Origin of the sequence: Nonomuraea cavernae (genome assembly GCF_014646355.1) — a bacterium.
Classification (GTDB): Bacteria; Actinomycetota; Actinomycetes; order Streptosporangiales; family Streptosporangiaceae; genus Nonomuraea; species Nonomuraea cavernae.
Map to the genome: position 1 here is coordinate 32,537 of NZ_BMNH01000017.1, position 113,663 is coordinate 146,199.

The following is a 113,663-nucleotide window of genomic DNA, read 5'->3' on the forward strand; positions in this document are numbered from 1 at the left end:
TCTGGGCCAGCAGCTTGTCCACGGACTGCGACGCGATGTTCGTCGTCGTGTCACCCGAGTCGGTGTGAATGTTGACGACCGGCTTGCCGAGCACGCCACCGGCCTCGTTGATCTCCTTGACCGCCACGTCCACACCGGCGATCTCGGGCGGGCCGAGGAAGGCCAGCGAACCGGTCTGAGGAAGCAGTGTGCCGAGGGTCAGCGTGCCGTCACCCTTGGCCGCGGGAGCCGCCGATGATGGCGCCGCCGAATCGGATGGTTGGGTGGCGGTGTCACTGCCACCACCGCAAGCTGTCAGAGCGAGGCTGGTGGCAGCCACGACAGCAAGCGCCCGCCCCACGGGAGCAATGCGGATCATGAAGCGTCTCCTTCATCTCCAGGCCGGGATCCGGCGACACCGCCGACGTTCCCGAACGAATGACGGAAACGTACAAAACTGCTGGGTACTCCAACCAGATGCCGGAACGAACTGTCGGCACTTGGATGCGGAGTCGTAATCAGTCCTCAACTTACGAGAGCTGCACATGCGTGCCTAATGTGCCTTGGGTGAAGCGCACCACGGCACTCGTCGCCTCCGCCGTCCTCCTTTCCGGATGCGCGGCGGCCCAGCAACCCGTCCAGCCCTCCACGGATCCCCCCGCAGGCGTCAGCGTCTCACTCGGGCAATGGCGCTCCGACGAGGCCGTCCACAGGCTCCAGGTGGCCGTCCGCAACACCACGGACACGCCCGTCTACTTCTCCGACCTGCAACTCGTCACCCCCGATTTCGCCACGGTCCCGCCCGAGCCCGCCGACGCCACCATCAAGCGCACCCAACGCACCGACCTGCCCATCCCGTTCGGCGCCGCCGCCTGCCCCCCCGACGGCCTGCCCGCCGGCTCACGGCCCGCCACCGTCGTGGCCCGCCTCCGCACCGGCTCCGAACCGCTACGCAAGGTCGTCTTCGCGTTACCAGCCTCCGACCCGCTGCTCAGCAGGCTGCTGCGCGACGAATGCTCGGAACACCTCATCAAGCAGGCCGCGGACATCTCCTTCGGCCCCACCTGGACACGGGACGGCAAGAAGACGCGGGCCACCCTCGTGCTCAGCCGCCGCGGCACCGGCACGGTCACCGTCAACTCGATCGACGGCACCAGCCACTACATCATCGCCCCCGAACGCAAACGGCGCCCCCTCGTCACCCTGGACGCGAACGCCCAGCGGACGGAGACGCCGGTCGTGATCACCCCCGGCCGCTGCGACCCGCACGCGTTCGCCGAGGCCAAGAAGGCGTTCCTGTTCCCCGTACGGGCCACCGTCGACGGAGGCGAGGAACGCGTCATCATCGTGCAGCCGCCCAAGCCGCAGCAGGATCGCCTCATCCACTTCGCGCTGGAGGTGTGCGGCCTGGACGGCTGAGACTCAACCCTCGATGTTGCCGGTGCGGTACTCCAGGGCCTTGGCCGCGTAGGTGTTCTTCTCGGAGTACTCGTAGATGCCGATCGTGGCGACGGCCGGGTCACCGGCCTCGTTGAACTCGACCGGACCGCTCACGCCGTCGTAGTCGATGTCCTTGCCCGCCTTGATCAGCTCGACGCAGGACTTGAAGTCGTTGCACTTCTCGCCGCCCTTGCTGACCTCGGCCAGCTTCGCGGCGATGTCGGTGCCCGCGTCGCTCTTGGCGGCCTCGGCCGCCAGGGCGATCAGGTTGGCGGCGTCGTACGCCTCCGCGGCATAGGTGAAGTCGTTGAGGTCGGCGTCGACTCCCTTGAGCTTCTCGATGAACGCCTCGGGCGCGGCCGCCCCCGGAATCGTGCCCTTGACGCCCGTCAGCGTGCCCTTGGGCATCTTGGTGTACGCCGTGTTGGACATGTTGCCGTCGACCATGTACCACTTGACCTTGTCGGTCGTGAGGCTCTGCTTGACCAGCTCCTGCACCACCTTGGCGGTCTCCTCGAACCCGATCAGCACCACGGCCTTCGGGTTCTTGGCCTTGACCTTGGCCACGTCGGCCGAGAAGTCGGCCGCCTTCGGGTCGTAGTCGACCCGCTCCACGACCTGCGCCCCGGCCTCCTCGGCCGTCTTGGTGACCTGGTCGGCCAGCCCGGTGCCGTAGGAGTCCTGCATCGCCAGGATCGCGATCGTGTCGTTGCCGTCGGCCGCGACGAGGTCGCCCAGCACCCGGCCCTGCAGCTTGTCCGGCGGAGCCGTACGGAAGTAGAGGCCGTCGTCCTCGATCGTGGTGAACTTGTCGGAGGTGTTGGCGGGCGAGAACTGCACCACGCCGGCGCCCGTGATCTTGTCGATCACCGACTCCGACACCGACGACGACGCGGCGCCGATGATGGCGTCGGCCTGCTGCGTCAGCAGCTTGTCCACGGACTGGGCCGCGATGTTCGTCGTCGTGTCACCCGAGTCGCTGTGGATCTTCGTGACCGGCTTGCCGAGCACGCCACCGGCCTCGTTGATCTCCTTGACCGCCAGGTCCACACCGGCGAACTCGGGCGGCCCCAGGAACGCCAGTGAGCCGGTCTGCGGCAACAGCGTGCCGAGCGTCAGCGTGCCGTCACCCTTCGCCGCCGGAGCCGCCGAGGACGGCGCGGCGGCGGACTCGGTCGCGGGCGAGGCCGTGTCGCCACCGCCACCACAGGCGGTCAGAGCCAGGCACGCCGCGGCGGCGGCGGCCAGCACGCGCCCGGACGGAGCAATGCGGATCATCAATGAACTCCCTTATTCCGGCACGGGAACGATCTCCCGCACCGCGTTTTCCAAGCTCAGCATGCCTGGCCGGGAGAACGATTGGGGCTTTTGTCCGACTTTTATGCTGATTCGTAATGTCCCAAACAGGACGACGGAACGCTCCAAACGGTCACCGCACAGCCCGAACGCGGGGCCGCCGCACTCGCTCAGCCGCGCTCGCCGGCGTCGTCGATGACGATCTGGGCCACCTCGCGCATGCTCAGCCGGCGGTCCATCGACGCCTTCTGGATCCACCGGAACGCCTGCGGCTCACTCCAGCCGTGCCCCGTCATCAACAGCCCCTTGGCCCGCTCGACCAGCTTCCTGGTCTCCAGCCGCTCGGACAGGGTGGAGACCTCCTTGGAGAGCGCCACCATCTCCTCGTGCCTGCTGACCGCCATCTCGATCGCCGGCACCAGGTCGGCCTTGGTGAAGGGCTTGACCAGGTAGGCCATCGCCCCCGCGTCCCTGGCCCGCTCGACCAGGTCACGCTGGGAGAACGCGGTGAGGATGAGACACGGCGCGATCCTGTCGGCCACGATCCGCTCGGCGGCGGAGATGCCGTCGAGCACGGGCATCTTGACGTCGAGGATGACCAGGTCGGGCTTGAGCTCGGCGGCCAGCTGGATCGCCCGCTCACCGTCACCGGCCTCGCCCACGACGACGTAACCGTCCTCCTGGAGCATCTCCTTGAGGTCGAGGCGGATCAGGGCCTCGTCTTCCGCGATCACCACTCGTCGCTGCGTACTCACGAGCAGAAGAGTACAGATGTCCGCTAGATTAGAGCCACGTCGGCACCCCTGGCAGCTCCGTTCCCGCTTGGGCCTGCACGACGGATAGATCCGGACAAGTCCGGATAGATCAGCCGGAATGGTGGAATGGCAGACACTGACGTCTCAAAAGCGTCTGCTCGAAAGAGCGTGCGGGTTCGAATCCCGCTTCCGGCACCTGTGATCGAGCCGAAACTGTCGGTGACGATCGGCATGCTCACCCCATGCATCCTCATGAGACCGTAGATCGCGCCCTTCGACTCTCGGCTCAGGGCCTGCCCGATCGCCAGGTCGCCGCGCTGTGCGGCGTCTCCGCGAGCACGGTCCGGCGATGGCGGACCGGCGCCGGGCGCGCCCATGTGACGCCCAATCCCCGGCGCCACAGCTGCCCGCGCTGCCATGGCCGCGACCTCGACGGCGACGCCTACGCCCACCTTCTCGGCCTCTATCTGGGCGACGGACACCTCGTACGCTGCCGCAAGCAGGTGTTCCAGCTCTCCCTGTTCTGCGGGGACACCTGGCCCGGCCTGATCGACGAGGCCGCGGCCGCGATGGCACGGGTGATGCCCACCTCATCCGTGAGCCGCCGGCAGCGCATCGGCTGCACCGAGGTCAAGAGCTACGCCAAGCACTGGCCGTGCCTGTTCCCGCAACACGGGCCAGGCGCCAAACACCGGCGGGCGATCAGGCTCGCCGACTGGCAGCAGGAGATCGTCTCCGCGCACCCGGGGCGGTTCGTCAGGGGGCTGATGCACTCCGACGGCTATCGGGGGATCAACCACATCCGGCGCGTGCTGCCGAGCGGCGAGCGCCGGTACGCGTACCCGCGCTACCTGTTCAAGAACGAGTCGGCCGACATCCTCGCCCTGTGCGGCGAGGCGCTCGACCTGCTCGACGTCGCCTGGCGCTACAACAAGCGCAACGAGATCTCGGTCGCCCGCGGGGAGGCGGTGGAGCGGCTGGACGAGTTCGTCGGGCCGAAATACTGACCTGCGGGCGGGCGGGTGGACATTTTCGGGCAAAGAGATGACAGCGATGTCCGGGTATGCGGCTTATAGCGCAGTATGGCGCGGAGTAGCCGCCGCGAAGATCGGTGATGTACCGAGGAGAGACACTGGGAGGTGGGCCCCGATGCCGTTGAGCGTGGCAGCGCGTGAAGCGTTCCTGGCCGAGTCGCACATCGCGGCGGTGGCCGTCGACGCGGGCTCCGGGCGCGGGCCGCTCAACGTCCCCGTCTGGTACGACTACAGCCCCGGCGGGGAGGTGCGGTTCCTGACCGACGGCGAGTCACTCAAGGCCCGGCTGATCTTCAAGGCGGGCCGGTTCTCGCTGCTGGCGCAGCGGGCCAGCCCCACCTACCGCTACGTCGCGGTCGAAGGTCCCGTCGTGGCGTCGGCGCCCACCACCCTGGACGAGCTCGCTCAGATCGCGGCCCGCTACCTGCCTCCGGACGCGGTGCCCGGCTACGTGGACAGCTCCGACACGAGGGCACTGGTGACGTTCAGAATGCGGCCGGAGCGGTGGCTGTCGGCCGACCTGGGCGCCCTCTGACCGGCGGCGACCCCTCGTTGACGGTATTTTGGGGCCTGTGACTGCTTTCGATCCCACCGTGACCGGCGCGCACGCCGTCGGACTCGCCACCATCGCCACCGACGGCACCGTGCTCGACACCTGGTTTCCCGCGCCCGAGCTGGGCGACCCGCCCGTCGTCGGCACCGAGCGGCTCGACGCCGCCGAGGCCGGTGAGCTGGCCTCGCTGATCGGCTCCGACCCCGCCAGAGGCGTCGAGACGGTGGCGGTGCGCACCGGCATCGCCAAGCTCTCCGAGGCGCCGGTGGACGCGCACGACGCCTATCTCCGGCTGCACCTGCTCTCCGCCCGTCTGGTCCGGCCGCACGGGCTGAACCTGGACGGCGTGTTCGGGCTGCTGGCGAACGTGGTGTGGACCAACCACGGGCCATGCGCGGTGGAGGGGTTCGAGCGGACCCGCCTCAGGTTGCGCGCCGCCAGGGGCGCGGTGACGGTGTACGGGGTGGACAAGTTCCCGAGGATGGTCGACTACGTGATGCCGTCGGGCGTGCGCGTGGCCGACGCCGACCGGGTGCGTCTCGGCGCGCACCTCGCCTCGGGCACGACGGTGATGCACGAGGGGTTCGTGAACTTCAACGCCGGCACCCTCGGCGCCTCCATGGTCGAGGGCCGCATCTCGGCGGGCGTGGTCGTCGGCGACGGCTCCGACGTGGGCGGCGGCGCCTCGATCATGGGCACGCTGTCGGGCGGCGGCAAGCAGGTCATCTCCATCGGCGAGCGCTGCCTGCTGGGGGCCAACGCCGGTGTGGGCATCTCGCTGGGCGACGACTGCGTGGTGGAGGCCGGCCTGTACGTGACGGCCGGCACGAAGGTGACCCTGCCGGACGGCGCCACGGTCAAGGCCGGGGAGCTGTCGGGCGCCGGCGGATGGTTGTTCCGCCGCAACTCCCAGACGGGCGCCGTCGAGGCGGTGCGCCGCGCTGGGATGGGCATCGAGCTGAACGAGGCCCTGCACCAGAACTGACCCTGTCGGGCCCGGCACCTGCCTGGTGCCGGGCCGGTGTGCCGGGCTCACTGGCGGGCTCAGCTGGCGGGCTCAGTTGGCGGGCTCAGTTGGCGTGGGAGACCGCGGAGCCGATGGTGTGGACCCGCAGGGCGTTGGTGGAGCCGGGGGTGCCGGGAGGCGAGCCGGCCACGATGACCACCTTGTCGCCCTTCTCCAGCCGTCCGAGGGACAGCAGCGAGGCCTCGACCTGGCGCACCATGTCGTCGGTGTGGTGGACGAACGGCACCTGGAACGTCTCGACCCCCCACGTCAGGGAGAGCTGGCCGCGTACGTGGGCGGCGGAGGTGAACGCGAGCAGCGGGATCGGCGAGCGGTAGCGGGCGAGGCGGCGGGCGGTCTCGCCGGACATCGTGAACGCCACCAGCGCCTTGGCCCCGACGATGGCGCCGACCTCGGCGGCGGCGCGGGCGATGGCGCCGCCGGTGGTCTCGGGCATGCGTTCGAGGGTGTGGGTGGCGTGCAGCGAGGCCTTCTCGGCGGCGCAGGCGATGCGGTCCATGGTGGCGACGGACTCGATCGGGTAGTTGCCCACGGAGGTCTCGCCGGACAGCATGACGGCGTCGGCGCCGTCCATGACGGCGTAGGCGACGTCGGAGGCCTCGGCCCGGGTGGGCCGGGGGGCGCTCATCATCGAGTCGAGCATCTGGGTGGCGACGATGACCGGGCGGGCCTTCTCGCGGCAGAGCTCGATGATGCGCCGCTGGACGATCGGCACCTGCTCCAGGGGCAGCTCGACGCCGAGGTCGCCGCGGGCGACCATGATGCCGTCGAAGGCCTCGACGATCTCGGGGAGGCGGTCGACGGCCTGCGGCTTCTCGATCTTGGCGAGCAGCGGGAGGCGGACGGCCTCCTGCTCCATGATGTTGCGCACCACGTCGGCGTCGGAGGGGCGGCGGACGAACGACAGGGCGATCATGTCGCAGCCGGTGCGGAGCGCCCAGCGCAGGTCGGCTTCGTCCTTGTCGGTGAGGGCGGGGGCGCTGACGTTGACGCCGGGCAGGTTGAGGCCCTTGTTGTCGGAGATCATGCCGCCGATGACGACGCGGGTGACGACCCGGTCGCCCTCGACGCGGGTGACCTCGAGCACGAGGCGGCCGTCGTCGACCAGGATGGTGTCGCCGGGGCGGACGTCGCCCGGCAGGCCCTTGTAGGTGGTGGAGACCTGCTCGCGGTCGCCGGGGACGTCCTCGGTGGTGATGGCGAAGACGTCGCCGAATCCGAGTCGTACGGGGCCTTCCTCGAACCTGCCGACGCGGATCTTGGGCCCCTGGAGGTCTGCCAGGATGCCTACGCCCCGGCCGAGGTCGGCCGCCACCTCCCTGACCCGGTCGTACACCTCTCTGTGCAGGTCATGGTTGCCATGGCTGAGGTTGAACCGTGCCACGTCCATGCCCGCGGAGATCAGCTCGCGGAGGCGTTCGGGTGATGAGGTGGCAGGGCCCAGGGTGCAGACGATCTTCGCGCGACGAGTCACAAGTCCTACCTTAATTGGTACAGACCACTTGGCAGTCACTGACGCCGCAGAACGTAGCCGACGTAGGAGAACAACACGACAACGGCGACCGCCAGACGGGCGACGTTCGTGTACGCCTCCGGATAGACGACGCCTTCGAGGTAGTGGTCGATGAAGCCGGTGGGCGGCAGCCCTTCCAGCCCGGCCTGGCGGCGGGCCCAGTCCTCGACGTACGTGAGGGGGCAGTCGACGCCGGTGACGATCGAGATCAGCCCCCAGCCGACGACCGCGAGGTGGGTCCAGATCGTACGCCGCCAGCGCCAGGCGATGAACCCGCCGAGTGCCAGGTAGGCGAGGAACGCGAAGTGCACCACCATCGCGGCGTCCGCGATGAGGCGATACATCATGGTTTGACGGTAGCCGCCTGCCAGGCGTCCACGATGCCCCTGCCGTAAAAACCGTTCTTGGACGCGCCGCCTTCACAGGTGTGGGTGTCGACCTCCCCGTAGACCTCGTAGGCGTAGGCCCGGGGCGACGGGCACGCCTTCCGCTTGGCCGTCCGGTAGAGGAGCTTCTCGACGGTGGCGGGGGCGAGGGTGACGCCGCCCGTGCCGGGTTTGCCGAAGCGGCTGATCAGGAGGGCGGCGACGCCGGTCGCGTGCGGAGCGGCCATCGAGGTGCCGTCGAGATACTGGTAGTAGGAGCACGTGCCACCGGAGCAGTCGCGGACGACGTCGGCGGTCTTCGGCTTGCCGGAGCGGTCGATCTTGCCGCTGGCGCGGAGCACGGCCTCCGGTGCGGCGGCCAGGATCGACCGGGTGGGCGAGCCGCCCTTGCCGTCGAGCGAGTCGCCGCCGGGCGCGGCCAGGTCGGCCTGCTCGACGCCGTAGTCGCTGTAGATGGCCTTGCGCCCGGAGGGGCCGACGGAGGTGATGGAGATGACGCCGTTGGTCTCGGCGGGCACGTTGAGGCAGGAGTTGTCGATCTTGCGGATCCGCTCGGAGCCGCGCGGATAGCCGGGACTGTCCTTGTCGACGGCGGGTTTGCCGAGGTCGGTGGCGCCGTTGCCGAGCGCGGAGATGAGCGTCACGCCCTTGCCGCGGGCGTAGTCGACGGCCCGCTGCATACCGGTGATGATGGCCCGCTGTTCGAGGCGTTCCTTCTCGCTGTCGGACTTGTTGCCGGCGCAGTTGAACAGCCAGGGGTCGACGTAGTAGCTCATGTTCACCACGTCGACGCCGATGTCGGCGGCGTAGGCGAGCGCGTCGAGGCTGGGCTTGAGGAAGAAGAAGCCGGAGTCCTGCCCGGCCCGGATGTTGACCAGTTGCACGCCGGGGGCGACGCCGGCGATGCCGATGTTGTTGAGCGGCGAGGCGATCGTGCTGGCCACGTGCGTGCCGTGGCCGTCGTCGTCCTGGTCGACGGGGTCCTTGCAGGTGCTGACCTCGCAGGCGCCGTCGAGGGTGTCGCCGTTCTCGTCCTTCGGCCTGTCGGTGACGAAGTTGCGGCTGAGCTCGCGGTTGAAGTTGGGGGCGATGTCGGGGTGCTTGCCGTCGATGCCGGTGTCGATGACGCCGACGAGCACCTTCCTGTTGCCGGGGACCTTGGTGTTCGCCCGGTCGGCGCCGATCATCTTCATGTCCCACTGGCGGGGGGCGAGCGGTTCGCCGGACGGGTTCGCCCGGGTGATCGACGACTCGTCGGGAAAGGTGCCGGCGACGGGCCGGCCGGCGGCGAAGCCGATGCGCCGGTCCGGCGAGACGCCGACGATGGCCCGGTCGGAGCCGAGGCCGTGCACGAAGGCGTCTCCGTCGCCCTGTGCCATGAGGTAGCCGAGCCTGGTGTCGCCGCCGGTGGTCTCACCGCCGGCGCGCCTGACGGCCGCGACCGCCTCGCTCTGCCGGCCGGCGGCGTAGAAGACGAGATACTGGCCGGCGCGCGAGCCGGTCAGGGGCGCGCTGGGCGAGCTCGTCTCGGGGGTGGTGGGCGGGTCGGCCGTGACCCTGCCGGGGGTGCCGGGGGATCCACAGGCGGCCACTGAGACCGCGGTGGCCACGGCCGCCAGGCAGGAGGCGACTCGCCGCATTCTTCCCCCATTCTTCGCGTATCAGCAGAAAATGCATCTTCCCTGCGCCCATCGGGTGATGCAACCGAGAGGCGGACTTACGTTGCAATTTACGGCACAGCTGACAGTTTCCTGACATCGAGGTAGATCATTAGAGGTGCCGTGAAGAGCGGACAAAGCCCCTTCCAGAGCGCTTTTACCTACGCCGCGTCCGGTGTCGCCGGTACGACGACGAACGCCCGCCCAGAGGAACCCGGGCGGGCGTTCACGACGGCTCGTCAGACGAGCGGTCGCGCGGTCGGCGGGATCGGGTACGGCAGCGCCGTCTCGCCGGTCAGGTAGCGGTCGACGCCGGAGGCGGCGGCGCGGCCCTCGGCGATGGCCCAGACGATCAGCGACTGGCCGCGGCCCATGTCGCCGGCCGTGAAGACCCCCTCGACCTTGGACATGTACGTCTTGTCGCGCGCGACGTTGCCCCGGGCGTCGTAGAAGCCGTCGCCGGCCGCCTCTGCCAGGTCCTCCAGCAGGGGGCCCTTCTCCGGGCCGAGGAAGCCCATGGAGAGCGTCACCAGCTCCGCGGGGATCTCCCGCTCGGTGCCGGGAACCGGCTTGAAGCCGTTCTGCGGGCCCTCGACGTCGACCAGCCGCAGCGAGCGGACGTTGCCGGACTCGTCGCCGACGAACTCCACGGTCGAGACCGCGTAGACCCGCCGGCCGCCGGCGTCCTCCAGCTCCTCGTGCGCGCTCTCCGTCTTGAACAGGATGGGGAACGTCGGCCACGGCTGGCTGCCGGGCCGGGAGGCGGGCGGCTGGGGCATGATCTCCAGCTGGGTGACCGACGCGGCGCCCTGCCGGATGGCCGTGCCGATGCAGTCGGCGCCGGTGTCCCCGCCGCCGATCACGACCACGTGCTTGCCCTTGGCCGAGATCGGCGACTCGCGCAGGTCGCCCTCCTGCACCTTGTTCGACAGCGGGAGGTACTCCATCGCCTGGTGGATGCCGCCCAGCTCGCGTCCGGGCACCGGCAGGTCGCGCCACCGGGTGGCGCCACCGGCCAGCACCACGGCGTCGAACCGCTCGCGCAACTCGGCGGCCGTGACGTCGACGCCGGCGTTGACCCCGGTGCGGAACTCGGTGCCCTCGGCCCGCATCTGGGCGAGCCGGCGGTCGATGTGCCGCTTCTCCATCTTGAACTCGGGGATGCCGTAGCGCAGCAGGCCGCCGATCCGGTCGGCGCGCTCGAACACCACCACGTCGTGACCGGCCCTGGTGAGCTGCTGCGCCGCGGCGAGCCCGGCGGGCCCGGAGCCGACGACCGCGACCCGCTTGCCGGTCTTGCGGGAGGGCGGCTGCGGCCCGACCCAGCCTTCGGCGAACGCGCGGTCGATGATCTCCACCTCGACCCGCTTGATCGCCACCGGGTCGGAGTTGATGCCCAGCACGCACGCCGCCTCGCATGGAGCCGGGCACAGCCTGCCGGTGAACTCGGGGAAGTTGTTCGTGGCGTGCAGCCGCTCGATCGCCTCGCGCCAGTCGGTGCGGTAGACGAGGTCGTTCCACTCGGGGATGAGGTTGCCCAGCGGGCAGCCGTTGTGGCAGAACGGGATGCCGCAGTCCATGCAGCGGGCCGCCTGCCTGGTCAGCTTGTCCGGCGAGAAGTCCTGGTAGACCTCGCGCCAGTCGCCGATGCGGACGTCAACGGGGCGGCGTGCGGGCAGCTCCCGGTCGTGCGTGAGAAAACCCTTGGGGTCAGCCATCGGATACGCCTCCCTTGTCGCTGAAGATGCCTGTCGCCGCCGAGGCGGGCCGCCCGTCCAGGCGCGGCCGGTCGCGGCGGGTCATGACTGGACCGCGGCCGCCATGACGGCCTCGTCGATGTCGCGGCCTTCGAGGCGGGCCGCCTCGGCCGCCCGCAGCACGCGCTGGTAGTCGGTCGGCATGATCTTGCCGAACCGGCCGAGCGCGGCGTGCCAGTCGGCCAGGAGCTCCTTGGCCACCGGCGAGCCGGTCTCGGCGAAGTGCTTCTCGACCGTCTCGCGCAGGAACTCGCCGTCCTCCTCGGTGAGCTCCTCGATGGCGACCATCTCGCGGTTGACGCGTTCGGGCCTGAGGTCGAGCAGGTAGGCGATGCCACCGGACATGCCCGCCGCGAAGTTGCGGCCGGTCGGGCCGAGCACGACGGTCTTGCCGCCGGTCATGTACTCGCAGCCGTGGTCGCCGACGCCCTCGACGACGGCCGTGGCGCCGGAGTTCCGCACACAGAACCGCTCACCGACGACACCGCGGATGAACGCCTCTCCGGACGTCGCGCCGTAGAGGGCGACGTTGCCGGCGATGATCTGGCCGTCCAGCGGGGCCTCCTCGTGCGGGCGGAGCGTGATGCGCCCGCCCGACAGGCCCTTGCCCAGGTAGTCGTTCGCGTCGCCGGTGAGCCGCAGCGTGATGCCGCGCGGCATGAACGCCCCGAACGAGTTGCCGGCCGAGCCGGTGAACCCGATGTCGATCGTGTTGTCCGGCAGGCCGGCGCCGCCGTGGCGCTTGGTGACCTGGTGGCCGAGCATGGTGCCGACCGTGCGGTTCACGTTGCGGATGGGCAGCTCCAGCGTGACCGGCGTGCCCTGGTTGAGGGCGCCCTCGGCCAGCTGGATCAGCGTGTTGTCGAGCGCGTGCCGCAGGCCGTGGTCCTGCTCGGCGGTGCGGCGCAGCGGCGTGCCCGCCGGCAGGTCCGGCTGGTGCAGGATCGGCGACAGGTCGAGACCGCCGGCCTTCCAGTGGTGCTCGGCGGCCGACACGTCGAGCAGCTCGACGTGCCCGATCGCCTCGTCGAGCGAGCGGAAGCCCAGCTCGGCCAGGTATTCGCGGATCTCCTCGGCGATGAACTCGAAGAAGTTGACCACGAACTCGGGCTTGCCGGTGAACCGCTTGCGCAGCTCGGGGTTCTGCGTGGCGACGCCCACCGGGCAGGTGTCGAGGTGGCAGACGCGCATCATCACGCAGCCGGACACGACCAGCGGGGCGGTGGCGAAGCCGTACTCCTCGGCGCCGAGCAGCGCCGCGATGACCACGTCGCGACCGGTCTTGAGCTGGCCGTCGACCTGCACCACGATGCGGTCGCGCAGCCCGTTGAGCAGCAGCGTCTGCTGCGTCTCGGCCAGGCCGAGCTCCCACGGCGCGCCCGCGTGCTTGAGCGAGGTGAGCGGCGAGGCGCCGGTGCCGCCGTCGTGCCCGGAGATGAGCACCACGTCGGCGTGCGCCTTGGACACGCCCGCCGCGACCGTGCCGACGCCGACCTCGGCCACGAGCTTGACGTGCACGCGCGCGTCGGGGTTGGCGTTCTTCAGGTCGTGGATGAGCTGGGCCAGGTCCTCGATCGAGTAGATGTCGTGGTGCGGCGGCGGCGAGATGAGGCCGACGCCGGGCGTGGAGTGCCGGGTCTTGGCGATCCACGGGTAGACCTTGTGGCCGGGCAGCTGGCCGCCCTCACCGGGCTTGGCGCCCTGGGCCATCTTGATCTGCAGGTCGGCGGCGTTGACCAGGTATTCGCTGGTGACGCCGAAGCGTCCGGAGGCCACCTGCTTGATGGCGCTGCGCCGGTTCTCGTCGTAGAGGCGCTCGGGGTCCTCGCCGCCCTCGCCGGTGTTGGACTTGCCGCCGAGCCGGTTCATCGCGATGGCGAGCGTCTCGTGCGCCTCCATCGAGATCGAGCCGTACGACATCGCGCCGGTGGAGAACCGCTTGACGATCTCGGAGACCGGCTCGACCTCCTCGATCGGGACCGGCGTCCTGCCCTGCTTGAACCTGAACAGCCCGCGCAGCGTCATGAGCCGCTCGGCCTGGGAGTCCACCTGCTCGGTGTACTCCTTGAAGATCTCGTAGCGGCGGGTCCTGGTGGCGTGCTGCAGCTTGAAGACGGTCTCGGGGTTGAACAGGTGCGGCTCGCCCTCGCGCCGCCACTGGTACTCGCCGCCGACCTGGAGCTTGCGGTGCGCGTTGGCCGCCCGCGGGTAGGCGTGGCGGTGCCGTTCGGCGCTCTCGCGGGCCAGGACGTCGAAGCCGACGCCGCCGAGCCGCGAGGTGGTGCCGGTGAAGCAGGAGTCGATGACCTCCTGGCTCAGGCCGAGCGCCTCGAAGATCTGCGCGCCGGTGTAGGAGGCGACGGTCGAGACGCCCATCTTCGACATGACCTTGATCACGCCCTTGCCGTACGCCTTGATCAGGTTGCGCACGGCCTTGCGCTTGTCGACCTGCAGGGCGCCGGTGTCGACCAGGTCCTCGACGGTCTCGATCGCGAGGTAGGGGTTGACCGCGCCCGCGCCGTAGCCGATGAGCAGCGCCATGTGGTGGCACTCGCGCGCCTCGCCGGTCTCGATGACGAGTCCGATCTTGGTGCGGGTCTTCTCCTGGATCAGGTGGTGGTGTACGGCGCCGGTGAGCAGCAGCGACGGGATGGGCGCGAGCGCTGCGGAGGAGCCGCGGTCGGACAGCACGATGATCCGCGCGCCGTCGGCGATCGCCTGGGACACCTCGGCGCGGATCTCCTCCAGGCGGTGCAGCATCGCCTCGCCGCCGCCCGACACCTGGTAGAGGCCGGAGACCACGTGCGGGTGGAATCCGGGCAGGTCGTGCTCGTCGTTGATGTGGATGATCTTCGCGAGCTCGTCGTTGTCGATCACCGGGTACGGCAGGACGAGCTGGCGGCAGGACGTGGGCCCCGGGTCGAGCAGGTTGCCCTCGGGCCCGAGCACGCTGGCCAGCGAGGTCACCAGCTCCTCGCGGATGGCGTCCAGGGGCGGGTTCGTGACCTGCGCGAACAGCTGCGTGAAGTAGTCGAACAGCAGCCTCGGCTTCTCGCTCAGCACGGCGACGGGCGTGTCGGTGCCCATCGAGCCGATCGGCTCGATGCCGGTCCTGGCCATCGGCGACAGGATGACGCGCAGCTCCTCCTCGGTGTAGCCGAAGGTCTGCTGGCGCCTGATGAGGGCCTCGTGCGTGGGGATCTCCCGCTGCCGCGCGGGCAGCTCCTCGAAGCGCACCAGCCCGGCGTGCAGCCAGTCCTCGTACGGCTGGGAGGCGGCGAGATCGGCCTTGATCTCGTCGTCCTCGATGATCTTGCCGCGGGCGGTGTCGATGAGGAACATCCGGCCGGGCTGCAGGCGGCCCTTGCGGACCACCTCGCCGGGCGCGAAGTCGAGCACGCCGGCCTCGGAGGCCAGCACGACCAGGCCGTCGGCCGTCACCCAGAAGCGGCCGGGGCGCAGGCCGTTGCGGTCGAGCACGGCTCCGGCCAGGGTGCCGTCGGTGAACGTGATGGAGGCGGGGCCGTCCCAGGCCTCCATCATCGAGGAGTGGAACTCGTAGAAGGCCCGCCGGGCGGGATCCATCTCGGTGTGGTTCTCCCACGCCTCGGGGATCATCATGAGCACGGCGTGCGGCAGGCTCCGGCCGCCGATGTGGAGCAGCTCCAGGACCTCGTCGAAGGAGGCGGTGTCGCTCGCGTCCGGGTCACAGATGGGGAAAAGTCGCGACAAATCGCCCGGGATGTGCGCCGACGACAGCATCGCCTCGCGAGCCCGCATCCAGTTGCGGTTGCCCTTGACCGTGTTGATCTCGCCGTTGTGCGCGATGTACCGGTAGGGGTGGGCCAGCGGCCAGCTCGGGAACGTGTTGGTCGAGAAGCGCGAGTGGACCAGCGCGATCGCGGTCTTGTAGCGCTCGTCGGACAGGTCGGGGAAGAACGGCTCGACCTGCTCGGGCGTGAGCATCCCCTTGTAGACGATGGTCCGCGAGCTCAGCGAGGGGAAGTAGACGTCCACCTCGTGCTCGGCCCGCTTGCGCAGGCAGAACGCCAGCCGGTCGAGCTCCAGCCCCGACTCGTCGCCGGGGCCGGCCACGAACAGCTGCATGAAGTGCGGCATCACGGCCCGCGCGCTGGGGCCGGGCAGGGCGCGGTCGACCGGCACCTCGCGCCAGCCCAGCACCCGCAGCCCCTCTTCGGCGGCGATCTCCTCGATCATCTCGACGCCGATGCGGCGCGCCTCGTCGTCGATCGGCAGGAAGGCCATGCCCGCGGCATAGCGTCCGGCCTCCGGCAGCGGGAAGTCCACGCTCGTGCGCAACAGCGTGTCGGGGATCTGGGTGAGGATCCCCGCTCCGTCTCCGGTGTCCGGCTCGCTACCCTTGGCCCCCCGATGATCAAGGTTGAGCAGCGCCGTCAGGGCCTTCGCCACGATCCCGTGCCCCCGGCGGCCCGCAACGTCGGCGACCATGGCCACACCGCAGGCGTCATGCTCGTTGGCGGGGTGGTAGAGGCCCTGAGGCTCGGGGAACCCGAGGTGGGCAGCAGGCATTGAATCCCTCCCGTCGTCTTCGTCTGTCTTGAACTGCTCTACAGGCGGGGACGACGTTGGCCCTGCTGCGCGTTGTGGGTAGAGGTTACATCACCCTGCCGGAATGGTGCCCACCACGTCCACATTGCGAACCTTGCCGCCATCCCGACATTCGGCACCATATGTCCCAAACGCCGAGATACATGGCCGGAATTCCCCGAACCTCCTCCCGATAGGGTTGGCCCCATGGATCGTGAGGGCGTCGAACACCTGCTCGGCGAGGCCGGGGCGGACAGCAGGCGGCTCAGGCACGCGCTGACGCTCCTCTGCGACGGCCAGTGGTGGGCCCTGGCCGACCTGGTGCGCGAGACGGCGACGTCGAGGCGGACGATCGAGGAGCTGCTGCGCGAGGTGGAGCTGGAGCGCTCCGGCGACCGGTTCCGGGTGCCGCTCCCCCACACTCCCGGCTACCAGCACCTGCTGGCCATGGCGCCGCCTCCCGAGGACCCGGTGGCCCACCTGGTCCCCCACTACCGCCACGTGCTGGAACGCCTCGAGGACCTGGTCGCCAAGGCCCCGCGCGGCCGCCACGTCCTCGACCACGTCGCGGCGACGCCCGAGACGGTGCTGCGCCGGGCCCTGCTGCTCGGCGCCCGGTTCTGGCTGCCGGGCTCGCGGCTGCTGTGCGTCGGCGACCACGACCTGACCTCTCTGGCCGTCAAGCTGGTCCACCCCGAGACCGACGTCACGGTGGTCGACATCGACGAGCGCATCCTGGCCTACCTCGACGAGCAGGATCTGGGCGTCCGCACCCGCTGGGCCGACCTGCGGCTGGGCCTGCCTCCGTCCGCGACCGGCCACGACCTGGCCATCACCGACCCGCCGTACACACCGGAGGGGGTGGGGCTGTTCGTGGCCCGCGCGCTCGAAGGCCTCAAGCCGGGTGGGCGCGTCGCGCTGGCCTACGGCGCCAGCGAGCGCACACCCGCGCTGGCACTGAAGGTGCAGAGCTCGCTCGCGGACCTCAACCTGGTCTCTGAGGCCATCTATCCCGACTTCAACCGCTATTTCGGGGCCGAGGCGATCGGCTCCGCCGCCGACCTCTATCTCCTGTGCCCCACCGGCAAGACCCGGCCCGCCGTCACGGCCCGCCTCGACCGTCTCTCCACCGCCATCTACACCCAGGGGCCCCAGTCGGTCGAGTCGGCCCCGGCCGCCCTGCCCTCGGCGGCCGGCGACGCCGAGTTGCTGGTCGGCGACTGGCCCAAGGAGCTGACCCAGCCGCGGACGAGGCTCTCGACCTGGCTGGCCAAGCCGCACGCGACCGCGCCGGCCAGCGTGGCCGTCGCCGTCCCTCCCGGCCTGGAGGCCGCCCTTCCGCGCCTCCTGCTCGCCACCCGCGCCGCTCACGTGCGCGTGCTGGTGACGGACCCGCCGCCGCTGCCCGACGTGCTGTCCGCCGTCTACACGTGCGCGCCCGCCGACGGCGGCCTCGACGCCGTACGCCGCCCGCAGCCCACCGGCGACGCCGACCTGGTGCTGCGCCGCATCCTCGACAACGGCCACGGCAAGCTGGCCAACACCTGGCGCGAGGGCCTCATCGCGGTGGCCCGCGCCCAGGGAGGGTCGCTCACCAAGAACGAAGCCCGCGCGCTGATCGGCCAGGTGGCCCCCTGGTGCGAGGCGCTCACCCCGCTGGAGGCGCCGCTGCACCGCCTGGCCGGCCTGCGCGCGCAGGTCGCCACCACGGTGGCCGCGCTGTCGGGCACGACCTGACGCACGCGCGTCAGCCCGCGGCCAGCACCCGTGACTGCACCACGTGGCCCAGGCGGTCGAGGGCGATGAGGTTGGCGACCAGCTCGGTCGCGGCCCGCGGCCCGGCCGCGCCGGCCCAGCTGACCGTGACGTAGTGGCCCAGCGCGCGCACCGCCGCCCGGCTGTGGCGCGGGTCGAAGGAGACGGCCTGCTGGACGAAGCCGTCCTTGGCGAGCCCGGCCACCAGGGCGTCCGCCGAACGCCCGTCGGGCAGGTTGAAGATGACGAACTGCCCGGCTCCCGAAGGGCCGGTGTAGGTGGCCCGCAACGCCTGCGTGCAGCCGGCGGCGTCGGCTCCCCACAGGAGTTCGCCGCAGTCGTCGAACTCCTCGGCCGAGACCCGGCTGAGCGGCCCCAGTGTCCGGTTGGCGGGCGTGAAGACCTCGTCCAGGGTCAGCGGCCTGGTGTCGGCCTGGCGTGAGTCGATGACCGCGTAGAGGGCCGAGGTGGGTTCGGCTCGGAAGACCGCCGGCCGGGGGCGGTCGCGGCCCAGGAGCAGCCAGGCGCCCGCGGCCAGCACCGCGAGCACGGTGGTGGCGGCGAGCGGGATGACGAGGCGGCGGCGCGTCACGACCCCGGCCCCGTGATCGCGACGACCCGCCGGTAGACCGCCTTCTCCGCGCCCCGCAGGGTCAGCGCGAGCGACACGAAGTCGTCCCTGGCCGTGGGCTCCGCGCCGTCGGCCCGGCCGATCCAGACCAGCCCGACGTAGTGGCCCAGCGCGTAGCCGCCGCCCTCGGTGTGGGCGCCCTGTGGGAAGGACGCCTGGTCACTGGCGAGCAGGCGGGTCCAGCCGCCCCGGTAGCCGGTCTTCAGCGCCTCGACGAGCGCGTTGGCGGCCTGGCCGTCGCGCAGGTTGAGCAGGGTGTACTGGGCGACGTAGCGGCCATCGGAGCTGGTGTAGACGCCGCGCGCCGCCTGGCTGCACTCGGCCTCGGCCACCGCGTCGAGCAACTGCCGGCCCCAGAGGGCGGCGGTGCAGTCGGTGTCGAGCTTGTGCGCGACGAGCTTGAGCGTGAGCTTCTTCTCGCCGTTGAGCGTTCTGTGCCCGAACACCTCCTTCTGGGTGAGCGCCTTGCCGTCCTTGGCCCGGTCGGTGACCGGCTGGAACAGCTTGGGCGACGGCCAGCCGTGGTAGACCTCGGGGATCACCACGTCGGTGCCGAACATGGCCGCGCTGGCCCGCCGCTCGGGCGCGTAGTCGCCGAGCGTGACGACGAACGCCACGAACCCGGACGCCAGGGCGAGCACGCCCACGACGGAGGTGATGACGACCAGGAGTTTCTGCCGCTCGGGCGGCACTCCCCAGTCGGTGAGCAGCGGCAGCTGCCAGTCGGAACGCGGGGTGCGGCGCCGCTTGCGCGTGGCCGGTCTGGGGCCGGTGCGCGGAGCCTGTCTCGGCCCGCTCACAGCCCCGACGCCCCGATCAGGCTGCCGAGCCCGTAGGTGAGCGCGGCCGCGAGCGCGCCGACGACGAGCTGGCGCAGGCCGGAGTACCACCAGGAGCGCGCCGTCACCGCCGACACCAGCGCCCCCGCGCCGAACAGGGCCAAGCAGGAGACGATCGCCGACAGCCACAGGCTCGTGACGCCGAACAGGTAGGGCAGCAGCGGCAGCACCGCGCCGACGGAGAACGACAGGAACGACGAGAGGGCGGCCAGCCGTGGCGATGGCAGGTCGTGCGGGTCGATGCCCAGCTCGTTGCGGGTGTGGACCTGCAGGGCCTGCTCCGGGTCGCGCGAGATCTGGTCGGCCACCTGCCCGGCGAGCTCCGGCTGGACGCCCTTGTCGACGAAGTCCTGGGCCAGCTCGTCCCGCTCGTCCTCGGGGTTGCCTTCGAGCTCGCGCCGCTCGACGGCGATCTCGGCCAGGGCGAGCTCACGCTGGCTGGCCACCGAGACGAACTCGCCGCCGGCCATCGAGAAGGCGCCCGCCGCCAGCCCGGCGACACCCGCCAGAGCGATGATCTTGGTGTTGGCGGTGCCGCCCGCGACGCCGGCGATGAGCGCGAAGTTGGACACCAGGCCGTCCATCGCCCCGAACACCGACGGCCGCAGCCAGCCGCCGGTCACGTCGCGGTGCTGGTGGTGCCTCTCCGCGCGCTGACTCATCGCGCGTTCTTCTCCTCCGGCACGGCCTGTCGCACACTCGCACCGGTCTCCCCGGAACCATCGGTGTCGACGGGAACGACGGACGCCTTGGTGTCTCCGGAACCATCGGACGAAGAGTCACCGGCCGCATCAGCCTGATCCGCCTGACCGGCCCTGTCAGCCTGGTCAGCCTGGTCCCCCTGATCATCCTGGTGGGCCTGATCCACGTCGTCGGCCTGATCCGCCTGGTGGGCGGGATCGGCCTGGTGGTCTGAGCCGTCGCCGCCCGGCGTGACGACGATCTCCTCGGTGTCCTTGCGGCGGGTGACCCAGATGTAGACCAGCGCGCCGACGAACAGCACGATCGAGGTCCACTGGTTGATCCGCAACCCCAGGAAGTGCACCGCGTGGTCGACTCCGCCCACCGGGTCGATCCGCAGCCCCTCGATCCAGAACCGGCCGAAGGTGTAGCCGGCGACGTAGACGGCGAACAGCCGCCCATGGTGCAGCGCGAACCGCCTGCCCACGAAGATCAGCGCGAAGCCGAGCGCCAGGTTCCAGATCGACTCGTACAGGAAGGTCGGGTGGTAGAGCACGCCGGGCTCGCCGCCGTGGTCGGGGTCGATCTCCAGGCCCCACGGCAGCGTGGTCGGCGAACCGTACAGCTCCTGGTTGAACCAGTTGCCCCAGCGCCCGATCGCCTGGGCGAACGCGATGCCCGGCGCGACGGTGTCGGCCACGGCGCCGAGGGACAGCCCGCGGCGGCGGCAGGCCAGCCACACGCCCACGCCGCCGAGCGCGATCGCGCCCCAGATGCCCAGCCCGCCCTCCCAGATGAACAGCGCCTGGTAGGGCTCCTTGATCGCGCGCGGGCCGAAGTAGGTCTGCCAGTCGGTGATGACGTGGTAGAGGCGGCCGCCGATGAGGCCGAAGATCACCGCGGGCACGGCGATGTCGATGATCGTGCCCGCCTGGCCGCCGCGGGCACGCCAGCGGCGCTCGCTCAGCCAGACGGCGACGACGACTCCGAGGACGATGCACAGGGCATAGGCCCGGATCGGAACGAATCCGAGATACCAGACCCCCTCGGAAGGGCTGGGAATCGAGGCAAGGGGCATGTCAGGTGAGGGTAGCGGACGCTGGGGCTACTTGGCCGCCCCCGTGACCTGATCGCGCAGTTGCTGTGGCGCGAAGGCGACGGAGTTGTCCAGTGGCCGGCCGTCGAGCTTGACGGTCGGCGTGCCCTCGATTTTCTGCTCCTTGCCGATCTTGTCACTGTAGGCGGCCTGGGCCTGCGCGTACTTCTGGCTGGTGACGCAGCTCTCGAAGTCGGGCGAGGTCACCCCCGCGTCCTTGCCCCACGCGACCAGATCGTCGATCTTGAAGCCCTGGGCGGTCTCGCTGGGCTGGTTGTCGAACAGAAGGGTGTGGTAGGCGGACCACTGCTTGCCGTCGCTGACGCAGCGGGAAGCGGCGCCCGCGCGGATCGAGTTGCCCCGCGTCGGGTCCTGGCTGAAGATCGTGATGGGGTGGTAGACCACCTTGGCCTTGCCCTCGGCCGCGAGGTTCTTGAAGGTCTGCCCGCTCACCTCCTCCAGCTGCTTGCAGGCGGGACACTGGAAGTCCTCGTAGATGTCGATGACCGGCTTCGTGACACCCTGCCTGGCCATCACCACGCCGCCGTCGGCCTGAACGGTGATCGGCGCCAGCGCGCCGCCCGCCTCCTCCGACTGTGACCTGTTGGCGGCGTACAGCCAGCCGGCCCCGACCGCCGCCAGCGCGATCACACCCACGGTCACGTACGTCGTGACACGTTTGCGCTGCTCCCGCTTGCGATCGGCGGCCTGCTGCTCCCTGATCTTGTCACGCGCCGACTTCTGGCGGTCGCCCTTGCCCATCAGGCAGTCTCCTCTTCAAGGTCGAGTACGCGTTCCCCGCCCGCCAGGCCGAGAGGCGAGTCGAGCGCGAAGCGCCCAGGCGGGAACCACACGGTCCAGGCACCCAGCAGCACCAGGCCGAAGTCGCGGACGATGTCGAGCAGGTAGCTCGGCTCCTGTCCGGCCGCGAGCTCGCCTCCGCCACCGAAGCAGCCGCAGTCGATCCGCAGGCCATTGGCCCACGCCCAGGCGATGCCGAACACGAACGCCAGCATGAGCAGCGCGGCGATCACTCCGGCCACCCGGGTCAGCAGGCCGACGACCAGCAGAACACCGACCACGACCTCCAGGATCGGCAGGCCGTAGCCCACGGTCGTGGCGATCGAGTCGGGCAGCAACCGGTATGCCTTGACCGCCACGACGGAGTCGGACGGGTTGCCGATCTTCAGCCAGCCGGCCGCTATCAGCACCACGCCCAGAACGAGCCGGGCGACGGTCGTCACCCAGGGTATCGCTGCTCGCACATGGTGCGACGGTTGCGACGCGGTCACGGGCCTTCTCCTTGTCTCTGCGCCGAGATGCGCACAGTACCCGGAGCCATCCGATCACGCTGCGGATAAGCATGGGCTAAGACGTATTTCGCTCCTGTCCACCGTACCGGGTGGGCACATGTCCGGAAACCGCTGGTCACTAGGCCTACCAGCGGCTCCGGGCAGCCGCGAGCGCCCATCCGTTCGGCGAATCGCGCCGCGCGCACCTGCCATGAGCCGTCGGTGCCGCGGAGGCGGGTGGGCGTTCCGGCCGACCGCGATTGCCCGGGGTCTGGTGATCCTGGCCTCCGGCCTTGGTCGGGCGCCGGGGTACTTGGCACGGTCTCAAGTCGGCCGGAACGCCCACCCGCCTCCGCTCCAGGTTGTCGGCCCCACCCACCTGGTCGCCGTAGTCCGGGTTGAGGTCCGTCGCCCTGGATACCCGCCGATGCTGAAGCACCCGTACCGGTTCTTCGTGGCTCATCGCCGTAGCTGAAGCCCGAACTTTCCGACACAGCGCGGGTTGATCACCGCATTTTCCCAACACCTACCAGGTCCCCCACCCTTCCAAGAGCAGATCCTTCTCCCCCGCGTACGAATCACGACTACGGCGCCCGGCCCGCACTGTGCCGGCAAGTGACGGCTTCAGCTACGGCGAGCAGCGTCAATGGGCGGAAACAGGCGCTTCAGCATCGGCGAGCAGGAAGGCGACGGATCGCAGCCCGCTCTACGGCGGGCAGGCGGCACGGCGGGGGCAGTGGAGCGGAGGCGGGTGGGCGTTCCGGCCGACTTAAGACCGTGCCAAGTACCCCCGCGCCCGTAGGAGGCCGAAGGCGAAATACACCAGACCCCGGGCAATCGCGGTCGGCCGGAACGCCCACCCGCCTCCGCGGCCACCCAGACCAGCGCAGACCAGGGACGGCCCAGGTCAGCCCAGACCAGGAGCGGCCCAGGTCAGCCCAGACCAGGAGCGGCCCAGGTCAGCCCAGACCAGGAGCGGCCCAGGTCAGCCCAGACCAGGGGCCACCCAGATCAGCCCAGGCTCACGCGGGTCGGCCCAGACTTGCGGGAATGCGGGCTGGTCAAGGCAGTGGGCACCCAGGGTGAGGTCGCCAAGATCACAGTCAGGCTGAGGGCATCGGCGGTGTGTCAGCCGCTGGTGGGCAGGCGGTCGAGCGTGCGGGTGAGGGCGGCGCGACCGGCGCGCAGGGCGGCGGCCGGGTCGGTTCCGGCCGATCCCTGCCAGCGAAGATAGACCACAGTCGTGCCACGGCGCACACCTACCGCGACGTGCGCGACCGAGTCGCGGATGGCGCCGTTGGACCGGCGTGGCGGCTCGGGGCGTCCCACGGCGAAGGTCCTGATCTCACCCGTCCACGGACCGCTGGTGAAGGGTTCGAGGCCGGGGCTGACGCTGTAGACCGGCGCGATGTCCTCGGAATGGCACCAGCCGCTCCAGTTCAGCGGCTTGGTGCGTGCCTGTTCGGCGCTGTGCTCGTCGGGCAGGACCAGCACGTCCTCGCGGACCGAGACCTCACCGATCAGTCGGCGGGTGACGGCGGGCGCGCCGCCGTAGGCGTTCTGCTCGAAGAAGACGTTGCCGCAGACCAGCTCGTGCACCGGGGGCGACCAGGTCCGCGGCGACCATGGCGTCGCGGAAGGGGTCAGGCGCGGGTGCGGACCGCTTGGGCCATCTCGCGCGCCAGCTCCCCGATGGAGGCGCGCCCGGCCGCCTCGTCGGGCGCGTCGAGCATGCGCCGGATGAACGCCGACCCGACGATCACGCCGTCGGCGTAGGAGGCGACCTCGGCGGCCTGCGCGCCGGTGCCGACGCCGAGGCCCACGCAGATCGGCAGGTCGGTGTGGGCCCGGGTGCGCTTGACCAGGTCTTCGGCGGCCACGTTGACGGTCTCCCGGGCGCCCGTGACGCCCATCAGGGACGCGGCGTAGACGAAGCCGGTGCAACAGTCGGCCACCGCCTGGATGCGCGCCTCGGTGGAACTGGGGGCCACCAGGAAGACGGTGTCGATGCCGGCCCCGGCCGACGCCTCCAGCCACTCCGCGGACTCTTCGGGCGTCAGGTCGGGCGTGATCGTGCCGACTCCGCCCGCGGCGGCCAGGTCACGGGCGAACCGCTCGGCGCCGTAGCGGTCGATCGGGTTCCAGTAGGTCATGACGAGCGTGGCCGCGCCGGTGGCCGCCACGCCCTCGACCGTGCGCATGACGTCGGCGATGCGGGTGCCGTTGGTCAGCGAGCGGTGCACCGCGTCCTGGATGGTGGGCCCGTCCATCAGCGGGTCGGAGTAGGGCAGACCGATCTCGATGACGTCGCAACCGGCCTCGACCAGGGCGGTTGCGGCCGCGATCGCGCCGTCCTTGGACGGGAAGCCGGCGGGCAGGTAGCCGACGAGCGCGGCCCGGTTGTCCGCCTTCGCCTTGGCGAACACCGTCTGAAGAGTAGTCATGATCGTCCGTTCTCAGTGGTCGAGGCCGCTTCGCCGCCGTTCTTGCCATGGTGCCGTAGCCCGTCGTACCTCTCCCAGGATGCCTCGGCTCCGGTGCGGCGGGAAAGCGCTTGACGCGAGCGCCCGGGGTCGGGGCGGCTCGCGCCGGCGAGCCGTCAGAGGTTGAAGTACTTCATCGCCGTGCCCATGTCCTTGTCGCCCCGCCCGGAGAGGTTGACCAGGATGGTCGCCTCGGGGCCCAGCTCGCGGCCCAGCTCCAGCGCCCCGGCCAGGGCGTGGGCCGACTCGATCGCCGGGATGATGCCCTCGGTCCTGGCCAGCAGCGAGAACGCCGCCATGGCCTGGTCGTCGGTGACCCCGTGGTAGGTGGCGCGGCCGCTGTCCTTGAGCCAGGCGTGCTCGGGGCCGACGCCCGGGTAGTCGAGCCCGGCGGAGATCGAGTGGGACTCGATCGTCTGGCCCTCGTCGTCCTGCAGCACGTAGGTGCGCGAGCCGTGCAGCACGCCGATCGAGCCGGCGGTGAGGGTGAGCGCGTGCTCTCCGCTGGTCAGCCCGTGGCCGGCCGCCTCGTAGCCGTGCAGCCGGACGTCCTCGTCACCGAGGAAGGCGTGGAAGATGCCGATCGCGTTGCTGCCGCCGCCGACGGCGGCGCAGACCGCGTCGGGCAGCCTGCCGGTCAGCTCCAGCATCTGGCGGCGGGCCTCGACGCCGATGATGCGCGCGAAGTCGCGGACGATCTCGGGGAACGGGTGCGGCCCGGCGACGGTGCCGAACAGGTAGTGGGTGGTGTCGACGTTGGTCACCCAGTCGCGGAACGCCTCGTTGATGGCGTCCTTGAGCGTCTGGGAGCCGTTGTGGACGGGCACCACGGTGGCGCCGAGCAGCTTCATCCTGGCCACGTTGAGGGCCTGGCGCTCGCAGTCGACGGCGCCCATGTAGATGACGCACTCGAGGCCGAGCAGGGCGGCCGCGGTGGCCGTGGCCACGCCGTGCTGGCCGGCGCCGGTCTCGGCGATCACCCGCTTCTTGCCGAGGCGCTTGGTCAGCAGCGCCTGCCCGATCACATTGTTGATCTTGTGGGCGCCGGTGTGCGTGAGGTCCTCACGCTTGAGGACGACGCGCGCGCCGCCGGCCTGCTCGCTGAAGCGCGGCACGTCGGTCAGCGTGGTCGGCCTGCCCGCGTACGTGCGCAGCAGGTGGTCGTACTCGCGCAGGAAGCCGTCGTCGGCCTTGGCCTTGGCGTAGACCGCGGCGACCTCGTCGAGCGCCGGGATGAGCGCCTCCGGAACGTAGCGGCCGCCGAAGACGCCGAACTTGCCGCGGGCGTCGGGGTCGTCACCGTGAACGCCGTTGCCTGCCAGGTCGGCAGCCGTGAGGATCGAGCCGTCGTTTGCCACTGCTATCCCTCTGCTCCGTGGTCGGGTCGCGTCGCCGGGTGGGCGCCGGCGGTCACCAGCGCCTCCACCGCCTTGCGTGGGTCCTTGCCGGTGACCAGGCTCTCCCCCACCAGGACGGCGTCCGCGCCGGCCCTGGCGTAGGCGAGCAGGTCATGCGGCCCCCGCACGCCCGACTCCGCGATCTTGATCACATTATCCGGGATCTTCGGCGCGATCTTGGCGAAGACGTCACGGTCGACCTGGAGTGTCTTCAGGTTGCGCGCGTTGACGCCGATGACCTTGGCGCCCGCCGCCACGGCCCGCTCGAGCTCCTCGTCGGTGTGGACCTCGACCAGCGGGGTGAGACCGATGGACTCAGCGCGCTCGATCAGCGACACCAGCGCCTCCTGCTCCAGGCAGACGACCATCAGCAGCGCCAGGTCGGCGCCGTAGGCCCTGGCCTCCCACAGCTGGTAGGAGGTGAGGATGAAGTCCTTGCGCAGGATCGGGATGTCGACGCGGGCCCGCACCGAGGCCAGGTCGTCGAGGCTGCCGCCGAACTTGCGCCGCTCGGTCAGCACGCTGATCACGTGGGCGCCGCCGGCCTCGTAGTCGGCGGCCAGCGCCGCCGGGTCGGCGATGGCGGCGAGCGCGCCCTTGGACGGGCTGGAGCGCTTCACCTCGGCGATCACCGAGATCCTGTCGCCGCCGAGCGCCGCGAGCGCGTCCCTGGGCGCGGGGGCCCGCTCGGCCCGCTGCTTGAGCTCGTCAAGCGACACGTCCTCCCGGCGGGCGGCGAGGTCGGCGCGCACCCCGTCGAGGATGTCGTCGAGGACACTGGGTCCTTCGGTCCGCTCACTCACGCGCTTGGGATCCCTCCGGTCGACAGTAGGGGGCGGCAGAGAGTTCGCGTCGCGTCCGCTCCCGGCCTGTCTTGTGATGGTATCGGCCTCACCGCCGTTACCTAGCCACAGGGCCCCTGCTATGGCGCCAGGAACACCCCAAAGGGAAGATTCCGGACTACCCAATAAACGAGCACGACGCCGAGGAACACCCAGAGCCAGACCGGATGGGCGAGGGTCGTTCGCCGCGGCCTGCCCTGCCACCCGCGGACGAGCCAGCGGCCCCACCAGAACAGCAGGAACGGGATCATGACCATGGCGAGCGGGTTGAGCCCCATGGCGGCCACCGGATCGAGATGGGCCAGCGCGTGGATGGTGCGTAGGGTGCCGCAGCCAGGGCAGTAGAGGCCGGTGGCCCAGAGGAAGGGGCAGGTCGGGTAGTGACCCGGCTCGTTGGGGTCGATGGCGCCGACGACCGCGAAGACCGCGCCCGTCGCGGCGGCGACGCCGAGCGGCGCGAGCACGGATCGAAGCCGGTCCGTGCCGCGCCGCTCAAGGTCCGCGAAGCCCATCAGTGAATGATGCCCATCGTCAGTACGTGTAACTCGGGGTGCTCGTCGCCGCCAGCACGATGATGAGGATGTAGCCCACGAGGACGAGGACGTTGACGATCAGGCCGGTGATCAGCGCGCGCTTCCACCAGGTCTTGGCCTCCTCGGAGGCCTGCACGGCGCCCTGGTAGTCGCCCACCTGCCACTTGGAGTTGACCTGCGACGACTTGACGATCGACACGATGCCGAAGGGAAGGCAGCAGAAGAGGGTCGTGAGGATCGCCGCCACCAGGTGGTTGTCCGGCGGGGTCTGCGGGGCGCCGTAGCCGCCCGGCTGTCCGTAGCCGCCCGGAGGCTGCTGACCGTAACCGCCACCGCTGGGCGGCTGCTGACCATAGCCACCACCGCCCGGAGGCTGCTGACCGTAACCGCCACCGCTCGGGGGCTGCTGGCCGTAGCCACCGCCGCTCGGCGGCTGCTGACCGTAACCGCCGCCGCTCGGCGGCTGCTGACCATAGCCACCGCCGGGCGGCTGGGCGCCGTAGCCGCCGTCGCCCTGGTTTCCGTAGCTCATGCTCGTGACTCCTCATTGGTCATTCTTTGGCGAGTTGCGCGCGGCAGCCTAGCGACAAACCACCATCGACATGGAATAACGTCCGATTTGCGGACAATTTGTAACCCGACTGCGGCCATGCCCGGCCCGTCGCCCCCCGCCAGGCTTCCGGCTGATCGCTCTCGGCTCAGTATCCGGTCGTCGTGGCGGCCGTGCTGAGCCCCATGAGGGTGAGCCACATGCCACCGAAGAAGATCCAGAGGATCAGCCAGAGGACGATCGTAATGTAGGACGTCACGAGACCGCCCATCGCCATCCCTTGACCCTCCTCACCGGTCCGCTTGATGCGGTTGAGCGCGATGTGGCCGACGATGGCGCCCGGGATGCTGGTGAGACCGCAGAAGAGCAGGCCGACGATGCCGAGGATCAGTGAGGTGACCGCCAGGCCGTTGGTCGACCTGGCAGGGGCCGGATGACCGTATTGCCCGTAACCTGGCTGGCTGTAGCCCTGGGGCCCGTATCCCTGCCCGTAGGCCTGCTGGCCGTAGCCGCCGCTCCCCGGCTGCTCACCGTACGGCCCCGACGGCTGCTGGCCATAACCGTAGCCGCCGCCGCTCGGAGGCTGCTGACCATAGCCGCCGCCGCTCGGGGGCTGCTGGCCATAGCCACCGCCGCTTGCGGGCTGCTGGCCGTAACCACCGCTGCCCGGCTGCTCTCCGTACGGCCCCGACGGCTGCTGCCCGTAGCCGTAGCCGGGCTGCTGACCATAGCCGGGAGACTGCTGCCCGTAGCCGTCACCGCCCTGGCCGTAGCCCCCGCCGGGCGGCTGTGAGCCGTATCCCCCGTTTCCCCCCTGGTCCCCGTAACTCATGCCCTTGGCTCCTCAGATGGTCGTGGCGCTGTGCACCGGCAGCCTATTGACTAAACGGGAGCCGGAAAGGCGGAGGTTCAGACCGACGAGAATTCGTGACCGGAGCGCGACTGCGCGCGATCACGAAGGCGCGGAGCAGGTGGTTCAGGTGGGGTCGTCGCCACGGTCGAGGGCGTCCCAGAGGGCACGGTCGTCGGCCACCGGCGGCCGTTCGCCGGCCCGCTCGTAGCGGTCGGACATGCCCGCCCAGCGGCGGCCGCGCACGATGGCCACGACCCCGCCGGCGACCATCAGCGCCGCGCCCGCCCCGGACACCGCGGGCCACAGCGCCACGGTGTCCCACTCCAGTGAGCCCGTGCCGTGCAGGATGTTGTGCTCACGCAGCCAGCCCAGCGCCGTGGCGGAGCCCGTCGCCAGCCAGGTGCCGAGCCCGGCCCCGAGCCCGCACACCGCGATCAGCGCGCCGATCACGGCACGTCCGGCGCCCTTGGCCGCCAGCGCGGCCACCACCCCCGCGAGCCCGGCCAGCGCCACCGGAGTCAGCGCGGGGCCGAGGTCTCCCCCGGTCGGCGTGACCACGTCGCCGCCCGCCTGCGCGCCCACGACGCGCACGTCGCTCACCCAGGCGCGGCTCGCCGCGAACAGCACCAGCACGCAGCCCAGCGCCGTCAGCAGGACCCACGTCCACAGCTCGCGCCGCCGCGACGGTACGGCGGCGCCGCCGGCGGGGACCGGAGGGACGGGGCTGCTCATGGCGCTGCCGACACCTCCAGCGGGGTCGCGTCGAAGCAGGTGCGGTCGCCCGTGTGGCAGGCGGCGCCCACCTGGTCGACCTTGAGGAGCACGGTGTCGCCGTCGCAGTCGAGGGCGACCGCCTTGACGTGTTGCACGTGCCCGGACGTGTCGCCCTTCGCCCAGTATTCGCCCCGGCTGCGCGACCAGTAGGTCGCCCTGCCCGTGGTGAGCGTGCGATGCAGCGCCTGGTCGTCCATCCAGGCGAGCATGAGCACCTCGCCCGTGTCGTACTGCTGGACGATCGCGGGCACCAGCCCGTCGCCGTTGCGCTTCAGCAACGCGGCGACCTTGGGATCAAGGGACATGACGTCATTCAACCAGCCGCCGCGACCGCCTCGCGCACCGGCCGCCGGCGGGGACGGCAGGAGGCGGAAGGCTAGTCGAGCGCCTGGGAGAGCGTGTCGAAGATCGGGAAGAGCGGCGCCAGGTTGGTCCTGCGCAGCCGCCTGAGCACCTGGCCGTCGGGTGCGACGAGGGACATGGTGCCGTCGCGCTCGCGCAGGCTGGCGAGCAGCCGCACCAGCACGCCGAGCCCCGTGGTGTCGATGAACGTCAGGTTGCTCAGGTCGACGACCAGCCGGGAGCCGGGCGACTCCGCCGCTTCGTCGAGACACTTGCGCACCTTGGAGGCGTTGTCGACGTCGACCTCACCCGCGAGGCTGACGACGATCGACTCGCCGTGCCGGTGCCGGGTCATCTCCAGCACGTCCACGTCCTGCTCCCTTGACGACCTGCCTGGGCCCCGTCCGAAAAGGTACACCGGGCGAGGCCGCATTACGGTGCGTTCCGCCGAGAACGCGCTACGTCACCGCATCGCGCGGAGTACCTTCTGTGCCACGGCCGGGAGGAGGATCGCAGTGGACGTCGCCGATTCCGTTCTCGATCCGGATCCGGGCGGCCACCTGCCGGAGCGCGGGGCCGGCGATGTGTAGGGACCTGCTCGCGGTGACCTTCGCGCGCGGCCGTGTCACCGTGCTGCGCCGCGACATCAGCGTGTGCGCCGCCGGAGAGGGGCTGCGGGGCAGGCGGCTGGAGGATTTCGTGCTCGCCGTCAACGAGGTCATCACCAACGCGGTGCTGCACGGCGGGGGCGGCGGCCGGGTGCGGCTGTGGGCGCGGCGGGGCCGGCTCTGGTGCGAGGTCACCGACCACGGCCCGGGGCTGCCGCCGGGCTGGATGGGGTCGGCGCGCACCCCCTCCAGCCACGACACCGGCGGCAGGGGGTTGTGGCTGACGCGCATGCTCTGCGATCACGTCACGATCGTGTCGTCGCCCGGCGGCACCTGCGTGACCTTCTCGGCCGCGATCGGGCGGGCCCCGGGCTGAGCCCCGCCCGGGGCCGGTCGCCCGGGGCCGGTCGCTTGGGGCCGGTCGCATGGGGCCGGTCGCGCGGCGTCAGGAGCGGGCGGCCGAGATCCAGGAGGCGTGCAGGTCCGCGTAGACGCCGGGCCGCGCCACCAGCTCCTCGTGCGCTCCGCGCTGGACGAGGCGGCCGTCGTCGAACACCAGGACCTCGTCGGCGTTCTCGGCCGTGGAGAGCCGGTGCGCGATCGAGACGGCGGTGCGGCCTCGGGTGACGCCCTCCAGCGCCCTGGCGAGCCGCACCTCCGTGGCCGGGTCGACGGCCGAGGTGGCCTCGTCGAGCAGGAGCAGGTCGGGGTCGGCGAGGTAGGCGCGGGCCAGCGCCACCAGCTGCCGCTCCCCCGCCGACAGCGACTCACCGCGCTGGCCCACCGGGGTGTCGAGGCCCGCGGGCAGGCCGTCGAGCCAGTCGGCCAGGCCGAGCTCGGTGAGCGCGAGCAGGATCTCCTCGCGGTCGGCGGCGGGCTTGCCGTACCTGATGTTCTCCTCCAGCGAGCCGTCGAACAGGAAGCCGTCCTGCGGCACCATCACGATGCGCTCGCGCAGCGAGGAGAAGCGGACGGCGCGCAGGTCGTGGCCGTCGACGGTGACGCGGCCCGAGACCGGGTCCATCAGCCGGGTGAGCAGCTTGGCGAAGGTGGTCTTGCCCGACCCGGTCTCGCCGACGATCGCGACGCGCGAGCGCGGCGGGATCTCCAGCGACACCTCGCGCAGCACGGGCACGCCGCCGGGGTAGGCGAAGTGCACGTCCTCGAAGGCGACCGAGATCGGGCCGCGCGGCAGTTCGACCCCGTCGGCGCCGGGGTCGGCGACGTCGGGCGGCGTGTCGAGCACGCCGAGGACGCGCCGCCAGCCCGCGACCGCGTTCTGGGCCTCGTTGAGCACCTCGGTGGCGGTCTGCATGGGCGAGACGAACAGCGTGATGAGGAAGAGGAAGGCGACGAGCTCTCCCGCCGTGATGTCGCCGGACATGCCGAGCCGTACGCCGAGCAGCACGATGCCGGCCAGGGCGACGGCGGCCACGATCTCGGTCAGCGGGAAGACGAACCCGACGATGGTCTGCGCCTTGACCTGGGCCGCCTTGTTGGCGTCCACGGCCGCGTCGACGCGGTCGGCGGTGCGCCGCTCGGAGGCGTAGGCCCGGATGACGGCCGCGCCCACGACCGACTCGCTGACCGCGGCGAGCATGTCGCCGGTGCGCTCGCGGACGGTCGTGTAGGCGCTGGACAGCCAGCGCTGGAACCTCGGCAGCGCGACCATGAGCGGCAGGAAGCACACCCACACGAGCAGGGTGAGCTGCCAGGAGTAGACGAACATCAGCACGCTGGCCACGAACAGCTGGCCGAACGCCACAATGATCATCAGCCCGCCCCACTGCATGAACGTGCTGATCTGGTCGATGTCGTTGGTGACCCGGGACACCAGCGCGCCCCGGCGTTCGGTGTTCTGGGTGAGCACCGACAGGTCGTGCACGTGGCGGAAGCCGCGCACCCGCAGCGTGGCCAGGGACGCCTCGGTGGCCTTGTAGAGGCGGACGTTCATCAGGTAGCCGGCGAACGCCGTCAGGACCACCGCCGCCGCGCACAGCAGGACCGCCCGCGTGATGTACGAGATGTCGGCCGACGAGCCCTTGAATCCGGTGTCGATCGTCTGCTGGACGGCGATCGGCACGATGATCTTGCCGACGGTGGCGACCACGGCCAGCGCCAGGGTGACGAGGAGCCCCTTGCGGAACTCCGGCGTGAGCGACAGCCCATGGCGGACGGTGGCCAGGGCCGACCGTTCGGCGCTGGCCCCGATGCTCCGGACGTCGCTCACGCGCTGACCCCTTCTTCCTCTTCGGCCTCGACCGCGGCCCGTTCGGCCTCCTCGCGCTCGTAGGCGGTGACCAGGTTGCGGTAGCCGAGGCAGCGCCCCAGCAGCTCGTCGTGGGAGCCGCGGTCGACGACCCGGCCCCGGTCGAGGTAGACGACCTCGTCGGCCAGCGCGATCGTGGCCATCCGGTAGGCCACGACCACCACGCTCGACGCCTCCGCCGCGTCGCGCAGGCCGTACAGGATCTTGGCCTCGACCTGGGGGTCCACGCTGGAGGTGGCGTCGTCGAGGATGAGCAGGCGGGGGCGCCGGACGACGGCGCGGGCCAGGGCGAGCCGCTGGCGCTGGCCGCCGGACAGCGTCGCGCCGCGCTCCCCCACCCGCGTGCCGAGCCCGTCGGCGAGCCTGCCGACGAACCCGTCGGCCTGGGCCAGCCGCAGCGCCGCCCACACCTCCTCGTCGTCGACGGGCAGGCCGAGCGCGACGTTGCCGCGCACGGTGTCGTCGAACAGGAACGTCTGCTGCGGCACCAGCGCCACCGCCTCGGCGACGCGGCCGTAGCCCAGTTCGCGCACGTCCACGCCGTCGAGCAGCACCCGGCCCGACGGCGGGTCGACCAGCCGGGCGAGCAACTGGACCAGCGTGGACTTGCCCGATCCGGTCGGGCCGACCAGCGCCACCGTACGGCCGGACCGCACCTCGAAGGTGACGTCGTGCAGCACGTCGCCCGTGCCGTAGGAGTAGGACACCTCCGACACCTCGAGCTCTGCGGGCCCGGCCTCCGACAGCGACGCCTGGCCGTACTCCATCGAGCCCTTCGCGTCCAGCACGGCCTGCACCCGTTCCCAGCCGACGACGCTGCGCGGCAGCTCGGCGAGCACCCAGCCGAGCGCCCTGATGGGGAAGGCGAGCAGCGTGAACAGGTAGGCGACCTGGACCAGGTCGCCCGAGTCGATGGAGCCGCCCGACAGCCGCAGCGCTCCGACGGCGAGCACCGCGAGCACGCCGAGCGTGGGCAGCGCCTCCAGCATCGGGTCGAACAGGCCCCGGACCCGCCCGACCGCGATGTTGGCGTCGCGCAGCTCGTGCGCGCGGCGCCGGAAGCGCTCGGTCTCCAGCGCCTCCCTGCCGAGGGTCTTGACCACGAGCGCGCCGTCGAAGCTCTCGTGCGCGATCTCGCTGACCTCGGCTCTCAGTTGCTGCGCGCGGGTCGCGAGGGGGCTGAGCCTGCGCTGGTAGACCAGGTTCAGCACGGCGATGGCCGGGAAGATCAGGAAGCCGACCAGGGCGAGCACGGGATCGGTGATCAGCATCGCGACGGCCGCGGTGAACAGCATGACGATCACGCCGACGGCCATCGGCAGCGGCGCGAGGGGCGCCCAGGCGGCCTCGGCGTCGGCGCTGGCGTTGGACAACAGCTGGCCGGTGGGGTGGCGGTGGTGCCAGGCGAGGGGCAGCCGCAGGTACTGCTTGGTGACCTCGCGGCGGGACCGGGCCTGCATGCGGTACTGCAGGAGGCCGGCCAGGATGCGCCGCCCGGCCACGCCGATCGCCTTCAGCAGCGCGGCGCCCATGATGAGCAGCACAGCCGTCCAGAGCGCGCCCGAAGGGACGTCACCCCGGTCGAAGGCGGGCAGCACGACGTTCTCGGTGGCCCAGCCGAGCGCCCAGGCGGACGCCACCGTCATGCCGCCGTAGAGCGCGCTGGCCAGGACCGCGGCCGTGAAGACCCCCTTCTCGGTGCGGACGGCCACGCCGAGGACGCGGAGTCCCTTACGCATGACGGCCGAGGTGACCTTGCTCGCCACTCGCTGTTTTTCCTTCCGTAAGGTGCAGATTTCTACATCACTGCCTATCACGGCTGATCGTGGTGTTATTCCCGAAGGTAGGGTTGGGGTCGTGACTCACGCTCGTGGCGAACGTGCCGCCCTCTGCGATCTGCTCGATCGGCTAGGCCCCGACGCCCCGACCCTCTGCGACGGGTGGACCACCTACGATCTGGCCGCCCATCTCGTGCTGCGCGAGCGCAGGCCCGACGCGGCCGCCGGCATCGCGCTCAAGCCGCTGGCCGGTCACACCGCCTCGGTGCAGGACTCACTCAAGGCCAGGCATCCCTACCCCGAGCTGGTCGGCCTGGTCCGCCGGCCCGGCGGCGTCTACGGCCTGCTGCCGTTCCTGGACGAGGCCGTCAACACGCTGGAGCTGTTCGTCCACCACGAGGACGTCCGCCGCGCCCAGCCCGGCTGGGAGCCCCGCGAGGTGTCCCCCGACCTGGACCGGATGCTGTGGAAGCGGGTCTCGGCCGGCGGCAGGCTGATGCTGCGCAGGTCGCCCGTGGGCGTGGTGCTGCACCGGATCGGCGGCGGCGTGGCGCTCGGCGGGCCGCGGATCGGCCCCAAGGTGGAGGTCACCGGCACCGCGTCGGAGCTGCTGCTGTTCTGCTTCGGCCGGCAGGAGCAGACCCTTGTCGAGCTCAGCGGCGACCCCGGCGCGATCGCCCGGCTGAAGAGCGCCAAGCTCGGCATCTGACCGTCCGGGCCCACGCCTGGCCAATCCCCCTGCCGGGTCCGCTACTTGGCCTTACCATGACGTAAGGAAGAAGCCCCCCGGTTAGGATCAAGAACATCTTCATAGAAGATGCCAGTGATCGCCCAGATCCGGGTATATACGGCTGGGAATGGACTGCAGGAGGCCCCCATGCAGGTCAAGAAGGTGATCACCTACGTTCTCGTGGCGTTCGTGGTCTTCTACCTGTTCACCCGGCCGGCCGAGGCCGCGAGCGCGGTCAATGGCGTGTTCAACGGGATCGTCCAAGGAGCCAATCAGTTGGCCGTCTTCTTTACCAATGTTCTGACCTGAGGTGCGGTTCTGTCTGCGTTAGACGCTTCCCCGCGCTGCCGGATCGTGTTACGCAGGCAGGATGAGAGATCGTCCGAGTGCCACCAAGATCAACCAGCCTGATCCCAACGTCCGGCGGATCCTGGAGCGAGCGGAGCTCGAAGGCATCGAGCTCATCCGCTTCCTCTACGCCGACCACGGCGGTGTCATTCGTGGCAAGGCGGCATCCCGGTCACGGCTGGCCGAGCGCCTCAACACGGGCATCGGGCACACGGTGGCCATGATGGCGATGAACATGCTCGACCAGTTGCAGGAGGTCGAGCATCTGGGTCCGGTGGGCGAGGTACGCATCGTTCCGGACCCCTCCACCTACGTCCCCCTCCCCCACGCGCCCGGAGCGGCGGCGATGCTGTCCGACCTGCGCGCCATCGACGGCTCCCCCTGGGACGCCTGCCCGCGCACCTTCCTCAAGGACGCGATCGGCGCGCTGGCGGGCGAGGGCTACACGCTGATGGCCGCGTTCGAGCCGGAGTTCACCCTCGGCCGCCGCCTGCCCGACCCTTCCGGCGGTCCCGACCGGCTGCTGCCGATCGACGACAGCCTCTGCTACGCCAACTCCGGCTTCGATACGGCCCACGACTACACGATCAAGCTCATCCACGCGCTGGAGACCCAGGGCCTGCGGGTCGAGCACTACCATCCCGAGCTCGGGGCCGGCCAGCAGGAGCTGTCCGTACGGCACGCGCCCGCGCTGCGGGCCGCCGACAACCACGTCCTCTACCGCGAGACCGTGCGCGGCGTGGCGATGCGCATGTCGATGTGGGCCACGCTGGCTCCCAAGCCGCTGCCCGACCAGGCCGGCAACGGCGCCCACCTGCACCTGTCGCTGTGGAAGGACACCCGCAACGTGTTCGCCGGCGACGACGGCGAACTCGAGTGCTTCATCGGCGGCCTGATCGCCCACCTGCCCGCCCTCACCGCGCTCACCTGCGGCAGCGTCAACGGCTTCCGCCGGTTGTCGCCCCGCTCCTGGGCCGGCGCCTACGCCGTGCACGGCCCCGACAACCGGGAGGCGGCGATCCGCGTCTGCTCCCCGCTGGGCGAGAGCGGCGAGCCCAACCTGGAGCTGAAACCGTCCGACTCCTCGGCCAACCCCTACCTGTCGCTGGGCGCCGTCATCCACGCCGGCCTCGACGGGCTGCGCCGCAAGCTCGAACCGGGCGAGGCGGTCGCCATCGACCCCGACACCCGGCCCGGCCGCTACCCGCGGCTGCCCACCTCGCTGGACGAGGCCCTCGACGCGCTGGAGGCCGACGAACTGCTCATGGAGGCGCTCGGCCCGCTGCGCCGCTCCGCCTACCTGGCCGTCAAGCGGTCGGAGGCCGAGGCGTTCTCGGCCCAGGACACCGCCTACGAGTGCTTCCACCACATGCGCGTCTTCTGACGCGGCGGGCGGCCCGCCGCCGCCCACGGGGAACGACGGCGGTCCCGGCTCCTAGCGGACCGGATGACCCGCGTGACGCAGTGTCTCCTTGACCTCGGCGATCTTCAGAGTGCCGAAGTGGAACACCGACGCCGCCAGCACGGCGTCGGCGCCCGCCTCGACCGCGGGCGGGAAGTCCTCCAGCCGGCCCGCACCGCCACTGGCGATCACCGGCACCCGCACCGCGGCCCGCACCGCGCGGATCATCTCCAGGTCGTAGCCGTCGAGCGTGCCGTCACCGTCCATCGAGTTGAGCAGGATCTCGCCGACGCCCAGCTCCTCGCCGCGCGCCGCCCACTCGACCGCGTCGATGCCGGTGCCACGCCGGCCGCCGTGGGTGGTCACCTCGAAGCCGCTCTCGGTGCCCGGCGCCCGGCGCGCGTCGACCGACAGCACCACGCACTGCGCGCCGAAGCGCCGCGACGCCTCGGTGAGCAGCTCGGGCCGCGCGATGGCGGCCGTGTTGAGCGACACCTTGTCGGCGCCCGCCCGCAGCAGCCGGTTGACGTCGTCGACCGAGCGGATGCCGCCACCCACCGTGAGCGGGATGAAGACCTGCTCGGCCGTCCGGCGCACCACGTCCAGCATGGTCTCGCGCTCACCCGACGACGCGGTGATGTCGAGGAAGGTGAGCTCGTCGGCTCCTTCGGCGTCGTAGCGCCTGGCCAGCTCGACGGGATCGCCCGCGTCGCGCAGGTTGGCGAAGTTGACGCCCTTGACCACCCGTCCCGCGTCCACGTCCAGGCACGGGATCACTCTTACCGCCACGGTCATGCGCGCAGTGCCTCGATCTCGATCTCGACCAGCATCCTCGGATCCACCAGCCCGGCCACCCGTACGCCGGTGCACGCCGGCCGGACGTGCCCGAACACCTCCGCGATGGCCTTGCCGACCGGGTCGAAGTGGCAGTGCTCCACCACGTAGTAGCGGACCATGACCACGTCCTCGCGGGTCAGCCCACCCCGCTCGACGGCTTCCAACGCGATGCCCATGGCGGTCATGCTCTGCTCGTAGGGGTCTCCGACGAACCTGACCTCACCGTCGACCGTGGCGGTGCACCCCGACACGATCACCCTGTTGCCCACGACCACGGCGCGGGCGTAGCCGTACCTCTCCTCCCAGATGCCACCCGAGAAGACCCTGGAACCGGTGCTTTCCATACTCATGTTGCCCATCACGCCCCCCTCTCTTAACTCACCGCGACCAGCGCGCTCTGCAGCGTGAAGGCTTGAGCGTAAAGGGCCTTTCCCACGATGGCTCCCTCCACTCCGTCCGGAACGAGAGAAGCCAGTGCGCGCAGGTCATCAAGAGAGGACACTCCGCCGCTGGCGACGACGGGCTTGCCGGTGCGGGCGCAGACCTGCCGCAGCAGGTCGAGATTGGGGCCGCGCAGCGTGCCGTCCTTGGTGACGTCGGTGACCACGTAGCGGGGGCAGCCGTCGGCTTCCAGGCGCTCCAGCACCTCCCACAGGTCGCCGCGCTCCTCGGTCCAGCCCCGGGCGGCCAGCGTGGTGCCGCGCACGTCGAGGCCGACCGCGATCCTGTCGCCGTGCTCGGCGATGACCTTCCGGCACCACTCGGGGTTCTCCAGCGCCGCCGTGCCGATGTTCACCCTGCGGCAGCCGGTGGCGAGCGCGGCGGCCAGCGAGTCGTCGTCGCGGATGCCGCCCGACAGCTCCACCTTGACGTCGACCCGGCCGATCAGCTCGCTGATCAGCTCCCGGTTGGAACCACGGCCGAAGGCCGCGTCGAGGTCGACCAGATGGATCCACTCCGCCCCCGCCTCCTGCCAGGCCAGCGCGGCCGCCAGCGGCGCGCCGTAGCCGGTCTCGGTGCCGGCCTCCCCCTGGACGAGGCGTACGGCCTGGCCGTCCACCACGTCGATGGCGGGCAGCAATACGAGCGACATCAGATCCTCCGGTCGAAAGCGAGAGTCACCAGGACAGGTGCCAGAAGCAGGGAGAAGACGAGAACACCGAAGCTCAGGAAAGCCGACCCCCAGATGAGCCACACCAGCGTCTGGACGAGCAGGAAACCGAGCAGCACCACGACGTTGCGAGCCCGGCGGCGGCGGGCGAGCAGGCCCCCCTGGCGGGCCACCCGCACCGGGCGCGGGATCAGCCGGGCGAGGCGGGCACGCCGGCGGGCCGCGCGCGCCTGGCGCTGCTCGTTGAGCCGCATCGCGCGCGCCCGCTCGGCCTCACGTTCGGCCCGGCGGCGGGCCCGCTCCTTGCTCACCGGAGCTCGCGCCGGGAACGGCTCACAGGGTGCCGAGCCAGTTGCGCAGCAACGCCGCGCCGGCGTCGCCTGACTTCTCGGGGTGGAACTGGGTGGCCATGAGCGGGCCGTTCTCCACGGCGGCCACGAACGGCACGCCATGCTCGGCCCAGGTCACCAGCGGCTCGTCGAAACCGTCGCCGGGCCGCAGCTCCCAGTCGCGCACGCCGTAGGAGTGGACGAAGTAGAACCGCGTCGCGGCGTCGAGCCCCGCGAACAGCACGCTGTCCGCGGGCGCCTTGACGGTGTTCCAGCCCATGTGTGGCAGCACGGGAGCGTCGAGCCGCTCGACCGTGCCCGGCCACTCGCCGCAGCCCTCGGTCTCGACGCCGTGCTCGACGCCCCGGGCGAACAGGATCTGCATGCCGACGCAGATGCCCAGCACCGGGCGTCCGCCGGCCAGCCGCCGGCCGATGATCCGCTCGCCGCGAACCGACCGCAGGCCCGTCATGCACGCCTCGAACGCGCCGACGCCCGGCACGACCAGCCCGTCGGCCTCCATCGCGGCGTCGGCGTCGGCGGTCACGGTCACGTCGCCGCCCGCCCTGGCCAGGGCCCGCTCGGCCGAGCGCAGGTTGCCGGATCCGTAGTCGAGGACGACGATCCGCTTCACCACCACATCACCCCCGCCGTGATCGCCATCGCCGCGCCGATCGCGCAGATGACGGCGCCGATCTTGAGCCCCTGCTTGGCCAGGGAGAAGATGCCGCCGATCAGGAAGAGCCCGATGAAGACCATCGCGATGGCGATCGCGTTCTCGGTCATAGGACTCCCTTCGTGCTCGGCACGCCCGTGGCGCGCGGGTCGGGCTCGGACGCCTCGCGCAACGCCCTGGCCAGCGCCTTGAACTGGGCCTCGACGATGTGGTGCGCGTTGCGCCCGTAGGGGACGCTGACGTGCAGGCAGATCGCCGCCTGCGCGACGAACGACTCGAGGATGTGGCGCGTCATGGTCGTGTCGTATTCGGGGCCGATCATCGGCGCCATGCCCTCGGGCTCGGTGTGCACGAGGTAGGGCCGGCCGGACAGGTCGACGGTCACCTGGGCGAGCGACTCGTCGAGCGGGCACGACGCGTTGCCGAACCTCCTGATGCCCGACTTGTCGCCCAACGCCTCGCGGAACGCCGCCCCCAGCGCGAGAGCCGTGTCCTCGATCGTGTGGTGCGAGTCGATGTGCAGGTCGCCCTCGGTCTTGACGGTCAGGTCGAACAGCCCGTGCTTGCCCAGTTGCGCCAGCATGTGGTCGAAGAAACCGACCCCCGTCGACACGTCGACCCGGCCGGTGCCGTCGAGACCCACCTCGACCAGGACCGACGTCTCCTTCGTTGCGCGCTCGACGCGGCCTACGCGACTCACAGAACTCCCTCCATCGCGGCGCGGAACGCCGCCATCTCCTCGCCGGTGCCGATCGACACTCGCAGCCATTCGGGCGGCCCGACCTCACGGATGAGCACGCCCCTCGCCAGCAGACCCTCCCAGACCGCGCGCCGCTCGGGGAAGCGCCCGAACAGCACGAAGTTGGCGTCGGAGTCGGCCACCGTCAAACCCCTGGCACGCAGCCACGACACCGTGGCGTCGCGCTCGCGCCGCAGATCGTCGACCGTACCGAGCAGCTCGGCGCGGTGCCGCAACGCCACCCGCGCCGCCGCCTGCGTCAGCGTCGACAGGTGGTAGGGCAGCCGCACCAGCAGCAGCGCCTCGATCACGGCCGGATGCGCGGCCAGATAGCCCACCCTGGTGCCCGCCATCGCGAACGCCTTGGACATCGTCCGGGTGACGATCAGCCTCGGGTGCTCCGGCAGCAGCGAGAGCGCGGACGGTGTGCCCTCCCGGGCGAACTCGAAGTAGGCCTCGTCGACCACCACCATGCCCCTGGCGGCCTCCAGCACCCTGGTGATGGTGCCGAGCGGCAGGGCCGTCCCGGTGGGATTGTTGGGAGAGGTCAGGAAGACGATGTCGGGCCGGTGCTCCTCGACGGCCGCGGCCGCCTTGGCCGGGTCGAGCGAGAAGTCGTCCTCGCGGGCGCCGCTGATCCACTCGGTGCTGGTGCCGGTGGTGATGATCGGGTGCATCGAGTAGGACGGCTCGAACCCCAGCGCGGTGCGGCCATAGCCGCCGAAGGCCTGCAGGATCTGCTGCAACACCTCGTTGGAGCCGTTGGCCGCCCACACCTGACCGGCGCCCAGCCCATGGCCGAGGTGGCCGGCCAGCTCGGCGCGCAGCGCGTCGGCCTCCCTGTCGGGATAGCGGTTGAGCCCCGCCGCCTCGCGCCGCACCTCCTCGGCCAGGTCGTCGACCAGCGCCTTGGACGGCGGGTAGGGATTCTCGTTGGTGTTGAGCCGGACCGGGACGTCGATCTGGGGCGCGCCGTACGGTGTCCGGCCCCTGAGGTCGTCACGGATCGGCAGGTCGTGCAGCTCCATGTGCTCCCACTTCGTCGCGTCGGCAGGTTCGGGCGCTCCCGGCACGGTCACGAGGGCACCTGCCAGTCGAAGCGCGCCCTGACCGCGGCGCCGTGCGCGGGCAGGTCCTCGGCGTCGGCCAGCACCGACACGTGCGCCGCCGCGCCGGCCAGCGCCTCGCGGGTGTAGTCGACGACGTGGATGCCGCGCAGGAACGACTGCACCGACAGGCCGGAAGAGTGGCAGGCGCAGCCACCCGTGGGCAGCACGTGGTTGGAGCCCGCCAGGTAGTCGCCGAGCGACACCGGGGCGTAGGGGCCCACGAAGATCGCGCCGGCGTTGCGGATCCGGCCCGCGACCTCCGCCGCGTCGGCGGTGTGGATCTCCAGGTGCTCGGCCGCGTAGGCGTTGACCACCTTGATCCCGTCGTCGATGCCGTCGACCAGCACGATGCCGGACTGCCGACCGCTCAGCGCCTCGGTGATGCGGGCGGCGTGCCGGGTCGCACCGACCTGGCCGGGCAGCTCCTTCTCCACCGCCTCGGCCAGCTCCACGCTGTCGGTCACCAGCACGGCGGCGGCGATCACGTCGTGCTCGGCCTGGCTGATCAGGTCGGCCGCCACGTGCACCGGGTCGGCCGTCTCGTCGGCCAGGATCGCGATCTCGGTCGGCCCGGCCTCGGAGTCGATGCCGATGCGGCCCTTGAGCAGCCGCTTGGCCGCGGCCACCCAGATGTTGCCGGGGCCCGTGACCATGGTGGCCGACGGACACTCCTCGGTGCCGTAGGCGAACATGGCCACCGCCTGGGCGCCGCCGACGGAGTAGACCTCGTCGACGCCCAGCAGCGCGCACGCGGCCAGGATCGCCGGGTGCGGCAGCCCGCCGTGCTCCTTCTGCGCCGGGCTCGTCACGGCCAGCGACTCGACGCCGGCCTCCTGGGCGGGCACGACGTTCATGACCACGCTGGAGGGGTAGACGGCGCGGCCGCCCGGCACGTAGAGCCCGACCCGCTCGACCGGCACCCACCGCTCGGTGACGGTGCCGCCCGGGACGACCTGGGTCGTGTGGTCGGCGCGGCGCTGGTCGCGGTGGACCAGCCGGGCCCGCCGGATCGCCTCCTCAAGGGCCGCCCTGACCTCGGGCGCCAGCTCGTCGAGCGCCCCGCGGATGGCCTGCTCGGGCACCCGGGCCCGCTCGATCTCGACCCCGTCGAACCTGGCGGTCAGCTCCCGTACGGCTGCCGCCCCACGATGGCGCACGTCCTCGCAGATGGGCCGCACCTTCTCCAGGGCGGCCTCGACGTCGAGCTCGGCGCGGGGCAGCACGTCGCGCAGGTCCTCGGGCAGAGAACCGCGCATGTCGATACGGGAAATCACCCCACCAGTCTACGGAGTCCACTGGGTGTATCCCGTTCCGTCCACCATCCGGACGCGCGAGTCGCGGCAGCTCCGGGGCCCCGGGCTAGCATGGCGATGAAGATCCCATCCTGGAGGCCGCCATGCTGACCGACGACGACCTGCTGCATCTGCGCCGCTGCGTGGAGCTGGCCGCCGAGGCGCTCCACGCGGGCGACGAGCCGTTCGGGTCGGTGCTGGTGGCGGCCGACGGCGCCGTGCTCGCCGAGGACCACAACCACGTGGCCGGCGGCGACCGGACCCGGCATCCGGAGTTCGCGCTGGCCCGCTGGGCGGCGGCCAACCTCACCCCCGGGGAGCGGGCGGCCGCGACCGTCTACACCTCGGGTGAGCACTGCCCGATGTGCGCCGCCGCGCACGGCTGGGTCGGGCTCGGCCGCATCGTCTACGTGAGCTCCTCCGAGCAGCTGGCCGGCTGGCTGGCCGAGCTGGGTGTCCCGGCGCCGCCTGTCCGCACCCTGCCGATCAACGACATCGTGCCGGGCGCCGAGGTGGTCGGGCCCGTCCCCGGGCTCGCGGACGAGGTGCGGGAGCTGCAGCGCCGGTTCCACGGCGCGGCCTGACCCGTCCCCGCCCGTCGAAGCCCGCCCCTCAGGACGTCTCCGCGACGAGCGAGGGGGCCGGCTCACGCAGGGTTCCCGACAGCAGCCAGGCCAGGGCCGGAAAGACCACCAGCGCCGACAGGGCCAGGCGCAGGGAGGTGCCCTCCGCCAGCGCCCCGATCAGCGGGCTGGTCAGCCCGCCCGCGCTGACCGCCAGGCCGAGCGTCACCCCGCCGGCCGTGCCCACCCGGCGCGGCAGATAGTCCTGGCCCAGCGTCACATGCAGGGAGAACGGCGCGTACAGGAAGATCGCGGTGGCCGCGACGAAGACGTACGCCGCGTGACCGGGGACGAGCACGATCCCGGCGAGGGCCGGGACACTGGCCGCGTACGCCAGCCGCATCGTGCGTACCCGGCCCCGGCGGGCCGCGAGCCGGCCGCCGAGCACGGTGCCCAGCGCGCCCCCCGCGAACAGCGTGAACAACGCCACCGCGCCCGCCGCGCCGCCCCCCAGGTAGACCGCGATGAACGCGCTCAGCCCGACGTACACCACGGACCGGAAGACGATCACCAGCGTGAGGCGGGCGAACGACGCCCAGTCGTCCCGCCCCGAGACGGGCGAGGCGGCGCGCACCGCCGCCTCACGCCCGGCCACGGCGCGGATCACCGTCAGTGTGAGCAGCGCGCCCGCCAGCGCCGGCACCACCAGGAGCGGCGACGCGCCGAGCCCGCCCAGCGACAGCAGCGGCGTGACGATGACGGGCGCGCTCGCGAAACCGAGCGTGCCCCCCAGGGAGAACCAGCTCATCCGCACGTGGCTGCCCTCGCTGGCGATCCGCGCCAGGCGCGCCGCCTCCGGATGGTACGCCGCCACCCCCAGCCCCGACAGGGCCACGGCCAGCCAGGTCAGGACGTACGACCCGGAGACGCCGCTGAGCGCGACCCCCAGCCCGGCGGTGGTCATGCTGACCGGGATCAGCCACGGCATCCGCCACCTGTCGGTCAGCACGCCGAACACCGGCTGGACGACGGACGACAGCGACGTGGCCGCCAGCACGACGCCCGACGCCGCCACGTAGCCGTAGCCGCGCTCCATCACCAGGAACGGGACGAGAGCGGGCACCGCGCCCTGGTAGACGTCCACGCTCCCGTGGCCGATGGCGAGCATGGCGACCCTGTTCACTTTCACGGTCCGATCATCACCGCCGGGGCGGCTGGCCTGCTTCCGATAAAATGCCAAGTTATGCCGGAGATCCGCCATCTGCCGGAGGCTCCCACGGGCAGGCGCCCCCTCGCGCCGGGCACGGGCATCGACGCCCACCGGCACGACACCCACCAGATCGGCTACGCCTGCCGGGGCGTGCTGTCGGTCACCACCGGCGCCGGCACCTGGGTCGCCCCGGCCAACCGGGCGATCTGGATCCCGGCCGGGACCGTGCACGAGCACCGCGCCCACGGCCGCACCGACCTGCGCCTGGTCGGGATGCCGGTCACCGACGACCCGCTCGGCCTGGCCCGGCCCGCCGTGCTGGCCGTCGGCCCGCTGCTGCGGGAGCTGATCATCGCCTACACGGACGGCGGCCTCGACTCCGGCGAGGAGCGAGAGCGGCTGCGAGCGGTGCTCCTCGACCAGCTCCGCCGCGCCCCCGAGCAGCCGTTCCACCTGCCCACGGCGCGCGACCCGCGGCTGGCCGCCGTCTGCGCGCTGCTGCACGACGACCCGGCCGACGGGCGTACACTCGCCCAGCTGGGCACGGCGGCGGGCGCCAGCGCCAGGACGCTGGCCAGGCTCTGCCGCGCCGAGCTCGGCATGAGCTTCCCGCAGTGGCGCACGCAGCTGCGGCTGCACCACGCGCTGCTGCTGCTCGCCGACGGCGTCGCGGTGACGACCGTGGCGCATCGCTGCGGGTGGGCCTCGGCCAGCGCGTTCATCGACGTGTTCCGGCGTGCTCTCGGGTACACGCCGGGCAGGGCCTTTACAATGTAGATTCGATAGACTGTCCATTCTCGGACACCGGAGGGATCGACGTGAGCAAGGCGAAGGCCCAGGGGGGCACTCCGGCCACGGTGGCGCTGACCAGGGCCAAGGCGGCGTTCACGCTCCACCCCTACGAGCACGACGCCGCCGCCCAGGCCTACGGCGAGGAGGCGGCCGACGCGCTCGGCGTGCCGTACGAGCGGATCTTCAAGACGCTGGTCGCCGAGATGGAGAGCGGGCTCGCGGTGGCCGTCGTGCCGGTGGCGGGCAAGCTCGACCTCAAGGCGCTGGCCGCGGCCCTGGGCGGCAAGCGGGCCGCGATGGCCGACGCGGCCAAGGTGGAGCGGGTCACCGGCTACGTGGTCGGCGGCATCAGCCCGCTCGGGCAGCGCAAGGCGCTGCCGACCGTGGTCGACTCCTCGGCGCTGGAGTTCGACACGATCTACTTCTCGGCCGGCAAGCGCGGGCTGCAGATCGAGACCGCCCCGGCCAACCTCGTCACCCTCACCCGGGCCGTCACCGCCCCCATCGGCAAGCGCTGACCCCGTCCCCCGTCCCTCCGGTCACCGTCAGCGGTGGCGCGGGCCGCGCCAGGGCGGCCGGCCGTCGAAGGAGCGCGGGAAGCGGCGCGACGGGCGCCAGCGGGCGTGGTGGCCACGCCGCTCCCCCAGCCACGGCCCGAACCGGTCGCGGAACCGGTCACGCCCGCGCCCGAGCGCCTCCCGGCGTTTCTCCTCCTCCTCGGCCTCCTTAAGCCCCGGCGTGACGCCACCGCCGAACCGGCCCATGTCGGGGCCGGGGAACCCGTGCGCCGGAGTGTCGCGCAACGCCCCCTGCATGGAGTCCACCCAGATCGGCCCCGGCAGCGACGCCCCCTGCACCGAGCCGTAGTACTGGCCGCCGATCTCCACGTTCTGCAACGGGAACCGGTAGGAGCCGCGGATGTCGCCCATGCTCACGGCCGCCGCCAGGTCCGGGGTGTAGCCGGCGAACCAGGCCGAGGTGTAGCCGTTGTTGGTGCCGGTCTTGCCCGCCACCGGGCGGCCGATGCTCTGGCCGCGCATGGTGCCCTGGGTGAAAACCCCGGACAGGACGTAGTTGACGGCGTCGGCGACCTGCCGGTCCATGACCTGCTCGCAGGCGGGCGGCACCCGGGTGGGCACGCCGTCGCGGCCGACGATCTCCACGATGGCCAGCGGGCGGCAGTACCTGCCGCGGGCCGCGAACGTGGCGAACGCCGCCGCCACCGTCACCGGGTCCATCTCGTTGATCCCCAGCGTGAACGTCGGCACCTCGCGCAGCGGCTTGCCGTCGGCCCGGGTGATGCCGAGCGCCCTGGCGGTCTTGACCACGTTGCAGAGGCCGACCTTGCGCTCCAGCATCATGTAGAAGATGTTCACCGACTTCCAGGTGCCGGTCGACAGGCTGTGCGGGCCGCCGCCGCTGCCCTCGCCGCCGGCGTTGTAGATGGTCGCCCGCGGGTCGTTGACGGGCCGCCCGGCGCAGTCGCGATAGCCCTGCGACGGCACCAGCGAGCCGGGCGTCTGGAACCCCTGGCCGAACCTCCAGCCCTGCCGCAAGGCGGTGGCCAGGGTGAACACCTTGAACGTGGACCCGGCCTGGAACCCCATGCCGCCGCCGTGCGCCACGTCCGCCGCCAGGTTGAACGTCGTCTTGCGGCCGTTCTTGCGGTCACCCGGGTTGCGGCCGAACTCCTTGCTGGCCGCCATCGCCCTGATCCGCCCGGTGTCCGGGGAGATCATGGCCTCGGCGGCCACCTCGGTGTCCTCGGGATGGACCCGGCGGCGGATCGCCTCGTCGGCGGCCCGCTGGGCCACCGGGTCGAGGCCGGTCCTGATCACCAGCCCGCCCCGGGCCATCCTGGTCCGCCGCTCGGCCGCCGTGTTGCCGAAGACCTGGTTGGTGAGCAGTTCCCGCTGCACGTACAGGCAGTAGTAGGGGTAGAGGCTCTGCCCGCACCCGCCGGGCTCCGGACGGAGGCGAATGGCGAGCCGGCTCCGCTTGGCGATCTCGGCCTGCCGATGGGGGATCTGTCCCAGGCCGGCCATCCGGTCGAGCACGATGTCCCGCCGCTCCTTCAGCCGTGCCTGCCTGGCCGGGCCGAGCGAGGGATCGGTGGAGTACGGCATGCGGACGGCGCCCGCGAGCGTGGCCGCCTGCGTCAGGGTCAGCTCGGCGGCCGTCGTGGAGAAGAACCGCCGGGCCGCGGCCTCGACGCCGTACGCGCCCGCGCCGAAGTAGGCGATGTTGAGGTACTTCTCCAGGAGCTCGTCCTTGGTGTACTTCTTCTCCAGCGCCAGGGCCAGCCGCAGCTCGGTGATCTTGCGGCCCACGCTGGGCGCCCGCGCCCGGTCGCGTTCCTGCTCCGTGTGGGCGCTCTCGACCAGGATGTTCTTCACCAGCTGCTGGGTGAGCGAGGAGCCGCCCTGCTTGATGCCGCCGGCCTGGGTGTTGGTGAGCAGTGCCCGGAAGGTGCCCCGGACGTCGAGGCCGCCGTGCTCGTAGAAGCGGGCGTCCTCGATGGCCACGATGGCCTGGCGCATCACGGGGGCCACCTGCGACAGCCGCACCGTCGTCCGGTTGGCCTCGTAGAACTGGGCGAAGGTCTTGCCGGTGCGGTCCAGCAGCCGCGTGACCTGGGCCAGAGGTTCCTCGCGCGGCGGCGGCGGCAGGTCCACGAAGACGTTCGCGGCGCTCTTCGCGGCGAGGCCCGCCCCGCTCACGGCCGGTGCCACCAGCGCCGCCGCGAGCACGCCGCAGAGGGCCCCCGCCACGCCGAGCCCGCCGATGGATCTGAGCACACTCACTCAGGTGATCTGCGGCCGACAGATCACCGGCAAACGCCCACTTCCGACTCCTTTACTGTTCTCGACGGATGTTCAGACCAAGCGACGCGAACTGCTCGAACGGCCGGTGATAGCCGCGTTCGATGTGGTGCACGCCGCGCAGGGTGGACACGTCGTCGGCCACCGCCGCGGCCAGCACCGCCGAGAACCCCGCCCTGATGTCGGGCAGCGTGACGTCGGCGCCCTTCAGCCGCGAGACCCCGCGCACCACCGCCGAGTGCTTGGCGTTGGTGTCGTGGTAGCGGCAGGCCGGGCCGCCCAGGCACTGGTCGAACACCTCGATCTCACAGCCCATCTTCTGCAGCGCGGGCACGTACACCAGGCGGTTCTCGAAGACCGTCTCGTGCAGCACCGACATGCCCTGGCTCTGCGTGAACAGCACCATGAGCGGCGTCTGCCAGTCGGTCATGAAGCCGGGGTGGGTGTCGGTCTGCACCGCCGCCGCGCGCAACCCCTCGGGCGGGGCGGTGGCGCACAGGTACTCGTCGTTGATGGCGAACTGGGCGCCCATCCTGGCCAGCGTGGTGATCGCGGTGACCAGCCGGTCCTGCGGGCAGCCGTGCACCCGCACCTCACCGCCGGTGACCAGGCCCGCGGCCAGGTACGAGAACGCCTCGATGCGGTCGCCGGCCAGCCAGATGGAGGCGCCGTGCAGCCGTTCGACGCCCTCGATCACGATCCGGCGGTCGGGCGACAGCTCGATCCGGGCGCCCATCCGCTGCAGGAACAGCGCCAGCTCCACCACCTCGGGCTCCATCGCGGCGTTCTTCACCACCGTCTTGCCCTCGGCCAGCACCGCCGACATCAGGATCGTCTCGGTGGCGCCCACGCTCGGATAGGCCAACTCCAGCCGGGCACCGTTCAGCCGCTTGGCCTTGGCGTGAATGCCGGTGTCGCCGACCTGCACCTCGGCGCCCATCGCGCGCAGCGCCTCGACGTGGAAGTTCACCGGCCGCCGGCCGATGGGGTCGCCGCCGACCAGCGGCACGAACGCCTCGCCCGCCAGGTGCAGCAGCGGGCCCAGCATCAGGATGGGGATGCGGTTCAGGCCGGTGAACGCGTCGGGCACGCGCGGCCGGATCTCCGGGCCCTGCGCGATGCGGATCTCGTTCCTGCTGATCTCGACGTCGATGCCCAGGGCCTCCAGCATGGCCGCGGTGATGCCGACCTCGCCGACCTCGGGGACGTTGTGGATGCAGCTCTCCCCGCTGCCCAGCATCGCGGCCACCATGTGCTTGGAGACGGCGTTCTTGGAGCCGCGTACTTCGACGTCTCCGATGAGCGGGCCGGAGGGTTCGATCAGCCAGACCTCTTCTTGAATCACGAAGTGAGCCTAACCGGGAGATACCATCGAGCTGATCCGGACGCGGGCGGTGAAGGGGAGTGGCGTGGCGAGGCATGTGCGGCCGTTCGCGGTGACCGTCCTCATTCTCGCTGCGACGGCCGTGCTCGCCGGGCTGCTCTGGTCGTGGCTGTCGCCCCGGGCGCCCTACCAGATCACGGAGCGGGGGCAGGTGCTGGCCGACCCGTCCACGCAGTCCCTGATCGCCGCCGACGGCTGGTTCGCGGTGATCACCGGCGTGCTCGGGCTGGTCTGCGGGGCGGTGGGCTGGCGGCTGCGGCGCGGCCACGAGCTGGCCGTGCTGGTGGGGCTCTGCGCGGGCGGGCTGCTCGGCGCCTACATCACGCTCCAGGTGGGCTCGGCGTTCACGCTGGGCGTGGTCACCGTGGAGGCGTCCGCGCAGCCCGGGATCACGATCGTCCCCGGCTCGCTGCGGCTGACCGCCTCCGGCGTGCGGGTGGCCTGGCCGCTGTGCGCCGTCGGTGTCTTCGGGCTGCTGGAGGGCATGAACGGCTACCGGGAGTCGCCGCTGCGCAAACCGTACACGTAGTTGAGGAGCTTGCGACGATACGGGATCGGCTGATCGACTACAGCGGCGGGCGGCGCTCGCCGTGGCGGGTGGCCTGCTCGAAGGCATGGGCCACGCGCAGCACGGTGGCGTCGGCGAACGGCCGGCCGACGATCTGCACCCCGACCGGCAGCCCCGACGGCGTGAACCCGGCCGGCACCGAGGCGGCGGGCGCGTGCAGGACGCTGATCCAGTAGGCGGAGCGCATCCACGACAGGTAGTCGGGCAGCCGGACCCCGTTGATCTCGCTGACGTGCGGCTGCTCGACCGGGAACGGCGGCACCTGGCTGACCGGCGCGATCAGCACGTCGTAGGTGTCGAAGAAGCCGGCCATCCGCTGGTAGAGGCCGCTGCGCAGCCGTTCGGCGCGGGCTAGGTCGGCGCCGGTGACGTGGCGGCCCCGCTCGACGTTCCAGGCGGTGTTGGGCCCGAGGCCGTCCAGCTCGCCGAAGGACAGCGCGTAGAACCAGGCGCGGTAGACGCGGAAGGCGTCGTCGGCGTCGGACAGGTCGAGGTCGACCTGCTCGACCCGGGCGCCCAGCCGCTCGAACACGCCCGGCGCGGTCGCCGTGACGGCCGCCGTCTCGGGATCCACCGGCAGCCCGCCGAGATCGGGGCTCCAGGCCACCCGGAGCCCCGCCACGCCCTGCTCGGGGTCGCGGCGGAAGCCCTCGGTGATCGAGTAGGGGGACCGCGGGTCGAACCCGGCCACGGCCTCCAGCATCAGGGTCAGGTCCTCGACCGTCCTGGCCATCGGCCCCGGCACGGACAGGGTGTACCAGGCGGCGATCTCGGACGGCGCGGGCACCCGTCCGGGGGTCGGCCGGAGCCCGGCCACGTTGCAGAACGACGCCGGATTGCGCAGCGACCCGCCCATGTCGGAGCCGTCGGCCAGCGGCACCATGCCGGCCGCGAGGGCCGCGGCCGCCCCGCCGCTGCTGCCTCCGGCGGACCGGGACAGGTCGTAGGGGTTGCGGGTGGCCCCGAACACCTCGTTGACCGTGTGCGACCCGGTGCCGAACTCGGGCGTGTTGGTCTTGCCCACCGTGACGGCCCCGGCGCGCCTGAGCCGTTCGACGATCAGATCGTCCTTGTCGGGCACGTTCGCGGCGTAGAGCGGCGACCCGTACGTGGTGCGGATGCCGGCCGTGCTGGCCAGGTCCTTGTGCGCCACCGGCACCCCGTGCAGCGCCCCCTCGGGCTCGCGCGCGTCGGCCGCCTTGGCCGCGTCGAGCGCCCGCTCGGCGACCAGCGTCACGATGGCGTTGACCCGCGGGTTGACCTGCTCGATCCGGTCGAGATGGGCCTCCAGCAGCTCGACGGCGCTGATCTGCCGGGTCCTGACGAGGCGGGCCATCTCGGCGGCGGTCAGGTAGCAAAGCTCGCTCACCTGTCCATCCTCCCCCACCGGCTCCGGGGCGGACGATGGCGAGGTTTGCCCACCCGGGCGGTGGATCGTCGTGAGGCGACCCGCACTCCACCGCCGTCAGGCCGCTGACGAACCGCTTGACGGGCCGAGGTCAGGCGCCCAGGCAGGCGGGGCCGAGGAGCTGCTTCAGGTCGCCCATGAGGGCCGGTGACGGCGTCACGCGGAGCCGGTCCTCGACCCGCATGACGGTCGTCTTGGGGCCGTTGTGCACCTGCAGGTGGACCTCAGAGGTGCCCGGATGGGTGCTGAGGATCTCCTTGAGGCGGCCGACGACCGGCGCCGTGCAGCGATTGAGAGGCAGGCTCACCAGCAGTGGTCCGCCCGCCTCCTGGGTGAGGTCGGGCGCGGTCACCTCCATCGCGATGATCTTGGCGACGTCCTCGCGCTTGTCGACGCGGCCCTTGACGAAGACGATCGCGTCCTCGGCCAGGATCGTCGAGCACAGCTGGTAGGACGAGGGGAAGATCATCACCTCGATGGCGCCCTCCAGGTCCTCCAGCTGGGTGAGCACCCAGGTGTCGCCCTTCTTGGTGACCTTGCGCTGCACCCCGCTCAGGATGCCGCCGACGGTGACGATCTGGCCGTCGGGGCGGCTGTCGTCCTGGACCGCGGCGATCGAGCAGTCGGCCCCCGAGGCCAGGATGTGCTCGACCCCGAACAGCGGGTGGTCGGAGACGTACAGGCCGAGCATCTCCCGCTCGAACTGCAGCAGGGTGTTCTTGTCCCACTCGCCCACCGGGATCTGCACGTCGAACGTCTGGTCCTCGCCGTCCTCGATCGCGCCGAACAGGGAGTCCTGGCCGATGGCCTCGTTCTTCTTGATGTCGATGATCGCGTCGACGGCCTGCTCGTGCACCATGACCAGGCCCTTGCGGACGTGGCCCAGCGAGTCGAAGGAGCCGGCCTTGATCAGCGACTCGATCACCCGCTTGTTGCAGACGATCGCCGGAACCTTGCGCAGGAAGTCCTTGAAGTCGGCGAAGCGGCCCTTCTCCCTGCGGGCGGAGATGACGCCGTCGACGACGTTGCCGCCCACGTTGCGCACCGCCGACAGTCCGAAGCGGATGTCGGTGCCGCGCGGCGTGAAGTCGAAGTCGGAGTCGTTGACGTCGGGCGGGAACACCTTGATGCCCATGCGGCGGCACTCGTTGAGGTAGAGGGCCGACTTGTCCTTGTCGTCCTTGACGCTCGACAGCAGCGCGGCCATGTAGGCGGCCGGGTGGTTGGCCTTGAGGTAGGCGGTCCAGTAGGAGACCAGGCCGTAGGCGGCGGAGTGGGCCTTGTTGAAGGCGTAGTCGGAGAACGGCAGCAGGATGTCCCACAGCGTCTTGATCGCCTCGCGGGAGTAGCCGTTGGCCTTCATGCCGGCCTCGAAGGACTCGAACTGCTTGTCCAGCTCGGCCTTCTTCTTCTTGCCCATCGCGCGGCGCAGCAGGTCGGCCTTGCCGAGCGAGAACCCGGCGACCTTCTGCGCGATGGCCATGACCTGCTCCTGGTAGACGATCAGGCCGTAGGTCGTGTCGAGGATCTCGCTCAGCGACTCCTTGAACTCCGGATGGATCGGCGTGATCTCCTGCTGGCCGTTCTTGCGCAGCGCGTAGTTGGTGTGGGAGTTGGCCCCCATCGGGCCGGGCCGGTAGAGGGCGCCGACGGCGGAGATGTCCTCGAAGTTGTCGGGCTTCATCAGCCGCAGCAGCGAGCGCATGCCGCCGCCGTCGAGCTGGAACACGCCCAGCGTGTCGCCCCGGCCGAGCAGCTCGTAGGTCTTGCGGTCGTCGAGCGGCAGCTTGAGCAGGTCGATCGAGGCGCCGGTGGTCGACTCGATCATCTTGAGGCAGTCGTCGATGATCGTGAGGTTGCGCAGGCCCAGGAAGTCCATCTTCAGCAGGCCGAGCGTCTCGCAGGTCGGATAGTCGAACTGCGTGATGATCGCGCCGTCGGAGTCGCGGCGCATGATCGGGATGTAGTCGGTGATCACCTCGGCCGACATGATCACGCCGGCGGCGTGCACGCCGGTCTGCCTGATCAGGCCCTCCAGGCCCTTGCCGAGGTCCATCGTCGCCTTGACGTCGACGTCCTCCTCGTAGAGCCTGCGCAGCTCGCCCGCCTCGTCGTAGCGGGGGTGGTCCTTGTCGAAGATGCCCGCCAGCGGGATGTCCTTGCCCATCACGGCGGGCGGGAACGCCTTGGACACCTTGTCGCCGAGCGCGTAGGGATAGCCGAGGACGCGACCGGCGTCCTTGATGGCGGCCTTCGCCTTGATGGTGCCGAACGTGGCGATCATGGCGACCTTGTCGGCACCCCACTTCTCGGTCACGTAGCGGATCACGTCGGCCCGCCTGCGCTCGTCGAAGTCGATGTCGACGTCGGGCATGGAGACGCGGTCGGGGTTGAGGAACCGCTCGAAGATCAGGCCGTGCGGCAGCGGGTCGAGGTCGGTGATGCCCATCGCGTAGGCCACCAGCGAGCCCGCGGCAGACCCTCGGCCCGGCCCGACGCGGATGCCGTTGGCCTTGGCCCACATGATGAAGTCGGCGACCACGAGGAAGTAGCTCGGGAAGCCCATCTGCTCGATGATGCCGATCTCGTAGTCGACCTGCCGGCGGTGCTCGTCGTCGTAGCCCTCCGGCCAGCGGCGGTCCATGCCCTCCCAGACCGTCTTGCGGAAGAACTCCTGCTCGGTCATGCCGTCGGGGATCGGATAGGTCGGCATCAGGTTCTTGAACTCGAAGAACCCGGTCGGATCGACCTTCTCCGCCACCAGCAGGGTGTTGCGGCAGCCCTCGGCCCACAGGTCGGAGCCGTCGACCGCGCGCATCTCCTCGGCGGTCTTGATGTAGTAGCCGCTGCCGTCGAAGCGGAACCGGTCGGGGTCGGACAGCTGCTTGCCGGTCTGGATGCACAGCAGGGCGTCGTGCGACGCCGCGTCGGACTCGTAGGTGTAGTGGGAGTCGTTGGTGACCAGCGGCGGGATGGACAGCTCCTTGCTGATCCGGGTCAGCCCGTCGCGCACCCGGCGCTCGATGTCGAGGCCGTGGTCCATGATCTCCAGGAAGAAGTTGTCCTTGCCGAAGATGTCCTGGAACTTCGCCGCGGCCTTGAGCGCCTCGTCGTACTGGCCGAGCCGGAGCCTGGTCTGCACCTCGCCCGACGGGCAGCCGGTGGTCGCCATCAGGCCCTCGGCGTGCTCGGCCAGGATCTCGGCGTCCATCCGCGGCCACTTGCGCACGAAGCCCTCAGTGTAGGCACGCGAACTGAGCTTCATGAGGTTGTGCAGGCCCGTCTTGTCGCGCGCCCAGATCGTCATGTGGGTGTAGTAGCCGCCCGCCGACACGTCATCACGCTTCTGGTGCGGCTCCCCCCACAGCACGGGCTTCTTGACCCGACGTGAGTCGGGAGCGATGTACGCCTCGCAGTTGTGCAGGATGAAGTCGGAGACATAGGAGTTGTCCTCCTCGACCTCGAAATTGAACACTTCGCAGTCGAGTTCGATGGCTTCGACGCTCGCGATCGGACGGTAAAGGTAATCATCGTCGTCGAGAGTCTGGGAATAAGCTCGTTCCGGCTGGTAAGCCACCTGGAACCAGCGGTACTCACGATCGGCCGCGCCCTGCGGAAAGTTGCCCCGCTCGGTCCCTGTGGACACGGTGGTCCAGTGCCCGAGATCGGCGAGCAAGGTCCGGACGCCCCAGGCCAGCGACCTGGAGGCCACTTTGAGATCACGCCGCCCACTCGGGTTGGACACCCGTCCGGGATTCCTGCCGTCGCCAGTCAGGAGTCCCTCAAGGAATCCACTTCTCACGTCAGCGGGCCCAGTGAGGACACAGGCCGGCACACGCTTCGTCTTCGCACTCGCCCCCACCAGGGAGGAGAGCACATAGGCGAGCGGGACACTGCAGGTCATGAGCTCCAGCGTGCCCTTGCCGTCGCGAATGTACGTCTGCACCTCCGCGCCGTACTCGGCGAGGATCCGACGCAAACGTTCGGCTGTGACTCCTTCGTTCGCATTGAGGGTGAACCCGATGCCACCCGTCTGCTCACCATCCTTCACCTGCACGTGGCCCTCTGCCGCATAGATGCCCAAGAGGTATCCGAAGTCATAGTCAAGGGGCATCGAGCGGGGCACTCGCGCCCATCGCTGATCGGCGCGATACCGAGAGTCGTACGAGCGGACGAGCCCGCCATCCGGGCCTTCGGCGAAGGACGCCGGCAAGAAGGATAGAAGGTCGATCTCGGACATCTGCTCGGTGAGCCGCGGCAGACAAGCCCAGGAATTCCAGCTTTGGACTCCCCCGTGAGCCGTCCTTCGCCCTGAGCAGATGTCACCGGGCTTCTTCCAATCGACCAGCCCGTTGGGTGTCCTGACCAGAACGGGGTGCTCTTCGGTCAAGGTCAGGGTGCGACCGTACCGTCCGGCAAGGCCGATGGTGTATGCGCGCCCGCTGTAGGGACGCCTCATTGTGCGCAACACGCGACGGAAACGGCCACGATGGGTGAGAACGAGGTCACCCACCCGGATGTCCTCAACGGCCTTCACTCCCTCGGCCGTGATGATCTCCTGTCCGGGCAACAGGCAGCCGATGATCGGCTTCACGCCCGCCCCGGTCGCCTGCCGGTAGAAGTCGTAGGCGCCGTGCATGTTGCCGTGGTCGGTGATCGCGATCGCGGGCATGCCCAGGTCGCCGACCTGCTTGAACATCTGCTTGAGGCGTGCGGCCCCGTCGAGCATGGAGTATTCGGTGTGCACGTGCAGATGGACGAACGAGTCGCTGGACGACATGGAGCGGCGCCTCCCGGTCTGTTGTGGTGTGCGCTCCGACTCTAGTGGTCGCCACCGACATCTCGCCCGCCGTACGGGCGGCGTGCCGGACCCCGCCGGAGCCGGTGTCCCGGATATCGTCATCTTCACGGAGAGTGACGAAAGGGACACCCTGTGCGTACGGAAAGCGATGAGGGATACCGGCATTCGCTGGGCAACCGTCAGGTCCAGATGATCGCCATCGGCGGGGCCATCGGCGTCGGCCTGTTCCTCGGCGCGGGCGGCCGGCTGGCCGCGACCGGGCCCGCGCTGATGATCTCCTACGCCGCCGCCGGGCTGGCCGCCTTCTTCGTCATGCGGGCGCTCGGCGAGCTGGTGCTCTACCGGCCGGTGTCGGGCTCGTTCGTCGAGTACGCGGGCGAGTTCATCGGCCCGTGGGCGGCGTTCGCCAGCGGCTGGATGTACTGGATCAACTGGGCCTTCACCGGCATCGCCGAGCTGGTCGCGATCGCCGCCTACATCTCCTACTGGGCTCCGGGGTTCCCGCGGTGGCTCACCGCGCTGATCGCGCTGACGTTCGTGCTGGCGGTCAACCTGCTGTCGGTCAGGATCTTCGGCGAGCTGGAGTTCTGGTTCGCGCTGCTCAAGGTGCTGGCCATCGTCACCTTCCTGGTGGTCGGCCTGGCGCTGGTGCTGTTCTCGGTCGGCCAGGCGACGCCCGGCAACCTCGTCTCGCACGGCGGCTTCTTCCCCACCGGCGCCCCGCTCGTGCTGATGAGCCTGCAGTCCGTGGTCTTCGCGTACGCCTCGATCGAGCTGGTCGGCATCACCGCGGGTGAGACGGCCAGACCGCACGAGGTCATGCCGAAGGCGATCAACGGCGTGGTGTGGCGCATCGCGATCTTCTACGTGGGCTCGGTCGTGCTGCTGGCCATGGTGCTGCCGTGGACCGCCTACCGGGCCGGCACCTCGCCGTTCGTGACGGTCTTCGACGGTCTGGGCGTGCCGTGGGCCGCCGACGCGATGAACCTCATCGTGATCACCGCCGCCCTCTCCTCCTGCAACTCCGGCCTGTACGCCACCGGACGCATCCTGCGCTCGATGGCCCGCAAGGGAGAGGCCCCGCGCTTCACCGGCACCCTCAGCTCCCGGCACGTGCCGATCGGCGGCATCGTCTTCACGGCCGCGATGTTCCTCGGCGGTCTGGTCCTGTTCTACTTCCTGCCCGAACGGGCGTTCAACATCGCCACCGCCGTCGCCTCGCTGGGCGTGATCACCACCTGGGGCACCCTGGTCTACTGTCAGCTGCGGCTGCGCCGGTCGGGGCACCGCTCGGCGTTCCCGATGCCCGGCGCCCCCTACACGAACTGGCTGACGCTCGCCTTCCTGGCGCTGGTGGTGCTGCTGATGCCGTTCGCGGACGAGGACCAGCGGGTGGCCTTCTACCTGCTGCCGGTGCTGGCCGGAGCGATCGGGCTCGGCTGGCTGGCGCTCAGGAGGCGGCGCGCGGCCACGGTGATCGACTCCGTCGCCGACCCGGCCGTGAATCCCGCCGAGTGACTTCGCGGGCCGATCGCCGGGCTCACCCGGGCGGCGTGCCGGAGCCCGCGGTCCACCTCACCGGCGGGCGCGGTCCTCGGCCAGGTGCAGGCCCGCCTCGATGACCGCGTTCATGACGGGCGCCAGCCGTTCCGCTCCCAGCTCGGGCGCGCGCGACGCCATCCGGGCCACGAGGTCGCGTTCGCGGCCCGGGTCGCGGCCCGCGAAGCCGCCGACCGGCTTGAGCCTCTGCACGGTCCCGGCCAGCGCGGCCCGCCGCTCCAGCAGCGTGGCCAGCGCCGCGTCCACCCGGTCGATCGCCTCCCTGCACTCCGGCAGCGTCGCGGGCGTCTCGGGGCGCAGCAGCGCCCCGACCAGCGTCACGGCCTCCTCCGCCGCGCGCAGCGCCGTCTCCTCGTCCGTACGGGCCGCCGTCTCCTCCTCGCCCGCGCGGGAGGCCGCCGCGTCCGGGCCGGAGACGGGTGGGCCGGTCGTGAGGGACCGGTCCAGGACCAGCCCGTCGGCGCCCGCCGCGACCGCCGCCGCCGACAGGCCCACGTCGGCCGACACGTCGACGAGCACCGGGCGGCCGGACGCCGCCCGGGCGGCCCGGAGCAGCCCGAGGTCCAGCCGGCCCCTCTCGCACAGGATCACCTGGTCGCCGCATTCGGCCGCGCAGTAGTCGGCCAGCCCGAGCCACTCCTCCAGCGACGCCGCGGGGCGGCGCTCCACCACCACCGGCAGCCCCAGCCCGGCCGCGGCGCGCACCAGCGGGACGTCGCGCGTCCACGCCGCCCCCACCACCACGGCCTCGGCCCGCGCCGCGATCACGGGCAGGTCGGCCGCGGCGGACGGTTCCACGAGCGTGGCCCGCTCGCGCAGCGTCTCGGCGGCCGGGCCGCGGTGCTCGCGCAGGCTCACCCGGCCGCCGATCACGACGGCCGGTCCCGCGCCCACGCGCAGCCCGCCCACGGTGACGACGTGCCGTTCCAAGGTCGATGACATCGCGGCTCCCCACTCGGGCCGGCCCGCTGGAGCCGGCAGAAAACCAAAAAGGCAGAGACGCGGCGTCTCTGCCTGTTGCCGACTCCAGGTGGTCGCTAGCGGACGACCGGCCCTCCCGGAGCCGGCTCGGTAAACGCGTGGCGACAAGTCATGTCAGAACCTTACACCGGTCATCCACCTGCTGGACTCCCCTTCTCATATGGCGGACTGTCCCTCCGGCGAGTCGCCGTTGATCCCTCGCTATGGGAGTATTTCTTGGCCTAGAGGGAGGGTTTGAGGCCGTTGATGTCGGATCGCAAGCGTGACGGACGCCGCATCGCCGGCCGTTACCAGCTGCAGGAGCCCATTGGCAAGGGCGGCATGGGCATCGTCTGGCGAGCCCATGACGAGCTGCTCGACCGGGTGGTCGCGGTCAAGGAGGTCCGTTACGCCGCCGCCCTGGGCGACGAGGTACAGCTGCTCAACCGCCGTACGATGCGCGAGGCGAGGGCCGCGGCCAGGTTCGAGCACCCCAACGTGATCGTCGTGCACGACGTGATCGAGGAGGACGACCGGCCCTGGATCGTCATGCAGCTGGTCCCGTCGCGCTCCCTGGGCGCGGTGATCAAGCAGGACGGGCCGCTGCCTCCGAAGAAGGTGGCCGAGATCGGCCTCGCGGTGCTCGACGCGCTGCACCGGGCGCACGAGTCGGGTGTGCTGCACCGTGACGTCAAGCCGGAGAACGTCCTGCTGGCCGACGACGGCCGGGTGGTCCTCACCGACTTCGGCATCGCCACCCTGGAGACCGAGACGCAGCTCACGGTGACGGGGCTGGCGGGCACGCCGGCGTTCATCGCGCCCGAACGGCTCAAGGGGCTGCCCGCGCGGCGCGAGTCCGACCTGTGGTCGCTCGGCGCCACGCTCTACACCTCGGTGGAGGGCCGCTCGCCGCACGAGCGGGGGATGGCGCTGGCCACCATGCACGCGGTGCTGACCGACGAGCCCGATCCCGCGCCGCACGCCGGGCCGCTCGCCGAGGTGATCAGCGGCCTGCTGGCCAAGGAGCCGGTCCAGCGTCCCTCCTACGAGGAGACGAGCCGGATGCTGCGCGAGGTCATCGCCCAGGCGAGCCCGCCGCCCACCATGCGGATGCCCGCCCAGCCGGCGGCCGGCGCGGGCGCGCATCAGGTTCCCGCGCAGCGGGGCCCGGCCGAGGACGACACCCCGACCGATCCCGACCTGATTCCCCCGGCCGCGCAGCCCGGCCGGCAGACCCCGTCCACGCCGCCGGAGACCGGCGCCAGGCTCTCCCCGGCCACCGGGCGTCCCACCGGAGCCACGGGAGCCTCTGGGGCCACCGTCGAGTCCGGCGGCTCGGAGGGGCGGCGGCTCGGCCCGATCATCGCGGCGGCCTGCGCGGTCGTCCTGGTCGCCGGTGTGGGCGGCTATCTCGGCCTGAGCTCCGCCCCCGACTCCGGCGCCGACTCCGGCGCCGACAAGACCCACACCTCCGCGTCCTCGCCGCCGCCGGCGGGCTCTCCCTCGCCGAGCGGGTCCGCGTCGCCGGAGCCCACGCCCAGCGAGTCGGCGAGCACGACGCCCACGGCCAGCTCGACGCCCTCCTCCAGCCCGACGGCGACCGCCGCGTTGCCCAGCGGCTGGAAGATGTACAAGGACAAGACGGGCTTCTCCATTGGCCTGCCGAAGGGCTGGAAGGAGTACAACCGCAACGGCTCCCAGGTGTTCTTCCGCGGCCCGGGGGCCGGGTCCAACGCCTTCCTGATGATCGAGGAGGCGAGCGACCCGGGCTCCGACCCGTACAAGGACTGGAAGAAGCAGGAGCCGGGCGCCAGGGGCCGGTTCGGCGGCTACAAGCTGATCGACATCCACAAGGTCGACTACATGAAGGCCGCCGCCGACTGGGACTTCACCTGGAACACCAACACCGGCAAGACCCGGGTCCGCAACCGCGGCTTCCTCACCGAGAACGGCCGTGGCTACGCCATCTACTGGCACAACCTGAACAGCCGCTGGAAGAAGGACAAGCACTTCTTCGACACGTTCGCCGCCACGTTCAAGCCCGCCAAGTAGGCGGCTCCGGTGGAAAGACGGATCAGCGGCCGGTACCGGCTGATCGAGCCGCTCGGCGAGGGCGGCATGGGCGTGGTGTGGCGCGCCCACGACGAGCTGCTCGACCGGGCGGTGGCGATCAAGGAGGTCCGCTACACCGGTGTGGGCGACGCCCAACTGGCCGATCTCAACCGCAGGACGATCAGGGAGGCCAGGGCGGCGGGCCGGCTCGACCACCCGTCGGTCGTCGTCATCCACGACGTCGTGGAGGAGGACGGCCTGCCGTGGATCGTGATGCAGCTGGTCAGATCGCGTTCGCTGGCGGAGGTGATCCGCGAGGGCGGCCCGATGACGGTCGGGCAGGCCGCGCTGATCGGCGGCCGGATGCTCGACGCGCTGCGGGCCGCGCACGCCATGGGCGTGCTGCACCGCGACGTCAAACCGGCCAACGTCCTGCTGGCCGACGACGGCCGGGTGGTCCTCACCGACTTCGGCATCGCCTCGCTGGAGGCCGAGGCGGGCCTCACCGCCACCGGCGGCCTGGTCGGCACGCCCGCCTACCTGCCGCCCGAACGCCTCCACGGCGAGCCCGCGAGGCCCGAGTCCGACCTGTGGTCGCTCGGCGCGACGCTCTACACCGCGGTGGAGGGCGTGCCGCCGTACGAACGCGACTCGTGGGCGGCGACGGTCGCGGCGGTGCTGCGTGACGAGCCCAGGCCGCCCACCCGGGCGGGAGCTCTCCGTCCCGTGATCATGGGGTTGCTCACCCGCGACCCCCGGGCCCGGATGGGCGCCGACGAGGCCGCCGCGTCGCTGCGGAGGGCGTACGGCGAGGCGGGCTCCACGGTCCCCGTCCGGCCGCGCCCCCGGCGGGGCGGCGGGCGCCCGATCGTCGTGGCCGCGGTCCTGGCCGTGACGGCCGCGCTGGCGACGGGCGCCGTGCTGGCGATCCGCGGGACGGGCGCGCCGGACCCCGGCGCCACCGCCCTCGCGAGCGCCACCCCCGAGACCGGGCGCCCCTCCACCGGCGACCCCACGCCCGCCTCCACCGGGCCGACCCCGACTGAGCCGACCCCCACCGGGCCGACCCCCACCGGCCCGACCCCCACCGGCCCGGCGACCTCCGCGGCGCCCACGCCGGCCGCGACCGGCGGAGAGGTGCCCGCCGGCTGGCGCGCCTACCGCGACGCCGACGGCCGGTTCTCGATCGCTCTCCCCCGCGGCTGGCGGGCGACGAAGCATCCCGTGAGAGACAGCGTCAGCGTGACGCGGCCCGGCTCGCCGGGGACTCTGATCGTCGAGTGGACCGTTCCCGAGCACCCCTGGACCGACCCGGCACGCCACTGGAAGAGCCTGGAGAAGACGATCCGCGACCGGGGCGAGTTCATCGCCTACCGGCGCATCGCCATCGACTCCACGACCTACCTGGGCCGCCCGGCCGCCGACTGGGAGTTCACCAGGCAGCGCGACGGCACCGTGATCCACGTGATCAACCGGGGTTTCCGCACCGCCGGCGGCCGGCCGTTCGCCCTCTACTTCGAGACCACCGAGGCCCGCTGGGAACGGGACCGCGGCTACTTCGACACGTTCGTCCAGACGTTCAGGCCGTCGTAGCAGACGTCCTCGGGCAGTCGATCGGCGGACGCCGACGAATTCGGACAGCACATAATCTGTGCCATATGGACACAACAGGGTATCGTTCCGCCGCGATCCGGGACGGTCTGGGAGTGGGCGTGGCCGTCGGGCTGTCGGGGCTGGCCTTCGGCGCGGCGGCCATCACCGCCGGGCTCAGCGTGGCGCAGGCGTGCGTGCTGAGCCTGCTGACGTTCACCGGCGCCTCCCAGTTCGCGCTGGCCGGGGCGGTCGGCGCGGGCGGCAACCTGGTCGCCGCGTCCGCGGGCGCGCTCCTGCTCGGCGGCCGCAACACCCTGTACGGCCTGCGCATGGCGGACCTCCTGCGGGTACGCGGCCCGCGCAGGCTGCTGGCCGCGCACGGCGTGATCGACGAGACCGCCGCCGTCACCCTCGCCCAGCCCACCCCGGCCGCCGCGCGGGCCGGATTCGTCACGACGTTCGCCAGCCTGTACATCACCTGGAACCTGTCCACCCTCGGCGGGGCGCTCGGCACCTCGTTCCTCGGCGACCCGGCCGTGCTGGGGCTGGACGTGGTCGGCCCGGCCACCTTCCTGGCGATCCTGTGGCCACGACTGGCCGCGAGCGCCGAGCTGAGGTGGCTGGCACTCGGCGGAGCGGCGATCGCGCTCGGCGCCACCCCGTTCCTCCCGCCGGGCGTCCCCGTGCTGCTGTCGGCCGCGGCCGTGCTCGTGGTGATGGCGCGATGACGCTGTGGTGGGCGATCGCCGCCGTCTGCCTGGGCTGCTACGCGCTCAAGCTGGCCGGGCTCGCGGCGCCCCGGCGGATCCTCGACCATCCGGTGGTGAGCCGCTTCGCCGAGCTCGTGCCGGTGGCGCTGCTGGCCGCGCTCATCGCCGTGCAGATGTTCTCCGAGAACGGCGAGCTGCGTTTCGACCCGGCCCGCACCGCCGGCCTGGGCGGGGCCGTGGTCGCCCTGCTGCTTCGCGCGCCCTTTCTCGTCGTTCTGGCCACGGCGGCCGTGATTACCGCGCTTGTCCGGAGTTTTCTCGGGTAGTCACGCCGCATGTCCGAATCTGCGGGACTTGTCGGTGGGCGCTACCGACTCGTCAAGACCATCGGCTCGGGCGGCATGGGCACGGTGTGGCAGGCTCATGACGAGGTGCTCGGCAGGGATGTGGCACTGAAGGAGATCCACCCGCCCCACGAGCTGAACGGTCCCGAACGCGACGAGTTCACCATCCGGACCTTCCGCGAGGCCCGGGCGGCGGGACGCGTCGCGCATCCGGGCGTGGCCGCCGTCTACGACGTGCTGGAGGAGCACGGCCACCCCTGGATCGTCATGCAGCTGATCCCCTCCCGCACGCTGGGCGAGCTGGTACGCGACCAGGGTCCCCTGTCCCCCGCCGAGACCGCGGCCATCGGCGTCCAACTCCTGGAGGCGCTCCGCGCGGCGCACGCGGCGGGTGTGCTGCACCGGGACGTCAAGCCGGACAACGTGCTGCTGACCGACTCCGGCCGGGCGGTGCTGACCGATTTCGGGATCGCCACCACCGAGGACGAGGCTCCCGTCACCAGGACCGGCATCCTCGTCGGCACGCCCGCCTTCATGGCGCCGGAGCGGGCGGCGGGCGGCCGGGCGCACGCCGCCTCAGACCTGTGGTCGGTCGGGGTGACGCTCTACGTCGCGGTCGAGGGGCGCTCACCGTTCCAGCGCCCGCACGCCCTGGCCACCCTGGGCGCGGTCATGCACTCCGAACCCGATCCGATGGCCCGGGCGGGCGCGCTCGCGCCGGTCGTGCTGGGGCTGCTGCGCAAGAACCCGGCCGAGCGGCTGTCGCTGGACGAGGCCGAGCGCCGGCTGCACGCGATCATGACCGGGACCGCGCCCGAGCCGACCGCGTCCCTGGACGTCCCGCCCCCCGTCCCCGCCCGGCCGGCCGGGCCGAACCGCCGGATGCCGCTCGCGGTGCTCGCGGCCGGCGCCATCGTCGTCGCGCTCACCACGGGCGGCATGGCGTGGCTGTCGCACCGCGACTCCGGTGCCCGCCCGCCCGCGTCGACGCCGGCCGGCAGCCCCACCGCGATGCCCTCCAGCTCGGGACCGACTCCGGCTCCCACGGACGCGTCGCCGGAGCGGACGGTCACCACTCCGGGAGATCGGCGGGTGCGGAACGCCGGCCCGTCGTCCGGCTCGCCGGAGGGCCGGCCGGAGTCGTCCGGCCCCCGCCAGAAGACCACCCGGGGGCCCAGCCGCGAACCCACCAGGAAACCGGCCCCCACCACGTCGAAGTCCGACGACGACAAGCCCGCCTCGCGGACCCCCGGGCAGGTCGAGCCCTCCGACAACGGCCGCAAGGGCAAGAAGCCCAAGAAGCCCAAGAAGGACAAGAAAGACGGCTGACCCGCGGGCTCAGGACTCGGCGCGGACGATGTCGAGCGCCTTCTGCAGGTCATCGGGGTAGTCGGTGCCGAAGGAGATCCACTCGCCGCTGCCGGGATGCTCGAAGCCGAGCGCCACCGCGTGCAGCCACTGGCGGGTGAGGCCCAGCCGGGCCGCGATCGTCGGATCGGCGCCGTACATCAGGTCACCCACGCACGGGTGGCGCAGCGCCGACATGTGCACCCGGATCTGGTGGGTGCGGCCGGTCTCCAGCTTGATGTCGAGCAGCGACGCCGCCCGGAACGCCTCGATCGTGTCGTAGTGGGTGATCGACGGCTTGCCGCCCGCGACGACCGCGAACCTGCCGTCGCCGGACGGGTGCCGGTCGATGGGCGCGTCCACGGTGCCCCGGAACGGGTCGGGATGCCCCTGGACCAGCGCGTGGTAGCGCTTGTCGACCGTACGCTCCTTGAAGGCGCGCTTCAGGTGGGAGTAGGCACGCTCGCTCTTGGCCACCACCATCGCGCCCGTGGTGTTGGCGTCGAGCCGGTGCACGATGCCCTGGCGTTCGGCCGCGCCGCTGGTGGTGATCGTGTGGCCGGCGCCGAGCAGCCCGCCGAGCACCGTCGGGCCGGTCCAGCCGACGGTCGGGTGGGCGGCCACCCCGATGGGCTTGTTGACCACGACGATGTCGTCGTCCTCGTGCACCACGCGCATGCCGGGCACGGGCTCGGCGACCGGCATCGGTGCCACCACCGGCGGCGGGAGCGTCACGTCGAGCCAGGCGCCCGCGTGCACCCGGTCGGACTTGGCCGGGTGCCGGCCGTCGACCAGCACCTCACCGGCGACGATCAGCTCGGCCGCGCGGGTACGGGAGAACCCGAACAGGCGCGAGAGCGCGGCGTCGAGCCGTTCGCCCTCCAGCCCGTCGGGCACGGGCAGGCTACGCTGCTCGGCCACTCTTGCCCTCCCTCGTGCCGTCGATCTGGTAGCCCCGCCAGGCCAGGACCACGGCCAGGATCCCGCCGCAGACGATCGCCGAGTCGGCGATGTTGAACACCGGGAAGTAGTCGATGACCGGGAACCTGCCGGGCAGCACCTCGACAAAGTCGACGACGTGCCCCTGGAACTGCGTGTCCCTGCCGATCCCCGACGGGTAGCGCAGGAGCCGGTCGGTCAGGTTGCCGAGCGCCCCGCCGAGCAGCAGGCCCAGCGTGAGCGCCCACGGGACGCTGCCCAGTTTACGGGCGGTGCGGATGATGGCCACCACCACGCCCACGGCGATGAAGGTGAAGACGATCGTCATTCCGGTGCCGATGCTGAAGGCGGCACCGGAATTGAAGATCACTCTGAACTGCAGCACGCCCTCGATCACGACCAGCGGCGGCTTGCCCTCCAGGGCACGCAGCACCAGGGTCTTGGTGATCAGATCGGCCGCGTAGATCACGACGGCCAGTCCGACGAGGACCGCGGCGAGACGTCCGCGCCGTCCGCCTACCGGCGTTCCTCCCTCTGCTTGCAGGCCACGCACAGCGTCGCCCTCGGGAACGCCTGCAGACGTTCCTTGCCGATCGGCTTGTGGCACGATTCGCACACTCCATAGGTCCCTGCGTCGATCCTGGCGATCGCACGTTCGTTCTGCGCGACCAGGTCGCGTGCATTCAGGGTAAGGGCGATCTCGCGTTCCCGCTCGTACGTCTTGGCTCCGGCGTCCGCCTGGTCGTCACCGGCACCCTGGGTCACATCGCCGGAGGCGATCTCCGACTCGTGCCGGAGGATGTCGGTGTTGAGTTCGTCGATCTCCGTCTTCAGGGCGCCGCGTACCTCGGCCAGCTCCTCTTGCGACCACATCGCCGGTGTAGCGGTCTGCGTGACTGCCGCCATGGCTGCCTCCATTGCTGATCAAGGCCGTGAATGGTGCGGGCAGCTTAGGTGCCCCCATAACGGATCGACAAACGACCCGCCGGGTCGTTTACCTCCCCCGTACTATCCCGCCCCGCCCTCTCAACTCCCCCTCAGCAGCGCCCATTCCCTCATCTTTGACGGCGTTTACGACTTCCGTACCGGAGACAGGATCGTCACCGGCCAAACCAGGAAGCCTTTGCCTCCGACCTGCGTTATGGTGTGAAGGCTGCAAGGCGTCGATGGGGCCCCATGTGAGGGACATCACCCCGGAGCCGCCGGAAGAACGGCTTCCCCGAAGCTCACTAGACCCGGCCGCAGCCCGAACGAAGAGGGCCTCTCCGAGGCCAAGAAGGGTGGTACCGCGGGGCCGCACGTCGGCTTCGTCCCTTCACGCAGCCCTGTAGCCAGTGATCGCGTGGAGGCCCGCCCGAGATGTCTTCCCCTACGTTCCGCTCTCTTCCCGCGCAGGTCGACCTGCCCGCGCTCGAGCGTGAGGTCCTCGACCGGTGGCGGGACGGCAAGATCTTCGAGCGTTCCGTCGAGCAGAACGACGGCAACCCGGCCTGGGTCTTCTACGAGGGCCCGCCCACCGCCAACGGCCTGCCCGGCGTCCACCACGTCGAGGCCCGCGTCTTCAAGGACCTCTTCCCCCGCTACAAGTCGATGCGCGGCTTCAGCGTGCCGCGCAAGGCCGGCTGGGACTGCCACGGCCTGCCGGTCGAGGTCGGCGTGGAGAAGGAGCTCGGCCTCGCCGGCAAGAAGGACATCGAGGACTACGGCATCGCCGAGTTCAACGACAAGTGCCGTGAGTCGGTGCTGCGTCACGTCGACGCGTTCGAGCAGATGACCGAGCGGATGGGCTACTGGATCGACCTGTCCACCGCCTACCGGACCATGGATCCGTCCTACATCGAGTCGGTGTGGTGGTCGCTCAAGGTCGTCTTCGACAAGGGGCTGCTGTTCCGCGACTTCCGCATCACCCCCTACTGCCCGCGTTGCGGCACCGGCCTGTCCGACCACGAGCTGGGCCAGCCGGGCGGCTACGAGACCGTGTCCAGCCCGTCCGTCTACGTCCGCATGCCCGTGACCTCCGGCCCGCTGGCCGAGCTGGACGCCTCGCTGCTGGTCTGGACGACGACGCCGTGGACCCTGGTGTCCAACACCGCGGTCGCCGTGCACCCCGACGTGACCTACGTCGCCGCGCGCACCCCCGGCGGTGAGGTGCTGGTGGTGGCCGAGCCGCTGCTGGCGGTGCTCGGCGAGGGCGTCACCGAGGTCGCCCGCCTCTCCGGCCGCGAGCTGGAGCGCACCCCCTACTCCCGCCCCTTCGACCTGGTCGACATCCCGGGCTCCCACTACGTGGTGCTCGGCGACTACGTCACCGTCGAGGACGGCACCGGCCTGGTCCACCAGGCGCCCGCGTTCGGCGCCGACGACCTGGCCGTGACCAAGCGGTACGACATGCCGGTCGTCAACCCGATCGGCCCCGACGGACGCTTCCTCGACGACGTGCCGATGGTCGGCGGGCAGTTCTTCAAGGACGCCGACGAGGCGCTCACCGACGATCTGCGGGAGCGGGGCCTGCTGTTCCGCGGCGGCCACTTCGAGCACAGCTACCCCCACTGCTGGCGCTGCCACACGCCGCTGCTCTACTACGCGCTCCCCTCCTGGTACATCCGCACCACCGCGGTCAAGGACCAGCTGCTGGCGGAGAACTCCACGACCAACTGGTACCCCGAGACGATCAAGTGGGGCCGGTTCGGCGAGTGGCTGCGCAACAACGTCGACTGGTCGCTGTCGCGCTCGCGCTACTGGGGCACACCGCTGCCGCTGTGGGTGTGCTCGGCCGACGAGTCCCACGTGACGTGCGTGGGCTCGATGGACGAGCTGGGCGCCCTGGCCGGCCGCGACGTGTCCGCGCTCGACCCGCACCGCCCCTACGTCGACGACGTGACCCTCCCCTGCCCCACCTGCGGCGCCGAGGCGCGCCGGGTGCCCGACGTCATCGACGCCTGGTACGACTCCGGCTCCATGCCCTTCGCCCAGTGGGGCGCCCGGGGCAAGCCCGAGGGCGTCTACCCGGCGCAGTTCATCTGCGAGGCGACCGACCAGACCCGTGGCTGGTTCTACTCGCTGATGGCCGTCGGCACCCTGGTCTTCGGCCAGTCGTCCTACGAGAACGTGCTCTGCCTCGGGCTCATCCTGGCCGAGGACGGCCGCAAGATGAGCAAGCACCTCGGCAACGTGCTGGAGCCCATCTCGCTGATGGACGAGCACGGCGCCGACGCGCTGCGCTGGTTCATGGCCTGCTCGGGCTCCCCCTGGGCAGCCCGGCGCGTGGGCCACAACACGCTGGAGGAGATCGTCCGCAAGGTCCTGCTGACCTACTGGAACACCGCCTCCTTCTTCACCCTCTACGCGGGCGCCGAGTCGTGGTCGCCCGCGATGCTCGCGGACGCGCTGCCCGCGTCCGAGCGCCCGTTGCTCGACCGGTGGGCGCTGGCCGAGCTGCACCGCACGGTGGCCGACGTCACGGCCTCGCTCGACGAGTACGACACCCAGCGCGCCGGCCGCAGGCTCGCCGAGTTCCTCGACGACCTGTCCAACTGGTACGTCCGCCGCTCGCGCCGCCGCTTCTGGCAGGGCTCGCGGGAGGCGTTCGCGACCCTGTACGAGTGCCTGGAGACGGTCACCCGGCTGATGGCGCCCATCACGCCGTTCGTCACCGACTACCTGTGGGACGTGCTGCGGGCCGATGACGCCCCGTCCTCGGTGCACCTGGCCTCCTGGCCGGCCGTGCGGGAGGACCTGCTCGACCCGGCGCTGTCGGAGCAGATGGCGCTCGTCCGCCGCCTGGTGGAGCTGGGCCGCTCGGCCCGCGCGTCCTCCGGGGTCAAGACCCGCCAGCCGCTCGGCCGCGCGCTCGTCGGGGCGCACGGCTGGCCGGCGCTCCCGCCCGAGCTCCGCGCTCTCATCGCCGACGAGCTGAACGTCCAGGCACTGGAGGACATGTCCGGCTTCAGCGCCGATCTCGTGTCCTACACGGTCAAGCCCAATTTCCGTGCGCTCGGCAAGCGCTTCGGCTCCCAGACCAAGCTGGTGGCCGCCGCGGTGACCTCCGCCGACTCCACCACGCTGGCCCGCGCCCTGCGCTCGGGCGCCACGGTGACCGTCGAGGCGGGCGAGCTCGGCCCGGTCTCGCTGGGCCCTGACGAGGTGATCGTCACCGAACAGCCCCGCTCGGGCTGGGCGGTGGAGACCGGCGCGGTCGACACGGGCACCGGCGAGACGGTCGCGCTCGACCTGGAGCTGACCGACGAGCTACGCCGCGCCGGCCTGCTGCGCGAGGTCATCCGCCTGGTGCAGGAGGCCCGCAAGTCCACCGGCCTGTCCATCACCGACCGCATCGACCTGTGGTGGACCGCCTCCGGCCCCGACCTCGCCGAAGCCCTGCGCTCCGGTGCCGGCCCGGTGGCGGACGAGGTGCTGGCCACGTCGGTCACGGAGGGATCCGAGCCTGGCCTGCCCTCCCACACCGACGCGGACCTGGGCCTGACCTTCCAGCTCCGCCGCTCCTGACGGCCTATCGCCCGGGCGTGCTCTCCCACGGGGAGCACGCCCGGGCCATCCAGCGTTTCGAAGCTCGCCGGGACCCTGGCAGCACATCCTGGGACCACCTCGGCACAGGCTCGCTACGTTCTGGCCCGCCTGGGCACGTATCGGAACCCGCCTTATCGTCCCGGAACAGACTCGCTACGTTCTGGACTGCCTCGGCACCGAAATCCACCAGATCGCTAGGTGTTGGGACGGCATTGGTTCCCCGTGTCGCCTTCAGGCACGTCCTGACGTCCTGATCCTGACGTCCTGACGTCCTGCGGTGGTCGCTCGCGACTGTCTCGAACGCCGGGCTCAGCCGGCCGTCTCACGGTCGCTCTGGCAGACCGAACAACTGGTGAGGCCCGCCGTCTCCGCCTGAGCGAGGGTCATGGTCTCCACACCGCTGTCACCGGCGCCCCTGATCAGCGGGCAGTCGGTACCGTGGTAGCGGCGCGTCCCGGAGATCACCTTCACCGTGGCGGCGCGCTCCTTGGCAGGGGTCTCCTTGCCGGCCCCGTTACCAGCGCGTTCGCCACCCTCAGCGCCCTTGCCACCCTCGACATCCTTGGCCCGCTCAGCGTCCTTAGCGCGGTCAGGGTCCTTGGCCCGCTCAGCGTCCTTGGCGCGCTCGGCGTCCTTAGCGCGCTCGGCGTCCTTAGCGCGCTCGGCGTCCTTAGCGCGCTCGGCGTCCTTGGCCCGCTCGGCGTCCTTGGCCCACTCGGCGTCCTTGGCCCACTCGGCGTCCTTGGACTCCTTGGCTCCCGTGGCGGCCGTGCCCTTAGCAGTGCCGGGCGACGCCGCGCCCTTACCCACGGCATCTTCACCGGTGGGCGCCGTGTCCGACCTGTCCTCGCCTCCGGCTCCACCCTTACGTTCGGCTGTCGCGGCCGGTCGCGTCGATGACCTGTCCGACGCGCCCGACGTAGCGCCTGACTCCCTCGCTGCTCCGGACGTGCCCGCCGCCGTGTCCCGCGGCTCGCTCGCCAACCGTGGTCCAGCGGCCTCGCCGGACGGCTCCAAGCGGACCGGCCGCGAGGGGAAACGAGCGGTCTCCTCCGGCTCGGGCTCGGACCCGGCGCCCTCCGGCTCGCCCCGGCCGGGCGAGGACGTGGGCCGCTGGGACGCTCCCGCCGAACCGGGTCCGGAACGCTGCCCTGGGGCTCCCTGGGACCCCGGGGACGCTCCCGGGCGTTGCGGCCTGCCCTGGCCGCCGGCAGCGGAGCCACCGGACGACGAGGACCGTGGGGACTCCGCCGGGGAACCGCGCCCGGCCCCTCCCGTACGCGCGGGCGGGGCCTCGATCGGCTCTCCCGTGGCGGACACCGCCCGCTGGGGCCGGGTCTCCGGGCCCTGGTCGGTCAGGTCGGCCTCGGCATCGGCGCCGCGAGTGGGTTTCTCCGAACCTTCGGATCGGCCCGATCGGGCTGACGGACGCTCAGGACGCTCTGTGGGGGCGGAGCGGTCACCAGGGGAGGAGGATGTGGCGACCTCCGCTCGGGAGTCGTGAGGCCCCCGGCGGACGGCCACGAAAGTCGTCTGGCCGGATTCTTCCTCGCCGGGCTTGGCCGTACGGGAGGCAGGCCACTCGGCGGGGCCGCTGGAGGACGAGCCCTGCGCGGGATCCGACGGACGCCCGAACCACCCGGCCGACCGGTCCTCGTGGGAGGCGGCGGGGGCGGGCTCCGGGCTGGGGGTGGAAACCCGGGCATCGGGCTTCGGCCGGGCCATCGGCTGCCTGTCCGTGCCCGGGGGGCGAGGGGCACGCGACTCGTTGACAGGCCCGGGACGAACGGGATCCGAACCGGCGGACTCGGAACGGGCGGACCCGGAACGGGCGGACTCGGAACGGGTGGACCCGGAACGGGCGGGCTCAGTGGCGTGAGCCCGGCTCTCGGTGGACACGGCCGGGTCGGCCTCGGGCGGCGACTGTCGTCCGCCGAGCGCCGCGTCCGGCAGGCACGTGGTGCATGGGGTGAACCCCTCCTCGCGCGCCTCTTCGTGCGTGAGCTCTTCGTGATCTCGTCCGGCCAGCTGGCGGCAGCCCGGAACGTGGTAGCGCTTGCGCCCGGGGATCACCAGGACGATCGAGTCCGGGGAGATCCCCCTCGCCGCGGGGCGGCGGGGAGCCGGAGCGGGCATGGTCACCGTCTGCTGCGTCAGCTGCGGACGCGCGACCGGCGGCGCCCCCATCGGGCCGGCCTGGGTGTGCGGAATCCCGGGCGGCGCGAGGCCCGCCGGCGATCTGACCGGCTCGGCGGCCCGTCCACCACCGGGGAACAACTCATGACGCCGCAGGAACACACCGATCACGAGGAACAGCGCGGACAGCACGCTGGCCACGATGGACCACATGATCAGGTAGACCTTGGCCAGTACGAAGCCCGCGATCAGTAACACGACCGCCGCGAGCACCAAACCAGCGCTGATAAGGATCACAGAGGGCTCTTTCGAGTGACGGGTCCCATTGACCCGCTACTTTACCGGCGGTCGCCGTGGGGACCGTCGCCGCCGGGGAAAGCGCCCTGCGGAGCCTCGCCACCGAACGGGTTGGGACCACCGGGAAGAGGCGGCTGCCCCCCCGGGGACACCGCGTGCGACATGGCCGGAGCCACACCCGCGGGTCCGCCCGGCATCACCGGAAAGCCACCGCTGCCCTCGGCGGAGACGTTGAGCTCGGCGAGCTGGTTCTCCAGGTAGAGCTTGAGACGGCTGCGGTATTCGCGCTCGAAGCTGCGCAGCTCCTCGACCTTGCGCTCGAGCTCGTCACGCGTCTGGACGAGGGAGCCCATGGCCTGACGGTGGCGCTCCTGCGCGTCGCGCTCGAGCGTCTCGGCACGGGCCCGGGCGTCGCCGATGACCTGCTCGGCCTGACGGCGGGCCTTGGTGAGGATCTCGTCGGCCTCGCGGCGGGCCCGGGTGACGGTCTCGTCGGCCTCACGACGGGCGTCGGAGATCGCCTGGTCGGCGGTCTGCTGGGCAAGCGCCAGCACGCGGGCCGCGGTGTCCATGTTGTCCTCGGCGGGAGGCATGTTCATGGCCACGGGCATCGGCTGCTGCTGCGGCTCGGGCGCCTTCATGGGCTCCGGCTGCGGCGGCATCATCATCTCGGGCTTCGGCCCTTCCTGGACCGGCGCGGAGGCCATGGGCATGTTCATGCCACCCGGGACCTTCCCACGCAGGCACTCGCCCAGTTTGGCGCGAAGCTCCTCGTTCTCTTGGATCAGGCGGTCAAGCTCAGCCTCGACTTCGTCGAGGAAGGCATCGACCTCTTCCTCGTCGTAGCCCGGCCGAAGCCGGGTCGTACTGAATTGCTTGTTCCGCACATCAGCGGGCGTCAGCGGCATCTTTTGCTCTCCTTGGCGCGCTTGGAGTCTGTCCGGAGGGACGGTAGAACCCGAATCACTTCAGCGCGGACACGAGTTGGATCTTGACCAGGGCCCCGGCAGCCCCCTTCACCCGCCCAGCGACTGCGCGATCTGCAGCAAGATCAGGACGACGATGAAGAGCACTGTGAAGCTTAGGTCAAAGGCCACCGTACCCAACCGGAGCGGAGGAATGAAACGGCGGAGGAACTTAAGGGGTGGGTCTGTTGCGGTGTATGTGGCTTCGGCTAGCACCAGAACGACCCCCGAGGGCCGCCATTGGCGGGCGAACGCCTGGACCGTCTCAAAGATCATCCTGCCGATGAGCAGCACCAGGTAGAGCGCCAGGATGATGACCAAGATCTGACTTACGATCCCCACGGTCTGGCCGCGCCTCCACTTCTCATGTGCCCCCCGGGCCTCGGTGAGACCAGGCTGGGTGCGATAGACATACAGAGACTCTAACTCTGGTTGAAGAACCCGCGCTCCGCGATTCGGGCCTTGTCCTCGGCGGTCACCTCGACATTGGCTGGGGACAACAGGAACACCTTGTTGGTAACACGTTCGATGCTGCCGTGTAGGCCAAAGACGAGACCTGCCGCGAAATCGACGAGCCGCTTGGCGTCGCTGTCGACCATCTCGGTCAAGTTCATGATCACCGGCGTGCCGTCGCGGAAGTGCTCGCCGATCGTCCTCGCCTCGTTGTACGTGCGGGGGTGCAGCGTGGTGATGCGGGCCAGATCGGTCGTGCGGCGCTCCAGGACGGTCGTGGTGGGCCTGGGCGCGGAGGATCCGGGATCGGCGTCGTCGTCACGGTCCTGGACCGCGACGGGCCGGTCCTCGCCGACACGCGGGGAGTCGTCGTCGTAGGCGTACTCGTCGGGGTAGCTTTCGTACCTCTCGTAACGGTCGTCCTCCACGAGACCGAGGTAGACCGCCATCTTGCGCATCGCGCCGGCCATCGCTACGTCGTCCTCCTGCTCATGGTCGCACTCGCTCGGGCCAGTCGCCGGGCCCGAGGCGGTAGGCGTACCCCCTTGAAGCTCACCGCTGATCGACCTCTACTGGATAGGTGGGCCTGAAGGCCCACTTGACGGGACATTACCTGACGAAGGGCTTGCGACGGCCGAGCAACGCCGTACCGACCCGCAGGTGTGTCGCGCCGTAGGCGACCGCCTCGGCGAGGTCCTCGCTCATGCCCGCCGAAATCATCGTGGCACGCGGGTGTCGCTCCTGTACGGCGAGGGCCACATCCTGTAGCCGGGCGAACGCCTTGGCCGGCTCCTCGCCCAGCGGGGCCACCGCCATGACCCCGCCCAGCCAGACGTTGTCGTAGGCGGCGATCTGGTCGGCGAGGTCGAGCACGTCGCCCGGCATGGCGCCACCCCTGCCGGGGTCGTCGTCGAGCGAGACCTGCACCAGGCAGCCGATCTCGCGCCCCTGGCGGCCCGCCTCCTTGCTGACGGCCGCGGCCAGTCTGAGCCGGTCGACCGAGTGGATCACGTCGGCGTAACCGACCACCGAACGCACCTTGTTGCTCTGCAGTTGCCCGACGAAGTGCCAGGTCAGCGGCAGCCCGGCGAGCTCGCGCGCCTTCGGTGCGGCCTCCTGGTCGCGGTTCTCGCCGACGTCGCGCACACCCAGCTCGCACAGGATCCGCACGTCCTCGGCGGGGCGCGTCTTGGTGACCGCGATCAGCGTGACCTCGCCGCGGTCGCGTCCCGCCGCCCGGCACGCCTCCCCGATCCGCTGTTCGACCTCGGCCAGTCCGGCCGCGATCTCGTCCCGCCTCATCACGCTTCTCCCTTTTGCATGGGCTTACCCCATTGTTCGGCACGACGGCCCCGCGCGCCCGCGGACCGCACATGATTGTTCCGCGCGGACGGCTCGGCGAGCCCACGGGCCCGGGGGCGCGATGACCCCCACACACGGCGACGCCGCTCCGCCGTACCTCTGAGAAGGGGGGCGGAGCGGCGAGGAGCCTGGTGGGTCACTTGAGGAAGTCGGGAACGTCCAGCTCCTCCTCCTGCTCCTCGAAGACCACCGGACGACGTTTGCCGGGCTCCGACATGCGGGAGGTGATGGGGGTGGGCGGATTGGCGGGCTCGGGCGTGGGCCGCGGGATCGAGACGGGCGGCTCCTCGGCGACCGGCTCGGGCGCCGCGACGGGGGCGGGAACGCCCTCGACGGGGCGCGCCGGCTCGGGCCGCACCTCGACCCGAGGCTCCGGGCGCGGGTCGGGCCTGACCTCCGGGCGGGGCTCGGGACGCGGATCGTGGCGCGGCGCCGGCTCGGCCTTCACGGTGGGCGTGGCGGGACGCGGCGGTGTCACGGGCGGCGCCGCGGCCGGCGCCGCCGGACGGCTCTGCGGCCGCGGCAGCGGCTTCTCCACCGGCGGCGGCACGTCGTCGAAGCCCGCGGCGATGACGGTGACCCGCACCTCGTCGCCCAGGGCGTCGTCGATGACCGTGCCGAAGATGATGTTGGCGTCGGGCGCCGCGGCCATCGAGACGAGCTGGGCCGCCTCGTTGATCTCGAACAGGCCGAGGTCGGAGCCGCCGGCGATCGACAGCAGCACGCCGTGCGCGCCGTCGATGCTGGCCTCGAGCAGCGGGCTGGAGACGGCCATCTCCGCGGCCGCCACCGAGCGGTCGTCGCCACGCGCGTGGCCGATGCCCATCAGTGCCGAGCCGGCCCCGGACATGACCGACTTGACGTCGGCGAAGTCGAGGTTGATCAGGCCGGGCGTGGTGATCAGGTCGGTGATGCCCTGCACACCCGACAGCAGCACCTGGTCGGCCGCCTTGAACGCGTCGAGGACGCTGACCTGCCGGTCGGAGATCGACAGCAGGCGGTCGTTGGGGATCACGATGAGGGTGTCGACCTCGTCGCGCAGCGTCTCGATGCCGGCCTCGGCCTGCGAGGCCCTGCGCCGGCCCTCGAAGCTGAACGGCCGGGTGACGACTCCTATCGTCAGCGCGCCGAGCGACCGGGCGATGTTGGCGACGACGGGCGCGCCACCGGTGCCGGTGCCGCCTCCCTCGCCGGCTGTGACGAAGACCATGTCGGCCCCCTTGAGGACCTCCTCGATCTCCTCACGGTGGTCTTCGGCCGCCTTGCGCCCCACATCAGGGTTGGCGCCAGCGCCCAGTCCGCGCGTGAGCTCGCGGCCCACGTCGAGTTTGACGTCGGCGTCACTCATCAGCAGCGCCTGGGCGTCGGTGTTTATCGCGATGAACTCGACGCCCTTGAGTCCCTCCTCGATCATCCGGTTGACGGCGTTGACTCCGCCGCCGCCGATGCCGACGACCTTGATGACCGCGAGGTAGTTCTGCGGTGCTGCCACGACGAGGGGCCTTTCCGCTCGTTGACTTGCCATTTCGGTGCGGATCGACTCCGCGTTCTTTCATTCGTTAACTCTCAACCTCAAGTTGAGATTCAGATTTATGTCAACCTGAGGATTGATACGGACAGTAGGAGTTACGCTCTGGGTGGGTCAACTAACCGCGCCGCAAGCGCGTCCGGCGTGTCGCGGGCTGTCCGTTTCGCTCTGCCGTCACGCCAGGTCCGAGCACTCCTGCGCTACAGGCTCTCACGCCGGGGCCTCCCCCGTGGACAGGCTCGGCGACCGCCGCGCGCCGGATTCGCCGGGCCGCGACACCGGAAGACCGCGATGGCCGGTGAAATGCGAGTCATGTCCCATAGACGCCCCGCCATCGCCGCCGGATCACCGACGCGTCGGCCGGGCGGCCTCATTTCAGGGTCACCACGTCCGGCGAGCTCACGTCGTAGACGCCCGCCTCGCGCCGCAGCAGGGTGGTCAGGATGCGCGCCTTGTCCTCGCCCCTGTCGGAGCCACCCCAGATGACGGTGCGGCCGTCGGACAGATCGAACGACACGTCCTCCGCCGACGTGGCCCGCACCTGCCGCACCCTGCCCGCCAGGGAGCCGGGCAGGCCGCGGATGACCTGGAGCGCCGCCATCGTCGCCGGGTCGCCGGCGGCCGGCCGTTCGACCTTGAGCACGGGCAGCAGGGGCGGGGCCATGTCTCTGACCTCGATGACCACGCCGTGCCCGTCGACGACCGCGGCCTTGCCTCCGACGTAGAGGGCGGCGACCGGCTCGCGCTCGACCACCTCGATCTTGAGCGTGCCGGGCCAGACCCTGTCGATCTTCGCTGTGGCCAGCTGCCGGATGGTCATCACGCGGCTCTCCACCTCGTCGAGGTCGACCGTGGCCAGCGGGTGCAGCTTGGGCACCCCGGCCTGCCGTTCGATCTGGTCGGAGGGCACTGTGAGATTTCCCACGATCTCGATCGAGCGGACGCCGAGCACCGGCGACCAGAACACCAGCCAGGCGGCGCTGCCCACCACGCCGGCGGTGAGCAGCACCAGGAACGCGGTCCGCGCCTTCATCTCTCCCCTGGATCCGTAGCCGTGGCCCCGAACCTACGCCGCGACCGCCCCGTGGCTCCCGAGGCGCGCCCAAGGACGGCGAACACGTCGCGCACCGGGCGGGTCAGCGGGCGGACAGCTCGGCCAGGATCTGCGGGCCGAGCTCGGTCACGTCGCCCGCGCCCATCGTCAGCACGATGTCGCCCGCCCGCGCGTGGGAGGCCGCCAGCGCGGGCACCGCGGCGCGGTCGGGCGCGTAGGCGACCCGCTCGGCCGGCAGCCGGACCCGGCCCGCCACCAGAGCGCCCGACACCCCCGGCTCGGGATCCTCGCGGGCGCCGTAGACGTCGAGCACGATGGCCACGTCGGCCAGGCCCAGCGCGGAGCCGAACTCGTCGGCGAAGAACCTGGTGCGGGAGTAGAGGTGCGGCTGGAAGATCGCGATGACCCGGCCGGTGCCCGAGTAGGAGGCCACCACGTCACGCGCGGCCCGCAGGTCGGCGGCCAGCTCGGTCGGGTGGTGGGCGTAGCTGTCGAACACGGCCACGCCGCCCGCCTCGCCCTTGGCCTCGAAGCGCCGCTTGGCCCCCGTGAAGGTCGCCAGCCCGTCTCTGATCTCCTCGAACGGCAGCCCCAGCTCCTCGGCCACGGCGATCACCGCGGTGGCGTTGAGCGCGTTGTGAGCCCCTGGCACGGGCAACCGGACGTCGCCCCGGCCCTCGATGGTGAACAGGGTGCCGAACCCGTCGGGCCGCACGCCGCTCACCCGGACCTCGCCCGCCTCGCCGTAGGTGCGCACGCGTACGCCCCGGGCCCGCGCGTGCTCGGCCAGCTCCACCGCTCCCGGGTCGTCGGCGCAGACGATGAGCAGCGACCCCACCCGGTCGGCGAACCGCTCGAAGCCGGCGTGCACCGCCCGCGGGTCGCCGTAGTTGTCGAGGTGGTCGGCCTCCACGTTGGTCACCACGGCGATGTCGGGCGCCAGCATGAGGAACGAGCCGTCGCTCTCGTCGGCCTCGGCGACGAAGACCTGGCCGGAACCCTCGTCGGCGCCGAGCCCGGTGGTCACGAGCTGGCCGCCGACGCAGTAGGACGGGTCGGCCCCGCACTTCTGCAGCGCCACGGTCAGCATCGAGGTGGTGGTGGTCTTGCCGTGGGTGCCCGCGATGGCGACGGCGGTGCGCCCGGCCATCACGGAGGCGAGCGCGGCGGCCCGCGGGATGACCCGCAGCCCCTGCTTGAGCGCCTCGCCCAGCTCAGGGTTGGAGTCGCGGATCGCGGTGGAGACCACCACGGTGTCGACGTTCTTGATGTGCGAGGCCGCGTGGCCGATGTGCACGGTCGCGCCCAGCTCGCGCAGCTCGACCACCTGGTCGGAGCTGCGGGAGTCGCTGCCGGACACCCGCACGCCGCGTTTGAGCAGGATGCGGGCGATGCCTGACATGCCGGCGCCGCCGATGCCGATGAAGTGCACGTTTCCGAGATCGCCCGCGGCGACGGGATCCACCAGCTTGACCAGGCTCATCGGGCTATCTCCAACACTTTCCGCGCGAGCATGACATCGGCGTCCTTGCGCCCCAGCTTCGCGGCGGCTTCGGACATGACGGCGACCCGCTCGGGGTCGCGCAGGATGGGCAGCACGTTCTGAATGATCCAATCGGGTGACAAGTTGGAATCGTCGACCATGAGGCCGCCGCCTCCCGCGGCGATGCGCTCGGAGTTGACGCGCTGCTCGCCGTTGCCGTGCGGCAGCGGCACATAGGCGGCGGGCAGTCCCACCGCGGTCAGCTCGGCGCAGGTGAGCGCGCCGCCGCGGCACAGTGCCAGGTCGGCGGCCGCGTAGGCGAGGTCCATCCGGTCGACGTAGGGCAGAAGGACGTACTGCGGGTCGCCGGGCGGCGGCTCGTGCTCGACGGTGTTCTTGGGACCGATCACGTGGAGCACCTGCACACCCGCCGCCCGCAGCGCGGGCGCGGCGGCGAGCGCGGCCTCGTTGATCGACCTCGCCCCCTGGGAGCCGCCGAACACGAGCAGCGTCGGCCGGTCGTTCTCCAGCCCGAACCAGGAACGGGCCTTGTCGCCCATGGACAGCCGGTCGAGCGTGACGATCTCACGCCGCAGCGGGGTGCCGATGTAGGCCGACCCCGCCAGCGCGGCGTCGGGGAAGCCGGTGAAGACGTGCTCGGTGAGCCGCGCGCCCAGCCGGTTGGCCAGGCCCGGACGGGGATTGGCCTCGTGGACGACGATCGGCAGGCCGCGGCGCTTGGCCGCGAGGTAGGCGGGGGTCGCCACGTAGCCGCCGAACCCGACGAGGACGTCGGCCGACACCCGGTCGAGGATCGCGGCCACCGCGTTGACCGCGCCCGCCAGCCGCCCCGGCACGGTCAGCAGCCGCGGCGTCATCGCCCTGGGCAGCGGCACCGCGGGCACCAGCTCCAGGTCGTAGCCCCTCGGGGGGATGAGCCGCGTCTCAAGCCCGCGCTCGGTGCCGACGCAGGTGATGCCGATGCCCGGGTCAAGCCGGCGCAGCGCGTCAGCAAGGGCGAGTGCGGGCTCGATGTGCCCGGCCGTCCCGCCACCGGCGAGGACCACCCTCATGTCGACTCCCTCTAACGTCTCGCTCGGCCTTTGTTCATGCCCCCCAGGCCAAGCCAGCTTAGGGCCCGTACGACTGGTCCGGGGCCACGCGCGGCCAGAGCTTCCCGCGCCCCGGGCTCACGTTTGGCGAACGACAGCAGCATGCCCAGCGCGGCCAGCGTGGGCAGCAGCGCCGAGCCGCCGTAGGACACCAGCGGCAACGGGATGCCCGTGATGGGCAGCACGCCGAGCACGGCTCCGATGTTGACGATGCCCTGGCCGACGATCCAGGCCACGACGGCGGCGGCGGCGAGCCGGATGAAGGGGTCGTTGACCCGGCCGGCGACCCGCAGCCCGGCGTAGCCGAGCAGGCCGAAGAGCGTGATCACGACCAGCGTGCCCATCAGCCCCAGCTCCTCGCCGAGGATGGCGAAGATGAAGTCGCTCTCGCCGTGCGGCAGCCAGCTCCACTTCGCCCTGCTGCTGCCCAGGCCGAGCCCGAACCAGCCGCCTGAGCCCATCGCGATCTGCCCCTGTACGGCCTGGTATCCGGCACCCTGCGCGTCGGCCCAGGGGTCGAGGAACGCGCTGATGCGGGCCATCCGGTACGGCTCGACCCTGATCATGATGACCGCGGCCAGCACGGCCAGCGCCATGATGCCGCCGAACAGCTTGATCGGCGCGCCCACCACCCACAGCAGCGACAGGAAGATCATGAGCAGCACCAGGGTGGTGCCGAGGTCGCGGCCGAGCATGACCATGACGGCCAGGATCGCGGTGCCGGGCATGAGCGGGATCAGCAGTTGCCGCCACTCGATGCGGCCCTGGCGGGCACGGCGGGCCAGCAGGTCGGCGCCCCACAGCGCGAGCCCGAGCTTGGCGGGCTCCGACGGCTGGATGGTGAACGGCCCCACGTAGATCCACCGCTGCGCGCCCAGCTCGGACGAGCCGATGAACAGCACCATGACCAGCGCGATGATCGACAGCGCCATCAGCGGATAGCCGGCCCAGCGGAAGAACCGGTGCGGCAGCCGGGAGCACGCCCACATGATGGGCACGCCGATGGCCGTCGACAGCGACTGCTTGATGAACCACGAGAACGGGCTGCCGGTCTTCGCCAGCGCCTCGATGCTGGAGGCGGACAGCACCATCATCAGCCCGAGCGCCAGCAGCAGCGCGCTGCACCCGATGATGAGGTAGTAGGTGGTCAGCGGCTTGCCCAGCAGCTCCTTCAGCGCGCCGCGCTGCTCTCGCAGCCATCCGGCCGGCCCCTCGACCGCGCTGCGCCGCGGCGCCTCCTCGGTCGTCGCGCTCACGTCGCGGCCTTCAGCTCGCGTACGGCTCTCGCGAAGGCCTCCCCCCGCGCCGGGTAGTTGGCGAACATGTCGAGCGACGCGCCCGCCGGGGAGAGCAGCACGGTGTCACCCGGCGAGGCCAGCCGGGCGGCTTCGGAGACGACGTGGTTCATCACCCCAGTGTCTTGGCCCGAGATGTCCACGACGGGGATATTCGCGGCGTGTCGCGCGAGAGCTTCGGCGATCCGGCCGCGGTCGACGCCCAGCAGCACCGCGCCGCGCAGCCGGGGGGCGGCCCGGCGCACCAGCTCGTCGACGTCGGCGCCCTTGAGCTGGCCGCCCGCGATCCACACGATCGACGGGTAGGCCGACAGGGCGGCGGCAGCGGCGTGCGGATTGGTGGCCTTGGAGTCGTCGACGTAGTCGACCTCGCCGACCCGGTCGACGAGGGACATGCGGTGCGGGTCGGGCACGAAGTCGCGCAGCCCCTGGCGTACGGCCGCGGCCGGCACGCCCACGGTGCGGGCCAGCGCGGCGGCGGCCAGGGCGTTGGCCACGTTGTGCGGCGCGAACGGGTGCACGTCGCCCAGCGTGGCGAGCTCCTCGGCCTCCTCGACCGGGTCGTCGACGAACGCCCGGTCGACCAGCAGGTCCTCGACCACGCCGAGCTGGCCGGGCCGGGGCACGAGCAGGGTGAAACCGACGGCTCCGGGACGCGGCCCGGCCAGCCGCGCCGCCTCGGGGTCGTCGGCGTTGTAGACCACGGTGCCCGCGCGCTCGAAGATCCGGGCCTTGGCCGCGGTGTAGGCCTCCATCGAGCCGTGCCAGTCGAGGTGGTCGGGCGCGACGTTCAGGATCGCGGCGGCGTGCGGGGCCAGGGTGCTCGACCAGTGGAGCTGGAAGCTCGACAGCTCCACCGCCAGCACGTCGTACGGCTCGCCCACGGCCTCGATGACGGGCACGCCCACGTTGCCCACGGCGGCCGCCTGCCGGCCGGCGGCCAGCAGGATCGAGGTGAGCATGCGGACCACGGTGGTCTTGCCGTTGGTGCCGGTGAGCGCCAGCCAGGGAGCCGCCTGGGCGGGCCTCAGCCGCCAGGCCAGCTCGACCTCGCCCACCACCTCGACGCCCGCCTCCAGGGCGGCCGCGATCAGCGGGTGGTGCGGGGCCCAGCCGGTGGTGACCAGGCGGCCGACCCCCTCGGGCAGCTCCATCGGGCCGAAGCGGATCTCGACGCCGCGCCGGGCGAGCTCGGCCGCGGCGACGCGCTGCCGCTCGCCCTCCTCGGCCTCGACCACCACGACCGGCTCGCCCCGCGCGGCCAGCACCCTGGCCACCGCGGTGCCGGAGACGCCGAGGCCGGCGACGCAGGTGAGACTCATGCCTTGGGCATCCACTCGACGTAGAACAGGCCGAGGCCGAGGGCGGCGCACAGCATGGCGATCAGCCAGAAGCGGACCACGATCGTGGTCTCCGCCCAGCCCTTCAGCTCGAAGTGGTGCTGCAGCGGCGCCATCCTGAACACCCGTTTGCCGGTCATCTTGAAGAAGCCGACCTGGATGATCACCGACAGCGTGATGATCACGCAGAGCCCGGCGAGGATGATCAGCAGCAGCTGGGTGCGGGTGGCGATGGCCAGGCCCGCCAGCACGCCGCCGAGCGCCAGCGACCCGGTGTCGCCCATGAAGATCTTGGCCGGAGGCGCGTTCCACCACAGGAACCCGATCAGCGCCCCGAGCACCGCGGCGGCCACCACGGCCAGGTCGAGCGGATCTCGCACCCAGTAGCAGTTGGGGCCGAGCTGGTCGATGCAGTTGTTGCGGAGCTGCCAGTTGCCGATCAGCACGTAGGCGGCCAGCACCACGCCGGTCGCGCCGCTGGCCAGGCCGTCGAGACCGTCGGTGAGGTTGACCGCGTTGGAGAAGCCGACGATCATCACGAGCACCCAGATGGTGAAGCCCACGATGCCGATCGACGACGGCCCGAAGTCACGCAGGAACGACAGCCGGGTCTCGGCCGGGGTGATGCCGTAGACATTGGGCTGCCGGGTCACCAGCACCGCGAAGATCGCGCCGACGACGAGCTGGCCGAGCGCCTTGGCGCCGCTGCGCAGGCCGAGACTGCGCTGCTTGTAGATCTTGATGAAGTCGTCGAGGAAGCCGACCGCGCCGAGCCCCGTCATCAGGAACAGCACGAGCAGTCCCGAGACCGTCGGCGGCGTCAGCGTCGCGAGGTGGGAGCCGCCGTAGGCGAGCAGCGAGGCCAGCACGATCACCGTGCCGCCCATGGTGGGGGTGCCGCGCTTGTCGTAGTGGCCCGACGGGCCCTCCTCGCGGATCTCCTGGCCGTAACCCCGCCGGGAGAACAGCCGGATGGCCAGAGGTGTCCCGAGCATCGACAGGATCAACCCGACCGCACCGGCGATGATGATGTTGGTCACTGGGGGGCACCCCCGAGCAGCAGCTCGGCCGTCGTCTCCAGGCCCATCGCCCTGGGCCCCTTGATCAGCACCACGTCACCCGGGCGCAACCAGCCCGAGAGCTCGGCCGCCGCCGCCCGCGCGTCCTCGACGTGCGCGATCGGCATCTCGCCCTCGGCGACCGGCCCGCCGTCGGACCGGGCCGCCCGCGCGGCCCCGAAGGCGCCCTCGAGCACCGGGGTCGCGTCGGGGCCCGCGACGATCAGGCCCGACAGGCCCGCGCCGCCCGCCAGGCGGCCCAGCTCGGCGTTGAGCTCGGGGCCGTCGTCACCCAGCTCGCGCAGGGCGGCGATGACGGCGAACCGGCGACGGCCCGCCCCGAGCACGCCGAGCGCCTGGAACGCGGCCCGCATCGAGTCGGGGTTGGCGTTGTAGGCGTCGTTGATGACGGTGACGCCGTCGGGCCGGTCGGTGACCTCCATCCGCCACCGGCTGCGCGGTGTGGCCTCCGACAGCTCCTCGGCGATGACGGCGACGGGCAGGCCCAGCTCGTAGGCCGCCGCGGCGGCGGCCAGTGAGTTCTCGACGGCGTGCTCGCCGTACAGCTTGAGGTTGACGGACGCGGCGCCCGACGGGGTGCGGAGCGTGAAGGAGGCGCGCCCGCGCTGGTCGACGGTGACGGCCTCGGCGCGGATGGCCGCCTCAGGGGCGCGCCCGAACAGCGTGACGCGCGCGCGGGTGCGGGAGGCCATCGCGCGCACCAGCGGGTCGTCGGCGTTGAGCACCGCGACGCCGGTCTGCGGCAGCGCCTCGACCAGCTCGCCCTTGGCCTGGGCGATGGCCTCCTTGCCGCCGAACACGCCGAGGTGGGCGGTGCCGACGTTGAGCACGACCCCGATGCGGGGCGGCGCGATGCGGGTCAGCTCCGTGATGTGGCCGATGTTGCGGGCGCTCAGCTCCAGCACCAGGTAGCGGGTGTCGAGGTCGGCCTTCAGCACCGTGAGCGGGTGGCCGATCTCGTTGTTGTACGAGCCGACCGGCGCGATCGTCGGCCCGATCCGCGCGGTCAGCCTGGCCAGCAGGTCCTTGGTGGTGGTCTTGCCGGCCGAGCCGGTCACCCCGATCACCGTCGCCTCGGGCAGCGACGCGGCCTGCGCGGTGGCGAGCGCGGCGAGCGCGGTGGCGGTGTCGTGCACGATCACCGCGGGCGCGTCGACCGGCCTGGAGGCCAGCACCGCGACGGCGCCCGCCCGGACCGCCTGGGCCGCGTAGTCGTGGCCGTCGACCCGCGTGCCCTTGAACGCGACGAACAGCGAGCCCGGTCGCACGTCACGCGAGTCGATCACGACGGGGCCGCGCACCACCGCGCGAGGGTCGGCCATGCCCGACAGGGCGCCCGAGGTCATCTCGGCGATCCTGGCCAGAGGCAACGGGATCATGCGTGCTTCCTGCTTTCCTTGCGTGCGTCGATCGCTGCGGCGACCACTTCGCGATCGTCGAAGGGGATCACCTCGCCTGAAACGTACTGGCCCTGCTCGTGACCCTTGCCTGCCACGACGATCACGTCGCCGCGTCCGGCCCGGCCGATCGCCAGACTGATCGCGTCCGCGCGGTCGGGCTCAATGATCACATGGGCGCGGTCGTGCCGGGGAACGCGGAGCGCTCCCTCCATCATCGCGGCCAGGATGTCCAGAGGATCCTCGGAGCGAGGGTTGTCGCTCGTGAAAATCGCCACATCCGCCAGCCGCGCGGCCGCCTCGCCCATGAGCGGGCGCTTGCCGGTGTCCCGGTCGCCGCCGCAGCCGAGGACGACCGTGAGGGTGCCGGCCGTCACCTCTCGCAGCGAGCGCAGCACCGACTCGACCGCTCCCGGTTTGTGAGAGTAGTCGACGACGGCCTGGAAGTCGTCACCGGCGGCCGTCACCCGCTCCATGCGGCCGGGCACCCCGGTGAGGGTGCCGACGCCGTGGACCGCCGTCTGCAGCGGCACTCCCGCCTCGACCAGCGTGACGATCGCGCCGAGCGCGTTGGCGACGTTGAACGGGCCGGGCAGCGAGATCTGCGCGTCGGCCTCGACGCCGCCGGGACCGAGCACCCGGAAGGTGCTGCCGTCGGCGCCGAGCCGGGTGTCGACCGCCCGCCACGCGGCGCCGGGATCGCCCAGCGCGGAGAAGGTGGTCATCGGCACCTTGGCCCGGCCCAGCAGCTCGCGGCCGTGCGGGTCGTCGAGGTTGGTCACCCCGGTGCGGCAGAGCTCGGGCTGGAACAGCCTCACCTTCGCCGCGTAGTAGTCGTCGAAGTCCTTGTGGAAGTCGAGGTGGTCCTGCGACAGGTTGGTGAACAGGGCCACGTCGTAGAAGACTCCGTCGACCCGGCCGAGCGCGAGCGCGTGGCTGGAGACCTCCATGGCGGCGGCAGTGACGCCCCGCTCGCGCATCAGGGCGAACAGGCCGTGCAGATCGGACGCCTCCGGGGTGGTCAGCCGGGGCTCGAAACGGACCTCGCCCGCGTGGATCTCGACGCCGCCGACCAGCCCCGTGACGTGGCCCGCGGCGCGCAGCCCGGCCTCGATCAGGAACGTGGTGGTGGACTTGCCGCTGGTGCCGGTCACGCCGAGCACCTGGATCTCCTGTGCCGGCCGGCCGTAGACCCAGGAGGCGACCTGGCCGAGCACGGCGCGCGGATCGGGCACGACCAGCACCGGCAGCCCGGTCGCGACGGCCTCGGCGCGCCCCTCGGGGTCGGTCAGCACGGCGACCGCGCCGGCGGCCATGGCCTGCGCGGAGAAGCGGGCGCCGTGGACCTGGCCGCCGCGCAGCGCGACGTAGAGGTCTCCGCGCCTGACCTCGCGGGAGTCGATGGTGACACCGGTCAGCGCGGCGTGGGGCGATCTCGACGAGCCGGAATCGGCGTCGAGCATGGTCGCCAGCCCGGTCAGCGGGCGGGGCGGACTGGTCGTTGGACGCATAGACGACGGGGGACGCACGGCGGCAGCGTACCTTTCCTGGTCACTGTCCCGCGCGCGTCCGCACCGAAGGCGCGGCCGAGCCCGTCGGAGGAATCTTCTTGCTCTTGATGGCGAACGTCATCACATCCTTGAACACGGGGGCCGCCAGCTGCCCGCCGAAGTGGCCGTTCTTCGGGTTCTGCAGCACCGAGAGCACCACCAGCCGGGGCGCGTCCGCGGGGCTGAAACCCACGAAGGAGGCCGTGTAGCCGTCGTAACGGCCGAGCTGCTGATCGTAGCGGTCGGCGGTGCCGGTCTTGCCCGCCACCCGGTATCCGGGGATCGCCGCCAGCTCACCGGTGCCCTCGGCGCTCACCGCGAGCTCGAGCATCGCCGTGATCTCCTTGGCGGTCTTCTCGCTCACCACCCTGGTCTGCTTTCCGGGCGGTGCGGCCACGAACCTGCCCGAGGCGTCGGTGCTGCCGGCGACGATCCGCGGCTCGATCCTGACGCCGCCGTTGGCGATCGTCTGGTATACGCTGGCCATCTGCAGCGCGGTCACCGAGACGCCCTGGCCGTAGGCGACCGTGCAGCTCTGGCTGCCCGACCACTTGCGGTAGTCGGGCAGCAGGCCCGCCTCCTCGCCCGGCACTCCGCCGCCCGGCTTCGCGCCGAAGCCGAACGCCTTGAGCATCCGGTGGAGGCGCTCACTGCCGACCTCGCGGGCCGCCATGATGGTGGCGACGTTGCTGGACTGGGCCATGGCCTCGCGGAAGGTCATCGACTGCGGCGGGTGCGGGTGGGCGTCGTGCAGCACCCGGTCGGCGCACTTGATGTTGTCCTTGACCTGGAAGACCGTGTCGGGGTGCACCTTGCCCGCCTCCAGGGCGGCGGCCGCGGTGATCACCTTGTTGGTGCTGCCGGGCTCGAACACGTCGGCCACGGCCTTGTTGATGTACTGGATCGAGGAGGCCGCGCGCCAGTTGTTGAGGTCGAGCTCGGGCGAGTTGGCCATGGCGATGATCTGGGCGGTGCGCACGTCCATGACGATGACGGTCCCGCTGCTCGCGCCCGCTTCCTTGGTCTGCTCGGCGATGGCCTCCTGGGCCGCCCACTGGATGTCGCGGTCGATGGTCAGCCGCAGGTCGCGCCCGTCGACGGGGGCGGTGCGCTGGCTGCTGGTCATCGGGATGCGCTGCTGGTCTCGGCCCGTCTCGACGCGCTGCTTGCCGTCACGGCCGGCCAGCAGGGAGTTGTTGGCCCCCTCGAGACCGGCCAGGCCCTTCTCCTCGTCGCCGACGAAGCCGATGAGGCTGCCCGCCAGGTCGCCCGCGGGGTAGTCACGGCGGTAGGTCTTCTTCGCGGTCAACGTGGGCACGCGCGCCTTCAGCAGGGCGGCCGCGGTGACCGGGGGGACATCGCGGGCCAGCAGTTGGTAGCGGGTGTCGGTGCGGGCCAGCTTGGCGGTGATCTCCTGCACCGGCTTCCCGAGATGGGACGCGATGACGGAGGCGACGGCCGACCGGGCGGCGGGCGGCACCTTGGTGGGGTCGATGGCGATCTCCCTGGCCTCCAGGGTGACGGCCAGGGGATGACCGTTGACGTCGGTGATCGTGCCACGCTTGGCCGGGATGTCCTCGACGTGCACCCGCTGGCGGGCCGCGGCCGCCTCGTAGACCTTGGCATCGAGGCCCTGCATCTGGATCAGCCGGCCCGCGAAGATCGACAGGATGAACGTCATGCCGATCAGGCCGATGTTGATCCTCCGGCGCGGGCTGCCCAGCCGCAGGATGAGCGGCGGCCTGGGCGGGCGTGGCGGCGCGGGCGGGCGGCGCGGCGGACATGGCGGGCCGTCGCCGCGCCACGGCATGCGCCCCGGGCCCGGGACCCGCTCGCGCGATCCGCCTGAGCCCTCCTGGGCGGAACGGCTCCGCGCGCCGTCGGTGTCCTGCCTGGCACGCGACCGGCTCCCGGAGCCGGCGGCGTCCGGGCGGGAGCGCCCGTCACGAGTGCGGGAGGCGGGGGCTTCGGGGCGTGCCTGAGCGCGGCTGTCACGGGTGCGGGACGCAGAGAGGTCGGGGCGTGCCTGAGGGCGGTCGTCGCGCCCCTGGGCGGTGCGGTCCCTGGCGCGGTCGGAGCCGTCGCGAGCCGCTCTGCGGGGGCCGTCGGACCGGGGACGCCGGTCGTCGGCGGGATCCTGGGGCGGCCGGTTGCGGTCGGCCGGGCTGCTGCCGAAGGGAAGGTCGAAAGGGTCGGGCTGCTTCCTGGGGTCGTGCGGGCCATCGGAGGGCGGCCGGCCCGCCCCCTCCGAGCGGGCCGACCCACCGCCCTGGCGGCCGGTCCGGCCGGGGCCGCCCGGCGTACGGCGAGCGGCGCCGGGCCCTCCCTGGGAGCCGGCGCCGCCGCGGCCGGGACCCTGCCCCCTGCCGCCTGTCTCCCTCACCGTGTCTGGCCCACCCGGTCAGCGTCGTCGGTGGCGCCGGGCAGCGGGTTGACGTGCTTCCAGTCGCGGCTGAGATTCTGCCTCTCGGCCCCTTCGGAGATGGCGCCGGGCTGCGTGAGCTTCTGGATCCGCTGCGCGACCTCCTCGTTCTGCAGTCGCGCGGTGGCGATCTCCTCGCGGAGCGTGGTCGCGGTGATCGAGTCCTGGGCGAGCACGGTGTTGAGCAGCAGCAGGCTCACCAGGCCGCCACAGAGCAGGCCGAGGACCAGCAGCACGAACGGGGCGCGCTGGCGCCGCCGCGAGGGCTGCCGGCCGGCCTCGGGCCGGGACGGGCGCGCCTCGGGCACGGGCGTGTCGGCCGCCGGGCGTGGCCGCGGGATGGGCTTGGACTGCTGCGGCACACCGGGCCTGCGCCGGGTCCTCGGCCCAGTCGTGGGCACGGCGCCGCGGGCGGGCGCGCCCCGCCTGGTCTCCTGCTCAGTCCTGGTCGTCAACACGGATCCTCTCTGCCGCCCTTAGCCGGGCCGAGGCCGCCCGCGGGTTGCGGGCCACCTCCTCTTCGCTCGGGAGCTCGGCTCCCCTCGTCAGCAGGCGGAACCTCGGCTGGTGTGCCGGTAGGGGGACGGGCAGCCCGGGCGGGCTGGTGTCCTTGGTTCGCGCCGTGAGGACCTGCTTGGTCAGCCGGTCCTCCAGGGAGTGGTAGGAGAGCACGACGACTCGCCCACCGAGTGCGAGCGCGTCGAGAGCCGCGGGAAGTGCCGCCTCCAGGGCGGCGAGCTCCGCGTTGACCTCGATGCGCAGCGCCTGGAAAGTCCTCTTGGCGGGGTTGCCCCCAGTGCGCCGGGTAGCGGCGGGAATCGCCTGACGAACGATCTCCGCGAGCCGCTTAGTCGACGTTATGGCGTCCTTGGCCCTTTCCTTGATGATTAGGCCCGCGACACGCGGTGCGAACCGTTCCTCTCCGTAATCGCGGAGGATGCGAGTTAGCTCCGCAGCGGAGTAGGTATTGACCACCTTCTCCGCCGTGAGCTCCTGCTCGGTGTCCATCCGCATGTCGAGGGGAGCGTCATAGGAATAGGCGAAACCCCGCTCGGCCTCGTCCAGCTGGGGCGAGGAGACACCCAGGTCGAACAGCACACCGTCGACCGTGGCGTGGCCCTCGCGGGCGAGCAGGCCCGCCAGCTCGTCGGAGGAGGCGTGGAGCAGGGTGGTGCGGCTCGCGTAGGGAGCGAGCCTGCGCGTGGCGAAGTCGACCGCGAAAGGGTCGCGGTCGATGCCGATCACGTGAAGTGACGGAATGGCGGCGAGCAGGGCCTCCGAGTGACCACCGAGGCCGAGGTTGGCATCGACGACGACAGGCCGCGCGCCGGTGAGCGCCGGCGTCAACAGCTCCATTACGCGGTCGAGCATGACCGGAACGTGACCGCCCGTGCCTGCGTTTTCGTACATCTCCAACCCCCCTCTCGCGTCCTGCTCGCGGATGACGCGGCCGGCGATCGATCGGCTCTTCCTGGGTCCCCACCCGGCGCCGTCCGGCCAGGTCCCCATCCGCACCCTCTTCGTGGATGCCCGCCATCTGACACCGGGGAAGGTGCATCAGCTGGCCGGCAGTGGTTGCGGGTGGAGACCTCGCCGAACGACATCTCCGACGGATCGACCGTGTCTCACTACAAGATCCCTGGCAGCACCTCCTCCGACAGATCGGCGAACGCCTGCTCCTGGGCGTTGAGATAGGTGTCCCAGGCTTGGGAGTCCCAGATCTCCAACCGGGTGTTGGCCCCGATCACCACGCAGTCGCGCTGCAGGCCGGCGTACTGGCGCAGGCTCTGCGGGATCGTGATGCGCCCCTGCTTGTCAGGAGTCTCGTCGGACGCGCTGGCGAAGAAGACGCGGCTGTAGTCGCGCACCGCCTTGGCGGTGACCGGGGCGGTGCTGAGAGCCTCGGTAATGCGCTGGAACTCCTCCACAGGAAAGACGTAGAGGCATCGCTCCTGGCCTTTGGTGATCACAAGACCCTCCGCCAGCTCCTCACGGTACTTAGCCGGCAGGAACAGCCGTCCCTTGTCGTCGAGACGCGGCTGATGGGTGCCGAGGAACATCGGCCCCACCTCCCGTGCCTCAGTGAATTGCTCAGCGCTGGCGCACCAGGCCCTCCACTGCGCACCACCATACTCCACTTCTCCCCACCGTCAACTGATTCTAACTTCCTGGATAGCCTCCGTGTCTCGCGTTTGTCCTGGTCAGCGCGATGCGGTGCGGTGGGGGGCGGTGGAGGGCGCGCCAACCCTCATGGGCGTGTCGAGGGTTGGCGGCGCCGTGGAATTGGTCGGTGCGGGGCGGATGCGACGCCGGCGTGGAGGAAAGTGGGGTGGATCACAGGCCGGATGTCACCGGATTCGCCGCACTATCGGGACAAGAACCTGACATCTGTGGAGTTCGCTGAAAATCCACAAATGTCGCTCACGAACCCCCAGCGTCGTAGGGTCGTACAGACAATGGAAAAGAAAGGCATGGCTCCCGCAACGGCACACCTTCGCGCGGGGCAGCCGTCGCATGTCTCATGGAGGCCTGGTGGCAGTAACCCATGACGTCCCTCAGCAACTCGACGAGTTGGTCTCCACCGCCCACCGGATCCGGCAGGCGATCGAGTCCGTGGTCGAGGGCAAGAGTGACGCCGTCCGCCTCACCCTGACGGTTCTGCTCGCCGAAGGGCACCTGCTGATCGAGGACGTGCCCGGAGTCGGCAAGACCATGCTGGCCAAGGCGCTGGCACGGTCCATCGACTGTCCGGTGCGGCGCGTGCAGTTCACCCCAGACCTGCTGCCCAGCGACATCACCGGCGTGAGCGCCTACAACCAGCAGACCCGCGAGTTCGAGTTCAAGCCGGGGCCCGTGTTCGCCAACATCGTGGTCGGCGACGAGATCAACCGCGCCTCCCCCAAGACGCAGTCGGCGCTGCTGGAATGCATGGAGGAGCACCAGGTCACGGTCGACGGGGTGACCTACCGGCTGGACGCTCCGTTCATGGTGATCGCCACCCAGAACCCCATCGAGATGGAGGGGACCTATCCCCTGCCCGAGGCGCAGCGCGACCGCTTCACCGCCCGGGTCGCCATGGGCTACCCGGAGCCGGCGGCGGAGCTGGAGATGCTCGACGTGCACGGCGGCACCTCCCCGCTGGACAAGCTCGAGCCCGTCGCCACGACCGCCGAGGTACGCGCCCTGATCGAGGCCGTACGCGGCGTCTACGTCTCGCAGGCCGTCAAGAAGTACGCCATCGACCTGGTCGTCGCCACCCGCCACTCCCCCGACCTGCGACTGGGCGCCTCCCCCCGCTCGACGCTGCAACTGGTCCGCGCGGCCAGAGCGCACGCCGCGCTGAGCGGCCGCGACTACGTCATCCCCGACGACCTGCAGGACCTGGCCGTGCCCGTGCTGGCGCACCGGCTGCTGCCGAGCGTCGAGGCGCAGGGCCAGCGCCGCCTCCCGGAACAGGTGGTGACCGACCTCGTCAGGCGCGTGCCCGTGCCGGAGACGCGAGCGTCGTGAGAGCCGGACTTCAGGCGCTCACCTCCCGGGGGCGGTCGTTCCTGGCCTCGGGCATCGCGGCGTCGGTGATGGCGATCCTGCTCGGCGAGAACGACCTGTTCCGCATCGGCGTGCTGGTGACGGCGCTGCCGCTGCTGGCCGCGATGGTCGTGGCCCGCACCCGATACCGGCTGAGCTGCGCCAGGCGCCTGGACCCGGCCAGGGCCGAGGCGGGCGGCGACGCCACCGTGACCCTGCGCCTGGAGAACGTCACCCGGCTGCCGACCGGGCTGCTGCTGATCGAGGACACCGTCCCCTACGCGCTGGGGGTGCGACCCCGGTTCGTCCTCGACCGGGTGGAGCCGCGGGGCATCCGCGAGATCGACTACCGGGTCCGCTCCGACCTGCGCGGGCGCTACACGATCGGCCCGCTGTCGATCCGCATCGCCGACCCGTTCGGGCTGGTGGAGCTGACCCGCTCGTTCACGATCAGCGACACGCTGGTGGTGACGCCGCAGGTGGTGGCGTTACCGCACGTACGGCTGTCCGGCGAGTGGACCGGGGGCGGCGACAGCCGCACCCGGAGCGTGGCCGCGGCGGGCGACGACGACGTGGCGCCGCGCGAATACCGGCAGGGCGACGACCTGCGCCGGGTGCACTGGCGCTCCACCGCCCGCCACGGCGAGCTGATGGTGCGCCGGGAGGAGCAGCAGTGGCAGAGCCGCGGCGCGCTCCTGCTCGACACCCGCAGGCACGCCCACCGCGGCGAGGGCCCGCGCTCCTCCTTCGAGGTGGCGGTCTCGGCCGCGGCCTCGATCGGCGTGCACCTCGCCCATGAGGGCCTGGGCCTGCGGCTGGTGACCGACCAGGGCGCCGAGCACCTGACGGACACCGGGTTGAGCCGCTCGCTGCTCGACACCCTGGCCGTGGTACGGCAGAGCCCGGCCCGCTCGCTGGAGACGGCGATGACCGCGCTAAGGCAGGGCGGGGGCGACGGCCTGGTCGTGGCCGTGCTCGGCTCGCTCGAACCGGAGGAGGCCCGGGAGCTGGCGAGGATCCGGCACACCGGCATGACCGGGGTGGCGGTGCTGCTCGACGTGCCCACGTGGGACGGCGCCGAGCCCGGCGCCTCCGAGGAACACCAGGCGGTGCAGGGCGTGCTGGCCGGATACGGCTGGCGCATCGTGCGGATGCCCGCGGGCACCTCGATCGCCTCCGTCTGGCAGGACGCCGCCAATCGCGGCAGGTACGCGCTCAGCTCGCCCGGAGGTGCGGCATGAGGTTGTCGATCGCGGCCGGGGTGGCCACGTTCTCCTCGGCGATCCTGCTCTACCCGCTCTTCGAGGGCGGCGCGTGGTTCTGGGGTGCGCTGGGCGCGGTGGTGGCCGTGATGGTCGCCAGCCTGCTGAGCGGGCGGCTGTCGCTGCCCGCGTGGGCGGCGCCGCCGGCGAGCCTGATCGCGCTGTGGATCTACCTGACCGCCTCGTTCAGCGCCGAGGAGGCGTGGGCGCTGATCGTGCCGACCAAGGAGTCGGTGCTGGAGCTGGCCCGCCTGCTGGCCACCGGCTGGACGGACATCCAGCGGTTCGCCGCGCCGGTGCCGGCCAACGAGGGCATCGCGCTGCTCACCGCCGGCGGCGTGGGCCTCATCGCGATCATCGTCGACCTGTTCGCCGCCCGGCTGCGGCGGGCGGCGCTGGCCGGCCTGCCGCTGCTGGCGCTGGCCACGGTGCCGGCCACGATCCTGACCGAGCCGATCAACTGGTTCGCGTTCATCGTCGCCGCGTTCGGCTTCACCAGCCTGCTGATCGCCGACGGCCGTGAGCGGGTGGGCCAGTGGGGCCGGGCCGTGCTGGTGCGGCGTACCCGGTCGGTCGCCCCCAGCACGGCGAAAGCCGCGGCCGACACGCGGGGGCTGCGGCTGTCGGGCAAGCGGATCGGATTCGCCGCGATCGCGCTGGCCGTGCTCGTCCCGGCCGCGCTGCCCGCAATGGAGCCGGTGTCGTTCTTCACCTTCGGCGTGGGCGGCTCGGGGTCCGGCACCGGCAACTCGATCAGCATCCCCAATCCGATCGCGAACCTGAAGGGGCAGCTCGAACTGCCCGAGCGGCGGATCGTGCTGTCCTACACCAACGACGACGACAAGCCCCGCTATCTCAGGATCTACTCGCTCGACACCTTCGACGGCGAGCAGTTCGGGATGACGCAGCCCAAGGGCGCGCCGGACAACCGGACGGACAACGGGCCGCTGCCGCCGCCGCCGGGTCTGGGCCAGGGGGTCAAGCTCACCAACGTGGTGACCGACGTCCAGATCAGCGAGGAGATCGCCAAGCTGTCGTTCCTGCCGTTGCCGTACCCGCCGAGGCAGATCCAGATCGCCGGCGACTGGCGCGCGGACGTCGGCACGCTCATGGTCTTCTCCACCCGCGACGAGGCGGCCGGGCTGGAGTATCAGGTGGCCACGAGCGAGCCCGCGCCCACCGGCCAGTTGCTCCGCGAGCTGCCGCAGACGAGGTCCGCCGCCGATCTGCGCTACCTGAGCGTGCCGGAGGATCTGTCGCCGCAGATCAGGGACCTGGCCCTGCGGGTCACCGCGGACGCCGCGAACCACTACGAGGCCGCGGTGAAGCTGCAGGAGTTCTTCACCAGGACCGGCGACTTCACCTACAGCCTGAAGACCCAGGGGCACGGCAACTCGGCGCTGCGGGACTTCCTGCTGCGTCACCGGGCGGGCTACTGCGAGCAGTTCGCCGCGTCGATGGCGGTGCTGGCCCGGATCGTCGGCATCCCGGCCCGGGTGGCGATCGGCTACACCGGCGGCACGAAGGTCGGCGACCGGTGGATGGTCGGGACGAACGACTCCCACTCCTGGCCGGAGCTCTACTTCGAGGGGGTCGGCTGGCTGCCGTTCGAGCCCACGCCGACCGGCTCGCTGGGCCAGGGCAGCGCCCGGGTCCCTGACTACTCGCTGCCGCCGTCCACCCCCACCGACGAGAGCGCCGTTCCGACGCCGGGGGCGACCAGCGCCGGCGAGGAGGAGACGGGCGACCCACAGGCCCGGCAGAACCCCCGCGAGCTCGACCGGGAGGCCACCCTGGCGACCGGCGGGCTGCCGCCGGACGACTCGATGCCGCTGGCGGCCAAGCTGGGCATCGGCGCGGGCGCGCTGCTGATCCTCCTGCTGGTGCCGGCCCTGATCAGGCTGGTCACCAGGAACAGGCGGATCCGGGCACTCGGCTGGAAGGTGGCCGAGCCCTCCGACGAGGTGACCGCCCGGGTGATGGCGGGCCGCCATCCGTCCGTCGCGGCCGCCTGGGCGGAGCTGGACGACCTGCTGTACGACTACGGGATGGCCCGCGAGACCAGCGAGACCCCGCGCGCCCTCGCACGGCGGCTGACCGAGCAGTACAAGTTCGACGCGACCTCGGCGGCGTCCATCGCGGCGATCGCCGCGGCGGTGGAGCGGGTGTTGTACGCGCGGGAGCCGGGCGAGATCGGGCCCCTCAGGCAGGATCTGCGCAACGTGCGGCAGGCGCTGGCCGTGACGGTGCCGCGCGGGAGGCGGGTGCGGGCTGTGCTGCTGCCCCCGTCGACGCTGCGGAGGCTGCGGCGGCTGGGCGAGGGCCTGCTGGACGGTTTCGACCGGCTGGAGAACATCCGGCTGCGCCGGACGGCAGCGCAAAGGGGATCGTGACGGTCTGACGGTGCGTGCGGTCGTTCCTCAGCGGAACGACCGCACGAAAGTCAGGGCTTCGGGGGTCAATGCTCGTCGTGGCGGCGGCGCCAGCGTTCTTCCATGCGCTCCATGAAACTGCCGCGGTTGGCCCGCCGGGCCGGCTTGCCCGCGACGGGCGCGCCACCGGCGGCCGCGGCGGTGTCACCGAACCCGTTCATGCGTTTCCAGCTGGACAGGCCCCACAGACACGCGGCGAGCATGACCACGAAACCGCCGACGCCGAGCGGAATCAAGTTGATCACCACGCCGACCATCAGCAGGATGACGCCGAGAGCGAAGCCGATGGAAGCCTTGATCAGGCGACGCTTGTAATGGCTGCGTGGGTCACTGATCCTTACGGTGTTGGCCCACTTCGGATCCTCGGCGTAGAGGGCCTGCTCGATCTGGTCGAGCAAGCGCTGCTCGTGCTCAGAGAGCGGCACGGCGCCTCCCAAGGACGGCCCCTGGACGGGGAAGACGGCAACGGACGACACGGGGTGTCCGGACCTCGCGGTCGGTTATCCCCAGAATACGAGGCTGTAGACGTAGGCGAAAGCAAACGTCCAACGCAGACCAAACCGGAGGTGACGTCATAGCTCCATTGTGGGTCATCAGGGTCATCGGCGCACCACTCCCCCCAACCCTCCCCACATGTCTCCCCCCGCGACATCGGCGTCATGTCTCCATTTCATCAAGTCTCCCGCGAACAAGCGATGCCGGGAGCACCGCATCGGGCCCGAATCTGTGGATCGCCCGGTCCATGGCGCGCTCGGCCTCCCGCCATCCGGTCTCCCGCTCACCCAGAGTGAGCTGGTGTGACGCGGAGTCGGCCGGGCGCAGGTTTTCCAGCCGGACGCCGACGAGACGCAGCCGCACCCGCTCGAGCCCGGCCGCCCCGAAAAGCTCGCAGGCGGTCGTGTAGATCACCTGGGCGACGTCGGTCGGCTCCCTGAGAGTGCGGGACCTGGTGATCGTGGAGAAGTCGGCTCGGCGCAGCTTCACACTCACCGTCCTGCCCACGTGGCCGCTCTTACGCATCCTGGCGGCCACGCGTTCGGACAGACGCAGCAGCTCGCGCCTGATCGTCTCGGGGTCGTCGACGTCGGTCGCGAACGTCTCCTCGTTGCCGATGCTCTTGTCGGGCACGTGGGCGGTGACGGGCCGCTCGTCGCGCCCCCAGGCCAGCGCCGCCAGATGACCGCCCGCGGCCTGGCCCAGCTCACGCTGCAGGGTGCCCGGCGGCACCCTGGCCAGATCACCGACGGTGCGGATGCCGAGGCGTACGAGCGTCTGCTCGGTGCGCTCGCCGACCCCCCACAGTGCCGACACGGGCAGCGGATGCAGGAACGCGACCACCTCGTCGGCCGGCACCACGAGCATTCCGTCGGGTTTGCACTGCTTGGACGCGAGCTTCGCGACGAACTTGCTGCCCGCCACCCCCACCGAGCAGGTGATGCCGTAGCGCTCCAGCACCTGAGCCCGGATCGACGCGGCGATCTCGGCCGGCGAGCCCAACCTGCGCCGCGCGCCGCCCACGTCGAGGAACGCCTCGTCGGAGGCGATCGGCTCGACCAGCGGGGTGATCGCGTGGAAGATCTCCATGACGCCCTTGGAGACCTCGGTGTATTTGCCGTGGCTGGGCGGGATGACCGTCGCCTGGGGGCACATCCTGCGCGCCCTGCTCATCGGCATCGCCGAGTGCACACCGTAGGCCCTGGCCTCATAGGTGGCGCTCAGCACCACGCCGCGCCCGGCCGGCGAGCCCACGATCACCGGGCTCCCCCGCAACTCGGGCCGGTCGAGCAACTCGACGCTGGCGAAGAAGGCGTCCATGTCGACGTGCAGGATCGGGCAACCGGTGTCGTCGGCCCCGGTCCGCGGAGTGGGGCCGATGCCTGTGATCTGCTTGCGGGACACGCCTTCGAGTCTATCCGAACAGACGTTCTAGGTCTTGGGCGGCGGAGCGGACCGGCATGAGCTCTCCCTCGGGCCGCTCAGCTCCGGCGCCCGAGGGCGTGGAGCTGGGTGGCCAGGTCGCGGAGCACGGGATGGGTAGAGGCCGCCTGTTCGAGGGCCACGAGCGCGTCGGCCGCGCCGGGCTCGCCGTCGACCAGGCGGCTCGGCACCAGGTCGGCGAAGACCCGCACGCCGTGGATCTCGCCCGCCACGAACCCGGTCGCGGTCAGCAGCTCGGCGAGGGCGCGCGAGGTGTAGCGGCGCGGCGTGGGGTCACGGTCGCCCCAGCTGCCACGGGGATCGGCCAGCACGGCCCTGGCCTCGTCGAAGTGACCGGCCAGGGCCCGGTGGATCGCGCTCGCCACCGGGTTGGCGGTCAGCACGCTCACCGCGCCGCCGCCGCGCAGCAGCCTCGCCACGGCGGTCAGCGCGCCGATCGGGTCCTCGACGTATTCCAGCACGCTGTGGCAGAGCACCAGGTCGGCGCTGTCGCGATCGAGCAGCTCACCGAGATCGGCCGCGTCGCCCTGCAGCGCGCGCACGCCCACGCCCGTCTCCTTGGCCCGGCGCTCCAGCGCGGCCAGCGAGTCGGGGCTCGGATCGACCACGGTGACGGTGTGGCCCAGCTCGGCCAGCGGCACGGCGAACCCGCCGGTGCCGCCGCCCGCGTCGACGATGTCGAGCCGGTCACGCCCGGCGGCCTCAGCCAGAGCGGCCAGCTCGGCTCGCAGCGCGTCCCAGACGACGGCGGTCCGCACCGCCGGGGTCCTCGTGACGCCTTCAGCACGCAACGTGGGCTCGCCTCCTCATCATCCTCGAACCGAACCCGACCCAGCCTACGCTCTGCGCGGCCTCCGCACGCCTGCCAGGTCGAAGCGCCCGCCGGGCCGCCCGGGTATGGGAGCGATGTTGCCGAGGCCAAGGTTGTCGCGAGGACCGTGACGGCGCCCGCCGCGGCGAACACCCCTCGTCCATCATGTCGTGGAACCCTGTCGAGCCCTGGCCAGCTGGAGGTCTCCGCGATGAACGGCAGCACGACCCCGACGATCGGAAGGTACGGCGTCTTCGCCGCGCCGTCCCGCCAGGATCCGGAGGTGCGGGCCGAGGCCATCGCGGAGCTGGAGGAGCTCGGCTTCAGCGCGGTGTGGGCGGGCAACAGCACCATCGAGGAGGCGGCGGGCCTGGTGGCGGCCACGTCCAGGATCGTCGTGGCCACCGGCATCCAGGGCATCTGGCACTACGACGCCCTCCGCACCGCCGAGCGGTACGCCGAGTTGGAGGCCGCCCACCCCGGGCGCTTCCTGCTGGGCCTGGGGGTCAGTCACCCCGAGTTCATCGAGGGCTACCAGCGTCCGTACACCGCCATGAACGACTATCTCGACGCCCTGGACGCCGCGCCCGCGCCGGTGCCGCGCGAGCGCCGGGTGCTGGCCGCGCTGGGTCCCCGGATGCTGAGGCTGGCGCGCGACCGGTCGGCGGGCGCCTTTCCCTACCTGGTCACCGTCGAGCAGGTGGCCGCGGCCCGCCAGGTCCTCGGCGAAGGACCGCTGCTCGCTCCCGAGCTGGGCATCGTGCTGAAGACCGACCCGGACCGGGCCCGCGCGCTGGCCCGGGGGGCGCTGCAGCCGTACCTGCGGCTGACCAACTACGCCGACAACTGGCTGCGCGGCGGGTTCGCGGAGGACGATCTGGCCGACGGCGGCAGCGACCGGCTGGTCGACGAGCTCTTCGCCTGGGGTGACGACGCGCGGATCCGGGCCCGCATCGAGGCATTCCAGGCGGCTGGAGCCGACCACGTGGTGCTGCAGAGCATCAGCCGGCACGGCCCGGCCCGGCCGCCGCGCGAGGACTGGCGGCGGCTCGCCGAGCTGCTCCGCTGAGGGCCGGCGTCAGAGCGTGAGGCTGGGCTTGAGCTGCTTGAAACGGGCCAGCAGTCCGTTGACGAACTGGGGGGACTCGTCGGTCGACAGCTCGGAGGCCAGGTGCACCCACTCGCTGATGACCACGCCCTCGGGCACGTCGGGCATCCACAGCAGCTCGTAGGTGCCGCCGCGCAGCAGGTTGCGGTCGACGGCGGGCATGCGGTCGAGGGTCCAGCTCTCGGAGTAGGTGGTGATCAGCTCGTCGATGCGGGCGCCATGCCGCACGACGCCCTCGACGAGAGCCGAGGTGTATTCGTTGACCGGGGGGTCCTGGCGTTCGACCCGCTCGGCCAGGATCTTCAGGGGGTCTTCACCGCGGAGCTCGGACTCGAAGAGGATGTCGAGCGCCCGCCTGCGTGCTTTACCGCGTGCCGACACCTCAGGCCCGGCCGAGATATTCGCCGCTGCGGGTGTCGACCTTGACCTTCTCGCCGGTGGTGATGAACAGCGGCACCTTGATCTCGGCGCCGGTCTCGAGCGTGGCGGGCTTGGTGCCGCCGGTGGAGCGGTCGCCCTGCAGGCCGGGCTCGGTGTTGGAGATGGTCAGCTCGACCGCCGCCGGCAGGTCGACGTAGAGGGCGGAGCCCTCGTTGAACGCCACCGTGGCCAGGGTGTTCTCGAGCATGTAGCTGGCGGCGTCGCCGACGGTGCCCGCGGGCACGTTGACCATGTCGTAGGTCTCGGTGTCCATGAAGACGAAGTCGTCGCCGTCCTTGTACGAGTACTGCATCTCGCGCTTGTCGACGTTGGCCACGTCGACCTTCACCCCGGCGTTGAACGTCTTGTCGACGACCTTGCCCGAGAGGACGTTCTTGAGCTTGGTGCGCACGAACGCGCCGCCCTTGCCCGGCTTGACGTGCTGGAACTCCACAACGGCCCAGAGCTCCCCGCCGTCGAGCTTCAGCACCATGCCGTTCTTGAGGTCGTTGGTCGTCGCCACTCGTTCTCTCCCGCGTGTGGCCGCTCTACAGCGCGAGCAGCTCCTTGGACGTCTTCGTGAGGAGTTCCGGCCCGCCCTCACGTGTCACGAGGGTGTCCTCGATGCGAACGCCGCCCCGACCGGGGAGGTAGATCCCCGGCTCGACGGTGATCGGAACTCGGTCTTCGAGTCTACCGGTCCGTGAAGGGCCCAGGAACGGCTCCTCGTGGATCGCCAGTCCGACGCCGTGCCCGAGCCCGTGCCGGAAGTGGTCGCCGTGGCCCGCCTCCTTGATCACGGAACGGGCGGCTGCGTCCACCGCCCAGGCCTCCGCCCCAGGTGCGAGCGCCTCCCGGCCGCACCGCTGGGCCTCCGCGACGAGCTCGTAGATCTCGCGCTGCCAGGTCGCGGGCTCGCCGATGGAGACGGTACGGGTCATGTCGGCGTGGTAGCCGTGGTAGTTGGCGCCGAAGTCGACGGTGACCAGGTCGCCCGCGCGTAGCTGCCTGCCGGTGGGGGCGTGGTGCGGGACGGCGCCGTTCTCTCCCGCCGCGACGATGGTGTCGAAGGCGGGCCGGTCCGCGCCGAGCTCGATCATGCGGGCTTCGAGCAGGCGGGCGACGTCGCGTTCGGTCACGCCCGGCCTGATGGCGCCGCAGACGTCGGCGAACGCCTGGTCGCTGATCGCGCAGGCCGTACGGAGCAGCTCCAGTTCGTCCTCGTCCTTGACCGCGCGCAGCCGTTCGACGAGGGGTTCGAGCGGCACCAGGCCTCCCAGGCGGTTGAAGGTCGCCACGCTCATGTCGGCGGCCTCGATGCCGACGCCCGGCGCGGCCAGCCTGGCCGCCACGTCGGACGCCTCGACGGCGGGGACGTCCAGGCCGCCGGTCTTGTCGATGTAGCGGTTGTCGGTCGCGAGCAGCGCCGAGCCGTCCGCCCTGACCAGGACGGCCGCGTTGGAGCTCGACAGTCCTGTGAGGTAACGCACGTTGACGGCCGACGTGACGAGAAGGGCCTCGACGTCGTGAGCGGGCAGCAGCTCGGCCAGCCGGGCCCGGCGCCCGGAATAGTGGGTCATGGCGCCAATGTACGGGCCCGGGACCGGGGCCCGTCGCCGGGTGGCTAGAGGCGCCAGTCGTTCAGGAAGTCGGCCAGCGGGCCGGCGGTGTCGACGTCGCCCTTCTCCTGGGCCCTGGCCAGGTCGCGCACGATGTCGCGGAGTTCGCCGCGGCCGGACTCCTCGCGTCCTTCGGCGAACTTCCGGGCGGACTTCCTGATCTTGTCGTGGGCCTTGCGCGCGGTCCTGGGCTCGATGCCGCCGATGGTCTCCTGTGCCGTCACGGCCTTGTCGAACTCGCTCAGCCACTTCGGCCATCCGCCCGGCGGCACGGTGTCGCGCAGGGTGGCCTTGGGATTGGGGGCGCCCGTCTCCCGCAGCGTGACCACCTCACCGGGGGTGGCGGTCGGCGCGGGCTCGGATGGGGCGCTGGTGGGGGGTGCGGTCGTGGCCGGTTCGGCGGAGGGGGCGGTCGAGGCGGGCGCGCTGGTGGCCGGAGCGGAGACCGGCGCGCGACCGGACCCGCCCCACGCCATCATGCCCACCGTGACGGCCACGATGACCGCCACCGCCACACCGAGCTGGACGAACAGCTTCCTGTTCGACGTGCGCTCCGCACCGGGGAGCGCCTCGAAGATCGCCGTGTCGCCGGCGCGCGGGGCGCCGGTCGGGAAGGTGGCGGCCATGCCCTGCGCGGGCAGGGGCGTGGCCTGGGGGCGCGGCCTGGCGATGGTGGCCAGCGCCCGGCGCACGGCCTCCCCGCCCGCCGGGCGGCCGGCCGGGTCTCTGGACAGCATGGCCAGCACCAGCCGGTCCAGCTCGGCGGGGATCTCGGGCCGGTGACGGCTCGGCGGCAGCGGCCCACCCGGCTCACCGGCCGCGCCCTGCCCGATGGGCGCACTCGGGCCGGTGGGCGTGCTGGGGCCGGTGGGCCGATCGGGCGCGTGGGGGCCGGCCGGCTTCTCTCCGGTGTTCTCGAAGGGGGAACGGCCGCACAGCAGTTCGTAGCAGACGCAGCCGAGCGCGTACAGGTCGGCGGAGGCGCTCACGGAGCGCCCGTCCGCCAACTCGGGGGCGCGGTAGCGGACGGCGTCCGGCGCGGGCGGCTGGTCGGCCAGCCCGAACCCGACGACCTTCAGCACCCCGCTGCCGGCCCGCCGGAAGCTGTCCGGCCCGACCTGCCCGTGCACCACCCCCGCCCGGTGCGCCGCGTCGAGCCCGGCCGCGGCCTGCCCGACGAGATCGCAGACGTCCACGATCCGCAGCGGCCCCCGTGCGGCGAGCTCCTCCCCGAGGCTCTCCCCGGTGAGGAACTCCAGCACGAGGAAGGGCGCCCCGTCGCGATCACCGACGTCGAGCACCATCGCCACGTTGGGGTGGATGACCTTGGCCACGGCCTGGGCGTGCCGCTGGAGCGCCTCACGTGTGGCCGCGCCCACGGCCTGGGGTCCCAGCAGCTTGACGGCCACGGTCCAGTCGGCACGCGTGTCGTAGGCGCGCCACACCTCCCCCATCGGCCCGCTGCCGATGAGCTCGTCCAGCCGGTATCGGCCGGCGACCAAGGACGGCGCCTCGTCGGACATATCCCCGCCAATGACTTGAGTAACGGCATTTCCGACCCACCCTAGAGCCCCAGGACGCTCAGCCGGTGCCCAGATGGCGGGCCACGGCGGCCAGCATGCGATCCAGCTCGTCGCGGTCCGGCCGGGGGTAGGCCGCGCCGGCCACGACGAGATTGTGGATCGCGCCGGTGAGGAGGAAGCCGTAGGCGCGGGCGTCGACGTCGGCGGAGACCCGGCCGAGGCGCTGCTCCGCCAGCAGATAGTCGGTCACGGCCGACTCGAAGGAGAGCGGCAACCCGGACTCCCGCACCTTGTCGTCGACGACGGCCGTCAGCGCCTCGTCGTCGATCTCGTCGGCGAGCGTCAGGGCGGCCCTGTCGCTTTCGAGCAGGATGCGCGCGTAGCGGACCAGGTTGCCGGCCACGGTCCCGGTGCCGGCTTCGGCCACCCAGGACTCGAACGCGGCCCGCAGCCGCCCGAGCTCGAGGCCGACCAGCTCGGCGACCAGCTCCTCGCGGTTGGCGAAGATCTTGTAGGGCAGCCCCACCGCGCAGCCCGCCTCGGCGGCGAGCGCCCGCATGGTCAGAGCCTGGGCCCCGTCGCGCTCGACGAGCCGCCGGGCGTGCTGGATCAGCGCGGCCCGTAGCTCCTGGGTCGCCTGCGGCGTGCGGCGAGGCACCACGTCATCCCCTCCGGACTCTCTCGTACGGGCGGCCATCATCCCGCCCTTTACTGTGAACGCATGTTCATGGATACTGTGAACCATGGTTCACAGTATTTGCCACAAGGAGAGCACATGGTCACCGACGCGCCCGAGCGCGTGAGATCCACCGAGGCGGGGGTCCTGCTGGCCTGCGCCGCCCAGGGCGTCACCACGACGGTCCATCACGTGTACGGGGCCGTGCACTTCGGCACGCCCGGCCGGTACGCGGCGGTCGTCATCGCCCTGGCCCTGTTCGCCGTCACCGCCCTCGCCCTCTCCGTCAGCAGGCGGAGCTCCGGCCCGCTCCGCGCGGTGAGCTGGTGGATCTTCTGGACGGGAGCGCTGGTGGGTTTCGTGCTGCTGTTCGGGACGGTCGAGGGCCTGGTCACCCACATCATCGCGCCGATCATGGAAGGGGGATATCCGGCGGCCGAGCCGTTCGACCTCGTCTTCCAGGGCACCGGAGTGCTCCACGTCGTCCCGGCCGCCGCCACCGCCGCACTGCTCACGCGCCTGCTGAAGGCCCGCCGCCAGGCGTCCCCGTCCCCTGCCTGAGTCCCCTCACCGACCGACCGATCAAGGAGCTGTCATGTCCGAAGCGTTCATCTTCGTCTCCCGTCACCGCGCCCAGGAGGGCAAGTCCGCGGACCTGCCCGCGCTCGCCCGTGAGTACGCCGCGTTCGTGCGGTCACACGAGCCCGACGCCCTCGGCTACCACGCCTTCACCAGCGAGGACGGCACCGAACTCACCCAGATCCACCTCTACCCTGACGCCGGCGCGATGGACCACCACCTGAAGGTGGCCCACGAGTGGATCGGCCAGGCCGCGCTGAGCGTGGAGACGATCGCCATCACCGTGCTGGGCACGCCGGGGCCCGTCCTCGGCGAGGCGCTGCGCGCCAACGAGGAGGCCGGCGTGCCGGTCACGGTGACGCCCCGCCCGGTGGCCGGGTTCAAGGGCGTCGCCTGAGCGTGAAGGGCCGGGCGGAGCACGGGGGCTTCCGCCCGGCCCTTCACGGGACGGGATCGGCGAGTCTTCCCCGCTTGCGGCGGGCAGAGGGTCAGGAAGCGAGCTCCTTGATCGTCTCGATCAGCTTCAGCCGCTCCTCGTGGGTCCGGCCGAACGGCGCGACGTTCAGCGTCGTGACCCCCGACTCCTTCATGGCCTGCACCCGGTCGCGGACGAAGCCCTCGCTGCCGACCAGCGACATCTTCTCCAGCAGTTCGCTCGGCACCAGCGCCGCGGCCTCCTGCTTCTTGCCGTCGAGGTAGAGCTCCTGGATCTGCTCCGCCTCCTTCTCGTAGCCGTAGCGCCGGGCGAGGTCGTTGTAGAAGTTGCGGCCCTTGGCGCCCATGCCGCCGATGTACAGGGCGGCCATCGGCCGCCCGAACTCCAGCAGGTCCGACACGTCGTCGCCGATGGCCAGGGACGCCTGGGCGATCACGTCGAGCTCGCCCAGCTCGGGCGCGCGCTTCGCCTTGCCGGCGGCCAGCGAGGAGCCCCACACGTCGGCCGCCTTCTCCGGCACGTAGAAGATCGGCTCCCAGCCCTCCGCCAGCTCGGCGGTCAGCTCGACGTTCTTCGGGCCGATGGCCGCGACCACGATCGGGATGCGGGGGCGTACGGGGTGGTTGATGATCTTCAAGGGCTTGCCCAGGCCGGTGCCCTGCCCGGGCGGCAGCGGCAGCGTGTAGTGCTTGCCCGCGTGCTCCACCCGCTCGCGCCGCCACACCTTGCGGCAGATCTCGATGACCTCACGGGTACGGCCCAGCGGGGCGTTGTACGGCACGCCGTGGAAGCCCTCGATCACCTGCGGCCCCGAGGCGCCGATGCCGAGCGTGAAGCGCCCGTCGGAGACGTAGTCGAGCCCGGCGGCGGTCATGGCGAGCAGCGTCGGCGTGCGGGAGTAGATCGGCAGGATGCCGGAGGCGATCTCCAGCCGCTCGGTCTTCGCCGCGATGTAGCCCATCTGGCTGACCGCGTCGAAACTGTAGGCCTCGGCCACGAAGACGATGTCGAGTCCGGCCTTCTCGTAGTCGGCCAGCTCGGCGACCGACTCCTTGAAGCCGCCCGAGTAGTTGAGTGCCATACCGATGCGCATGCCGGGCTCCCGTGAACCGAATGATGTTCCGTTGCGTCGGCAACAGGTTAGCGCGTCAGCGTGGCGGGCAGCGAGCCGCTAGCGTGGATCAAATGCTGAAGCGGGTCGTCATCGTCGTGTCCGTCGTGGTGGCCGTGGCCATGGCGGGACACCGCCTGATCCCGGTGCTGGGCGGGTTCACCCCGGTGATGGAGAGCCTGCTGCCGTGGCTGGGCGTGGCCGTGCCGCTCCTGGTCCTGACGGCGCTCGCGGCGCGGTCCAAGGCCGCGACGGCGGCCGCGCTGGTGCCGGGAGTGGTGTGGGGCGTCATGTTCGGCTCGGCGCTGCTGCGCACCCCGCCCGGCGGGCCCAGCGACCTGGCGGTCGGCACCGTGAACGTGGGCGTGACCAACAGCGCCTCGGGCGAGGCGGTGCGGTCCATCGCCAAGGACCTCGACCTGCTGGCGGCGCAGGAGCTCACCGTGGGCGGCCCGGCGGCCAAGCAGCTCAACAAGATGTTCCGGCATCGCTACACGGTCAGCACGGTCGGCCTGTGGAGCCGCTACCCGATCAGCGACGCGTGGCCGGTCGACGTCGGCCTCGGCTGGCCGCGCGCGCTGCGGGCCGTGGTGACCACCCCCAAGGGCAAGGTCACCGTGTACGTGATGCACCTGGCCTCGGCCCGTCCCGGGCACACCACCTCGCGCGACGTCTCCCTGGCCGCCGCCCGCGAGCTCCTCGACACCGACTTCAGCAAGCGGATCCTGCTGCTCGGCGACCTCAACACCGCGACCACCGACCGGGGCATGAGCGGGCTGACTCCTCCGCTGTCCGACGCCCAGCAGGAGGCCGGCGACGGGTTCGGCTTCACCTGGCCGTCGTCGTTCCCGATCACCAGGCCCGACCACATCCTCTACAAGGGGATGACCGCCACCGAGGCGGGCGTGGCCGCGGCGACGGGCAGCGACCACCGGGCGGCGGTCGCCTCATTCCGCTTCTAGCAGGTCCAGATCCTCGGGCGTGTCGATGTCGGCCGGGTCGCCGAGGCCGTCACAGGGCACCTCGGTGACCAGCTCCGGGTGCGCCTTCAGGAACGGCCGCGCGCCCACGTCGCCCACCGCCAGCTCGGCGACCCGCGCGAAGTGGCGGCGCGCGATCAGCACCGGGTTGCGCCGCCGCCCGCCGTAGGTGGCCACGGCCACCTCGGCGCCGGCCCCGATCAGCCTGCGCACCGCCTCCGGCCGGATGAACGGCTGGTCGACCAGCGCCACCACCACGGCCGGCGCCTCCTCGGGCAGCGCGCCCAGCCCGACCCGCAGCGAGGAGCCCATGCCGGAGGCCCAGCCGGGGTTGCGCACGGTCACCGCGCCCCGCACCTGCATGGTCGCCGCGCCCAGCACGACCACCACCGGATGGCAGCCGCCCTCCTCCAGCAGCCGCACCCCGCGGTCGACCAGCCGTTCCCCCTCGTACGTGACCAGCGCCTTGGGCATGCCGAGCCGGGATCCCTGGCCCGCGGCCAGCAGCAGCCCGGCCACGCGAGGTGAGTTCATGATCGGCTCCTACCCGTCGTGGTGGATGCGGCCCCGGGTCTCGGTGAGCGGCTTGCCCGAGCCGCCCCATCTCAGCTGGATCAGCTCGGCGGCGATCGAGACCGCGGTCTCCTCCGGGGTCCGGGCGCCGAGGTCGAGGCCGATGGGCGAGCGCAGCCGGGCCAGCTCGGCCTCGGTCATGCCGGCCTCGCGCAGCCGTACCAGCCGGTCGTCGTGGGTGCGGCGCGAGCCCATCGCGCCCACGTAGCCCGCGTCGGTGCGCAGCGCCACCTGCAGCAGCGGCACGTCGAACTTGGGGTCGTGGGTCAGGACGCAGATCACCGTGCGCTCGTCCACCGTCACCGAGGCCAGGTAGTCGTGCGGCCACTTCACCACGACCTCGTCCGCCTCAGGGAAGCGCCTGGCCGTGGCGAAGATCGGCCGGGCGTCGCAGACGGTCACGTGGTAGCCCAGGAACTTGCCTGCCCGGGCCATGGCCGCGGCGAAGTCGATCGCCCCGAACACCAGCATGCGCGGCGGCGGCGCGAAGGAGTGCACGAACACGGCCAGGTCGTCCAGCCTCCGCTCGCCCTGCCCGCCGTAGTGCCGGACGCCGGTCAGGCCCTGGGCGAGCATGCCACGCGCGTCGTCGTCGACGGCCTCGTCCAGGCGCTCCAGGCCGAGCGTCCCGGAGGAGCGGCCGGGCCAGACGACGCGCCGGGCGCCGACCCTGCCGGGGCCGGAGATGACGGTCGCGATGGCGACGGGTTCGTGCGCGGCCAGCGACCCGGCGATCTCGCCCAGCTCGGGGAAGGTCTCCCGGGAGACGGGTTCGACCAGGATGTCGATGATGCCGCCGCAGGTCAGGCCGACGGTGAAGGCGTCATCGTCCGTCACGCCGTACCTCTGCAGGACCGGCACGTCGGTCTCGGAGGCCAGCTCGTAGACCGCGCCCTCGACGCACCCGCCGGACACGCTGCCGACGACCTCCTCGCCGTGCACCGCCATCGCCGCGCCCGGTGGCCGGGGCGCGCTGCTGAACGTGCTCACCACCGTGGCGAGCCCGAACCTGAGCCCCGAGTTCCACCAGTGCATGATCTCCGGCAGCACGTCACGCATGGGCGAGCCTTTCACTGAGTTCCGCGTAGGCGGCCAGGCTGTGCCCGGCCACCAGGTCGTCGAGGTACGGGAGGGCGGCCCGCATCCCTCCGGTCAGCGGTTGGTAGTCCTCATACCCCTTGTGTGGATTGACCCATATCACCCGATAGGCCTGCCTGGAAAGCCTGGCGAGCTGGGTTCCCAGCAACTCGGGGTCGCCCCGCTCCCAGCCGTCCGAGGCGATCACCACGATCGCCCCCCTCGCGCTGTGGCGGCTCAGGTACTCTCGGAGCTCCTCGCCCAGCCTGGTCCCGCCGCTCCAGTCGGGGATGGTCCTCGACACCTCGTTCAGCGCCGTGCCCGGGTCGCGGTGACGCAGCTCGGCCGTGATCGAGGTGAGCCGGGTACCGACCGAATAGACCCTGGTCGCTCGCGGCTCGCTCCTGACCAGGGCGTGCGCGTAGCGCAGCAGCGTCTCGGAGTAGGCCGCCATCGAGCCGCTGACGTCGACGAACAACACGACCCGGCGCGGCCGGGTGGTGTGCGCCCGGCGCAGCAGCCGGGCCACCTCGCCCTTCCGCAGCGCCTCACGGATGGTGCGGCGCTGGTCCATCTCGCCCCGGTGCGACGCCTCGAACCGCCGGGAACGGCGACGGGCGCGCCCGTTCTTCAGCATGGACAGCATCCGGTGCACCTCGGCCCGCTCGCTCTCGGTCAGCCTGGCCACGTCACGGTGCCTGAGGAGCTCGGTCCGGCTGGCCGTCGCGGGCGCGGCGGCGCCCTCGTCGTCCTGCTCGCCGTCGCCGGTCGCGGTGTGCCGGGTGACCGTCGTGGTGCTCGCCGGGCCGGCCGTCACCCTCCGGCCGCCGAAGTACGCCTCGAAGCACCGGTCGTACCTGGGCAGGTCGTCGGGGGTGGCGCAGAGCGTGAGCCGCCCGGCCCAGTAGAAGTCGGCCTGGCTGGTCACGTCGAGGTGGCCGAGGGCCTTCAGCAGATTCTGGGCGCGTTCGTGGTCGGCGCCGACGCCGGCGGCGCGCAGTGTGGTGGCGAAGCCGGTGACGGTGGCCGCCAGCTCATCCATGACCCGCCCGTCGCCCATCCGCGCCGCCGAGCAGCCCGTTGGCCAGAACGCTCTCCACGTCCTCGCGGTACTTGAGCGCGGCGCCCAGCGTGGCCGCCGCGCGGCCGGGGTCGAGCTCGCGCGCGCCGAGCGTGAGCAGCGCCTCGGTCCAGTCGAGCGTCTCCGCCACTCCGGGCGGCTTGATCAGGTCGGCCTGACGCAGCCTCTCGGCCGCCCGCGCCACCTGGGCGGCCAGCGTCTCGGTGCACTCCGGCAGGCGGCGCAGCAGGATCGCCACCTCCCGATCGAAGCTCGGATGCTCCAGCCAGTGGTAGAGGCAGCGGCGCTTGAGCGCGTCGTGCACCTCGCGCGTCCGGTTGGAGGTCACCACGACCACCGGCGGGGTCTGGGCCGTGATGGTGCCGAGCTCCGGGATGGAGATGGTGAAGTCGGACAGCACCTCCAGCAGGAACGCCTCGAACTCGTCGTCGGCCCGGTCGACCTCGTCGACGAGCAGCACGCTCGGCTGCGTCTCGATGGCCTTGAGCAGCGGCCGGGCGATCAGGAACCGCCGGTCGTAGATCTCGCCCTCAAGGCGGCCCACGTCGGTGACGCCGGCGGCCTCGGCGGCCTTCAGATGGAGCAGTTGCCGCGCGAAGTCCCAGTCGTACAGCGCCTGGGCGGCGTCGAGGCCCTCGTAGCACTGCAGCCGGATCAGCGGCGCGTCCAGCAACTGCGCGAGCGTCTTGGCCAGCTCGGTCTTGCCGACTCCCGCCTCCCCTTCCAGAAAGAGCGGCCTGCCCATCCTGAGCGCGAGGAACGCGGCCGTGGCCAGCCCCTCGTCCGCCAGGTAGGCGTGACGGTCGAGCAACTCGATGAGCTTTTCGGGCGATTCGATGTCCGTCGCCGTGATTGTCCGCCGCAGCACGCTCTCAGATTACGCGCTACCACGCGTGAGAACCGCTCACAATTCCCCGACCACAGAGAGTAAGGTCTCCATCACACAAAGAAAGGAAGGCCGATGCCCCCCAGCCTTCAGCATGAGATGCCTTTGGAGATGATCTGCCGCCGCCCCGGCTTCGCGCTGGAACTGCTGGCATGGGGTCTCCGGGGCAACGTCGACGGCTACCACGACGCCTGTCTGGAGTCGGTCGAGCTGAACGAACGCCTGCCCACGGAGTACGCCGCCGACTCGGTCGTCTCCGTCAAGGGTCCCGACGGCCGCAAGCGCTTCGTGATCGTGGAAGTGCAGCGGCGCTTCAGCAGACGCAAGATCTGGTCCTGGGTCGCCTACGTGGGCGCACTCATGGGCAGACACGAGTGCGGGGTCATGCTGGTCGTGGTCTGCGCCGACAGGGCGACGGCCGATCGCTACCGCGAACCGATCAGCCCAGCGGAAAGCTGCCTGATCCTCTGCCCCGTCGTGGTCGGCCCGGATGAGCTGCCCGTCCTCCGCGAGCGGGAGGACGTCCTGGCCTCCCCTGAGATCGCGACACTCAGCGCCATCGCCCATCAGGACGACTTCAAAACGGTGGTGGCGGTGGCGACCACCCTGGCCACTTTCGATGACGAGCGGAGCCTCGTTTACTACGATTACCTGCGCGGACAGCTCTCGGACGAGCTTCGCGCCGAGTTGGAGGAGATCATGCTTCAGACCAAGCCCCGGCTTCCCGACCGGTTCACTCGCCCCATCGAACTCGAGGCCGAGGCGCGAGGCGAGGCACGGGGTGAGGCACGGGGCGAGGCCAGGTTGCTGCTCACCGTCCTCGAAGCGCGCGGGCTGGAGATCACGCAGGCCCGCCGCGAAGCCATCGAGTCCTGCACCGACACCGACCTGCTTCTCCGCTGGGGGTCGCGCGGCGCCACCGCGTCAAACCTCGACGAGGTCTTCGGCGACGACTAATCGCGTTGCGCCTCGCCGCGCTCGCGGATCAGGGCCGCGAACTCGGCCGTGGATCGGCGGGCGCGGGCCTTCTCGGAGCCCTGGATGCCCATGGCGCCGATCGTGCGGCCGTCGGAGAAGTCGATGCGGGGCCAGGGGTCGCCGACCAGCAGCGTGATGTCGATGACCTCCGGCCAGGTGTAGCGGTAGGTGCGCACGGCGTTGACGATCGTCACGCCCTTGTCGTCGGCCTCGACCCGCACCCGCCCGAGCAGGTGCAGGACGAAGGCCACCGCACAGCCGAACAACACCAGGGCGACCCGGTCGATCAGCGTGAACGGCTCGGAGATGAAGATCGCCATCACCGTGGC

The 113,663-nt window shown here is 71.3% G+C and carries 104 protein-coding genes and 1 tRNA gene (1 of these 105 cut by a window edge); 29 read left to right on the forward strand and 76 right to left on the reverse strand.

Going from position 1 to position 113,663, the window contains the following annotated elements; all coding sequences use genetic code 11:
- The coding region (locus IEY82_RS39350; RefSeq protein WP_229697671.1) for an ABC transporter substrate-binding protein at positions 1-358 on the reverse strand (358 nt) is incomplete at its 3' end.
- Positions 359-546: 188 nt separating this feature from the next.
- Between IEY82_RS39350 and IEY82_RS24665 the strand changes: the two genes are divergently transcribed.
- Complete coding sequence (locus IEY82_RS24665) at positions 547-1,398, forward strand: putative periplasmic lipoprotein (protein ID WP_189126582.1); 852 nt, start codon at positions 547-549, stop codon at positions 1,396-1,398.
- A gap of 3 nt (positions 1,399-1,401) precedes the next feature.
- Here the strand turns inward: IEY82_RS24665 and IEY82_RS24670 are convergent, their stop codons facing one another.
- Complete coding sequence (locus tag IEY82_RS24670) at positions 1,402-2,697, reverse strand: ABC transporter substrate-binding protein (RefSeq protein ID WP_189126583.1); 1,296 nt, start codon at positions 2,695-2,697, stop codon at positions 1,402-1,404.
- Positions 2,698-2,885: 188 nt separating this feature from the next.
- Positions 2,886-3,470: an ANTAR domain-containing response regulator gene (locus IEY82_RS24675; RefSeq protein WP_225263720.1), complete on the reverse strand. Its 585-nt coding sequence runs from the start codon at positions 3,468-3,470 to the stop codon at positions 2,886-2,888.
- Positions 3,471-3,582: 112 nt separating this feature from the next.
- On the opposite strand from IEY82_RS24675, the gene IEY82_RS24680 reads away from it, so the two are divergent.
- The 4 genes from IEY82_RS24680 (at position 3,583) to dapD (ending at position 6,042) form a co-directional block, all read left to right on the forward strand.
- Positions 3,583-3,665 (forward strand) — tRNA-Leu (locus IEY82_RS24680).
- A gap of 47 nt (positions 3,666-3,712) precedes the next feature.
- A complete protein-coding gene (locus IEY82_RS24685; protein WP_189126584.1) occupies positions 3,713-4,477 on the forward strand; it encodes a helix-turn-helix domain-containing protein in 765 nt (254 codons plus the stop codon).
- A gap of 154 nt (positions 4,478-4,631) precedes the next feature.
- Complete coding sequence (locus tag IEY82_RS24690; protein ID WP_225263718.1) at positions 4,632-5,039, forward strand: pyridoxamine 5'-phosphate oxidase family protein; 408 nt, start codon at positions 4,632-4,634, stop codon at positions 5,037-5,039.
- A 37-nt stretch (positions 5,040-5,076) separates the two neighbouring features.
- Positions 5,077-6,042 carry a 2,3,4,5-tetrahydropyridine-2,6-dicarboxylate N-succinyltransferase gene (gene dapD, locus IEY82_RS24695; protein ID WP_189126586.1) on the forward strand — a complete coding sequence of 322 codons (966 nt, stop codon included), beginning with the start codon at positions 5,077-5,079 and terminating at the stop codon, positions 6,040-6,042.
- Positions 6,043-6,127: 85 nt separating this feature from the next.
- Here the strand turns inward: dapD and pyk are convergent, their stop codons facing one another.
- From pyk to gltB, 5 genes are all read right to left on the reverse strand, one after another.
- On the reverse strand, positions 6,128-7,558 hold the full coding sequence (pyk, locus tag IEY82_RS24700; RefSeq protein ID WP_189126587.1) for a pyruvate kinase: 1,431 nt from the start codon (positions 7,556-7,558) through the stop codon (positions 6,128-6,130).
- Positions 7,559-7,593: 35 nt separating this feature from the next.
- Positions 7,594-7,944 carry a DUF2784 domain-containing protein gene (locus IEY82_RS24705; RefSeq protein ID WP_189126588.1) on the reverse strand — a complete coding sequence of 117 codons (351 nt, stop codon included), beginning with the start codon at positions 7,942-7,944 and terminating at the stop codon, positions 7,594-7,596.
- Complete coding sequence (locus IEY82_RS24710; RefSeq protein ID WP_189126589.1) at positions 7,941-9,623, reverse strand: S8 family peptidase; 1,683 nt, start codon at positions 9,621-9,623, stop codon at positions 7,941-7,943. Before IEY82_RS24710 ends, IEY82_RS24705 begins: the two co-directional genes overlap by 4 nt.
- 257 nt (positions 9,624-9,880) lie before the next feature.
- Entirely contained in the window at positions 9,881-11,359 is a 1,479-nt protein-coding gene (locus tag IEY82_RS24715; RefSeq protein ID WP_189126590.1) for a glutamate synthase subunit beta, read from the reverse strand.
- Positions 11,360-11,440: 81 nt separating this feature from the next.
- The gene (gene gltB, locus IEY82_RS24720) at positions 11,441-15,949 is read right to left on the reverse strand and encodes a glutamate synthase large subunit (protein ID WP_189126591.1); all 4,509 of its coding nucleotides are present in this window, start codon (positions 15,947-15,949) and stop codon (positions 11,441-11,443) included.
- Between the two features lie 225 nt (positions 15,950-16,174).
- Here gltB and IEY82_RS24725 point away from each other — a divergent pair, with 225 nt between their 5' ends.
- Complete coding sequence (locus tag IEY82_RS24725) at positions 16,175-17,704, forward strand: bis-aminopropyl spermidine synthase family protein (RefSeq protein ID WP_189126592.1); 1,530 nt, start codon at positions 16,175-16,177, stop codon at positions 17,702-17,704.
- 10 nt (positions 17,705-17,714) lie between these two features.
- On the opposite strand, the gene IEY82_RS24730 is transcribed toward IEY82_RS24725, so the two are convergent.
- The 16 genes from IEY82_RS24730 to IEY82_RS24805 form a co-directional block, all read right to left on the reverse strand.
- Complete coding sequence (locus tag IEY82_RS24730; protein WP_189126593.1) at positions 17,715-18,314, reverse strand: hypothetical protein; 600 nt, start codon at positions 18,312-18,314, stop codon at positions 17,715-17,717.
- Positions 18,311-19,153, reverse strand: coding sequence for a hypothetical protein (locus tag IEY82_RS24735; protein ID WP_189126594.1), 843 nt, complete (start codon positions 19,151-19,153; stop codon positions 18,311-18,313). Before IEY82_RS24735 ends, IEY82_RS24730 begins: the two co-directional genes overlap by 4 nt.
- Positions 19,150-19,854, reverse strand: a complete 705-nt coding sequence (locus IEY82_RS24740; RefSeq protein ID WP_189126595.1) for a VIT1/CCC1 transporter family protein — start codon at positions 19,852-19,854, stop codon at positions 19,150-19,152. The genes IEY82_RS24735 and IEY82_RS24740 overlap by 4 nt, the downstream gene beginning before the upstream one ends.
- Entirely contained in the window at positions 19,851-20,951 is a 1,101-nt protein-coding gene (gene lgt / locus IEY82_RS24745) for a prolipoprotein diacylglyceryl transferase (protein WP_189126596.1), read from the reverse strand. The genes IEY82_RS24740 and lgt overlap by 4 nt, the downstream gene beginning before the upstream one ends.
- Before the next feature lie 27 nt (positions 20,952-20,978).
- A complete protein-coding gene (locus tag IEY82_RS24750; RefSeq protein ID WP_189126597.1) occupies positions 20,979-21,731 on the reverse strand; it encodes a DsbA family protein in 753 nt (250 codons plus the stop codon).
- Positions 21,731-22,213, reverse strand: a complete 483-nt coding sequence (locus tag IEY82_RS24755; RefSeq protein ID WP_189126598.1) for a MauE/DoxX family redox-associated membrane protein — start codon at positions 22,211-22,213, stop codon at positions 21,731-21,733. The genes IEY82_RS24750 and IEY82_RS24755 overlap by 1 nt, the downstream gene beginning before the upstream one ends.
- Before the next feature lie 1,176 nt (positions 22,214-23,389).
- Positions 23,390-23,860, reverse strand: coding sequence for a hypothetical protein (locus IEY82_RS24760; protein ID WP_189126599.1), 471 nt, complete (start codon positions 23,858-23,860; stop codon positions 23,390-23,392).
- 44 nt (positions 23,861-23,904) lie between these two features.
- Positions 23,905-24,705 carry a tryptophan synthase subunit alpha gene (gene trpA / locus IEY82_RS24765; RefSeq protein ID WP_189126600.1) on the reverse strand — a complete coding sequence of 267 codons (801 nt, stop codon included), beginning with the start codon at positions 24,703-24,705 and terminating at the stop codon, positions 23,905-23,907.
- 155 nt (positions 24,706-24,860) lie between these two features.
- On the reverse strand, positions 24,861-26,066 hold the full coding sequence (gene trpB / locus IEY82_RS24770) for a tryptophan synthase subunit beta (RefSeq protein ID WP_189126694.1): 1,206 nt from the start codon (positions 26,064-26,066) through the stop codon (positions 24,861-24,863).
- A 38-nt stretch (positions 26,067-26,104) separates the two neighbouring features.
- A complete protein-coding gene (gene trpC / locus IEY82_RS24775; protein ID WP_189126601.1) occupies positions 26,105-26,944 on the reverse strand; it encodes an indole-3-glycerol phosphate synthase TrpC in 840 nt (279 codons plus the stop codon).
- A 119-nt stretch (positions 26,945-27,063) separates the two neighbouring features.
- Positions 27,064-27,495, reverse strand: coding sequence for a DUF2752 domain-containing protein (locus IEY82_RS24780; protein WP_189126602.1), 432 nt, complete (start codon positions 27,493-27,495; stop codon positions 27,064-27,066).
- 19 nt (positions 27,496-27,514) lie between these two features.
- Positions 27,515-28,048, reverse strand: coding sequence for a CD225/dispanin family protein (locus IEY82_RS24785; RefSeq protein ID WP_189126603.1), 534 nt, complete (start codon positions 28,046-28,048; stop codon positions 27,515-27,517).
- A 166-nt stretch (positions 28,049-28,214) separates the two neighbouring features.
- Positions 28,215-28,898 carry a DUF4190 domain-containing protein gene (locus IEY82_RS24790; protein WP_189126604.1) on the reverse strand — a complete coding sequence of 228 codons (684 nt, stop codon included), beginning with the start codon at positions 28,896-28,898 and terminating at the stop codon, positions 28,215-28,217.
- Between the two features lie 144 nt (positions 28,899-29,042).
- Positions 29,043-29,651, reverse strand: coding sequence for a Trp biosynthesis-associated membrane protein (locus IEY82_RS24795; protein ID WP_189126605.1), 609 nt, complete (start codon positions 29,649-29,651; stop codon positions 29,043-29,045).
- Positions 29,648-29,998: a phosphoribosyl-AMP cyclohydrolase gene (hisI, locus tag IEY82_RS24800; RefSeq protein ID WP_189126606.1), complete on the reverse strand. Its 351-nt coding sequence runs from the start codon at positions 29,996-29,998 to the stop codon at positions 29,648-29,650. Before hisI ends, IEY82_RS24795 begins: the two co-directional genes overlap by 4 nt.
- A 71-nt stretch (positions 29,999-30,069) precedes the next feature.
- A complete protein-coding gene (locus IEY82_RS24805) occupies positions 30,070-30,405 on the reverse strand; it encodes an STAS domain-containing protein (RefSeq protein WP_189126607.1) in 336 nt (111 codons plus the stop codon).
- Positions 30,406-30,617: 212 nt separating this feature from the next.
- Between IEY82_RS24805 and IEY82_RS24810 the strand changes: the two genes are divergently transcribed.
- The gene (locus tag IEY82_RS24810) at positions 30,618-31,019 is read left to right on the forward strand and encodes an ATP-binding protein (protein WP_189126608.1); all 402 of its coding nucleotides are present in this window, start codon (positions 30,618-30,620) and stop codon (positions 31,017-31,019) included.
- A gap of 69 nt (positions 31,020-31,088) precedes the next feature.
- Here IEY82_RS24810 and IEY82_RS24815 read toward each other — a convergent pair whose 3' ends face one another.
- Both IEY82_RS24815 and IEY82_RS24820 read right to left on the reverse strand, forming a co-directional pair.
- Positions 31,089-32,873 carry an ABC transporter ATP-binding protein gene (locus tag IEY82_RS24815; protein WP_189126609.1) on the reverse strand — a complete coding sequence of 595 codons (1,785 nt, stop codon included), beginning with the start codon at positions 32,871-32,873 and terminating at the stop codon, positions 31,089-31,091.
- On the reverse strand, positions 32,870-34,651 hold the full coding sequence (locus tag IEY82_RS24820; RefSeq protein WP_189126610.1) for an ABC transporter ATP-binding protein: 1,782 nt from the start codon (positions 34,649-34,651) through the stop codon (positions 32,870-32,872). The genes IEY82_RS24815 and IEY82_RS24820 overlap by 4 nt, the downstream gene beginning before the upstream one ends.
- 118 nt (positions 34,652-34,769) lie before the next feature.
- On the opposite strand from IEY82_RS24820, the gene IEY82_RS24825 reads away from it, so the two are divergent.
- The 3 genes from IEY82_RS24825 to IEY82_RS24835 all read left to right on the forward strand — a co-directional run bounded on the left by IEY82_RS24825 (position 34,770) and on the right by IEY82_RS24835 (position 37,152).
- A complete protein-coding gene (locus IEY82_RS24825) occupies positions 34,770-35,399 on the forward strand; it encodes a TIGR03085 family metal-binding protein (protein WP_225263716.1) in 630 nt (209 codons plus the stop codon).
- A gap of 168 nt (positions 35,400-35,567) precedes the next feature.
- A complete protein-coding gene (locus tag IEY82_RS24830) occupies positions 35,568-35,729 on the forward strand; it encodes a hypothetical protein (protein WP_189126612.1) in 162 nt (53 codons plus the stop codon).
- 61 nt (positions 35,730-35,790) lie between these two features.
- Positions 35,791-37,152 carry a glutamine synthetase family protein gene (locus IEY82_RS24835; RefSeq protein WP_189126613.1) on the forward strand — a complete coding sequence of 454 codons (1,362 nt, stop codon included), beginning with the start codon at positions 35,791-35,793 and terminating at the stop codon, positions 37,150-37,152.
- 51 nt (positions 37,153-37,203) lie between these two features.
- On the opposite strand, the gene hisF is transcribed toward IEY82_RS24835, so the two are convergent.
- From hisF to hisD, 9 genes are read right to left on the reverse strand one after another with little or no spacing between them, the layout of a single operon-like run.
- Positions 37,204-37,965, reverse strand: coding sequence for an imidazole glycerol phosphate synthase subunit HisF (gene hisF, locus IEY82_RS24840; protein ID WP_189126614.1), 762 nt, complete (start codon positions 37,963-37,965; stop codon positions 37,204-37,206).
- Positions 37,962-38,357 carry a Rid family hydrolase gene (locus IEY82_RS24845; RefSeq protein ID WP_189126615.1) on the reverse strand — a complete coding sequence of 132 codons (396 nt, stop codon included), beginning with the start codon at positions 38,355-38,357 and terminating at the stop codon, positions 37,962-37,964. Before IEY82_RS24845 ends, hisF begins: the two co-directional genes overlap by 4 nt.
- A gap of 23 nt (positions 38,358-38,380) precedes the next feature.
- Positions 38,381-39,100, reverse strand: a complete 720-nt coding sequence (priA, locus tag IEY82_RS24850; protein ID WP_189126616.1) for a bifunctional 1-(5-phosphoribosyl)-5-((5-phosphoribosylamino)methylideneamino)imidazole-4-carboxamide isomerase/phosphoribosylanthranilate isomerase PriA — start codon at positions 39,098-39,100, stop codon at positions 38,381-38,383.
- Positions 39,100-39,429, reverse strand: coding sequence for a hypothetical protein (locus IEY82_RS24855; protein WP_189126617.1), 330 nt, complete (start codon positions 39,427-39,429; stop codon positions 39,100-39,102). Before IEY82_RS24855 ends, priA begins: the two co-directional genes overlap by 1 nt.
- A gap of 22 nt (positions 39,430-39,451) precedes the next feature.
- Positions 39,452-40,084: an imidazole glycerol phosphate synthase subunit HisH gene (gene hisH, locus IEY82_RS24860; protein WP_225263715.1), complete on the reverse strand. Its 633-nt coding sequence runs from the start codon at positions 40,082-40,084 to the stop codon at positions 39,452-39,454.
- Entirely contained in the window at positions 40,078-40,233 is a 156-nt protein-coding gene (locus IEY82_RS24865) for a CG2302 family histidine operon protein (protein WP_189126619.1), read from the reverse strand. Before IEY82_RS24865 ends, hisH begins: the two co-directional genes overlap by 7 nt.
- Positions 40,230-40,823, reverse strand: a complete 594-nt coding sequence (gene hisB, locus IEY82_RS24870; protein ID WP_189126620.1) for an imidazoleglycerol-phosphate dehydratase HisB — start codon at positions 40,821-40,823, stop codon at positions 40,230-40,232. Before hisB ends, IEY82_RS24865 begins: the two co-directional genes overlap by 4 nt.
- Positions 40,820-41,890 (reverse strand): histidinol-phosphate transaminase, encoded by a 1,071-nt coding sequence (locus IEY82_RS24875; protein ID WP_189126695.1) that lies wholly within the window; start codon positions 41,888-41,890, stop codon positions 40,820-40,822. Before IEY82_RS24875 ends, hisB begins: the two co-directional genes overlap by 4 nt.
- Before the next feature lie 47 nt (positions 41,891-41,937).
- A complete protein-coding gene (gene hisD / locus IEY82_RS24880) occupies positions 41,938-43,245 on the reverse strand; it encodes a histidinol dehydrogenase (RefSeq protein WP_189126621.1) in 1,308 nt (435 codons plus the stop codon).
- 122 nt (positions 43,246-43,367) lie between these two features.
- Between hisD and IEY82_RS24885 the strand changes: the two genes are divergently transcribed.
- Entirely contained in the window at positions 43,368-43,847 is a 480-nt protein-coding gene (locus IEY82_RS24885; protein ID WP_189126622.1) for a nucleoside deaminase, read from the forward strand.
- Positions 43,848-43,875: 28 nt separating this feature from the next.
- Here IEY82_RS24885 and IEY82_RS24890 read toward each other — a convergent pair whose 3' ends face one another.
- Positions 43,876-45,015, reverse strand: coding sequence for an MFS transporter (locus tag IEY82_RS24890; RefSeq protein WP_225263714.1), 1,140 nt, complete (start codon positions 45,013-45,015; stop codon positions 43,876-43,878).
- Between the two features lie 54 nt (positions 45,016-45,069).
- Between IEY82_RS24890 and IEY82_RS24895 the strand changes: the two genes are divergently transcribed.
- Positions 45,070-45,813, forward strand: a complete 744-nt coding sequence (locus IEY82_RS24895) for an AraC family transcriptional regulator (RefSeq protein WP_189126623.1) — start codon at positions 45,070-45,072, stop codon at positions 45,811-45,813.
- Between the two features lie 41 nt (positions 45,814-45,854).
- Complete coding sequence (gene ybaK, locus IEY82_RS24900) at positions 45,855-46,346, forward strand: Cys-tRNA(Pro) deacylase (protein ID WP_189126624.1); 492 nt, start codon at positions 45,855-45,857, stop codon at positions 46,344-46,346.
- A 27-nt stretch (positions 46,347-46,373) separates the two neighbouring features.
- Here ybaK and IEY82_RS24905 read toward each other — a convergent pair whose 3' ends face one another.
- Together IEY82_RS24905 and murA are read right to left on the reverse strand one after the other, a co-directional pair.
- Entirely contained in the window at positions 46,374-48,632 is a 2,259-nt protein-coding gene (locus IEY82_RS24905; RefSeq protein WP_189126625.1) for a transglycosylase domain-containing protein, read from the reverse strand.
- Positions 48,633-48,684: 52 nt separating this feature from the next.
- Positions 48,685-49,995 (reverse strand): UDP-N-acetylglucosamine 1-carboxyvinyltransferase, encoded by a 1,311-nt coding sequence (gene murA, locus IEY82_RS24910; RefSeq protein ID WP_225263710.1) that lies wholly within the window; start codon positions 49,993-49,995, stop codon positions 48,685-48,687.
- A gap of 64 nt (positions 49,996-50,059) precedes the next feature.
- Between murA and IEY82_RS24915 the strand changes: the two genes are divergently transcribed.
- Positions 50,060-50,563: a hypothetical protein gene (locus tag IEY82_RS24915; protein WP_189126626.1), complete on the forward strand. Its 504-nt coding sequence runs from the start codon at positions 50,060-50,062 to the stop codon at positions 50,561-50,563.
- A 37-nt stretch (positions 50,564-50,600) separates the two neighbouring features.
- Here IEY82_RS24915 and IEY82_RS24920 read toward each other — a convergent pair whose 3' ends face one another.
- Positions 50,601-51,971: an amidase gene (locus tag IEY82_RS24920; protein ID WP_189126627.1), complete on the reverse strand. Its 1,371-nt coding sequence runs from the start codon at positions 51,969-51,971 to the stop codon at positions 50,601-50,603.
- A gap of 130 nt (positions 51,972-52,101) precedes the next feature.
- The gene (gene dnaE / locus IEY82_RS24925) at positions 52,102-56,790 is read right to left on the reverse strand and encodes a DNA polymerase III subunit alpha (protein WP_189126628.1); all 4,689 of its coding nucleotides are present in this window, start codon (positions 56,788-56,790) and stop codon (positions 52,102-52,104) included.
- 153 nt (positions 56,791-56,943) lie between these two features.
- Here dnaE and IEY82_RS24930 point away from each other — a divergent pair, with 153 nt between their 5' ends.
- Positions 56,944-58,329 (forward strand): amino acid permease, encoded by a 1,386-nt coding sequence (locus IEY82_RS24930; protein ID WP_225263708.1) that lies wholly within the window; start codon positions 56,944-56,946, stop codon positions 58,327-58,329.
- Positions 58,330-58,386: 57 nt separating this feature from the next.
- On the opposite strand, the gene IEY82_RS40180 is transcribed toward IEY82_RS24930, so the two are convergent.
- Positions 58,387-59,313 carry a bifunctional 3-deoxy-7-phosphoheptulonate synthase/chorismate mutase type II gene (locus tag IEY82_RS40180; protein ID WP_189126629.1) on the reverse strand — a complete coding sequence of 309 codons (927 nt, stop codon included), beginning with the start codon at positions 59,311-59,313 and terminating at the stop codon, positions 58,387-58,389.
- 285 nt (positions 59,314-59,598) lie between these two features.
- On the opposite strand from IEY82_RS40180, the gene IEY82_RS24940 reads away from it, so the two are divergent.
- The 5 genes from IEY82_RS24940 (at position 59,599) to IEY82_RS24960 (ending at position 65,359) form a co-directional block, all read left to right on the forward strand.
- Positions 59,599-61,383, forward strand: coding sequence for a serine/threonine-protein kinase (locus tag IEY82_RS24940; protein WP_189126630.1), 1,785 nt, complete (start codon positions 59,599-59,601; stop codon positions 61,381-61,383).
- A gap of 9 nt (positions 61,384-61,392) precedes the next feature.
- Positions 61,393-62,976 carry a serine/threonine-protein kinase gene (locus IEY82_RS24945; protein ID WP_189126631.1) on the forward strand — a complete coding sequence of 528 codons (1,584 nt, stop codon included), beginning with the start codon at positions 61,393-61,395 and terminating at the stop codon, positions 62,974-62,976.
- 65 nt (positions 62,977-63,041) lie between these two features.
- A complete protein-coding gene (locus tag IEY82_RS24950; RefSeq protein ID WP_189126632.1) occupies positions 63,042-63,704 on the forward strand; it encodes an AzlC family ABC transporter permease in 663 nt (220 codons plus the stop codon).
- Positions 63,701-64,012, forward strand: coding sequence for an AzlD domain-containing protein (locus tag IEY82_RS24955; RefSeq protein ID WP_189126633.1), 312 nt, complete (start codon positions 63,701-63,703; stop codon positions 64,010-64,012). The genes IEY82_RS24950 and IEY82_RS24955 overlap by 4 nt, the downstream gene beginning before the upstream one ends.
- A 9-nt stretch (positions 64,013-64,021) precedes the next feature.
- Positions 64,022-65,359: a serine/threonine protein kinase gene (locus tag IEY82_RS24960; protein ID WP_189126634.1), complete on the forward strand. Its 1,338-nt coding sequence runs from the start codon at positions 64,022-64,024 to the stop codon at positions 65,357-65,359.
- A gap of 9 nt (positions 65,360-65,368) precedes the next feature.
- On the opposite strand, the gene IEY82_RS24965 is transcribed toward IEY82_RS24960, so the two are convergent.
- From IEY82_RS24965 to IEY82_RS24975, 3 genes are read right to left on the reverse strand one after another with little or no spacing between them, the layout of a single operon-like run.
- Entirely contained in the window at positions 65,369-66,298 is a 930-nt protein-coding gene (locus IEY82_RS24965; protein WP_189126635.1) for an RluA family pseudouridine synthase, read from the reverse strand.
- Positions 66,282-66,869 carry a signal peptidase II gene (gene lspA, locus IEY82_RS24970; protein WP_372459748.1) on the reverse strand — a complete coding sequence of 196 codons (588 nt, stop codon included), beginning with the start codon at positions 66,867-66,869 and terminating at the stop codon, positions 66,282-66,284. Before lspA ends, IEY82_RS24965 begins: the two co-directional genes overlap by 17 nt.
- Entirely contained in the window at positions 66,833-67,222 is a 390-nt protein-coding gene (locus tag IEY82_RS24975) for a TraR/DksA family transcriptional regulator (RefSeq protein WP_189126637.1), read from the reverse strand. The genes lspA and IEY82_RS24975 overlap by 37 nt, the downstream gene beginning before the upstream one ends.
- A gap of 453 nt (positions 67,223-67,675) precedes the next feature.
- On the opposite strand from IEY82_RS24975, the gene ileS reads away from it, so the two are divergent.
- Positions 67,676-70,822, forward strand: coding sequence for an isoleucine--tRNA ligase (gene ileS, locus IEY82_RS24980; protein WP_189126638.1), 3,147 nt, complete (start codon positions 67,676-67,678; stop codon positions 70,820-70,822).
- Between the two features lie 330 nt (positions 70,823-71,152).
- Here ileS and IEY82_RS24985 read toward each other — a convergent pair whose 3' ends face one another.
- The 18 genes from IEY82_RS24985 to mraZ all read right to left on the reverse strand — a co-directional run bounded on the left by IEY82_RS24985 (position 71,153) and on the right by mraZ (position 92,376).
- Positions 71,153-73,276, reverse strand: coding sequence for a hypothetical protein (locus tag IEY82_RS24985; protein ID WP_189126639.1), 2,124 nt, complete (start codon positions 73,274-73,276; stop codon positions 71,153-71,155).
- A 41-nt stretch (positions 73,277-73,317) separates the two neighbouring features.
- Entirely contained in the window at positions 73,318-74,184 is an 867-nt protein-coding gene (locus IEY82_RS24990) for a DivIVA domain-containing protein (RefSeq protein WP_189126640.1), read from the reverse strand.
- Between the two features lie 108 nt (positions 74,185-74,292).
- Entirely contained in the window at positions 74,293-74,583 is a 291-nt protein-coding gene (locus IEY82_RS24995; protein ID WP_189126641.1) for a YggT family protein, read from the reverse strand.
- Positions 74,584-74,663: 80 nt separating this feature from the next.
- Positions 74,664-75,164, reverse strand: coding sequence for a cell division protein SepF (locus IEY82_RS25000; RefSeq protein WP_189126642.1), 501 nt, complete (start codon positions 75,162-75,164; stop codon positions 74,664-74,666).
- 139 nt (positions 75,165-75,303) lie between these two features.
- A complete protein-coding gene (locus tag IEY82_RS25005) occupies positions 75,304-75,996 on the reverse strand; it encodes a YggS family pyridoxal phosphate-dependent enzyme (RefSeq protein ID WP_189126643.1) in 693 nt (230 codons plus the stop codon).
- A gap of 196 nt (positions 75,997-76,192) precedes the next feature.
- Positions 76,193-77,548: a cell division protein FtsZ gene (gene ftsZ / locus IEY82_RS25010; protein WP_189126644.1), complete on the reverse strand. Its 1,356-nt coding sequence runs from the start codon at positions 77,546-77,548 to the stop codon at positions 76,193-76,195.
- Positions 77,549-77,954: 406 nt separating this feature from the next.
- The gene (locus IEY82_RS25015) at positions 77,955-78,617 is read right to left on the reverse strand and encodes a cell division protein FtsQ/DivIB (RefSeq protein WP_189126645.1); all 663 of its coding nucleotides are present in this window, start codon (positions 78,615-78,617) and stop codon (positions 77,955-77,957) included.
- Positions 78,618-78,720: 103 nt separating this feature from the next.
- Entirely contained in the window at positions 78,721-80,121 is a 1,401-nt protein-coding gene (murC, locus tag IEY82_RS25020) for a UDP-N-acetylmuramate--L-alanine ligase (protein ID WP_189126646.1), read from the reverse strand.
- Positions 80,118-81,194, reverse strand: coding sequence for an undecaprenyldiphospho-muramoylpentapeptide beta-N-acetylglucosaminyltransferase (gene murG, locus IEY82_RS25025; protein ID WP_189126647.1), 1,077 nt, complete (start codon positions 81,192-81,194; stop codon positions 80,118-80,120). The genes murC and murG overlap by 4 nt, the downstream gene beginning before the upstream one ends.
- Positions 81,195-81,205: 11 nt before the next feature.
- Positions 81,206-82,489: a putative lipid II flippase FtsW gene (ftsW, locus tag IEY82_RS25030; protein ID WP_189126648.1), complete on the reverse strand. Its 1,284-nt coding sequence runs from the start codon at positions 82,487-82,489 to the stop codon at positions 81,206-81,208.
- Positions 82,486-83,850 carry a UDP-N-acetylmuramoyl-L-alanine--D-glutamate ligase gene (murD, locus tag IEY82_RS25035; RefSeq protein WP_189126649.1) on the reverse strand — a complete coding sequence of 455 codons (1,365 nt, stop codon included), beginning with the start codon at positions 83,848-83,850 and terminating at the stop codon, positions 82,486-82,488. Before murD ends, ftsW begins: the two co-directional genes overlap by 4 nt.
- Positions 83,847-84,908, reverse strand: coding sequence for a phospho-N-acetylmuramoyl-pentapeptide-transferase (gene mraY / locus IEY82_RS25040; RefSeq protein ID WP_189126650.1), 1,062 nt, complete (start codon positions 84,906-84,908; stop codon positions 83,847-83,849). The genes murD and mraY overlap by 4 nt, the downstream gene beginning before the upstream one ends.
- Positions 84,905-86,326, reverse strand: a complete 1,422-nt coding sequence (locus IEY82_RS25045) for a UDP-N-acetylmuramoyl-tripeptide--D-alanyl-D-alanine ligase (protein ID WP_189126651.1) — start codon at positions 86,324-86,326, stop codon at positions 84,905-84,907. Before IEY82_RS25045 ends, mraY begins: the two co-directional genes overlap by 4 nt.
- The gene (locus IEY82_RS25050) at positions 86,323-87,855 is read right to left on the reverse strand and encodes a UDP-N-acetylmuramoyl-L-alanyl-D-glutamate--2,6-diaminopimelate ligase (RefSeq protein WP_189126652.1); all 1,533 of its coding nucleotides are present in this window, start codon (positions 87,853-87,855) and stop codon (positions 86,323-86,325) included. Before IEY82_RS25050 ends, IEY82_RS25045 begins: the two co-directional genes overlap by 4 nt.
- Before the next feature lie 40 nt (positions 87,856-87,895).
- A complete protein-coding gene (locus tag IEY82_RS25055) occupies positions 87,896-89,626 on the reverse strand; it encodes a peptidoglycan D,D-transpeptidase FtsI family protein (RefSeq protein ID WP_465263506.1) in 1,731 nt (576 codons plus the stop codon).
- A 647-nt stretch (positions 89,627-90,273) separates the two neighbouring features.
- Positions 90,274-90,771, reverse strand: a complete 498-nt coding sequence (locus tag IEY82_RS25060; protein WP_189126653.1) for a hypothetical protein — start codon at positions 90,769-90,771, stop codon at positions 90,274-90,276.
- A complete protein-coding gene (gene rsmH, locus IEY82_RS25065; RefSeq protein WP_308016001.1) occupies positions 90,755-91,687 on the reverse strand; it encodes a 16S rRNA (cytosine(1402)-N(4))-methyltransferase RsmH in 933 nt (310 codons plus the stop codon). Before rsmH ends, IEY82_RS25060 begins: the two co-directional genes overlap by 17 nt.
- Before the next feature lie 257 nt (positions 91,688-91,944).
- Positions 91,945-92,376 carry a division/cell wall cluster transcriptional repressor MraZ gene (mraZ, locus tag IEY82_RS25070; protein ID WP_189126655.1) on the reverse strand — a complete coding sequence of 144 codons (432 nt, stop codon included), beginning with the start codon at positions 92,374-92,376 and terminating at the stop codon, positions 91,945-91,947.
- Positions 92,377-92,830: 454 nt separating this feature from the next.
- Between mraZ and IEY82_RS25075 the strand changes: the two genes are divergently transcribed.
- The 3 genes from IEY82_RS25075 to IEY82_RS25085 are packed head-to-tail and all read left to right on the forward strand — an operon-like array spanning position 92,831 to position 97,499.
- Positions 92,831-93,826 carry an AAA family ATPase gene (locus IEY82_RS25075; RefSeq protein WP_372459747.1) on the forward strand — a complete coding sequence of 332 codons (996 nt, stop codon included), beginning with the start codon at positions 92,831-92,833 and terminating at the stop codon, positions 93,824-93,826.
- Positions 93,823-95,085 (forward strand): DUF58 domain-containing protein, encoded by a 1,263-nt coding sequence (locus IEY82_RS25080; RefSeq protein ID WP_189126657.1) that lies wholly within the window; start codon positions 93,823-93,825, stop codon positions 95,083-95,085. The genes IEY82_RS25075 and IEY82_RS25080 overlap by 4 nt, the downstream gene beginning before the upstream one ends.
- Complete coding sequence (locus IEY82_RS25085; protein ID WP_189126658.1) at positions 95,082-97,499, forward strand: transglutaminase TgpA family protein; 2,418 nt, start codon at positions 95,082-95,084, stop codon at positions 97,497-97,499. Before IEY82_RS25080 ends, IEY82_RS25085 begins: the two co-directional genes overlap by 4 nt.
- 65 nt (positions 97,500-97,564) lie before the next feature.
- Here the strand turns inward: IEY82_RS25085 and IEY82_RS25090 are convergent, their stop codons facing one another.
- From IEY82_RS25090 to IEY82_RS25100, 3 genes are all read right to left on the reverse strand, one after another.
- Positions 97,565-97,963: an SCO2097 family morphological protein gene (locus IEY82_RS25090; RefSeq protein ID WP_189126659.1), complete on the reverse strand. Its 399-nt coding sequence runs from the start codon at positions 97,961-97,963 to the stop codon at positions 97,565-97,567.
- Positions 97,964-98,195: 232 nt separating this feature from the next.
- Entirely contained in the window at positions 98,196-99,437 is a 1,242-nt protein-coding gene (locus IEY82_RS25095; protein ID WP_189126660.1) for a DNA polymerase IV, read from the reverse strand.
- Positions 99,438-99,514: 77 nt separating this feature from the next.
- Positions 99,515-100,234, reverse strand: coding sequence for a class I SAM-dependent methyltransferase (locus tag IEY82_RS25100; protein ID WP_225263702.1), 720 nt, complete (start codon positions 100,232-100,234; stop codon positions 99,515-99,517).
- A 264-nt stretch (positions 100,235-100,498) separates the two neighbouring features.
- Here IEY82_RS25100 and IEY82_RS25105 point away from each other — a divergent pair, with 264 nt between their 5' ends.
- A complete protein-coding gene (locus tag IEY82_RS25105) occupies positions 100,499-101,356 on the forward strand; it encodes an LLM class F420-dependent oxidoreductase (RefSeq protein ID WP_189126662.1) in 858 nt (285 codons plus the stop codon).
- A 9-nt stretch (positions 101,357-101,365) separates the two neighbouring features.
- On the opposite strand, the gene nusB is transcribed toward IEY82_RS25105, so the two are convergent.
- The 5 genes from nusB to IEY82_RS25130 are packed head-to-tail and all read right to left on the reverse strand — an operon-like array spanning position 101,366 to position 105,615.
- The gene (gene nusB, locus IEY82_RS25110; RefSeq protein ID WP_189126663.1) at positions 101,366-101,776 is read right to left on the reverse strand and encodes a transcription antitermination factor NusB; all 411 of its coding nucleotides are present in this window, start codon (positions 101,774-101,776) and stop codon (positions 101,366-101,368) included.
- Position 101,777: 1 nt separating this feature from the next.
- Entirely contained in the window at positions 101,778-102,338 is a 561-nt protein-coding gene (efp, locus tag IEY82_RS25115; protein ID WP_189126664.1) for an elongation factor P, read from the reverse strand.
- 25 nt (positions 102,339-102,363) lie between these two features.
- Positions 102,364-103,395 (reverse strand): M24 family metallopeptidase, encoded by a 1,032-nt coding sequence (locus IEY82_RS25120; protein WP_189126665.1) that lies wholly within the window; start codon positions 103,393-103,395, stop codon positions 102,364-102,366.
- A gap of 44 nt (positions 103,396-103,439) precedes the next feature.
- Complete coding sequence (locus IEY82_RS25125; RefSeq protein WP_189126666.1) at positions 103,440-104,957, reverse strand: serine/threonine-protein kinase; 1,518 nt, start codon at positions 104,955-104,957, stop codon at positions 103,440-103,442.
- A gap of 58 nt (positions 104,958-105,015) precedes the next feature.
- Positions 105,016-105,615 (reverse strand): TetR/AcrR family transcriptional regulator, encoded by a 600-nt coding sequence (locus IEY82_RS25130; protein ID WP_189126667.1) that lies wholly within the window; start codon positions 105,613-105,615, stop codon positions 105,016-105,018.
- A 117-nt stretch (positions 105,616-105,732) separates the two neighbouring features.
- Between IEY82_RS25130 and IEY82_RS25135 the strand changes: the two genes are divergently transcribed.
- Together IEY82_RS25135 and IEY82_RS25140 are read left to right on the forward strand one after the other, a co-directional pair.
- Positions 105,733-106,194: a hypothetical protein gene (locus tag IEY82_RS25135; protein WP_189126668.1), complete on the forward strand. Its 462-nt coding sequence runs from the start codon at positions 105,733-105,735 to the stop codon at positions 106,192-106,194.
- A 34-nt stretch (positions 106,195-106,228) separates the two neighbouring features.
- A complete protein-coding gene (locus IEY82_RS25140; RefSeq protein WP_189126669.1) occupies positions 106,229-106,609 on the forward strand; it encodes an antibiotic biosynthesis monooxygenase in 381 nt (126 codons plus the stop codon).
- Between the two features lie 91 nt (positions 106,610-106,700).
- Here the strand turns inward: IEY82_RS25140 and IEY82_RS25145 are convergent, their stop codons facing one another.
- On the reverse strand, positions 106,701-107,741 hold the full coding sequence (locus IEY82_RS25145; protein WP_189126670.1) for an LLM class F420-dependent oxidoreductase: 1,041 nt from the start codon (positions 107,739-107,741) through the stop codon (positions 106,701-106,703).
- A gap of 92 nt (positions 107,742-107,833) precedes the next feature.
- On the opposite strand from IEY82_RS25145, the gene IEY82_RS25150 reads away from it, so the two are divergent.
- A complete protein-coding gene (locus IEY82_RS25150; protein WP_189126671.1) occupies positions 107,834-108,721 on the forward strand; it encodes an endonuclease/exonuclease/phosphatase family protein in 888 nt (295 codons plus the stop codon).
- Here IEY82_RS25150 and IEY82_RS25155 read toward each other — a convergent pair.
- Genes IEY82_RS25155 through IEY82_RS25170 form a run of 4 tightly spaced genes read right to left on the reverse strand, consistent with a single transcriptional unit; the run spans position 108,707 to position 112,338 of the window.
- Positions 108,707-109,273 carry a nucleotidyltransferase family protein gene (locus IEY82_RS25155; protein WP_189126672.1) on the reverse strand — a complete coding sequence of 189 codons (567 nt, stop codon included), beginning with the start codon at positions 109,271-109,273 and terminating at the stop codon, positions 108,707-108,709. The genes IEY82_RS25150 and IEY82_RS25155 overlap by 15 nt on opposite strands.
- A 9-nt stretch (positions 109,274-109,282) precedes the next feature.
- Entirely contained in the window at positions 109,283-110,371 is a 1,089-nt protein-coding gene (locus IEY82_RS25160; protein ID WP_189126673.1) for an XdhC family protein, read from the reverse strand.
- Entirely contained in the window at positions 110,364-111,431 is a 1,068-nt protein-coding gene (locus IEY82_RS25165) for a vWA domain-containing protein (RefSeq protein WP_189126674.1), read from the reverse strand. The genes IEY82_RS25160 and IEY82_RS25165 overlap by 8 nt, the downstream gene beginning before the upstream one ends.
- The gene (locus IEY82_RS25170; RefSeq protein ID WP_189126675.1) at positions 111,424-112,338 is read right to left on the reverse strand and encodes an AAA family ATPase; all 915 of its coding nucleotides are present in this window, start codon (positions 112,336-112,338) and stop codon (positions 111,424-111,426) included. The genes IEY82_RS25165 and IEY82_RS25170 overlap by 8 nt, the downstream gene beginning before the upstream one ends.
- Positions 112,339-112,455: 117 nt before the next feature.
- Here IEY82_RS25170 and IEY82_RS25175 point away from each other — a divergent pair, with 117 nt between their 5' ends.
- Entirely contained in the window at positions 112,456-113,313 is an 858-nt protein-coding gene (locus IEY82_RS25175) for a hypothetical protein (protein WP_194518801.1), read from the forward strand.
- On the opposite strand, the gene IEY82_RS25180 is transcribed toward IEY82_RS25175, so the two are convergent.
- Positions 113,310-113,663 carry the 3' portion of a PH domain-containing protein gene (locus IEY82_RS25180; RefSeq protein WP_225263700.1) on the reverse strand. The gene runs 99 nt beyond the window's last position, so only the last 354 of its 453 coding nucleotides appear in the window; its start codon lies beyond the right edge, outside the window — the gene reads right to left on this strand; its stop codon occupies positions 113,310-113,312. The genes IEY82_RS25175 and IEY82_RS25180 overlap by 4 nt on opposite strands.

What these genes read in the sequence shown, in the direction of transcription:
- IEY82_RS24670 (WP_189126583.1), bottom strand. Translation starts at nt 2,697, where the DNA reads ATGATCCGCATTGCTCCGTCCGGGCGCGTGCTGGCCGCCGCCGCCGCG.
- IEY82_RS24685 (WP_189126584.1), top strand. Translation starts at nt 3,713, where the DNA reads ATGCATCCTCATGAGACCGTAGATCGCGCCCTTCGACTCTCGGCTCAG.
- IEY82_RS24705 (WP_189126588.1), bottom strand. Translation starts at nt 7,944, where the DNA reads ATGATGTATCGCCTCATCGCGGACGCCGCGATGGTGGTGCACTTCGCG.
- IEY82_RS24710 (WP_189126589.1), bottom strand. Translation starts at nt 9,623, where the DNA reads ATGCGGCGAGTCGCCTCCTGCCTGGCGGCCGTGGCCACCGCGGTCTCA.
- IEY82_RS24715 (WP_189126590.1), bottom strand. Translation starts at nt 11,359, where the DNA reads ATGGCTGACCCCAAGGGTTTTCTCACGCACGACCGGGAGCTGCCCGCA.
- gltB (WP_189126591.1), bottom strand. Translation starts at nt 15,949, where the DNA reads ATGCCTGCTGCCCACCTCGGGTTCCCCGAGCCTCAGGGCCTCTACCAC.
- IEY82_RS24725 (WP_189126592.1), top strand. Translation starts at nt 16,175, where the DNA reads ATGGATCGTGAGGGCGTCGAACACCTGCTCGGCGAGGCCGGGGCGGAC.
- IEY82_RS24740 (WP_189126595.1), bottom strand. Translation starts at nt 19,854, where the DNA reads ATGAGTCAGCGCGCGGAGAGGCACCACCAGCACCGCGACGTGACCGGC.
- lgt (WP_189126596.1), bottom strand. Translation starts at nt 20,951, where the DNA reads ATGCCCCTTGCCTCGATTCCCAGCCCTTCCGAGGGGGTCTGGTATCTC.
- IEY82_RS24750 (WP_189126597.1), bottom strand. Translation starts at nt 21,731, where the DNA reads ATGGGCAAGGGCGACCGCCAGAAGTCGGCGCGTGACAAGATCAGGGAG.
- trpA (WP_189126600.1), bottom strand. Translation starts at nt 24,705, where the DNA reads ATGACTACTCTTCAGACGGTGTTCGCCAAGGCGAAGGCGGACAACCGG.
- IEY82_RS24780 (WP_189126602.1), bottom strand. Translation starts at nt 27,495, where the DNA reads ATGGGCTTCGCGGACCTTGAGCGGCGCGGCACGGACCGGCTTCGATCC.
- IEY82_RS24785 (WP_189126603.1), bottom strand. Translation starts at nt 28,048, where the DNA reads ATGAGCTACGGAAACCAGGGCGACGGCGGCTACGGCGCCCAGCCGCCC.
- IEY82_RS24790 (WP_189126604.1), bottom strand. Translation starts at nt 28,898, where the DNA reads ATGAGTTACGGGGACCAGGGGGGAAACGGGGGATACGGCTCACAGCCG.
- IEY82_RS24795 (WP_189126605.1), bottom strand. Translation starts at nt 29,651, where the DNA reads ATGAGCAGCCCCGTCCCTCCGGTCCCCGCCGGCGGCGCCGCCGTACCG.
- hisI (WP_189126606.1), bottom strand. Translation starts at nt 29,998, where the DNA reads ATGTCCCTTGATCCCAAGGTCGCCGCGTTGCTGAAGCGCAACGGCGAC.
- IEY82_RS24810 (WP_189126608.1), top strand. Translation starts at nt 30,618, where the DNA reads ATGTGTAGGGACCTGCTCGCGGTGACCTTCGCGCGCGGCCGTGTCACC.
- IEY82_RS24820 (WP_189126610.1), bottom strand. Translation starts at nt 34,651, where the DNA reads ATGCGTAAGGGACTCCGCGTCCTCGGCGTGGCCGTCCGCACCGAGAAG.
- IEY82_RS24830 (WP_189126612.1), top strand. Translation starts at nt 35,568, where the DNA reads ATGCAGGTCAAGAAGGTGATCACCTACGTTCTCGTGGCGTTCGTGGTC.
- IEY82_RS24835 (WP_189126613.1), top strand. Translation starts at nt 35,791, where the DNA reads ATGAGAGATCGTCCGAGTGCCACCAAGATCAACCAGCCTGATCCCAAC.
- hisF (WP_189126614.1), bottom strand. Translation starts at nt 37,965, where the DNA reads ATGACCGTGGCGGTAAGAGTGATCCCGTGCCTGGACGTGGACGCGGGA.
- IEY82_RS24845 (WP_189126615.1), bottom strand. Translation starts at nt 38,357, where the DNA reads ATGAGTATGGAAAGCACCGGTTCCAGGGTCTTCTCGGGTGGCATCTGG.
- priA (WP_189126616.1), bottom strand. Translation starts at nt 39,100, where the DNA reads ATGTCGCTCGTATTGCTGCCCGCCATCGACGTGGTGGACGGCCAGGCC.
- IEY82_RS24865 (WP_189126619.1), bottom strand. Translation starts at nt 40,233, where the DNA reads ATGACCGAGAACGCGATCGCCATCGCGATGGTCTTCATCGGGCTCTTC.
- IEY82_RS24875 (WP_189126695.1), bottom strand. Translation starts at nt 41,890, where the DNA reads ATGGAGCTGCACGACCTGCCGATCCGTGACGACCTCAGGGGCCGGACA.
- IEY82_RS24885 (WP_189126622.1), top strand. Translation starts at nt 43,368, where the DNA reads ATGCTGACCGACGACGACCTGCTGCATCTGCGCCGCTGCGTGGAGCTG.
- IEY82_RS24895 (WP_189126623.1), top strand. Translation starts at nt 45,070, where the DNA reads ATGCCGGAGATCCGCCATCTGCCGGAGGCTCCCACGGGCAGGCGCCCC.
- dnaE (WP_189126628.1), bottom strand. Translation starts at nt 56,790, where the DNA reads ATGTCGTCCAGCGACTCGTTCGTCCATCTGCACGTGCACACCGAATAC.
- IEY82_RS40180 (WP_189126629.1), bottom strand. Translation starts at nt 59,313, where the DNA reads ATGTCATCGACCTTGGAACGGCACGTCGTCACCGTGGGCGGGCTGCGC.
- IEY82_RS24940 (WP_189126630.1), top strand. Translation starts at nt 59,599, where the DNA reads ATGTCGGATCGCAAGCGTGACGGACGCCGCATCGCCGGCCGTTACCAG.
- IEY82_RS24950 (WP_189126632.1), top strand. Translation starts at nt 63,042, where the DNA reads ATGGACACAACAGGGTATCGTTCCGCCGCGATCCGGGACGGTCTGGGA.
- IEY82_RS24955 (WP_189126633.1), top strand. Translation starts at nt 63,701, where the DNA reads ATGACGCTGTGGTGGGCGATCGCCGCCGTCTGCCTGGGCTGCTACGCG.
- IEY82_RS24960 (WP_189126634.1), top strand. Translation starts at nt 64,022, where the DNA reads ATGTCCGAATCTGCGGGACTTGTCGGTGGGCGCTACCGACTCGTCAAG.
- IEY82_RS24975 (WP_189126637.1), bottom strand. Translation starts at nt 67,222, where the DNA reads ATGGCGGCAGTCACGCAGACCGCTACACCGGCGATGTGGTCGCAAGAG.
- ileS (WP_189126638.1), top strand. Translation starts at nt 67,676, where the DNA reads ATGTCTTCCCCTACGTTCCGCTCTCTTCCCGCGCAGGTCGACCTGCCC.
- IEY82_RS24990 (WP_189126640.1), bottom strand. Translation starts at nt 74,184, where the DNA reads ATGCCGCTGACGCCCGCTGATGTGCGGAACAAGCAATTCAGTACGACC.
- IEY82_RS25000 (WP_189126642.1), bottom strand. Translation starts at nt 75,164, where the DNA reads ATGGCCGGCGCGATGCGCAAGATGGCGGTCTACCTCGGTCTCGTGGAG.
- IEY82_RS25005 (WP_189126643.1), bottom strand. Translation starts at nt 75,996, where the DNA reads ATGAGGCGGGACGAGATCGCGGCCGGACTGGCCGAGGTCGAACAGCGG.
- IEY82_RS25015 (WP_189126645.1), bottom strand. Translation starts at nt 78,617, where the DNA reads ATGAAGGCGCGGACCGCGTTCCTGGTGCTGCTCACCGCCGGCGTGGTG.
- murC (WP_189126646.1), bottom strand. Translation starts at nt 80,121, where the DNA reads ATGAGCCTGGTCAAGCTGGTGGATCCCGTCGCCGCGGGCGATCTCGGA.
- murG (WP_189126647.1), bottom strand. Translation starts at nt 81,194, where the DNA reads ATGAGGGTGGTCCTCGCCGGTGGCGGGACGGCCGGGCACATCGAGCCC.
- murD (WP_189126649.1), bottom strand. Translation starts at nt 83,850, where the DNA reads ATGAGTCTCACCTGCGTCGCCGGCCTCGGCGTCTCCGGCACCGCGGTG.
- IEY82_RS25045 (WP_189126651.1), bottom strand. Translation starts at nt 86,326, where the DNA reads ATGATCCCGTTGCCTCTGGCCAGGATCGCCGAGATGACCTCGGGCGCC.
- IEY82_RS25050 (WP_189126652.1), bottom strand. Translation starts at nt 87,855, where the DNA reads ATGCGTCCAACGACCAGTCCGCCCCGCCCGCTGACCGGGCTGGCGACC.
- rsmH (WP_308016001.1), bottom strand. Translation starts at nt 91,687, where the DNA reads ATGCTCGACCGCGTAATGGAGCTGTTGACGCCGGCGCTCACCGGCGCG.
- mraZ (WP_189126655.1), bottom strand. Translation starts at nt 92,376, where the DNA reads ATGTTCCTCGGCACCCATCAGCCGCGTCTCGACGACAAGGGACGGCTG.
- IEY82_RS25075 (WP_372459747.1), top strand. Translation starts at nt 92,831, where the DNA reads ATGTCTCATGGAGGCCTGGTGGCAGTAACCCATGACGTCCCTCAGCAA.
- IEY82_RS25085 (WP_189126658.1), top strand. Translation starts at nt 95,082, where the DNA reads ATGAGGTTGTCGATCGCGGCCGGGGTGGCCACGTTCTCCTCGGCGATC.
- IEY82_RS25105 (WP_189126662.1), top strand. Translation starts at nt 100,499, where the DNA reads ATGAACGGCAGCACGACCCCGACGATCGGAAGGTACGGCGTCTTCGCC.
- IEY82_RS25120 (WP_189126665.1), bottom strand. Translation starts at nt 103,395, where the DNA reads ATGACCCACTATTCCGGGCGCCGGGCCCGGCTGGCCGAGCTGCTGCCC.
- IEY82_RS25125 (WP_189126666.1), bottom strand. Translation starts at nt 104,957, where the DNA reads ATGTCCGACGAGGCGCCGTCCTTGGTCGCCGGCCGATACCGGCTGGAC.
- IEY82_RS25135 (WP_189126668.1), top strand. Translation starts at nt 105,733, where the DNA reads ATGGTCACCGACGCGCCCGAGCGCGTGAGATCCACCGAGGCGGGGGTC.
- IEY82_RS25140 (WP_189126669.1), top strand. Translation starts at nt 106,229, where the DNA reads ATGTCCGAAGCGTTCATCTTCGTCTCCCGTCACCGCGCCCAGGAGGGC.
- IEY82_RS25145 (WP_189126670.1), bottom strand. Translation starts at nt 107,741, where the DNA reads ATGCGCATCGGTATGGCACTCAACTACTCGGGCGGCTTCAAGGAGTCG.
- IEY82_RS25150 (WP_189126671.1), top strand. Translation starts at nt 107,834, where the DNA reads ATGCTGAAGCGGGTCGTCATCGTCGTGTCCGTCGTGGTGGCCGTGGCC.
- IEY82_RS25155 (WP_189126672.1), bottom strand. Translation starts at nt 109,273, where the DNA reads ATGAACTCACCTCGCGTGGCCGGGCTGCTGCTGGCCGCGGGCCAGGGA.
- IEY82_RS25160 (WP_189126673.1), bottom strand. Translation starts at nt 110,371, where the DNA reads ATGCGTGACGTGCTGCCGGAGATCATGCACTGGTGGAACTCGGGGCTC.
- IEY82_RS25165 (WP_189126674.1), bottom strand. Translation starts at nt 111,431, where the DNA reads ATGGATGAGCTGGCGGCCACCGTCACCGGCTTCGCCACCACACTGCGC.
- IEY82_RS25175 (WP_194518801.1), top strand. Translation starts at nt 112,456, where the DNA reads ATGCCTTTGGAGATGATCTGCCGCCGCCCCGGCTTCGCGCTGGAACTG.